General features: G+C 36.8%; 107 protein-coding genes and 1 riboswitch (2 of these 108 cut by a window edge). Of the genes, 90 read left to right on the top strand and 17 right to left on the bottom strand.

Features of this window, described 5'->3' with window-relative positions; genetic code table 11:
• The 32 genes from J4O15_RS09940 to J4O15_RS09785 form a co-directional block, all read left to right on the top strand.
• Window positions 1-1,373, top strand: partial view of an FtsK/SpoIIIE family DNA translocase gene (locus J4O15_RS09940; RefSeq protein ID WP_208100644.1) — the end only. The gene continues 1,594 nt to the left of window position 1, outside the view; 1,373 of the gene's 2,967 nt are visible here — the last part of the coding sequence; its start codon lies beyond the left edge, outside the window; its stop codon occupies window positions 1,371-1,373.
• Window positions 1,374-1,397: 24 nt separating this feature from the next.
• A complete protein-coding gene (locus J4O15_RS09935) occupies window positions 1,398-3,068 on the top strand; it encodes a formate--tetrahydrofolate ligase (RefSeq protein ID WP_208100643.1) in 1,671 nt (556 codons plus the stop codon).
• Between the two features lie 35 nt (window positions 3,069-3,103).
• Window positions 3,104-4,591, top strand: coding sequence for a UDP-N-acetylmuramoyl-L-alanyl-D-glutamate--2,6-diaminopimelate ligase (locus J4O15_RS09930; protein ID WP_208100642.1), 1,488 nt, complete (start codon window positions 3,104-3,106; stop codon window positions 4,589-4,591).
• Window positions 4,588-5,967, top strand: a complete 1,380-nt coding sequence (locus J4O15_RS09925; protein ID WP_208100821.1) for a UDP-N-acetylmuramoyl-tripeptide--D-alanyl-D-alanine ligase — start codon at window positions 4,588-4,590, stop codon at window positions 5,965-5,967. Before J4O15_RS09930 ends, J4O15_RS09925 begins: the two co-directional genes overlap by 4 nt.
• Window positions 5,948-8,179, top strand: coding sequence for a replication restart helicase PriA (priA, locus tag J4O15_RS09920; protein ID WP_208100641.1), 2,232 nt, complete (start codon window positions 5,948-5,950; stop codon window positions 8,177-8,179). Before J4O15_RS09925 ends, priA begins: the two co-directional genes overlap by 20 nt.
• Window positions 8,180-8,191: 12 nt before the next feature.
• Window positions 8,192-8,701 (top strand): peptide deformylase, encoded by a 510-nt coding sequence (gene def / locus J4O15_RS09915; protein ID WP_208100640.1) that lies wholly within the window; start codon window positions 8,192-8,194, stop codon window positions 8,699-8,701.
• Between the two features lie 52 nt (window positions 8,702-8,753).
• Window positions 8,754-10,226: a hypothetical protein gene (locus tag J4O15_RS09910; RefSeq protein ID WP_330638764.1), complete on the top strand. Its 1,473-nt coding sequence runs from the start codon at window positions 8,754-8,756 to the stop codon at window positions 10,224-10,226.
• A 13-nt stretch (window positions 10,227-10,239) separates the two neighbouring features.
• Window positions 10,240-11,181 (top strand): methionyl-tRNA formyltransferase, encoded by a 942-nt coding sequence (gene fmt, locus J4O15_RS09905; protein WP_208100639.1) that lies wholly within the window; start codon window positions 10,240-10,242, stop codon window positions 11,179-11,181.
• Window positions 11,182-11,203: 22 nt separating this feature from the next.
• Window positions 11,204-11,911, top strand: a complete 708-nt coding sequence (locus tag J4O15_RS09900; protein ID WP_009220909.1) for a zinc metallopeptidase — start codon at window positions 11,204-11,206, stop codon at window positions 11,909-11,911.
• A gap of 5 nt (window positions 11,912-11,916) precedes the next feature.
• The gene (gene rsmB, locus J4O15_RS09895; protein ID WP_208100638.1) at window positions 11,917-13,251 is read left to right on the top strand and encodes a 16S rRNA (cytosine(967)-C(5))-methyltransferase RsmB; all 1,335 of its coding nucleotides are present in this window, start codon (window positions 11,917-11,919) and stop codon (window positions 13,249-13,251) included.
• Window positions 13,244-14,284: a 23S rRNA (adenine(2503)-C(2))-methyltransferase RlmN gene (rlmN, locus tag J4O15_RS09890; RefSeq protein WP_009220911.1), complete on the top strand. Its 1,041-nt coding sequence runs from the start codon at window positions 13,244-13,246 to the stop codon at window positions 14,282-14,284. The genes rsmB and rlmN overlap by 8 nt, the downstream gene beginning before the upstream one ends.
• 19 nt (window positions 14,285-14,303) lie before the next feature.
• Window positions 14,304-15,032, top strand: a complete 729-nt coding sequence (locus J4O15_RS09885) for a Stp1/IreP family PP2C-type Ser/Thr phosphatase (protein ID WP_208100637.1) — start codon at window positions 14,304-14,306, stop codon at window positions 15,030-15,032.
• 4 nt (window positions 15,033-15,036) lie between these two features.
• Entirely contained in the window at window positions 15,037-17,172 is a 2,136-nt protein-coding gene (pknB, locus tag J4O15_RS09880) for a Stk1 family PASTA domain-containing Ser/Thr kinase (protein WP_208100636.1), read from the top strand.
• Entirely contained in the window at window positions 17,165-18,082 is a 918-nt protein-coding gene (rsgA, locus tag J4O15_RS09875; protein ID WP_208100635.1) for a ribosome small subunit-dependent GTPase A, read from the top strand. The genes pknB and rsgA overlap by 8 nt, the downstream gene beginning before the upstream one ends.
• Window positions 18,079-18,738: a ribulose-phosphate 3-epimerase gene (gene rpe, locus J4O15_RS09870; RefSeq protein ID WP_208100634.1), complete on the top strand. Its 660-nt coding sequence runs from the start codon at window positions 18,079-18,081 to the stop codon at window positions 18,736-18,738. The genes rsgA and rpe overlap by 4 nt, the downstream gene beginning before the upstream one ends.
• An 8-nt stretch (window positions 18,739-18,746) precedes the next feature.
• Window positions 18,747-19,397 carry a thiamine diphosphokinase gene (locus J4O15_RS09865; RefSeq protein WP_208100633.1) on the top strand — a complete coding sequence of 217 codons (651 nt, stop codon included), beginning with the start codon at window positions 18,747-18,749 and terminating at the stop codon, window positions 19,395-19,397.
• Window positions 19,398-19,503: 106 nt separating this feature from the next.
• Complete coding sequence (locus J4O15_RS09860; RefSeq protein ID WP_208100632.1) at window positions 19,504-20,361, top strand: hypothetical protein; 858 nt, start codon at window positions 19,504-19,506, stop codon at window positions 20,359-20,361.
• Window positions 20,362-20,469: 108 nt separating this feature from the next.
• Entirely contained in the window at window positions 20,470-20,841 is a 372-nt protein-coding gene (locus J4O15_RS09855) for a GntR family transcriptional regulator (protein ID WP_208100631.1), read from the top strand.
• Window positions 20,834-21,532 (top strand): ABC transporter ATP-binding protein, encoded by a 699-nt coding sequence (locus tag J4O15_RS09850; RefSeq protein ID WP_208100630.1) that lies wholly within the window; start codon window positions 20,834-20,836, stop codon window positions 21,530-21,532. The genes J4O15_RS09855 and J4O15_RS09850 overlap by 8 nt, the downstream gene beginning before the upstream one ends.
• Window positions 21,526-22,362 (top strand): hypothetical protein, encoded by an 837-nt coding sequence (locus J4O15_RS09845; RefSeq protein WP_208100629.1) that lies wholly within the window; start codon window positions 21,526-21,528, stop codon window positions 22,360-22,362. Before J4O15_RS09850 ends, J4O15_RS09845 begins: the two co-directional genes overlap by 7 nt.
• A 134-nt stretch (window positions 22,363-22,496) precedes the next feature.
• Window positions 22,497-23,093 (top strand): ECF transporter S component, encoded by a 597-nt coding sequence (locus J4O15_RS09840; RefSeq protein WP_009220921.1) that lies wholly within the window; start codon window positions 22,497-22,499, stop codon window positions 23,091-23,093.
• A 212-nt stretch (window positions 23,094-23,305) separates the two neighbouring features.
• Window positions 23,306-24,337, top strand: a complete 1,032-nt coding sequence (locus J4O15_RS09835; protein WP_208100628.1) for a PDDEXK nuclease domain-containing protein — start codon at window positions 23,306-23,308, stop codon at window positions 24,335-24,337.
• Window positions 24,338-24,728: 391 nt separating this feature from the next.
• Window positions 24,729-25,418 carry a phosphoribosylaminoimidazolesuccinocarboxamide synthase gene (locus J4O15_RS09830; RefSeq protein ID WP_009220925.1) on the top strand — a complete coding sequence of 230 codons (690 nt, stop codon included), beginning with the start codon at window positions 24,729-24,731 and terminating at the stop codon, window positions 25,416-25,418.
• Between the two features lie 9 nt (window positions 25,419-25,427).
• A complete protein-coding gene (purB, locus tag J4O15_RS09825; protein WP_208100627.1) occupies window positions 25,428-26,858 on the top strand; it encodes an adenylosuccinate lyase in 1,431 nt (476 codons plus the stop codon).
• Window positions 26,859-26,868: 10 nt separating this feature from the next.
• A complete protein-coding gene (locus J4O15_RS09820; protein ID WP_208100626.1) occupies window positions 26,869-28,146 on the top strand; it encodes an adenylosuccinate synthase in 1,278 nt (425 codons plus the stop codon).
• Between the two features lie 70 nt (window positions 28,147-28,216).
• Window positions 28,217-29,239, top strand: a complete 1,023-nt coding sequence (gene pheS / locus J4O15_RS09815; protein ID WP_208100625.1) for a phenylalanine--tRNA ligase subunit alpha — start codon at window positions 28,217-28,219, stop codon at window positions 29,237-29,239.
• A 45-nt stretch (window positions 29,240-29,284) separates the two neighbouring features.
• The gene (gene pheT, locus J4O15_RS09810; RefSeq protein ID WP_208100624.1) at window positions 29,285-31,705 is read left to right on the top strand and encodes a phenylalanine--tRNA ligase subunit beta; all 2,421 of its coding nucleotides are present in this window, start codon (window positions 29,285-29,287) and stop codon (window positions 31,703-31,705) included.
• A 72-nt stretch (window positions 31,706-31,777) separates the two neighbouring features.
• A complete protein-coding gene (locus J4O15_RS09805) occupies window positions 31,778-33,262 on the top strand; it encodes a bacterial Ig-like domain-containing protein (protein ID WP_208100623.1) in 1,485 nt (494 codons plus the stop codon).
• A 70-nt stretch (window positions 33,263-33,332) separates the two neighbouring features.
• The gene (secG, locus tag J4O15_RS09800; RefSeq protein WP_009220932.1) at window positions 33,333-33,563 is read left to right on the top strand and encodes a preprotein translocase subunit SecG; all 231 of its coding nucleotides are present in this window, start codon (window positions 33,333-33,335) and stop codon (window positions 33,561-33,563) included.
• A 66-nt stretch (window positions 33,564-33,629) separates the two neighbouring features.
• Window positions 33,630-35,771 (top strand): ribonuclease R, encoded by a 2,142-nt coding sequence (rnr, locus tag J4O15_RS09795; RefSeq protein ID WP_208100622.1) that lies wholly within the window; start codon window positions 33,630-33,632, stop codon window positions 35,769-35,771.
• Window positions 35,755-36,216, top strand: a complete 462-nt coding sequence (gene smpB, locus J4O15_RS09790) for an SsrA-binding protein SmpB (protein ID WP_208100621.1) — start codon at window positions 35,755-35,757, stop codon at window positions 36,214-36,216. Before rnr ends, smpB begins: the two co-directional genes overlap by 17 nt.
• Window positions 36,217-36,343: 127 nt before the next feature.
• Window positions 36,344-36,625 carry a LysM peptidoglycan-binding domain-containing protein gene (locus J4O15_RS09785; protein ID WP_009220935.1) on the top strand — a complete coding sequence of 94 codons (282 nt, stop codon included), beginning with the start codon at window positions 36,344-36,346 and terminating at the stop codon, window positions 36,623-36,625.
• 29 nt (window positions 36,626-36,654) lie between these two features.
• On the opposite strand, the gene J4O15_RS09780 is transcribed toward J4O15_RS09785, so the two are convergent.
• The 3 genes from J4O15_RS09780 to J4O15_RS09770 form a co-directional block, all read right to left on the bottom strand.
• A complete protein-coding gene (locus tag J4O15_RS09780) occupies window positions 36,655-37,713 on the bottom strand; it encodes a tyrosine-type recombinase/integrase (protein WP_208100620.1) in 1,059 nt (352 codons plus the stop codon).
• A gap of 169 nt (window positions 37,714-37,882) precedes the next feature.
• Window positions 37,883-39,559: an IS66 family transposase gene (locus J4O15_RS09775; RefSeq protein WP_208099434.1), complete on the bottom strand. Its 1,677-nt coding sequence runs from the start codon at window positions 39,557-39,559 to the stop codon at window positions 37,883-37,885.
• A complete protein-coding gene (locus J4O15_RS09770) occupies window positions 39,559-39,741 on the bottom strand; it encodes a hypothetical protein (RefSeq protein ID WP_208099433.1) in 183 nt (60 codons plus the stop codon). Before J4O15_RS09770 ends, J4O15_RS09775 begins: the two co-directional genes overlap by 1 nt.
• Window positions 39,742-40,209: 468 nt before the next feature.
• On the opposite strand from J4O15_RS09770, the gene eno reads away from it, so the two are divergent.
• From eno to J4O15_RS15955, 4 genes are all read left to right on the top strand, one after another.
• Window positions 40,210-41,508 (top strand): phosphopyruvate hydratase, encoded by a 1,299-nt coding sequence (gene eno / locus J4O15_RS09765; RefSeq protein WP_208100619.1) that lies wholly within the window; start codon window positions 40,210-40,212, stop codon window positions 41,506-41,508.
• Window positions 41,509-42,289: 781 nt separating this feature from the next.
• Window positions 42,290-43,903, top strand: coding sequence for an N-acetylmuramoyl-L-alanine amidase family protein (locus J4O15_RS09760; RefSeq protein ID WP_208100618.1), 1,614 nt, complete (start codon window positions 42,290-42,292; stop codon window positions 43,901-43,903).
• 13 nt (window positions 43,904-43,916) lie between these two features.
• Entirely contained in the window at window positions 43,917-50,780 is a 6,864-nt protein-coding gene (locus J4O15_RS09755) for an InlB B-repeat-containing protein (protein ID WP_208100617.1), read from the top strand.
• Window positions 50,781-50,797: 17 nt separating this feature from the next.
• A complete protein-coding gene (locus J4O15_RS15955) occupies window positions 50,798-55,669 on the top strand; it encodes a hypothetical protein (protein WP_243762028.1) in 4,872 nt (1,623 codons plus the stop codon).
• 130 nt (window positions 55,670-55,799) lie between these two features.
• Here the strand turns inward: J4O15_RS15955 and upp are convergent, their stop codons facing one another.
• A complete protein-coding gene (gene upp, locus J4O15_RS09745) occupies window positions 55,800-56,429 on the bottom strand; it encodes a uracil phosphoribosyltransferase (protein ID WP_009220940.1) in 630 nt (209 codons plus the stop codon).
• Window positions 56,430-56,516: 87 nt separating this feature from the next.
• Window positions 56,517-57,329: a hypothetical protein gene (locus tag J4O15_RS09740; protein WP_208100616.1), complete on the bottom strand. Its 813-nt coding sequence runs from the start codon at window positions 57,327-57,329 to the stop codon at window positions 56,517-56,519.
• Between the two features lie 259 nt (window positions 57,330-57,588).
• Here J4O15_RS09740 and sdaAB point away from each other — a divergent pair, with 259 nt between their 5' ends.
• Both sdaAB and sdaAA read left to right on the top strand, forming a co-directional pair.
• On the top strand, window positions 57,589-58,254 hold the full coding sequence (sdaAB, locus tag J4O15_RS09735) for an L-serine ammonia-lyase, iron-sulfur-dependent subunit beta (RefSeq protein WP_009220942.1): 666 nt from the start codon (window positions 57,589-57,591) through the stop codon (window positions 58,252-58,254).
• An 8-nt stretch (window positions 58,255-58,262) separates the two neighbouring features.
• A complete protein-coding gene (gene sdaAA, locus J4O15_RS09730) occupies window positions 58,263-59,126 on the top strand; it encodes an L-serine ammonia-lyase, iron-sulfur-dependent, subunit alpha (protein WP_009220943.1) in 864 nt (287 codons plus the stop codon).
• 28 nt (window positions 59,127-59,154) lie between these two features.
• Here the strand turns inward: sdaAA and J4O15_RS09725 are convergent, their stop codons facing one another.
• Window positions 59,155-60,099, bottom strand: coding sequence for a 3-hydroxyacyl-CoA dehydrogenase (locus J4O15_RS09725; RefSeq protein WP_208100615.1), 945 nt, complete (start codon window positions 60,097-60,099; stop codon window positions 59,155-59,157).
• A 204-nt stretch (window positions 60,100-60,303) separates the two neighbouring features.
• On the opposite strand from J4O15_RS09725, the gene J4O15_RS09720 reads away from it, so the two are divergent.
• From J4O15_RS09720 to J4O15_RS09695, 6 genes are all read left to right on the top strand, one after another.
• Entirely contained in the window at window positions 60,304-62,403 is a 2,100-nt protein-coding gene (locus J4O15_RS09720) for a flavocytochrome c (protein ID WP_208100614.1), read from the top strand.
• 193 nt (window positions 62,404-62,596) lie between these two features.
• The gene (locus tag J4O15_RS09715; RefSeq protein WP_009220946.1) at window positions 62,597-62,989 is read left to right on the top strand and encodes an RrF2 family transcriptional regulator; all 393 of its coding nucleotides are present in this window, start codon (window positions 62,597-62,599) and stop codon (window positions 62,987-62,989) included.
• Between the two features lie 117 nt (window positions 62,990-63,106).
• Complete coding sequence (gene msrB, locus J4O15_RS09710) at window positions 63,107-64,051, top strand: peptide-methionine (R)-S-oxide reductase MsrB (RefSeq protein ID WP_208100613.1); 945 nt, start codon at window positions 63,107-63,109, stop codon at window positions 64,049-64,051.
• A gap of 224 nt (window positions 64,052-64,275) precedes the next feature.
• Entirely contained in the window at window positions 64,276-65,682 is a 1,407-nt protein-coding gene (locus J4O15_RS09705) for a sodium-dependent transporter (protein WP_208100612.1), read from the top strand.
• A 50-nt stretch (window positions 65,683-65,732) separates the two neighbouring features.
• Entirely contained in the window at window positions 65,733-66,692 is a 960-nt protein-coding gene (locus J4O15_RS09700; protein WP_208100611.1) for a carbohydrate kinase family protein, read from the top strand.
• Window positions 66,689-68,017, top strand: coding sequence for an HAD-IIIA family hydrolase (locus J4O15_RS09695; RefSeq protein ID WP_208100610.1), 1,329 nt, complete (start codon window positions 66,689-66,691; stop codon window positions 68,015-68,017). Before J4O15_RS09700 ends, J4O15_RS09695 begins: the two co-directional genes overlap by 4 nt.
• A 59-nt stretch (window positions 68,018-68,076) precedes the next feature.
• On the opposite strand, the gene J4O15_RS09690 is transcribed toward J4O15_RS09695, so the two are convergent.
• From J4O15_RS09690 to J4O15_RS09680, 3 genes are all read right to left on the bottom strand, one after another.
• Complete coding sequence (locus tag J4O15_RS09690) at window positions 68,077-68,964, bottom strand: class I SAM-dependent methyltransferase (RefSeq protein WP_208100609.1); 888 nt, start codon at window positions 68,962-68,964, stop codon at window positions 68,077-68,079.
• A gap of 113 nt (window positions 68,965-69,077) precedes the next feature.
• Window positions 69,078-69,317, bottom strand: a complete 240-nt coding sequence (locus J4O15_RS09685; RefSeq protein WP_009220952.1) for an RNA-binding S4 domain-containing protein — start codon at window positions 69,315-69,317, stop codon at window positions 69,078-69,080.
• Entirely contained in the window at window positions 69,317-69,631 is a 315-nt protein-coding gene (locus tag J4O15_RS09680) for an HU family DNA-binding protein (RefSeq protein ID WP_279545886.1), read from the bottom strand. The genes J4O15_RS09685 and J4O15_RS09680 overlap by 1 nt, the downstream gene beginning before the upstream one ends.
• Window positions 69,632-70,002: 371 nt before the next feature.
• On the opposite strand from J4O15_RS09680, the gene J4O15_RS09675 reads away from it, so the two are divergent.
• The 18 genes from J4O15_RS09675 (at window position 70,003) to J4O15_RS09590 (ending at window position 86,447) form a co-directional block, all read left to right on the top strand.
• On the top strand, window positions 70,003-72,543 hold the full coding sequence (locus tag J4O15_RS09675; protein ID WP_208100818.1) for a heavy metal translocating P-type ATPase: 2,541 nt from the start codon (window positions 70,003-70,005) through the stop codon (window positions 72,541-72,543).
• Window positions 72,543-72,815: a metal-sensing transcriptional repressor gene (locus J4O15_RS09670; RefSeq protein WP_009220955.1), complete on the top strand. Its 273-nt coding sequence runs from the start codon at window positions 72,543-72,545 to the stop codon at window positions 72,813-72,815. The genes J4O15_RS09675 and J4O15_RS09670 overlap by 1 nt, the downstream gene beginning before the upstream one ends.
• Window positions 72,815-73,714 (top strand): RluA family pseudouridine synthase, encoded by a 900-nt coding sequence (locus J4O15_RS09665; protein WP_208100607.1) that lies wholly within the window; start codon window positions 72,815-72,817, stop codon window positions 73,712-73,714. Before J4O15_RS09670 ends, J4O15_RS09665 begins: the two co-directional genes overlap by 1 nt.
• Window positions 73,707-74,555 carry a DNA-3-methyladenine glycosylase family protein gene (locus J4O15_RS09660; RefSeq protein WP_208100606.1) on the top strand — a complete coding sequence of 283 codons (849 nt, stop codon included), beginning with the start codon at window positions 73,707-73,709 and terminating at the stop codon, window positions 74,553-74,555. The genes J4O15_RS09665 and J4O15_RS09660 overlap by 8 nt, the downstream gene beginning before the upstream one ends.
• A gap of 71 nt (window positions 74,556-74,626) precedes the next feature.
• A complete protein-coding gene (locus J4O15_RS09655; protein ID WP_208100605.1) occupies window positions 74,627-76,342 on the top strand; it encodes a phospho-sugar mutase in 1,716 nt (571 codons plus the stop codon).
• Window positions 76,343-76,465: 123 nt separating this feature from the next.
• Window positions 76,466-76,909, top strand: coding sequence for an ACT domain-containing protein (locus J4O15_RS09650; protein ID WP_208100604.1), 444 nt, complete (start codon window positions 76,466-76,468; stop codon window positions 76,907-76,909).
• 3 nt (window positions 76,910-76,912) lie between these two features.
• A complete protein-coding gene (locus tag J4O15_RS09645; RefSeq protein ID WP_208100603.1) occupies window positions 76,913-78,130 on the top strand; it encodes a homoserine dehydrogenase in 1,218 nt (405 codons plus the stop codon).
• Window positions 78,131-78,175: 45 nt separating this feature from the next.
• A complete protein-coding gene (locus J4O15_RS09640) occupies window positions 78,176-78,520 on the top strand; it encodes a DUF2752 domain-containing protein (RefSeq protein WP_009220961.1) in 345 nt (114 codons plus the stop codon).
• A 13-nt stretch (window positions 78,521-78,533) separates the two neighbouring features.
• On the top strand, window positions 78,534-78,887 hold the full coding sequence (locus tag J4O15_RS09635) for a hypothetical protein (RefSeq protein ID WP_009220962.1): 354 nt from the start codon (window positions 78,534-78,536) through the stop codon (window positions 78,885-78,887).
• A gap of 16 nt (window positions 78,888-78,903) precedes the next feature.
• The gene (locus J4O15_RS09630) at window positions 78,904-81,057 is read left to right on the top strand and encodes a Tex family protein (protein WP_208100602.1); all 2,154 of its coding nucleotides are present in this window, start codon (window positions 78,904-78,906) and stop codon (window positions 81,055-81,057) included.
• A gap of 1 nt (window position 81,058) precedes the next feature.
• Window positions 81,059-81,547, top strand: coding sequence for a YcxB family protein (locus tag J4O15_RS09625; RefSeq protein WP_208100601.1), 489 nt, complete (start codon window positions 81,059-81,061; stop codon window positions 81,545-81,547).
• Window positions 81,548-81,564: 17 nt separating this feature from the next.
• Complete coding sequence (tsaE, locus tag J4O15_RS09620) at window positions 81,565-82,026, top strand: tRNA (adenosine(37)-N6)-threonylcarbamoyltransferase complex ATPase subunit type 1 TsaE (protein ID WP_208100600.1); 462 nt, start codon at window positions 81,565-81,567, stop codon at window positions 82,024-82,026.
• Window positions 82,007-82,732, top strand: a complete 726-nt coding sequence (gene tsaB / locus J4O15_RS09615) for a tRNA (adenosine(37)-N6)-threonylcarbamoyltransferase complex dimerization subunit type 1 TsaB (protein ID WP_009220966.1) — start codon at window positions 82,007-82,009, stop codon at window positions 82,730-82,732. Before tsaE ends, tsaB begins: the two co-directional genes overlap by 20 nt.
• On the top strand, window positions 82,704-83,144 hold the full coding sequence (gene rimI / locus J4O15_RS09610; RefSeq protein ID WP_208100599.1) for a ribosomal protein S18-alanine N-acetyltransferase: 441 nt from the start codon (window positions 82,704-82,706) through the stop codon (window positions 83,142-83,144). Before tsaB ends, rimI begins: the two co-directional genes overlap by 29 nt.
• A complete protein-coding gene (locus J4O15_RS09605; RefSeq protein WP_009220968.1) occupies window positions 83,138-84,049 on the top strand; it encodes a ribonuclease Z in 912 nt (303 codons plus the stop codon). Before rimI ends, J4O15_RS09605 begins: the two co-directional genes overlap by 7 nt.
• A complete protein-coding gene (gene tsaD / locus J4O15_RS09600; RefSeq protein WP_208100598.1) occupies window positions 84,036-85,052 on the top strand; it encodes a tRNA (adenosine(37)-N6)-threonylcarbamoyltransferase complex transferase subunit TsaD in 1,017 nt (338 codons plus the stop codon). The genes J4O15_RS09605 and tsaD overlap by 14 nt, the downstream gene beginning before the upstream one ends.
• Window positions 85,053-85,087: 35 nt before the next feature.
• Complete coding sequence (ispD, locus tag J4O15_RS09595; RefSeq protein ID WP_208100597.1) at window positions 85,088-85,783, top strand: 2-C-methyl-D-erythritol 4-phosphate cytidylyltransferase; 696 nt, start codon at window positions 85,088-85,090, stop codon at window positions 85,781-85,783.
• Between the two features lie 97 nt (window positions 85,784-85,880).
• Complete coding sequence (locus tag J4O15_RS09590; RefSeq protein WP_208100817.1) at window positions 85,881-86,447, top strand: GrpB family protein; 567 nt, start codon at window positions 85,881-85,883, stop codon at window positions 86,445-86,447.
• 76 nt (window positions 86,448-86,523) lie between these two features.
• Here J4O15_RS09590 and J4O15_RS15950 read toward each other — a convergent pair whose 3' ends face one another.
• Together J4O15_RS15950 and J4O15_RS09580 are read right to left on the bottom strand one after the other, a co-directional pair.
• Window positions 86,524-86,646 (bottom strand): type II toxin-antitoxin system mRNA interferase toxin, RelE/StbE family, encoded by a 123-nt coding sequence (locus J4O15_RS15950; protein ID WP_243762027.1) that lies wholly within the window; start codon window positions 86,644-86,646, stop codon window positions 86,524-86,526.
• 70 nt (window positions 86,647-86,716) lie between these two features.
• On the bottom strand, window positions 86,717-86,980 hold the full coding sequence (locus tag J4O15_RS09580; protein ID WP_208100596.1) for a type II toxin-antitoxin system RelB/DinJ family antitoxin: 264 nt from the start codon (window positions 86,978-86,980) through the stop codon (window positions 86,717-86,719).
• 117 nt (window positions 86,981-87,097) lie between these two features.
• Here J4O15_RS09580 and J4O15_RS09575 point away from each other — a divergent pair, with 117 nt between their 5' ends.
• The 17 genes from J4O15_RS09575 (at window position 87,098) to J4O15_RS09485 (ending at window position 99,209) form a co-directional block, all read left to right on the top strand.
• A complete protein-coding gene (locus J4O15_RS09575; RefSeq protein ID WP_208100595.1) occupies window positions 87,098-87,478 on the top strand; it encodes a hypothetical protein in 381 nt (126 codons plus the stop codon).
• Between the two features lie 105 nt (window positions 87,479-87,583).
• Window positions 87,584-87,994 carry a GNAT family N-acetyltransferase gene (locus J4O15_RS09570; protein ID WP_208100594.1) on the top strand — a complete coding sequence of 137 codons (411 nt, stop codon included), beginning with the start codon at window positions 87,584-87,586 and terminating at the stop codon, window positions 87,992-87,994.
• A 365-nt stretch (window positions 87,995-88,359) separates the two neighbouring features.
• Window positions 88,360-88,815: a DUF4869 domain-containing protein gene (locus J4O15_RS09560; protein ID WP_208100593.1), complete on the top strand. Its 456-nt coding sequence runs from the start codon at window positions 88,360-88,362 to the stop codon at window positions 88,813-88,815.
• Window positions 88,815-89,465, top strand: coding sequence for a hypothetical protein (locus J4O15_RS09555; RefSeq protein WP_208100592.1), 651 nt, complete (start codon window positions 88,815-88,817; stop codon window positions 89,463-89,465). Before J4O15_RS09560 ends, J4O15_RS09555 begins: the two co-directional genes overlap by 1 nt.
• A 67-nt stretch (window positions 89,466-89,532) precedes the next feature.
• Complete coding sequence (locus tag J4O15_RS09550; RefSeq protein WP_009220978.1) at window positions 89,533-89,670, top strand: hypothetical protein; 138 nt, start codon at window positions 89,533-89,535, stop codon at window positions 89,668-89,670.
• A 117-nt stretch (window positions 89,671-89,787) separates the two neighbouring features.
• Window positions 89,788-90,228 (top strand): GNAT family N-acetyltransferase, encoded by a 441-nt coding sequence (locus tag J4O15_RS09545; RefSeq protein WP_208100591.1) that lies wholly within the window; start codon window positions 89,788-89,790, stop codon window positions 90,226-90,228.
• Window positions 90,229-91,019: 791 nt separating this feature from the next.
• A complete protein-coding gene (locus J4O15_RS09535) occupies window positions 91,020-92,006 on the top strand; it encodes an ORF6N domain-containing protein (RefSeq protein ID WP_208100590.1) in 987 nt (328 codons plus the stop codon).
• 115 nt (window positions 92,007-92,121) lie between these two features.
• Window positions 92,122-92,598 (top strand): pyridoxamine 5'-phosphate oxidase family protein, encoded by a 477-nt coding sequence (locus J4O15_RS09530; protein WP_208100589.1) that lies wholly within the window; start codon window positions 92,122-92,124, stop codon window positions 92,596-92,598.
• Window positions 92,599-92,773: 175 nt separating this feature from the next.
• A complete protein-coding gene (locus J4O15_RS09525) occupies window positions 92,774-92,965 on the top strand; it encodes a hypothetical protein (protein WP_242822724.1) in 192 nt (63 codons plus the stop codon).
• A gap of 75 nt (window positions 92,966-93,040) precedes the next feature.
• Window positions 93,041-93,451 carry a GNAT family N-acetyltransferase gene (locus tag J4O15_RS09520; protein WP_208100588.1) on the top strand — a complete coding sequence of 137 codons (411 nt, stop codon included), beginning with the start codon at window positions 93,041-93,043 and terminating at the stop codon, window positions 93,449-93,451.
• A gap of 78 nt (window positions 93,452-93,529) precedes the next feature.
• The gene (locus J4O15_RS09515; RefSeq protein ID WP_208100587.1) at window positions 93,530-94,147 is read left to right on the top strand and encodes an SAP domain-containing protein; all 618 of its coding nucleotides are present in this window, start codon (window positions 93,530-93,532) and stop codon (window positions 94,145-94,147) included.
• Window positions 94,148-94,191: 44 nt separating this feature from the next.
• Window positions 94,192-95,151: a DUF4846 domain-containing protein gene (locus tag J4O15_RS09510; RefSeq protein WP_208100586.1), complete on the top strand. Its 960-nt coding sequence runs from the start codon at window positions 94,192-94,194 to the stop codon at window positions 95,149-95,151.
• 74 nt (window positions 95,152-95,225) lie between these two features.
• Window positions 95,226-95,846 (top strand): TetR/AcrR family transcriptional regulator, encoded by a 621-nt coding sequence (locus J4O15_RS09505; protein WP_208100585.1) that lies wholly within the window; start codon window positions 95,226-95,228, stop codon window positions 95,844-95,846.
• Between the two features lie 98 nt (window positions 95,847-95,944).
• Window positions 95,945-96,529, top strand: coding sequence for an MptD family putative ECF transporter S component (locus tag J4O15_RS09500; RefSeq protein ID WP_008750996.1), 585 nt, complete (start codon window positions 95,945-95,947; stop codon window positions 96,527-96,529).
• Between the two features lies 1 nt (window position 96,530).
• Entirely contained in the window at window positions 96,531-97,265 is a 735-nt protein-coding gene (locus J4O15_RS09495) for an energy-coupling factor transporter transmembrane component T (RefSeq protein ID WP_208100584.1), read from the top strand.
• On the top strand, window positions 97,241-98,734 hold the full coding sequence (locus J4O15_RS09490) for an energy-coupling factor ABC transporter ATP-binding protein (RefSeq protein ID WP_243762025.1): 1,494 nt from the start codon (window positions 97,241-97,243) through the stop codon (window positions 98,732-98,734). Before J4O15_RS09495 ends, J4O15_RS09490 begins: the two co-directional genes overlap by 25 nt.
• A 37-nt stretch (window positions 98,735-98,771) precedes the next feature.
• Window positions 98,772-99,209, top strand: coding sequence for a GNAT family N-acetyltransferase (locus tag J4O15_RS09485; protein ID WP_208100583.1), 438 nt, complete (start codon window positions 98,772-98,774; stop codon window positions 99,207-99,209).
• 165 nt (window positions 99,210-99,374) lie between these two features.
• Here the strand turns inward: J4O15_RS09485 and J4O15_RS09480 are convergent, their stop codons facing one another.
• Together J4O15_RS09480 and J4O15_RS09475 are read right to left on the bottom strand one after the other, a co-directional pair.
• Complete coding sequence (locus tag J4O15_RS09480) at window positions 99,375-99,941, bottom strand: NAD(P)H-dependent oxidoreductase (RefSeq protein ID WP_208100582.1); 567 nt, start codon at window positions 99,939-99,941, stop codon at window positions 99,375-99,377.
• Window positions 99,938-100,534 carry a TetR/AcrR family transcriptional regulator gene (locus J4O15_RS09475; protein WP_208100581.1) on the bottom strand — a complete coding sequence of 199 codons (597 nt, stop codon included), beginning with the start codon at window positions 100,532-100,534 and terminating at the stop codon, window positions 99,938-99,940. The genes J4O15_RS09480 and J4O15_RS09475 overlap by 4 nt, the downstream gene beginning before the upstream one ends.
• A gap of 320 nt (window positions 100,535-100,854) precedes the next feature.
• Here J4O15_RS09475 and J4O15_RS09470 point away from each other — a divergent pair, with 320 nt between their 5' ends.
• Both J4O15_RS09470 and J4O15_RS09465 read left to right on the top strand, forming a co-directional pair.
• The gene (locus tag J4O15_RS09470; protein WP_208100580.1) at window positions 100,855-102,387 is read left to right on the top strand and encodes a type I restriction-modification system subunit M; all 1,533 of its coding nucleotides are present in this window, start codon (window positions 100,855-100,857) and stop codon (window positions 102,385-102,387) included.
• The gene (locus tag J4O15_RS09465; RefSeq protein WP_208100579.1) at window positions 102,377-103,021 is read left to right on the top strand and encodes a restriction endonuclease subunit S; all 645 of its coding nucleotides are present in this window, start codon (window positions 102,377-102,379) and stop codon (window positions 103,019-103,021) included. Before J4O15_RS09470 ends, J4O15_RS09465 begins: the two co-directional genes overlap by 11 nt.
• Here J4O15_RS09465 and J4O15_RS09460 read toward each other — a convergent pair.
• Window positions 103,018-103,503, bottom strand: a complete 486-nt coding sequence (locus tag J4O15_RS09460; protein ID WP_208100578.1) for a hypothetical protein — start codon at window positions 103,501-103,503, stop codon at window positions 103,018-103,020. The genes J4O15_RS09465 and J4O15_RS09460 overlap by 4 nt on opposite strands.
• Window positions 103,504-103,931: 428 nt before the next feature.
• Between J4O15_RS09460 and fic the strand changes: the two genes are divergently transcribed.
• From fic to J4O15_RS09445, 3 genes are all read left to right on the top strand, one after another.
• The gene (fic, locus tag J4O15_RS09455; RefSeq protein ID WP_208100577.1) at window positions 103,932-104,537 is read left to right on the top strand and encodes a protein adenylyltransferase Fic; all 606 of its coding nucleotides are present in this window, start codon (window positions 103,932-103,934) and stop codon (window positions 104,535-104,537) included.
• An 82-nt stretch (window positions 104,538-104,619) separates the two neighbouring features.
• The gene (gene xerA / locus J4O15_RS09450; protein WP_208100576.1) at window positions 104,620-105,603 is read left to right on the top strand and encodes a site-specific tyrosine recombinase/integron integrase; all 984 of its coding nucleotides are present in this window, start codon (window positions 104,620-104,622) and stop codon (window positions 105,601-105,603) included.
• Window positions 105,604-105,617: 14 nt separating this feature from the next.
• A complete protein-coding gene (locus tag J4O15_RS09445) occupies window positions 105,618-106,166 on the top strand; it encodes a restriction endonuclease subunit S (protein ID WP_243762024.1) in 549 nt (182 codons plus the stop codon).
• Here J4O15_RS09445 and J4O15_RS09440 read toward each other — a convergent pair.
• Entirely contained in the window at window positions 106,163-106,735 is a 573-nt protein-coding gene (locus J4O15_RS09440; protein WP_279546046.1) for a restriction endonuclease subunit S, read from the bottom strand. The two genes, J4O15_RS09445 and J4O15_RS09440, sit on opposite strands and share 4 nt — an antisense overlap.
• Before the next feature lie 120 nt (window positions 106,736-106,855).
• Here J4O15_RS09440 and J4O15_RS09435 point away from each other — a divergent pair, with 120 nt between their 5' ends.
• From J4O15_RS09435 to J4O15_RS09420, 4 genes are all read left to right on the top strand, one after another.
• Window positions 106,856-110,005 (top strand): type I restriction endonuclease subunit R, encoded by a 3,150-nt coding sequence (locus J4O15_RS09435; RefSeq protein ID WP_208100574.1) that lies wholly within the window; start codon window positions 106,856-106,858, stop codon window positions 110,003-110,005.
• Window positions 110,006-110,100: 95 nt separating this feature from the next.
• Window positions 110,101-110,196, top strand: a riboswitch (SAM riboswitch).
• 61 nt (window positions 110,197-110,257) lie between these two features.
• Window positions 110,258-111,442: a methionine adenosyltransferase gene (gene metK / locus J4O15_RS09430; RefSeq protein WP_208100573.1), complete on the top strand. Its 1,185-nt coding sequence runs from the start codon at window positions 110,258-110,260 to the stop codon at window positions 111,440-111,442.
• The gene (locus J4O15_RS09425) at window positions 111,442-112,473 is read left to right on the top strand and encodes a sensor histidine kinase (protein WP_208100572.1); all 1,032 of its coding nucleotides are present in this window, start codon (window positions 111,442-111,444) and stop codon (window positions 112,471-112,473) included. Before metK ends, J4O15_RS09425 begins: the two co-directional genes overlap by 1 nt.
• Before the next feature lie 10 nt (window positions 112,474-112,483).
• On the top strand, window positions 112,484-113,173 hold the full coding sequence (locus tag J4O15_RS09420; protein ID WP_009220840.1) for a response regulator transcription factor: 690 nt from the start codon (window positions 112,484-112,486) through the stop codon (window positions 113,171-113,173).
• A 25-nt stretch (window positions 113,174-113,198) separates the two neighbouring features.
• On the opposite strand, the gene J4O15_RS09415 is transcribed toward J4O15_RS09420, so the two are convergent.
• A complete protein-coding gene (locus tag J4O15_RS09415; protein WP_009220841.1) occupies window positions 113,199-113,501 on the bottom strand; it encodes an AzlD domain-containing protein in 303 nt (100 codons plus the stop codon).
• On the bottom strand, window positions 113,494-114,216 hold the full coding sequence (locus J4O15_RS09410) for an AzlC family ABC transporter permease (protein ID WP_009220842.1): 723 nt from the start codon (window positions 114,214-114,216) through the stop codon (window positions 113,494-113,496). Before J4O15_RS09410 ends, J4O15_RS09415 begins: the two co-directional genes overlap by 8 nt.
• Before the next feature lie 343 nt (window positions 114,217-114,559).
• Between J4O15_RS09410 and J4O15_RS09405 the strand changes: the two genes are divergently transcribed.
• Together J4O15_RS09405 and J4O15_RS09400 are read left to right on the top strand one after the other, a co-directional pair.
• Window positions 114,560-114,919 (top strand): Asp23/Gls24 family envelope stress response protein, encoded by a 360-nt coding sequence (locus J4O15_RS09405; protein WP_009220843.1) that lies wholly within the window; start codon window positions 114,560-114,562, stop codon window positions 114,917-114,919.
• Window positions 114,920-114,931: 12 nt separating this feature from the next.
• Window positions 114,932-115,343 carry the beginning of a DAK2 domain-containing protein gene (locus J4O15_RS09400; RefSeq protein WP_009220844.1) on the top strand. The gene runs 1,241 nt beyond the window's last position, so 412 of the gene's 1,653 nt are visible here — the first part of the coding sequence; the start codon lies at window positions 114,932-114,934; its stop codon lies beyond the right edge, outside the window.

The following is a 115,343-nucleotide window of genomic DNA, read 5'->3' as shown; positions in this document are numbered from 1 at the left end:
CAGCCATCACATTGCAGGAGACATTGGCAAGCTTTGATGTAAATGTAACTGTGGAGGATATAAGTGTAGGTCCGTCAGTTACTCTATATGAGTTAAAGCCCGAGCAGGGAGTAAAAGTATCAAAAGTACTTTCTTTGGCAAATGATATTAAGCTGGCGTTGGCTGCAAGCGATATAAGAATAGAAGCGCCTATACCGGGTAAATCCGCTATAGGAATAGAAGTTCCGAACAAACAAAAGCATACGGTATATTTAAGAGATCTTTTTGAGAGCAGAACCTTTAAAAACGGCAATGAAAGTATAGGCTTTGCCGTAGGTAAGGATATTTCCGGCAAGGTCATTGTTTCGGATATCGCAAAAATGCCCCATGTACTTATAGCAGGTGCTACAGGCTCGGGAAAATCAGTATGTATCAATACTTTGATAATGAGTATTATATATAAATATTCTCCTGAAGATGTAAAACTTATAATGGTGGACCCGAAGGTAGTGGAACTTTCAGTATATAACGGCATACCTCATCTTTTGATTCCGGTGGTAACAGAGCCGAAGAAGGCGGCATCCGCACTTAACTGGGCAGTAGCTGAAATGGGAGAAAGATATAAGAAGTTTGCCGCTACAGGTGTAAGAGATTTGACAGCCTATAATAAGAGAATAGATGAGGCAAAAAGAAGAGGTAATATAGAGGGCTTGCCTGAAAAATTGCCAAAGATTGTTATAATCATAGACGAGCTTGCGGATCTTATGATGGTTGCAAACAATGAGGTGGAAGATGCCATAGTCAGACTTGCACAGCTTGCAAGAGCCTGTGGAATACATCTTGTTATTGCTACACAAAGACCTAGCGTAAATGTTATTACAGGTATAATAAAGGCAAATATACCTTCAAGAATCGCTTTTGCTGTTTCATCCGGTACGGATTCAAGAACTATACTTGACAGCAATGGTGCCGAGAAGCTTCTTGGAAAGGGCGATATGCTGTTTGCCCCATACGGTGCGGCAAATCCTGTGAGAGTTCAGGGTGCATTTGTATCGGATGAAGAGGTATCTGCAGTGGTGGATTTCTTAAAAAATCAGGGGATGCAGGCAAGATATGATGAAGAGACCATCAAGCAGATAGAGGAAACTGAAAAGAATGCAGCCGGAGGAAATGATATTTCGGACAGAGATGAATTATTTGAGGCGGCGGGCAGATATATAATAGAAAAAGACAGGGCATCTATAGGTAATCTTCAAAGAAACTTTAAGATAGGCTTTAACAGAGCGGCAAGGATAATGGATCAGCTTGCAAATGCGGGGGTTGTAGGTGATGAAGCCGGAACAAAGAGAAGAGAAATACTTATGAATATGGATGAATTTTTAAATGTATTATAAAAGAATTCATCATTTGGAGGATATATGCTTACAGATATTGAAATTGCAAGAAGCATAGAAAAAAGAAATATTGCAGATATAGCAAAAGAATACAAAATAGATATAAATGATTTGGAAATGTATGGTAAGTACAAGGCAAAGCTTAGTGAAGAATATTTAAGATCCCATACGGATTTAAAAAAAGGTAAGCTTGTACTTGTTACCGCTATAAATCCTACACCTGCCGGTGAGGGAAAAACCACAACACTTGTAGGTCTTGGGCAGGCATTTAAGGAGATGGGAAAGAATGCGGTGATAGCACTTAGAGAGCCTTCTCTCGGACCATGTTTCGGTGTAAAGGGAGGAGCTGCCGGAGGAGGTTATGCCCAGGTGGTTCCTATGGATGAGCTGAATCTGCATTTTACAGGAGATTTTCATGCTATTACCTCTGCCAATAATCTTTTGGCTGCAATGCTTGACAATCATATACAGCAGGGCAATGCACTTGGGATAGATACAAGTGCAATCATTCATAAAAGATGTATTGATATGAATGACAGAGTGCTTAGAAATATAGTGGTAGGTCTTGGAAACAAAACCGACGGAGTGGTAAGAGAGGATCATTTTGTAATATCAGTGGCTTCAGAGATAATGGCAATACTATGTCTTGCAAGTGATATGAATGATTTAAAAGAAAGACTTTCAAATATTATAGTGGCTTATAATTTTAGGGATGAGCCGGTTTTTGCAAAGGATCTAAAGGCTGTGGGGGCTATGGCTGCACTTTTAAAGGATGCAATAAAGCCTAATATTGTGCAGACTCTAAACCATTCTTTGGCACTAGTTCATGGAGGACCTTTTGCCAATATAGCACATGGATGTAATTCCATCAGAGCTACAAAGACAGCTATAGGAATGGCTGATATTGCTTTGACTGAGGCAGGATTTGGAGCGGATCTCGGAGCGGAGAAATTTTTTGATATAAAATGCAGACAATCGGGGCTTTCTCCTGACTGTGTGGTAATCGTAGCTACGGTAAGAGCCCTTAAATATAATGGCGGAGTGGCAAAGGAGGATTTATCTAAAGAAAATCTTGAGGCTCTGGGGAAGGGCATAGCAAATCTTGAAAAGCATATAGAAAATATAAAGCTTTTTGGAGTGCCGGTAGTGGTTACTCTAAATCATTTTGTAAGCGACACCAAGGCTGAGATTGATTTTATAAGAGAGTTTTGTGAGAGCAGAAACTGTGAATTTGCAATTTCAAAAGTATGGGAAGAGGGTGGAAAGGGCGGCATAGAGCTTGCAGATAAGATTCTTTATACTCTTGAAAATAAAGAAAGTGAATTTAGATATCTCTATCCTGATGAAATGAGTTTGGAGGATAAGCTTTATACTATTGCAACAAAGATATACGGTGCAAAAGATGTAATATATTCACCCTCCGCAAAGAAGGCTCTTGAAAGGGCAAAGGCACTGGGATTTGATAAATTCCAGGTATGTGTGGCAAAAAATCAGTATTCACTCTCAGATGATCCTAAGAAGCTTGGAAGACCTGAAAACTTTGATATAAATGTAAGAGAAGTATATGTAAATGCCGGTGCAGGCTTTGTAGTTGCTATAACAGGAAATATCATGACAATGCCGGGACTTCCTAAGAATCCGGCAGCAGAAGCTGTGGATGTGGATGAGAATGGAAATATAGTGGGATTATTCTGATATATAGGATAAAACCGCTTTTAAAGGGAGACAAAATGAAGCTTATTGAAAATGCCGAAGGGCTTGATATAGAGATAATATCCGGAGAATTGCAGGATGAATTTTCAGAACTTGTATTTAATACAAAGAATATAGTAAAGGACTGCCTCTTTGTATGTATAAAAGGTGCAAAATTTGATGTACATGATGCTATTGACGAAATAGTAAAGCAGGGTGCGAAGGCTGTAGTGGTACAAAAGGATATAAAAAGAGATGATATCTGTGTTATAAAGGTTTCAGATACAAGAGTTGCATTGGCAAGACTGTCCGCAGCCTATTTCTCACATCCGGCAAAAAAAATGAAAATAATAGGCATTACAGGCACAAAGGGTAAGACCACATCATCTTATATGTTACAAAAGCTTTTGGGACAAAATGCCAAGGTGGGACTTATAGGAACAAACGGAATTACAATAGGAGATACACATAGAAGTACATTAAATACCACACCTGAGTCCTATGAACTGCATAAAACTTTTAAAGAATGTCTGGACGCAAATTGTGAATATGTGGTTATGGAGGTATCCTCACAGGCTGTGATGTTAAAGAGAATAGAGGGTATCTGTTTTGATATAGGAATATTTACAAATATATCACATGATCATATAGGACCTGATGAGCATAAGGATTTTGATGAGTATCTTATGTATAAATCGCTTTTCTTTAAACAATGCAAAAATACAATTGTAAATATAGAGGATGAACATGCGAATTATGTATTAAAAACTTCCGATTCAAAGCAAAAATACACATTCGGAAAAGGTGGAGATTTCGATATAAAAAATATCGAATATATTTCCAATAAGGACTTTTTAGGTACAAGAATTGATATAAAATGCAGGGAAGAAATAGCCCAAAAATATTCTGTAAACAATGAGATATCAGATATATATGTCGGTATTCCCGGAGAATTTAATGTATACAATGCGCTCTCTGCACTTTCAGCGGCAATTATTTGCGGAGTAAAAGAGGCGGATTTAAAGAATGCACTAAAGGATAGCAGAGTAAACGGAAGAATGGAGGTGGCATATACTTCACATGATTTTAATGTAGTGATTGATTATGCCCACAATGCAATAAGTACTGAAAGCCTTATACACACCTTAAGAAATTATAAGCCTAAAAGACTTGTTATAGTATTCGGCTCCGGTGGAAACAGATCTAAGGACAGGAGATATTCCATGGGAGAAATCTGTGGGAAAATGGCTGATTTTTCCATAGTTACAGCGGATAATTCAAGATTTGAAAAGACTGAGGATATCATTGCCGATATAATAGAAAAATTAAAGCCCACCGGAGGAGAATATATCACCATTCCGGACAGAAAAGAGGCGATTTTTTATTCCATAGAGAATGCAAAAAAGGGTGATCTTATTGCAATCATAGGAAAAGGGCATGAGGATTATCAGGAGATAAACGGAGTAAGGCATCATTTCTTAGACAGAGAAGTGGTGGATGAATGTTTGGAGAAAATAAACAGATGAATGAGACTACAGTAAAAGAACTTGCCGCCGCCACCGGAGGAGAAATTATCTCCGGAAATGAGAATGCAGTTTTTTCAAATATAGTAATTGATTCAAGACAGGTGGATAAAGACAGCCTCTTTGTGCCTATTGTAGGTGAAAACAATGATGCCCATAAATTTTTGGAGGCTGTATATAACAGCGGCTGCAAAGTGGCAATAAGCTCAAAAAAGGATATTTTCCTAAAGGAAGATTTTAGTGTTGTACTGGTGGATGATACCACAAAAGCGTTGCAAAGCCTTGGGAAATATATCAGAAAAAAGCTTAATCTGCCTCTTGTAGGTGTGACAGGCAGTGTGGGAAAGACCACTACAAGAGAAATGGTGGCACTTGCACTTTCCGATTTAAAGGTGTTTAAGACTCCGAATAATTTCAACTCACAGGTGGGTGTGCCTATTACCTTAAGCAGAATAAAGGATGAAGAGATAGGCGTTATTGAACTTGGTATGAGCAAGTTTGATGAGATGGAAAAAATAGCAAAGATAGTAAATTGTGACTGCGCTTTGGTAACAAATATAGGTACCGCACATATTGAAAATCTTTTCACAAGAGAAAATATCCGTACCGAGAAATTCCATATAATGGACGGAATGAAGGAAAACAGTGTGGTATTTTTAAATGCCGATAATGATTTGCTAAATAATCCTCCAAAAAGAGAGGGTATTATATATAAATTTTTCAGTGCAAAGGGAAATAAAGATTGTGAGTATTATGCAAGCGATATTGTATTTAACAATGCCATGCCTGAGTTTAATGCTCATATAGAAGGAAAAACTCTAAGGGTGCATTTGAATGTTTTTGGAGAACATCAGATATCAAATGCCTTGGCTGCACTTGCGGTAGCAGACCATTATAATTTATCTATAGAATCCGCAGCAAAACATCTGGAAGATTTCAGAGGATTTTCACATAGGCAGGAGCTTATTATAAGAGGCGGCTTAACTGTTATAGATGATACCTATAATGCATCTCCGGATTCAATGAAAGCTTCTATTTCAATACTGGAAGGTTTTAATGCAAAAAGAAAAATTGCAATTCTTGCCGATATGAAAGAACTTGGAGAAGAGGAGAAAAATCTTCATAGAGAAATCGGAGATTTTATCAATAAAAATGTGAAGGTTGATGCTGTATTTACTGTGGGGGAATTGGCAAAGGAAATCATATCAAATATCAATAAAAGTGTACTTACAAAGAGTTTTGAAGATAATGAGACTTTGGAAAACTTTATACGGGAATATTTAAAAGACGGTGATGTCTGTCTTTTAAAGGGTTCCAACAGTATGAAACTTTTTGATGTGGTAGAAAAAATAAAAAATTATGAAAAATTTATTCGCTGATATAATAATAGCAAATACAAATGTGGACAGACCATTTACATATATTATCCCTCAAAACCTGAGGGATGATATTATTCCGGGCTGTCCTGTTTTGATTGAATTTGGAAAAAGCATAAAAAAGGGATATGTAATAGAAATAAGAGAAAGTACCGATGTGGATATTGCAAGGTTAAAACAGATACTTTCAATACCTGAAAAGGAATTGAGTACGGATGAAAATCTGTTGACTCTTGCAATATGGATAAAACACAGATACGGAGTAAGTTTTGATAAGGCAATAGCTACAGTTATGCCGGTAAAATCAGGAGTGGAAGAAAAAACAAATAATGAGATTTACCTAAATATAGAAGCGGACAAAATCAAAACTATAACAGAAGAACTTAAAAGAAAGAGAAAAACAGCCTGGGCAAGACTCCTTGAAGAACTTGAAATAAGAAGAAATATTTCGCAAAGCTATGCAAATAAAGAACTTAAAGTAAGCTCTACATCAATAAAAAGGATGGTGGAAGAGGGCTATATTTTGGTAGGGACAGAGAAAAAAAGCTCTAATCCTCTATTGCCTGTTCTAAAAACACTGGGAATAGAAGATTTTAACGATATAGTAAATGCTAAGGATTATACTTTAAATCAAGAGCAGGAAACAGCAATAAATATTTTTAAGTCGGATTTTGAAGAAGGAAGAAAAAATACTTATTTATTGCACGGTATTACAGGCAGCGGAAAAACTCTTGTATTTATAAATATGATAAAGTATGTGATATCAAAGGGCTATAAGGCGATAGTGTTAATACCCGAGATATCATTAACTTATCAGACGGTACTTAGGATGGCACAGCATTTTGGAAACAGGGTGGCAATCATAAACTCAAAACTGTCAAAAAATGAGAGATTTTATCAGTTTGACAGAATAAAAAATGATGATGCGGATGTTATAATAGGTCCAAGGTCCGCTATATTTGCACCTGTAAAAAAGCTTGGTCTGATAGTAATAGATGAGGAGCATGATTCCGCTTATAAAAATGAAAATGTTCCGACATTTAATGTAAGAGATGTTGCAAAAAAACTCTCTGAGATAACAAACGCCTCCTTGCTTCTGGCATCCGCAACACCTACTCCGGAGACCTATAACAGGGCAATGAACGGTGAGATAAAGTTGCTTGAACTCAATACAAGGGCAAAAAATACAAGCCTGCCAAGGGTAAGTATAGTAGATATGAGGGAAGAGTTAAAAAGGGGGAACAGGAGTATATTCAGTGAGAAATTAAAAAGCCTTATTGAAGACAGATTAAAAAAGCATGAGCAGATAATGCTTTTTATGAACAGAAGAGGCTATTCAAGCTTTGTATCATGCCGCTCCTGTGGTGAAGCGATAAAATGCAAGCACTGTGATGTAACCATGACCTTGCATAATAATAACAGACTGGTATGCCATTACTGCGGTTATTCCATGGAGCTGCCAAAAATATGTCCGGAATGCGGCTCAAAATATATTGCAAATTTCGGTACAGGCACACAAAAGCTTGAGGCTATGACAAGAGCCGAGTTCCCGAATGCAAAAGTACTTAGGATGGATACCGACAGTGTTTCAAAAAAGAATGCGGCAAATGATATGATAAGGGATTTTGCAAGGGGGGATGCGGATATTTTGATAGGCACACAGATGATTGTAAAAGGGCATGATTTTTCTAATGTGACATTGGTGGGTATAATGGCGGCGGATACATCTTTATATGTAAGCAATTATACAAGTGCACAAAGAACCTTTGAACTTTTGACACAGGCGGCAGGAAGAGCGGGAAGAGCAAAGGAGGGAGAAGCGCTGATACAGACCTATAAGCCTGAAAATTATGCAATAGTGGCGGCTGCGGCACAGGATTATAAAAAATATTTTGAAAATGAGATAGCATACAGGAGTCTTTTAGGATATCCGCCTGCATGTTATATGATGACTGTTATGTTCAGCAGTATAAAGGAAGAGGAACTTGATATATCCGCTAAAAAAATAATAGAATCAATAAAATCGGATATTAAATTCAAAAAAACTATTATAATAGGGCCGACAACACCTGCTGTAAGCAAGGTGAAGGACTATTACAGAAAACTGGTGTACATAAAAAATACTAATTATGATATACTTTTAGATGTACAAAGAAAAATAGAGGAAAATTTAACAGCCTACAAAAATGTAGGAGCAATATATGACTTTAATTAAGGAGATGTAAGTATGGCAATCAGAGCAATACGAGTAATAGGTGACAGTGTATTAAATAAAAAATGCAAAGAAGTAAAAGCGGTTAATGACAGAACGAAAGTTTTGATAGAAGATATGATTGACACTATGAGGGAGGCAAATGGTGTGGGGCTCGCCGCACCTCAGATAGGAGTCCTAAAAAGAATAGTTGTTATAGAGATAGAGCCTGAAAATGTATATGTACTCATAAATCCTGTTATATTGGAACAGGATGGAGAGCAGGAGGGGTATGAGGGCTGCCTTAGTGTACCGGGAAAAAGCGGTATAGTAAAAAGACCGAATCATGTCAAAGTAAAGGCATTTGATATAGATATGAATGAGTATACTTTGGAAGGTGAGGGACTTCTTGCAAGGGCTATTTGTCATGAATGTGCACATTTGGAGGGTGAATTATATGTAGACCTTGTAGAGGGTGAGCTTATTGACAATGAAGAGCTTGAGAAAATGTATGAAGAAGGTCAGGAAGAAGGTTTGGAAGAATAGTTTTTAATATGTTTTAGCTTGATATTATACAGAATTTAAAAGAGGGGATTTGATGATGGAACAAAAAGATGTCAGAGAGGAAAATAAATCAATAAATAATCACTATAAAAGCAGAGGAAGAAAGAAAAAAGGCTTTAATTTTTATATATTGGCAGTGATTGTTTTACTTGGTTTGATTTTGGCTGGAGGTCGTTTTGCATTAATGTATTTTGGCAATAAAACAGCCTATGCAACGGATAAGGACGGCAATCCTATAAAGTTCGGAGGCAAATCTTCAGATAAGGAATCAGCCGTGGAAGAGACGGATAATATACCTGAGGAAATAAAAGAAACACTTGATACAGCAAAAAAGCAGGCAATGCAGTATGATTATGATGCGGCTATAGCCACTTTAAATGAAGCAAGTATACCTGACAGCCCCTATATAGTATCTGCGATAAAAGAGTATGAAGAGATTAAGGCAAATCTTATACCTGTAAATATGGATGATATTACACATGTTTTTTTCCACACTCTGGTGGTTGATGTAAAAAGAGCTCTGACAGACACACATCAGGGAAGGCAGTGGAACTCCGTGATGACAACCATCCCCGAATTTAAAGAAATAATAAAGCAACTTTATGAGAGAGGATATGTGATGGTACATCTGCATGATATAGCCGGTATGGAGGAGCAGGATGACGGCTCTTTTAAAATGGTAAAAAAGCAGATAATGCTGCCTGAGGGGAAAATACCTTTTGTAATGTCACAGGATGATGTAAACTACTATGTTTATATGGAAAATCACGGCTTTGCCGACAGAATAGTGTTGGATGAAAACGGCAAATTAAAAACCAGATATACGGATGCACAGGGCAATGTATCTGTGGGGAATTATGATTTGATTCCTATTTTGGATGAATTTGTAGAGGAGCATCCGGATTTTTCCTATCATGGTCATAAAGCCATTATCGCACTCACAGGTTATGACGGAGTGCTGGGATACAGAACGGATGAAACCTTTGATCCGAATTCACCGGCATTTGATTCTAAAAATGCACCTAATCATAATATAGAAGAAGATATAGAAAGGGTAAGAACCTTGACCTCGGCATTAAAGCAGGCAGGATATGAATTTGCCTCACATTCATGGGGACATATAAGCTTTAAAAGTCGCTCACTGGAGGATATTCAAAGAGATACCGATAAATGGATCAGAAATGTAGGTCATCTTTTACCTGAGCCATGTGATACACTTATTTATCCTTTCGGAGCCGATATAGGAGACTGGAATCCTTATCAAGCAGGACATCAGGAGGGTAAATTTGATTATTTGGAAAGTGTAGGATTCAGATATTTTTGTAATGTAGACTCAAAAAGAGCATGGATGCAGTATGGAGATAATTATTTGCGTCAGGGCAGGAGAAATCTTGACGGCTATCGCCTGTTTGAATCCTATAGCGAAAGAGCGGACAGATTATCCGATATAATAGATGTTAAAAAGGTATTTGATACCGACAGACCGACTCCGGTTGATTGGGAGTAGGAAGGGAATAAAAATGAAAATAGTTTTTATGGGAACTCCGGATTTTTCGCTGGAGCCTTTAAAAGAACTTGTAAAAGCAGGGCATAATGTAAGCCTTGTACTTACAAGAGAAGATAAGAAAAGAAACAGGGGAGAACTTACTCCCACTCCTGTAAAGGAACTTGCAAACAGTCTTAATATACCTGTGCTGACACCCTCAAAAATGAAGGATGAGGAACTGATAAAGAGATTAAAAGCCGAAAATGCCGATTTTTTTGTGGTGGTGGCATATGGAAAGATTTTGCCGAAGGAGATTCTTGATATTCCAAGGCTTGGCTGTATAAATATCCATGCATCACTTTTGCCTGAGTATAGAGGGGCAGCCCCCATACAATGGTCGATAATTGACGGCAGAGAAAAGACAGGTATTACCACCATGCTTATGGATGAGGGACTTGATACCGGTGATATTTTAAAACAATATGAAATAATTATAGATAAAAAAGAAACCGGAGGCTCATTGTTTGAGAGATTGGCAATACTTGGCGGAGAGGCGATTGTAGATACGATTAAAAATTTTGACAATATTAAGCCGATACCACAGGGAGAAACCACCACCGAATATGCCAAAATGATTTCAAAAAGCATGGGTGAGATAGATTTCAACAAATCCGCCGTTCAAATAGAGAGACTTATAAGAGGAATGAACCCATGGCCGAGTGCTTATACAAAGTATCAGGGCAAGGTATTAAAGATATGGGATGCTGAACTGGCGGATGATATATCAGAAATACAAAATATAAATTTAAATGAAAATTATGGCAAAATATATAGCTTTAACAGTAGAATTTTTATAGTATGTAATCAAAGTGTTCTGGAAGTACTGTCATTACAATTAGAGGGTAAGAAAAGAATGTCCGCAAAGGACTTTTTGATGGGAAAGGAAATAGAACAGGGATATAAGCTGGGTGAATAGACAGCTGTAAAAGGAGGTAACAATGTATTACCATTTTGATATAACATATATTTTTGTGATTATAGGAATGTTGATCACACTTATTGCGTCATGGAGTATGAAAGCAACTTTTGCAAGATTTGAAAGAGTGCCCTCATCCTCCAATATGACAGGAAGAGAAGTGGCTGAGAGGATACTCAGGGCAAACGGTATATATGATGTATCCGTAAGACCTGTATCCGGCAGACTTACAGACCATTATGATCCCAGAGATAAGACGGTCAGTCTAAGCGAAGTGATATATAATTCCACATCGGTGGCAGCTGTAGCTGTGGCGGCACATGAATGTGGTCATGCAATACAGGACAATGTCGGCTATGTACCGTTGAATTTAAGAAGTGCATTTGTTCCGGTGGCAAACTGGGGAAGCAGACTTTCATGGCCTATGATAGTAATAGGTGTATTTCTTGGTACGGGAAATATGTCAAATATTCTTATTCAGGTAGGAATATTGATGTTTATGCTGGCGGTTATTTTCCAGATTATTACATTACCGGTGGAATTTGATGCCTCAAGAAGGGCGATGATAGAGTTAAAAAGCAATAATATTTTACCTGGAAATGAGGATAGAGGTGCAAAGAAAGTGCTTTTTGCGGCGGCTATGACATATGTGGCTGCAGCCGCTTCCGGAGTATTGCAAATGCTGAGACTTTTGCTTTTATTTAACGGCAGAGGCAGAAGAAGGAATTAAGCACAATGGAAAAAACAAATATAAGAGCGCTGGTTTTAGAAGCATTGCTTTTGATAAATGTGGAAAAGGAGTACAGCCATAAGGTTATAGACATGGCACTTGAAAAATACTCATATTTATCAAAGTTCGACAGAGGATTTTTTTCAAAAGCTGTACATGGGGTAATAGAGTACAGGCTGCAACTGGATTATATTATAAAAGAATATAATAAAGGCAAGAGAATAAAGCCTGTAATAAGAGAAATACTCAGAATGTCAATCTATCAAATGCTCTATATGGACAGAGTTCCGGACAGGGCTGTAATAAATGAAGCTGTAAATTTGGTAAAATTACGAAGACTGCCGGGGCTTACAGGCTTTGTAAACGGTATTCTAAGGAAGATTTGCAGTGAAAAAGATAAGATAGTATTTGATGATTTAAGCATAAAATATTCAATGCCTGAGCCTGTATTAAATATAATAAAAGATAATACCGGTGATTATTTTGAGGAAACACTTGATTATTTCCTTAAGATAAAGCCGGTTTCCATAAGAGTAAACACCTCAAAGTCAAGTGTAAAAGATATAATAAAAGAATTGGAAGATGAGAATATAAGAGTAGAGATATCAAATCTGAATACCGATATTTTATATATTTCAGGATTTGACAAAGTGGATGAGATATCTGTTATAAAATCAGGTAAAGCATACATTACGGATGCTTCATCATCTATGATATCAAAGCTGATAGAAACAAAAAACATAAAAAAATGTGTGGATGTATGTGCGGCTCCGGGCGGTAAATCATTTTTACTGGCAGATAAGCTTCTAAAAGATACAAAGATTTATTCCTGTGATATCAGTGATAATAAAGTAAATATAATAAAAGAAAATGCGAATATACAGGGATTTGAAAATATTATTCCGATGATTGCGGATGCACGCTCCTTTGATGAAAAGTTTTTGGATGCGGACATTGTTTTGGCGGATTTGCCATGCAGCGGCATTGGAATAATAGGCAAAAAACCCGATATAAAATACAGATTGGAAGAAGATAATTTTAATTCTTTGGCTGCATTACAAAAAGAAATACTTGATAATGTAGCAGGATATGTAAAGAAAGACGGTGAGCTTATTTTTTCCACCTGTACCTTAAACAGGAAGGAAAATGAAGAAAATATGCTCTATTTTTTGGAAAAGCATAGGGATTTTAAAGCGGTGGATTTGAGCCTGAGACTTGATAAAAGAGTAGTGGAAAAGCTTAATGAGAGTGAATTAAAAAAGGGATATCTGAAACTGATACCCGGAAGAGATGACTGTGACGGATTTTTTATCGCAGTATTTAGGAGAAACAATGACTGATATAAAGTCAATGGATTTGGAAGAATTAAAGACTTTTGTAAAAGAACTTGGAGAGGCGGAGTTTAGAGCAAAACAATTATTTGAATGGCTGCATAAATCATTGATAGACTCATTTGATGAGTGCAGCAATCTTTCAAAGGCTTTCAGAGAAAAGCTTAAGGAAGTTGCAAGCCTTACAGGAATGGAAGCTATAGAAGTCTTTGAGTCAAAGATTGATGATACAAAAAAGTACCTTTTTGCACTTGAGGACGGGAATATCATAGAGAGCGTAAGAATGAAGTATGAACATGGAAACTCTGTATGTATTTCATCACAGGTAGGATGCAGAATGGGATGTAAATTCTGTGCATCCACTCTTGACGGGCTGGTGAGAAATCTTAGTGTCTCAGAGATGCTTGACCAGGTATATAAGATACAAAAGCTTCTTGGAGAGAGGGTATCCAATATTGTAGTAATGGGTTCAGGTGAGCCAATGGACAATTATGATAATATAGTTAAGTTTGTAAAGATTATAAGCAGTGATATGGGGCTTAATATAAGTCAGAGAAATATTACTGTATCCACCTGCGGTATTGTGCCGAAGATAAGAGAACTGGCAGATGAGGGACTAAGTATTACATTGGCACTTTCCTTGCATGCACCGAATGATGAAATAAGGAAAACGATAATGCCGGTGGCTAATAAATATGCCTTAAAAGATGTGATTTCGGCATGTGATTATTATTTCAAGAAAACGGGAAGAAGAGTGTCATATGAATATTCACTTGTGGCAGGTATAAATGACAATATAAAGGAGGCTATGAATCTCGTAAAACTGGTGAACGGAAGAAATATCCATATAAATTTGATACCGGTAAATCCTATAAAAGAGAGGGATTTTAAACAATCCGATAAGCTTAAAATAAAAGAGTTTAAAGATTTTTTAGAGAAAAAAGGTGTTAATGCTACAGTTAGAAGAGAAATGGGGAGAGATATAGACGGTGCCTGTGGACAGTTAAGAAGAAGATTTATTCAATCGGAAAGGAATTCTTAAAACTTGGAGGTGTAATATTATGTATTCGGTTGCATTGACCGATGTAGGTAGGAAAAGACTTGTAAATCAGGATACAGTATATATAAGTGATGTACAAATAGGCGTATTACCGAATCTATATATTGTAGCAGACGGCATGGGGGGAGAAAAAGCCGGAGATTATGCGTCAAAATCCTTGATAGGTTATATGCTTACATATATTGAAAATACAATGAAAATGCCTGTGATAGCAGTAAGAGAAGCTATAGAATATGCGAATGAAAATCTTTTTGTGGAGGGAAAGAAAAACCCTGATTTGACAGGAATGGGAACTACCGTAGTGGCGGCAAGTATTATAGATAATATTTTGCATGTTTTTAATGTAGGAGATTCCAGGTGTTATATTTTGGATGAACATGGTATCTCTCAGATAACAAAGGATCATTCTCTTGTAGAAGTGCTGGTTTCAAAGGGTGAGATAACAAGAGAAAGTGATGAATATAAGAAAAACAAGAGTAAGATAACAAGGGCTGTAGGAGCAGAAGAAAAGGTACTTATAGACAGCTTTGAGGTGGAACTTACGGGAAATGAGTATGTGTTATTATGCTCGGACGGACTTACAAATATGGTGGATGACGGGAAGATCTTTAATATAATATCTTCAGGTACCGGTGTAAGGTCAAGTGCAAAAAGACTAATAGAGGAGGCAAATCTATCGGGCGGAAGTGATAATATATCAATTTTGCTTATAGATATGAATGCGAGGTAGTATTATGAATCTTGAATCAGTTGTCCTGCAAGGAAGATATGAAATCATAGAGAAAATAGGTTCAGGCGGCATGTCAAATGTATTCAGATCAAAGGATTTGAAACTTGGCAGATTGGTTGCTATAAAGGTTTTAAAGGACGAATTTTGTTCAGATGCGAGCTTTGTAGAGAGATTTAAAAGAGAGGCTCAGGCTGCGGCAGGGCTTTTAGGTGAGAATATAGTAAATATCTATGATGTTGTAGATGAGGGCAAGTACCATTTTATAGTAATGGAGCTTGTGGACGGTATAACCTTAAAGGAATATATAAAAATCAAGGGAAAACTTGATATAACAGAGGGTGTAAGTATTGCTATACAGGTGGCAAAGGCATTGAAAATAGCTCATGCACAGCATATAGTGCATAGAGATATAAAACCTCAGAACATACTTATAACCGATGACAGCAAAATAAAGGTGGCGGATTTCGGAATAGCAAGGGCTGTATCGGAGCAGACCGTAAATGCAAATGCGATAGGATCGGTGCATTATATTTCACCTGAACAGGCAAGGGGTGGAAGATGTGATGCAAGAAGTGATATATATTCACTGGGCATTACGATGTATGAGATGTTTGCCGGCAGGGTGCCTTTTACAGGTGATTCTACAGTGGCAATAGCTCTTGCACATCTTGAGCAGAGTATTATACCTCCAAGTGTATATAATAATCGGATAACCCCGAATCTTGAAAGGATTATACTTAAATGTACAAAGAAGGATCCGGCAAACAGATATCAGAATATAACTTCGGTTCTTGACGAGCTGGAAAATGTATTATTAAATCCTGAAGAACCGTATGAGGTAAGCGGTGCTACAAAGGTGATGAAAGCCAAGGACACAGCTATCTTAAATCAGGTGGAGCCGATAGATGATATGGAATATGAAGAAGATACAGGCTCTGTAAATGACGACTATGAAAATAACGAACAAGATGATGACGACTATGATGAGGAAGATGAAAAGATGGATAAGATATTGTCCATAGTCGGAGTTATCATAGCTGTAATCATAGTCATACTTTTGGTTTTCTTTGTGGGCAGATTTACAGGGGTATTCGGCGGCAAAAAGACCGATATATCACAGAGCACACTTGATTCCACACAGACTATAATGCCTGAGGTTACAGGACTTTCAGAGAAGATGGCAGATAAGAAACTCTCCGATAATAATCTTCAAATGCAGGTAAAATCAAGTGAATATTCGGATACTGTGGAAAAGGGAAATGTTATATCACAGGAACCAAAGGCAGGTGAGACGGTTTCAAAATATTCAAAAGTAAGTGTAGTAATAAGCTTAGGCTCCGATACATTTGATATCTCAAAGCTTAATTTATCGGGAAAAACCAAAGAAGCGGCTGAAGCCCTGTTAAAGGAAAACGGATTTTCGGTGGACAGCAAAGAAGAAAATTCAGACACCGTTGAAAAAGGTATGGTGATGTCCTACAGTCCTATAAAGCCTAAAAAGGGAGAGAGAGTAACTCTTACTGTCAGCAGCGGCAAAAAGATTACAAAGGTTGTTGTACCCAATATTACAAATATGAATGAGGCGGATGCCAAAGCATTACTTGAGTCAAGCGGACTTGTACTTGGTAAGAAGGCTGAACAAAACAGCCAAAATGTAGCGGCAGGTATTATAGTCGGTCAGTCGGTGGAAGCAGGTTCAAGTATAGATAGCGGAAGTGCCATCGACTATGCCGTAAGTACCGGAGTATCTGAATCAAGCGAGTCCGCAAGTGAGAGCTCACAGCAGTCAAGTACGGAGCAGGCAAGTACAAAAGCTACGGTTGCACCTTCAACTGCTGCGGCAAGCTATAGATATGTTGCATCAATAGATACAAACTATTCATTGCAGGATGTAATAGGTCCAAGCTCAGGTCTTACCAGTGTAAAGGTTATGATCAGATTAAGGCAGACTGTAAACGGAAGTGATGTATATTCTACATTGATGGATGCCAGAACGGTAACAGGAGATACGATACTTCCTGTAAGATTCAGAACAATAGTCGGAGCCAACGGAGTGGATCAGGGACAGGTTGAGATTGTAAATGTAGATAGTGGTGAAGTATTAAAATCCTATACGGTGGAGTTCTTTAAAGTTGAGTAAATCAGAAGATAATAAAGTTTATTTTGCAAAGATAATAAAGGGAATAGCAGGTTTTTATTATTGCATTATTCTTGATGAGGGAAACAGAAAAGGTCAAATCTTTTCATGTAAGGCAAAGGGGATTTTTAGAAATATAGGTGTAAAGCCTCTTGTAGGTGACAATGTGGACTTTGAAATAACCGATGAAAAGGATTTTGAAGGTAATATTATAAAGATTCACCAAAGGAAAAATTCTCTGATAAGACCTGCGGTGGCAAATATAGACAAGGTAATGCTTGTTTTGGCGGTGGAATCTCCATCGCCTGCATTCTATTATTTGGATAAGTATTTAATAAATATGTCAAATGCCGGTATAAAGGTTGAGATATGCTGGAATAAGACCGACTTAAATATGGATAAAGCTTTGGAGTATGCAAAAATATATACTGACGCAGGTTTTAAAAATATTATAGCTTCCACTGTGGAAGACGGCGGACTTAAAACTTTAAAAGAAGCATTAAAGGGTGAGGTGAATGTGCTTGCCGGAGCTTCAGGTGTGGGAAAGTCATCCATTACAAATATTCTTGCCCCTAAGGCAAATATGGATACCAATACTGTAAGCAGGAAGATAGAAAGAGGCAGGCATACCACCAGACATTCAGAACTCTTTATGATTGATAATGATACATTTGTATTTGACACTCCGGGATTTACAAGCGTGGAATCTCCTACATTTGATAAGGAGGAGCTAAGGTTTCATTTTAATGAGTTTGCAAAGTATGAGGGTAAATGCAGATTTGCAGGCTGCAATCATATAAATGAACCTGACTGTGCTGTAAAGGAAGCTTTGGAAAAAGAATATATAAGCGAATCCAGATATCAGAGCTATAAAAAAATGTATGAGGAAATGTCTGAAAGGAGAAAATATTGAAAAAGAATATTGCACCATCATTGCTTGCAGCAAACTTTTTTGATTTATCATCACAGATGAAGCTTTTAAAAGAGGGGAATATAGAAATATTGCATCTGGATGTAATGGATGGAATGTTTGTGCCCAGTATTTCATTCGGAATGCCGGTGATAAGTTCATTAAGAAAGTCGGTGGATTTTTTCTTTGATGTACATATGATGGTGGAAAATCCCGAGAGATATATTGAAGATTTTTATAAAAGCGGTGCCAACGGTATAACAATACATTTTGAGTCATGTAAGCATATAGACAGAACTATATCACAAATAAAATCTTTTGGGCTTAGAAGCGGTATATCCATAAACCCCGCAACACCGGTTTCTTTTTTACAAAATATCATGTCCGAAGTGGATATGGTACTTATAATGAGTGTGAATCCGGGCTTTGGAGGTCAGAAATTTATTCCATACAGCATTGATAAGATAAAAGAGCTGTCAAAGATGAGGGCTGAGAGGAATCAAAAGTTTTTGATACAGGTGGACGGAGGAGTAGATGTTAATAATATCAAATCTCTCTCAGATGCCGGAGTTGATGAGTTTGTGGCAGGTTCCTCGGTGTTTAAAGGAGATATTTTAAATAATATAAAGGCTTTAAATGATGCATTGGGTGAGGCATAGATGTTTAAATGAAAGCAATAATTGTGACAGGCGGAGATATTGATTTATCTTCATTGGCAGATTATATAGAAAAAAATAAAGATAATATTATTATAAGTGTGGATGCAGCTATTAAAAATCTTGAAAAAATAAATGTGTTGCCGGATATAATGGTTGGAGATTTTGATACTCTGGATGATGATGAAAGGCTGGAAAAATATGCAAGTTTAGATGTGGAGATTGTAAAGCATGATCCCGTAAAGGATTTTTCAGACAGCGAGCTTGCAGTTGACAGGGCTGTTGAAGCGGGTATCAAGGATATAGCAGTTTTTGGCGCTATGGGAAAGAGATTTGACCACGCTTTTGCCAATGTTTTGATACTTCAAAAGTATAAGAAGCTTGGAGTGGATATAACTGTATATGATAAATACAATAAGATATATGTTAAATCAAATCACTTCACTCTTGAAAAGGATAAACTATGGGGAAAGTATATAAGCTTTTTTTCGCTTGAATGTAAAAGTTTTATGAAAAAGCTTAGCGGTGTAAAGTATCCTATAGAAAACAGAATGATTGACAGTATAGCTACTCCAAGCCTTTATATAAGTAATGAAATGAATGGTGACAGGCTTGAAGCCGTATTTGGCGGGGATTTGCTGGTAGTGGAGAGCAGAGATTAATATTTAAAACAGATTTTCATTTGGAAGTCTGTTTTTTGTGTTGCTGTGATTTTTTACAAGATATATTATAATAAATGTAAAGCATAAATACTTACAGGAGAATACTATGTTTATAGAGATGATAAAGAGTGAATTTAAGCAATTGCAAGGACCGTTTAAACTTGCGCTGGTATTGATAGCTATAATGACAGGAAGCATTTTTTTGATTGTGCATTTTATATTTTTAATTTTAGGAGTAGAGAGTACCGGAGCAATAATATTATGGTATTTACTTTACGGTATTGTTGATATGTTTTTGCAGTTTCTATATCCTGTTTTAACATTCGGTCTGTATGTATTTGGAGGATATATTTTTTATAGAAATATGTATTCTACAAATACTGTATCTGCAAATAAACTTATTTTAAGTAAATTTATTCCTATGGTAATATTTCAGATAGTAGTAAGAGTTGCACTGCTTTTATCGACAGAAAGAATACTGGGTGGATTTGATGCGTTAAGATATGGCTATGGATACGGAATTTCTTTTGGCGATATAGTGAGTTATTCAGAGTTTGCTTTTTTTGATATTTACAATCATTGTACGACTATAGGTATTTTTGGATTTGAGATTTTTATGGCTAAACTTGTCGGGATTTTTGCTGCTACATTACTTTTATGGTTATGTGTTTCTATCGAAAAATTATTTAAAAAATCATGTGGTGTATTTGGAATAATACTGTTTTTTGGGATTTGCCTTTTGCTTTCTGCTGAACAGTTTACAGAAACTATAATTATGAGAGTAATTCGCAGTTACCCGAAAGAATTGTTGGATAATAGATTGACTGAAATTCACTGCCATGTACGAACAATTGCATCAATAATAAAAAATGTCGTATTGGTAATAATTTATTATATTCTAAGCTATATTATTGTCAAAATAGGATTGAAAAAAAGAAATAAAGAACAGAGTAATCTATCGTAGGGATTAATGTAATTCATTTTTAATAAAAACTTCATTTACAAGGATATAAAATTCAGATAATATTATGGTGTATTAAAGTAATAGTACAATAATCTGAAAGGGAAGAATATGGAGTGGAAGCTTAGAACTGACAGAGCTGTATATTTACAGATTGTCGATTATATCAGAAAACAAATAGTCTCCGGTGAGATTGGAAGTGGAGATAAACTTCTAAGTGTAAGAGAATTATCCGGTGTATTAAATGTAAATCCTAATACGGTGCAAAGGGCTTATGCGGAGCTTGAGAGAATGGGATTGGTGGACACAATGAGAAATATAGGTAGAGAAGTCACAGGTGATATGGATTTAATAAAGCAAAGCAGAGAGGAGCTTGCAAAAGAGTATACATCGGAATACTTTTTAAATATGGTTGCTATGGGATTTTCAAAAGAGGAAATACTTAAGAGCATACAGAAAATGGAGGAAGTAAAAAATGCTTGATCTACTTAGCTTAAAGGCTGTCAGCAAAAAATACGGAATAAAACAGGCGTTAAATAATGTAAATCTAAATATTAAAAGCGGTAAAATTGTTGGACTGCTGGGGCCGAACGGAGGTGGGAAAACCACTTTGATCAAGATAGTTGTAGGTATATTAAAGCAGACTGAGGGGGTAGTGACTATTGATGGGGTGGAACCCGGTGATATAACCAAATCATATGTGGCATATCTTCCCGATAAGGATTTTTTGGATGAAAATATGAGTATTGGGGATACAATATCCATGTATGCTGATTTTTACAATGACTTTTCATCAAAAAAAGCCTATGAATTGCTGGAGGATCTAAAGGTTCCTTTTAAATCAAAAATAAAAACTCTGTCCAAAGGAAACAGAGAGAAGCTGCAATTGATACTTGTTATGAGCAGAGATGCAAGACTCTATGTTTTGGATGAACCTATTGCCGGTGTTGATCCCGCTGCAAGAGATTATATTTTAAAAACAATTATAAGCAATTATAATAAGAATGCTACTGTTTTGATATCCACAGAACTTATTGCCGATGTGGAGGGGATACTGGATGAGGCTGTATTTATAAAAGGTGGAGAAATCCTTCTACATGATTTGGTAGACAATATAAGAAATGACAATTGCTGCTCTATAGATGAATATTTCAGAGAGGTGTTTAAATGTTAGGCAAAGTGATAAAATATGAATTTAAGGAAATGAAATTTATTCTAGTGGCAGCGGCTATCGGATTGGCAGCTATTACAGTAATAGCATTATGCCTTGAAGCAATTCCTGTTTGGATTTTTGGAAGTAATGTTGCCAATACAAATGCATTAGCAATGTTTTTAATAAATCTAATCTTTCTCGGATATCTTTTTATACGGATTGCTTCAGGCATAGGTATGTATGTATATATGGGATTCAGATTTTATAAGACCATGTATTCGGGTATAGGATATTTTACCAATGCATTGCCGATAAAAAGGAATGAGCTTATTTTGGGAAAAGTAATAGCTGCGGTGATAATACAATCAATTGTGACAGCCATGATTTTTGTATCAGGTGCGCTTATATCATTTGGATTTGTAGTATCTCAAGACGGATTTGGAGATTTGATGCTATATATAGCAAGACTTACGGGGGGAATAGCAAATGGTTATATTATAGGAAATTATGGAATACTGTTAGGGGTGTTTTTTATAGCTGTAACCTCGATTACACATATTATTTCTATTACAATGCTGTTGTTTTTATCCACTTCATTAGGGCAGCTTTTTAATTCAAACAGAATTTTGATGAGTATAATAGCATTTATTGCATTGACCAAAGTCTTTTCAGCAATTGATGCAATTATAAATTTTATGGCAATAATTCTTTCAGGTGACAATTATATTCACATTGTAAGTATAACTAATGTTATTACTATGATTTTAACTATGGCACGGAATATAATAATAGCGATGATTGCCTATGCTATAAGTCACTATATTTTAAGAACTAAACTGAATTTAGAATAATAATTAAAATAAAATATAAAAATATATATTCAAATAATATAAGTGGTATGATTAAAACTATTCAAACTGGATATTTTAATCATACCACTATTTTTATATACTTATATCAGTTGAAAAGATGGAGGAAACAGTCTATGGAAAGGACTAAAGACAGTACAGTTTTTAAACTTGTAGCAACAGCACTTATGGCAGCATTATGTTATGTGAGTTTCACATATTTGAAGATTCCAATTCCTACAATATCGGGAGATATGACTGCTTTACATATAGGAAATGCCTTCTGCGTATTGGCGGCTTTAATGCTCGGAGGAGTTTATGGCGGTGTGGCAGGGAGCCTGGGTATGACAATTGCGGATATTTTGGATCCGGTATATATAACATCCGCTCCGAAGACATTTGTATTAAAGCTTTGTATCGGACTTATTGCAGGATTTGTGGCACATAAAATTGCACATATTACAGAAAACCATGATACAAAATATATAATGAAATGGACTGCAATATCTTCAATATGCGGTCTGGGATTTAATGTTATATTCGACCCAATAGTTGGATATCTCTATAAAGTATTTATTCTTGGAGTTCAGGCGGATGCCGCAAAGATAATGGCGACTTGGGCGGCAGGTACAACACTTATAAATGCAATAGTAAGTACAATATTAATTGTAATACTTTATGCAGCATTAAGACCTGTACTTATAAAGTCCGGACTGTTCATTAAAGTAAAATAGCATACTTCATTTTAGAGGATATTTTTATTCATAAATATAGTGAATAGAAATATCCTTTTTATGTTATTACTCAATCCAATGATATATTTCAGCAAAAGGTCATTTTGCAACGGAGCATTGTAAAACTTTAAAGTAAGGAAATGAAACATTAAGTTTACTCAATATTTATGTTATAATTAACAATACAGTATGATGAATTGAGGAGTAAGCCTATGAATAATTTAGTTGATAATCTTCATACCGATGTTTATGTAAATATTAAAAGACTAATGGAGAACGCACGAACTGATGTAGCGAAGCAAGTTAATAATATATTAGTAAAAACCTATTGGGAAATAGGGAGAATTATTGTAGAAGATGAGCAAGGTCATTCAGATAGAGCTGAGTATGGGAAAGCTTTATTGAAAGATTTGTCTAAAATGCTGACTAAAGAATTTGGGCGTGGATTTTCGGTTTCTAATCTACAGTTTATGAGGAGATTTTATCAAGAATATGAAATTCAACAGACACTGTCTGTTAAATTGAGTTGGTCGCATTATTGTGAATTATTGTCTATTGATGATAAGCATAAGCGTAGCTTTTATGAAAAAGAAACTGTCAATGCAAATTGGTCTGTAAGGGAATTAAAAAGACAAATAAATACATCGTTATTTGAGAGATTATTGCTATCAAGTGGGGATGAAAATAAAGAAAAAGTACTGGATTTAGCTCTAAAGGGAAATGAAATAGCTACTCCAAATGATATAATAAAAGATCCTTATGTATTTGAATTTTTAGGATTACCTGAAGAAAAACCGATTATGGAAAGTGATTTAGAAAAAGCACTTATAACTCATATAGAAAAATTCCTACTTGAACTTGGCAAAGGCTTTATGTATGTAGGTTCACAGCAAAGGGTAACACTTGGAAATACCCATTATTATATTGATATGGTATTTTACAACAAGATACTCAGAAGTTATGTTTTGATTGAATTAAAAACAGGAAAGCTAATGCCGGAAGCAGTAGGACAGCTTAATATGTATCTTAACTACTATAAAACTGAAGTTAATGACGAAATTGATAATGAACCTATCGGGATTATCCTCTGTGCGAACAAGGATAGCATACAGGCAGAATATGCACTTGGTAGCTTATCTAACCAAATATTTGCTTCTAAGTACACGTTATATATTCCTGATAGAGAACAATTAGAGGAACAGGTTGAAAGGGTAGTAAAGAAATACAAGAAAAATAAAAGTTAAAGTCACAAAAATATTATTAGAGAAGTAAAGGCAAAAATGCTGATACTTCTCTTTTTTATTTAAGGTAGCTTTAACCTTGATAGGAACGAATATATAGAGCAGATAACAAGCCCTACACTCTTAATATTTGATTATTTTGAAATAGAGCGGAATACAGAATATGCTTTAGAACAAATCTACAATGTAATCAATGCAAGATACCTAAAGGCAAGACCAACCATTATAACTACAAACCTCGATTTCAAAGACAGGATTTCAAAGACATAGAGAAAGAGCAGGAAGATATATTGCCACATCCTTTATAGTGGTATATAATACAACCGTGATGTATGTCCTTTTTATTTGTTAAAACAGGCATATTACGGATATTGGAAGCGGATGGAGGTAAGCAATGGAGAAGTTGGAGCAGTTATATGAGGGAGACGCAAAAAAGATATTCAAAACTGCAGATCCCGAAGTGCTCATAGTCTCTTATAAGGAAGAGCCCGAACAAACAGACTTTGATATAACATATGTAGTTAAAAATCGTATGAGCAATCATTTATTTAAGCTTTTTGAAAAAAAGGGCGTTCCTACATATCTTATAAATGAGCTTAATGCCGTAGAGAGAGCGGTAAAGTCTGCAAAGGAAGTGGCTCTTGAGGTAGTGGTCAGAAATTATGCTACAGGTGATTTTGCAAAAAAGCTTGGGCTTAAAGAGGGAGCGAAGTTAAAAACGCCCACCTTGGAATTTATATATAAGAATGAAGAGCTTGGCAATCCTTTTATAAACGGTTATTATGCCTTGGCGATAGACATTGTAAATAATGAAGAAGTAGACAGGATTGTTTCATATGCTTTCAAGATAAATGAGACATTGATTAACTATTTTGAAGGTCTTGGAATGGACCTGAAAGATTTTAAAATAGAATTTGGAAGATATAAAGGTGATATAGTTTTAGCGGGTGAAATCTCATTTGATGATTGCGGGCTTTGCTATAAGGAAACAGGTGAGGATTTTGATATATATGAATTTATAAGTGAGTTTGTAGGAGAAGATGTCACTTATGAAGATTTGTTTAAAAGGCTTGGTATACAATAGGAGGAAGATTTGAAGGATAGATATATTAGTCCCCTCTCTGAAAGATATGCAAGTGCAAGGATGCAATATATTTTTTCACAGGACAAGAAGTTTAAAACATGGAGAAAGCTTTGGATTGCTCTTGCGGAGACGGAAAAAGAACTTGGTCTTAATATTACAGATGAGCAGATAGAGGAATTAAAGAGATTTAAGGACGATATAAACTTTGATGTGGCAAGGGAAAGAGAAAAAGAAGTCAGGCATGATGTAATGAGTCATGTATATGCTTACGGAGTACAATGCCCTAAGGCAAAGGGAATCATACATCTTGGAGCAACCAGTTGCTATGTCGGTGATAATACGGATATTATCATAATGAAGGAAGCGCTGGAGCTGGTAAAAGAAAAGCTTGTAAATGTAATTGATGAGTTGTCAAAGTTTGCATTAAAATATAAGGATTTGCCCACATTGGCATTTACACATTTCCAGCCGGCACAGCCGACTACAGTAGGAAAAAGAGCTACGCTTTGGATAAATGAACTCTTACTTGATTATGAGGATGTAAATTACACTCTTGAAAATCTGAAGCTTTTGGGTTGTAAGGGAACTACCGGAACACAGGCTTCATTTGTGGAACTTTTTGACGGTGATGATGAAAAAATAGATAAGATAGATCCTATGATTGCAAAAAAGATGGGATTTAAGGAATGTTATCCTGTATCAGGTCAGACTTATTCAAGGAAAGTGGATATAAAGGTTTTAAATGTACTGGCAGGTATTGCGGCTTCGGCACATAAGTTTTCAAATGATATCAGGCTGTTGCAGCATTTAAAAGAAATAGAGGAGCCTTTTGAAAAATCACAGATAGGTTCATCTGCTATGGCATATAAAAGAAATCCTATGAGAAGTGAGAGAATTGCTTCTCTGGCAAATTATGTAATAAGTGATGTTATGAATTCTATGATGGTCGCATCCACTCAGTGGTTTGAAAGAACCTTGGATGATTCTGCAAATAAGAGGCTTTCAATACCTGAGGGTTTTTTGAGCATAGACGGCATACTTGATTTATATTTGAATGTGGCAGACGGATTGGTGGTATATCCCAAAGTAATAGAAAAACATTTGATGGCGGAATTGCCTTTTATGGCTACAGAGAATATAATGATGGATGCGGTGAAAGCCGGAGGGGACAGACAGGAACTGCATGAAAGAATAAGAGAGCTTTCAATGATTGCAGGGAAAAATGTAAAGGAATTTGGAGAGGAAAACAATTTACTTGATTTGATTGCAAAGGATCCTATGTTTAACCTTTCAAAGGAAGAATTAAAAGAATCTATGAAACCTGAAAAATATATCGGAAGAAGTGCCGTTCAGGTGGAAGATTTTATAAAAAGAAATATCAAGCCTATCTTGGAGGAAAATAAAGAACTTCTGGGATTAAAGGCTGATATAAATGTATAAGGAGAATAAAATGGTAAGAGCTATTGTTGGTGCTAACTGGGGTGACGAAGGTAAAGGCAAAATCACAGATATGCTTGCGGCAAAGGCGGATATTATTGTTCGTTTTCAGGGTGGAAGCAATGCAGGTCATACAATAATAAACAATTATGGTAAATTTGCTCTGCATCTATTGCCGTCGGGAGTATTTTATGATCATACAACAAGCATTATAGGAAACGGTGTTGCACTGAATATTCCATATCTTATTAAAGAAATAGATGAGATAGTAAAAAAGGGTGTACCAAGACCGAAAGTTCTGGTATCTGACAGAGCACAGCTTTTGATGCCATATCATATTTTGCAGGATACCTATGAGGAGGCAAGGCTTGCAGGAAAGGCTTATGGCTCTACAAAGTCGGGAATAGCTCCTTTTTACTCTGATAAATTTGCAAAAATAGGAATACAGGTGAGTGAACTTTTTGATGATGAGATTTTGGAAGAAAAGGTTGAAAAGCTCTGTACATTAAAAAATATTATGTTCAAACATCTTTACAATATGCCTGAGATTGATAAGGATGAGCTTTTGAATACTCTGCATGAATACAGAGATATGGTAGAACCTTTTGTATGTGATGTGAGCGCATATCTTTATAAGGCTATAAAAGAAGGAAAAAACATTCTCCTTGAAGGGCAGCTAGGCTCACTAAAGGATCCCGACCACGGAATTTATCCGATGGTTACATCATCCTCCACATTGGCAGCCTACGGTGCAATTGGTGCAGGTATCGCACCATATGAGATAAAGGAAATTACAACAGTTGTTAAGGCTTATTCATCTGCGGTAGGTGCAGGAGAGTTTGTCAGTGAGATAGAGGATGAGGCTGCGGCTGACGAGCTTAGAAGAAGAGGCGGAGATGGCGGTGAGTTCGGTGCCACCACAGGAAGACCGAGAAGAATGGGATGGTTTGATGCCGTAGCATCAAGATACGGAGTAAGAATTCAGGGCACTACAGAGGTAGCACTTACCGTACTTGATGTACTGGGATACCTGGATGAGATTCCTGTATGTGTGGGCTATGATATAAATGGTGAGATAACAAAGGATTTCCCTACAACAAATAAATTAAAACTTGCAAAACCCGTATATGAATATCTTCCGGGATGGAAATGTGATATCAGGGGTATAAAGAAATATGAGGAATTGCCTGAGAACTGTAGGAAATATATTGAGTTTATAGAAAAAGAACTTGAAGTACCTGTAAAATTGCTGAGCAATGGACCGGGAAGAGATGATATTATCTATAGATAGGACTTTTGGTATGCCCCATATTAGTTTAGACTGATATGGGGCATGACTATTCATTGTATAAGGAGAAAAAATGCTGGACATAATAGAAAAACTTCAAAAAGAAGCTTTAGAAAAGATAAAAAGTGCAGAAACAAAAGAAATATTAAATGAATTAAGGGTAGCATATCTTGGAAAGAAGGGTGAGCTTACAGCACTTCTTAAAAACATGAAAAATGTAGCTCCTGAGGATAGAGCGGAGTTTGGCAAGGTGGTAAATGAGGCAAGAGAGGCTATTGAAAACACCTTAAATACTGTAGGAAATGAGCTGGCAAAGCTTGCACTTGAAGCAAGATTAAAATCAGAGACAATTGATGTGACCCTTCCTGCAAACAGAAGAGAGTTCGGACACAGCCATCCAAATATTATTGCCTTACATGAGGTTGAAAAAATCTTTACAAATATGGGATATGAGGTTGTAGAGGGACCTGAGATAGAATTTGATGAATATAACTTTACAAAATTGAATATTCCGGAGGATCATCCGGCAAAGGATGAACAGGATACATTTTATATAACAAAGGATATAGTACTTCGTACTCAGACCTCACCTGTACAGGCAAGAACTATGGAAACAGGGAAAATTCCTATAAAGATGATAAGCCCCGGAAGAGTATATCGTTCAGATGAAGTGGATGCGACTCATTCACCTACATTTAACCAGATAGAGGGACTTATAGTGGACAAGGATATCACCTTTGCCGACCTGAAAGGTACTCTTGAGGTATTTGCTAAAAAGCTGTTCGGTGAAGATACAAAGGTTAAGTTCAGACCGCATCATTTCCCTTTTACAGAGCCGAGTGCGGAAATGGATGTTACCTGCTTTAAATGTCATGGAAGCGGCTGTAGATTTTGTAAGGGCAGCGGTTGGATAGAGATACTTGGCTGCGGAATGGTACATCCTCATGTATTTGATATGTGTGGAGTGGATAAGAATGAATATAACGGTTTTGCTTTCGGTATCGGACTTGAGAGAATTGCGCTGTTAAAATACGAAATAGATGATATGAGACTTCTGTATGAAAACGATATCAGATTCTTAAAGCAATTCAAGTAAAGTCAAGACAAAGATTGTATTTTCAGTAAATAACAGAGGTGAAGAATGGATACAGCATTATCATGGATAAAGGCATATGTGCCTGACTTGGATGTGACTCCAAGCGAATATACAGATGCAATGACTCTTACCGGAACAAAGGTAGAGGGCTATAAAGAATTAGATAAAAATCTTGAGAAAATAGTAGTAGGTGAGATACTTTCAATAGAAAAGCATCCGGATGCGGATAAGCTTATTATTTGTCAGGTAGATATCGGGAATGAAACAATACAGATAGTTACGGGAGCACCCAATGTTTCTGTAGGTGATAAGGTTCCTGTGGTTTTAGACGGTGGAAAGGTGGCAGGCGGACATGACGGAAGCCCATTGCCTGAAAACGGAATAAAGATAAAGAAAGGTAAACTTCGTGGAGTGGAATCATTTGGAATGATGTGCTCTATTGATGAGCTCGGACAGGATAAAAACTATTTCCCGGATGCACCTGAAAACGGAATATATATCTTGCCAAAGGACAGCAAGGTGGGAAGCGATGCTATAGAGCTTCTAGGACTTAGGGATGTTGTTTTTGAATATGAAATTACATCAAACAGAGTGGATTGCTACGGTGTAATAGGAATTGCCAGAGAGGCTGCCGCTACATTTAAGAAAAATCTTGTTTTGCCACAGGTGAATGCTACAGGGAATAATGAAAATGTAAATGATTATTTAACTGTGGAAGTAAAGGACAGTGCTCTTTGCAAAAGATATGTGGCAAGAGTTGTAAAAAATATAAAGCTTGCACCTTCGCCTGCATGGATGCAGGAGAGACTTCGTGCGGTGGGAATAAGACCTATAAACAATATAGTGGATATTACAAATTATGTTATGGCTGAGTATGGTCAGCCTATGCATGCCTTTGACTACAATCTTATTGAAGGAAAGAAAATAGTTGTAGACAGGGCAAAGGACGGAGATGAGTTTGAGACTCTTGACGGAATAGTCAGAAAGCTTGACAGCGATATACTGATGATAAATGATGCCAAAAAAGCTGTAGCAATTGCAGGTATAATGGGTGGTGAAAACTCAAAGATTACTGATGATGTAAGCACTATGATATTTGAATGTGCTACATTTGACGGTACAAATATCAGACTTTCATCAAAAAGAATAGGGCTTCGTACGGATTCATCAGGAAAGTTTGAAAAAGGACTGGATCCAAACAATGCCTATGATGCTATGATGAGAGCCTGTTCATTGGTGGAAGAGCTTGGTGCAGGTGAAGTTGTGGGCGGAACTGTTGATGTTTATCCGGTAAAGGCGGTAGAGTCAAGAGTGGCTTTTGAGCCTGAAAAAATCAATAAATTGCTGGGAACTTCCATACAAAAACAAGAAATGCTTGAAATTTTTGACAGAATCGGGTTAAAATATGATAAAGCGACTAATGAGATAGTTGCGCCTACATTTAGACAGGATATTCATTTTATGGCGGATTTGGCTGAGGAAGTGGCAAGGTTCTTTGGATATGACAAGATACCTACCACATTGCCAAAGAGCAGTGCGACAATAGGCGGCATAAATATGAAGCTTGAAGTAGAAGAACTTGCAAGAGAGGTGGCAAAATTCCTTGGATTTTCAGAGGCAATGAACTATTCCTTTGAGAGCCCAAAGGTATTTGATAAGCTCGGCTTTTCAAAGGACAGTGATTACAGAAAAGCTATAGAGATTTCAAATCCACTGGGCGAGGACTTCAGGATTATGAGAACTCAGGCTGTAAACGGAATACTTAACTCGCTTTCAACAAACTATAACAGAAGAAATAAGGATGTGCATTTATTTGAACTTGCAAATATTTACATACCGAGGGAGCTTCCTTTAAAGGAATTGCCTGATGAAAGAATGCAGTTTGTACTTGGATTCTACGGAAAAGAAAATTTCTTTGATATGAAGGGTGTTGTGGAAGAATTTTTATATACTCTGGGAATCACTGATAAGCTTCACTATAATCCGGGATGTAAGGAAGAATTTTTACATCCGGGAAGAAAGGCTGATATATTACTTGACGGTGTTCGTCTGGGATATTTGGGTGAAGTACATCCTTCTGTATGCGACAATTATAAAATAGGTGAGAAGACCTATATTGCGGTACTTGATTTACCGAATGTGATTCCGTTTGTAAACTTTGATATAAAATATACCGGAATAGCAAAATATCCGGCTATATCAAGAGATATATCATTGGTAGTGCCGAAGAACATTCTGGTAGGTGAAATAGAGGATATTATTTCAGAAAACGGAGGAAGCAATTTAGAGTCATTTAATCTGTTTGATATCTATGAAGGAGATCAAATAGATGCAGGATATAAGTCTGTAGCTTATTCACTGACATTCAGAAACAAAGAAAGAACACTTTTGGATGCGGATGTGAATGAGGTTATGGATAAGATTTTGAAGAAGCTTGAGGATAAGAATATTAGAATCAGATCCTAAATTGTAGAAGCTTGGGAGAATCTCTGATAGGTGTTACTATATTTTTGAATTTTGAAAAGTGGTATAAAGAAAATGGGTAGAAGTAGAAGAAAAAAGAAAAGCAAATCATTTATTAGATACTTTTGTCTTTTGGTATTATCTGTTATTTTACTTAGTTCTGTACTTGTCGGAGATGATACCAGGGCTTATGGTGAAGGAAGAAATGCCATATTTAAAAATCCGATAAATCCGGATTATGAGAGCAATGACAATGGAGTAAAGACATCATTTAAGATAAGAGTACTTAATACTCTAAGCGGAGAAACCGAATATGGCTCCAATGCAATGTCACTTATATCTGTAAGTGAGACCGATAATAAAAAAAGTACTATGAAGAAATTTTCCGATATCTTGGATATGGATATATACAGCAATCTTTGCCTGAGTGCAAATGTGGAAAACAGTGCGGATGTGGAAAGAGATATAAGCCTTAGTATACTGTTGCCGACAAAAAAAGAGGGCATAGTATCAGAACTTAGATTGATAAACTCCGATTTGGATATATTCAGCGGAAATTTAAACGGCATAGATATAAAATATGAGCTTGAAGGAAGAGTAATAACGGAAGCGGAAAGAAAATCGGGAAAGCAGCTTGATTTTAACAAAGTAAAAGCAATCAAGATAGACGGAAAAATAGCGGCAGGTCAGAAATTTGAAGGGCTTTTACCGATGGAAATTTTAGAAAAAAAAATGATTGTGGAAAAAAAGGATGATTTTGTGGATGATTTAAAAACCATTGAGGAAGTAAACACAAATAATATCTTTGATTTTAAGCTGGAATACAGATATCCGATCAAAAAGGAGTTAAATCTGAGTGTTGCCACATGCCATGGAAGTGAAAGAATAGAAGATTTTACAAATGGTAAAATAGTTGGAATAGCCAGAAGAGACGAGGAAAGCTATGAGATTTTGCCAAGTGATGTTATAGAAAAATTTCCAAATGCAAATACCGCCTTTTCTTCAATGTTTACTACAGATGAAAAAAAGGATAATTATGTCAATGCTTATTCCTTTATAAATATAAATACAAAGGATTTACAGAATCTTGTAAAGGACAGCGGTTATTATGCTCTTGAAAAAAACGGTGAATTTCAGGAAAAATATCATTTTACAGTAGGTGAAAAAAAACATATATATGACGGAGGGCTTGAGCTTAATCTTGGTAAAAAGGATAAGCATGGACATATGCTTTCAAAGGTATATGTGGAATTTCAAAAAGTAATTCATACTAAAGACTTGGAAATAGTACAGGGCAGTGAGTGGAATAAATTTGATAATCTTGTATTTGCAAAGCTTCAAAACGGTGATGAAATCATAGAGCTTGACAGAAACAGAATAAAAGTTGAAGGAAATGTGGATGCAAAGACCAAGGGAGAATATAGTGTAAAATATTCCTATGAAATATTGCCCAATACATGGATAAGCGATACCTGTAAGGTAAAAGTGGTTGAGAAAAAAGAAAGTACTGAAAACCGGAGCGAGAGCGGCGGTGACAGCAAGGTAAAAATAGAAAGGTAAAATCTTGTCTTGCAATTGTAGCTGTTTAGTGATATCATAAACACAGTTTTTTATGTAATGGAGTGTAGATATGTTAAATACTTTAATTTCAATAATATTTGTTATTGTATGTGTTTTCCTGACGGCTGTAGTGTTGTTTCAGGAGGGAAATGAGCAGGGACTCGGTTCAATAGGCGGTATTGCCGATACATATTGGGGTAAGAACAGAGGGCGTTCGGTAGAAGGCTTACTTGAGAAACTTACAAAGGTTGCCGCAGTACTGTTCCTTGTTTTAGCATTAGTTTTAAATATTGTTAAATAATAAAAAGCACTCAAAAGAGTGCTTTTTATTATAAGTACATTTATTTACGGTTTATAAAAGGAATATATGGATAAGAATTTAGAAAAAAGAAAAAGAGTGGTAATGGACTTTGTGGAAAGTCCGATGTATGTGCCTATGAAGGCAAAGGAGCTGGCTGTTTTTTTTGATATTGAAAAAGAAAGAAGACCTGAACTGGATGAGGTTTTAAAGGAACTGGTACTTGAAGGACGCCTTGAAATAAGCAAAAGAGGAAAATATAATAAGCCTGTGAATAAATTTTTATTGGGAGAATTTATGGCAAATCCCAAGGGATTCGGTTTTGTAAGAGTTGAGGGCAGAGATTCCGATATATTTATTCCTGCAGTTTGTACTGCCAATGCAATGAACGGTGATTTGGTAAAGGTGGTAATAGATATTGAAAGCAAGGAAAGAAGAGCCGAAGGACATATTATAGGTATTGAAAAACATGCCAATGCAGAAGTTGTAGGCTATTATAAAAAGAATAATAATTTCGGTTTTGTATTGCCTGATGATACAAAGATTTTAAGGGATATATATATTCCAACAGCAAGAGATAAGGGTGCAAAGACCGGAGATAAGGTTGTGGTGGAAATCACCGACTTTGGAGGGGATAAGAAAAAGCCTGAGGGTGAGGTCATTGAAATCCTCGGTAAAAATACGGATGTAGGAGTGGATATACTTTCTATAATAAGATCTTTCGGACTTCCTGAAAAATTTAATGATGATGTGGAGAATGAGTTAAAAAAGATTCCGGATGTTGTACTTGAAAAAGATTTAAAGGGCAGACAGGATTTTAGAGATTTGATAACTGTAACTATAGACGGTGAGGATGCCAAGGACTTGGACGATGCCATAACTCTTGAAAAAAACGGTGATATCTGGCATTTGGGTGTGCATATAGCAGATGTTACTCATTATGTAAGAGAAAATACCGCAATTGATAAAGAAGCTTTAAACAGAGCTACAAGTGTGTACTTGGTGGACAGAGTGATACCGATGCTGCCAAGAAAATTAAGCAATGGTATATGCTCATTAAATCAAGGCGAGGACAGACTGACATTATCCTGTATTATGGAGATAGACAAAAAGGGCAATATAATAGGTCATGATATCTGTGAGAGTGTTATAAATGTCAATGAGAGAATGACCTATACGGCGGTAAATGAAATTATTACAGAGTCAAATGAGGATACGCAGGAAAGATATAATGATTATATTGAGCTTTTCAATAATTTTAAGACTGTATCGGATTTACTTAGAGGTGCAAGGACAAAGAGAGGCTCTATAGATTTTGATTTACCGGAAAGCAAGGTAATGCTTGATAATAACGGAAAGGCGGTAGATATAATGCCCTATGAGAGAAATGCCGCTACAAAGCTTATAGAGGATTTTATGCTGGCAGCCAATGAAACCGTTGCGGAGGATTTTTTCTGGCAGGATATTCCCTTTCTTTACAGAGTGCATGAAAATCCGGATCCTGAGAAAATAAAAAGCCTTGCAATATTTATAAATAATTTCGGATTTACTCTGAGAAGAAAAAATGATGAACTCTCCCCAAAGGAGTTGCAAAAACTGCTTGGGAACATAGAGGGAAGCGATGCGGAGGCTATTATATCAAGGATTGCCCTTAGAAGTATGAAGCAGGCAAGATATGATACCTCATGTATAGGACATTTCGGACTGGCGGCAAAGTTTTATACTCATTTTACATCACCTATCAGAAGATATCCGGATCTGCAAATACATAGAATAATAAAAGAAAATATAAAAAACGGACTTTATGAAAGGCGTATAGAACATTACAGGGCTATATTGGATCATGTTGCAGTTCAATCATCACAGAGAGAAAGAAGAGCTGAAGAAGCCGAAAGAGAGACTGTAAAATATAAAAAATGTGAATATATGCTGGGACATCTCGGTGAGGAATTCGACGGTATTATAAGCGGTGTAACAGGTTTCGGTATATTTGTGGAACTTGAAAATACCGTAGAGGGCTTTATTCGAATCGCCGATTTGGAAGGTGATTACTTCGTGTACAATGAAGCAGGATATGAGCTTGTTGGCGAAGTGACAAAGAAGAAATTTGTTTTAGGTCAAAAGGTAAGAGTAAAGGTATATGATATAGACAGACTTGCAAAAAGGATTGACTTTAAACTTGTAAAGGAGAGAGATGGCAGAGGGGATTAAGATTATAGCAAATAATAAAAAAGCATATTTTGATTATTTTATTCTGGAGAACTACGAAACAGGTATAGAACTTTTCGGAACGGAAGTAAAATCCGTAAGAATGGGACATGTATCTATCAAGGAATCCTGGATAAGAATCGAAAAGGGAGAGCTCTTTATCATGGGAATGCATATCAATCCTTATGAAAAAGGAAATATCTTTAATAAAGATCCTTTAAGAGTCAGAAAGCTTTTGATGCATAAAAAAGAGATTTTAAAGCTGGATGGTAAATTAAATGAAAAAGGACTTACAATAGTTCCTTTAAAGGTTTATTTAAAGGGCAGCCTTGTAAAGGTGGAAATAGGGCTGGCAAAGGGAAAGAAAAACTATGACAAGAGAGAAACCCTGGCTAAGAAAACCCAGCAAAGGGAGATAGAAAAGGCGATGAAGAGGAGTATGAGGTAGAAAAACAAAATATAAATAATAATAGATGAATGTAAATGAGATGAAAAACATATGTTCGAATTTACTCTTGACAAACATATGTTCTTATTGTAGACTTACTACATAGAACAAATGTTTGGAGGAGAATATGAGAAAAGTATTTTTAACTTTCATTTTTACATTGTTTTTAATAAGTTTTTTAATAGGTAAAGTTGATACTACCAGAGCGAGTCTGGATAGAGAAAATATAAGATATACTTCTGTAAAGGTAGAATATGGAGACAGCTTGGAGAGTATATCAAAAAAATATAATAATATAGGTATTTCAAATGACGAATATATAGAGCAGGTTTTAGAGATGAACGGAATGGACAGCAAAAGAATACATCCGGGATGCTTTATATTGGTCAGCTATAGAGTTGACAGATAGTTTTGAAATATATGATTTAGGGAGAAATACTATTGTTTCTCCCTAAGTTTTACTACATTTCTTGCACTTCTTCGTCTGTCATCTTCTATAGCGGCATAATGCTTTTTGGTAGTATTGACATCGCTATGTCCGAGTACATCGGCTACAAGATATATATCACCGGTTTCTTTATATAAATTGGTTCCATAGGTGGATCTGAGTTTATGAGGAGTGATCTTTTTTAGCGGGCTAATTATTTTTGCATATTTTTTTACAAGTTTTTCCACACTTCGAACAGAGAGCCTTTTATTTTGCATAGATAAAAATAATGCACCCTCATGTCCGCTCTCTTCAAGAATAAGCACCCTTTCATCAAAATAATTTTGCAATGCCTCTTTTACCTCATCTGAAAAATAGATAGTGACCTCTTTTCCGCCCTTTCTATGTATTAAAATTCCATTGTGTTTAAAGTCCACATCTGAAATATTAAGCCCGACACATTCGGAAACTCTGATACCGGTACCAAGAAGTAAGGATAATAAGGCGACATCCCTTATTTTGGTTTTATTATGATATGCTTTTTGTCTTTCACTTAAGCCCTCGCCGTTTTCGGCTTCATCAATCATCATTGCCACTTCATCAATATCAAGTCTTATTATTTCCTTTGAATGAAGCTTTGGAAGCTGCACTCTTTCCATGATATTCTCACTTAATTTTTCAGCCCTGTAAAAATACTTAAATACACTTTTTAAAGTGGATATTTTTCTTTTTACGGCATTTTCCTTATTTGATATTTTTTTGCCGTCAGTATCACGATATTTTAAATATTCCATATATTCTTCAATATCTGTTACACTTAAGCTCTCAAGTGAGGAGAGAGGGATATCCGATATTTTGCTGCAGCTTCTTTTTATATCAGGATTTTCATTTAATAAAAATTGCAGAAAAATTTTTATATCATAGGCATAGGCTATCTGTGTTCTTGACTGTGTACGAGGCTCGATACCACGAAAAAAATCCTTGAAAAAAGGAGGGAGCTCGTGGAGCATGGATCTTAGCTTTTGTATATTTTCTATATCGACCTGTTCGCTATATTTATAATCAGCCATATATTCTCCTTGATATATCTAAAATAATAAAGTATTTATTTCGGTTTATGTTTTTGTATCTGATTCTTTATCTCAATAATTTAATATTGTTACTGTACACGGGTAAGCTTGTCTTCTACATCTTAATCTATTAAACTTATGGAGTCTAACACGCCGTTCAGGCTCCATATTATCTATTAAAGATTTCCTTGACAGCAGTGTAAAGGTTTGGATTATTTTTCCGTACTCCAAGCAGCACACCCTTGCTCTGACATAATTCTTCGATGCTTTCAAAGCTTCGAAATGTCATTGCAAAAGTCTGCTTCCTCTTATAATCTCTTAAACAGCGTTCTGCTGTATTGTTTGTAGTTGGCACCCTCATATCATGCAGGAAGAGTAGATGTTGCGCTTTATATTTCTGCATCCGGCGATACAGATTGTATCCATCACGATAATAAGGACTTGGCTCATGAAGTATGTACTCTTCCCCAGCTTTTTCAAGGATTTCTTGGTACTTTCCTTCAAAGTCAGATACGATCTTGGGATCTAAATGTGCATCATCTGCATGCTCATTTCTGTAATGTACCATTTCCCGGATTAGTTCTCTCATCTTGCGGTGCCAGGTCAAAGATGGCTCATTTTCCATGCTGTCTTTCAGATACCGTTGTACATGTGCGAGACATTCCTGATGGGCATTGCCATACTTATAAAAGGTGATTTCGTGGTCGTGTACCAAAATACCTTGGAAATCCTCTGTTACAGTTCCCTTTACACCTTCATGCCCCTTTTTCTCACGGGCGAAGTAAAGAACATTCTGTTCATCCGGTGTTGCACATACATATACATATGCACTTTCTCCGTTTACCCTAGCATTTGTACAGTCTGTATGCATAACCGCAGAAGACAGCAGGTCTGCAAAGATCTTTTTTTGCTCTATTTTTGTTTTTTTTGAGAACTCATGGCAGAGTTTATTTATCATGCCTCCTGATATTTTCAGTTTTCCACCGGTAAGATCTGACAGAAAACGACTGCTTTTGTCAATAGAAACAGCACAGTCTGTGTTTAACAAAAACAAAAGTGCCTTGATGCTGCCATCATAGTTCACATCGTCAACAACACCACTTGGAAAAGCCGCATGGATTCGCTCTCCGGTCGTGGAATTGTAGTATACATCCGCTTGATATTCTGTTACATTCATAATCAACTCAACAGAAACGAGCTGCTTGATAATAGTCTTATTTGTCTTCTTAAAACCCGGATCTTTTGCCACCTCTTTTGGTGCCGGAAGGCAAATGACCTGAGTTGGTATCTGTTTCTTTCTTCCATGGTGGGCATGGCCCGGCTGTGCCCCGGGTTTTCTTCCGGTACACTCACGATTATTTGGAATTTTACTGCGGTTTCTTGATTGTGATGACGGAATGGAGGAATTCTCATAGTCACGGTTTAGCTGTGCTAAAAGTTTTTTATTTCGTCCTTTCTCATCATCAAGCTGAGTTTTTAATTCGCTGTTTTCACGGCAAAGGTCAGTAATCTTAGACAACGCCTGTTCCCTGTCACGTTCTGATAACAACCACTTCTTTTCTTTCTCTTTTAACCCACGTTTCAACTCTTTCATTGATGCATGTAGTTCTTTAAGTGCGTCCTCGTATGCTTCTTCACACCATTTCCATGCATTTTTTACATCCCTATGAAGACCTTCAATAACAAGGTTTAGTTGCTTTATCTGCCTACGATACTCATCGATCAACTTTTGATGTTCCCTTTGAATCTGCTTAAAGCGCTCACCTGATTTAAAATCGGCAACTTCCTTTTTTAGTATTTTGTTTTCCTGTTGTAAAGCACCAATATATTCAAAGGGAATTCTCATTATGATTTCTCCAGTTCCTTGATTATTTTATTCTGATTATTAACAATTCGCTCCAAAAGATATATTTGCTCTTTCTGAGCTTCGATTGTTTCCAAAAGTACCTTGTTTTCCTTTTCGTATTCCTTACATAATGTTTTTTGTAAGGCTAAAAGCTGTTCTATCTTACCGGAAATATGATTCATATACTCACCTCATTTCATGGTAAGATTATATCAGAAATGTTGTATTTATGCGAATTTGACGACAAAGTCCCTTCGTTATTTTGCCATGTTCATAACTCTTAAAAAAAACCATGTTCAAACACAGATTGTGTAGAACTATCCACAAATGATAGTGAAATCATTCTGTATAGGATAGATATAGATAAAATCTGTTGATAACTTAAATACAAAAAATTCGGTTGGCAGAGTTACCAACAAAAACTCTACTAACCGAATCACTCATAATAAAATAAGAAAATAATTTTCGGCATTTTTCACAATGGGAATATACTACCCGTGTACAGTAACTTAATATTTAACAGTATAACAAAAATATATAATTTTATATAGAGTTATATTGAGATTTATGTTATTATACTATCGTCGCATAGAGTTATAATTTTATCATATAGGTTAAGCGATATATGAGACCAAAAGGAGGTTTTACCAATGAACTATTTAGAAATTGTGAAGGTAATCGGAAGAGAAATACTTGATTCAAGAGGAAATCCTACAGTAGAGGCTGAGGTTTATCTTGCAGACGGAACAATTGGAAGAGGAACAGCTCCATCAGGTGCATCTACAGGTGAGTTTGAGGCGCTTGAGCTTAGAGACGGTGATAAGTCACGCTATCTTGGAAAGGGTGTTTTAAAGGCGGTTGAGAATATAAATACAACTATCAATGATGTACTTGAGGGTATGGATGCATCAGACATCTATGCTGTAGATAAGGCAATGATCGAGGCTGACGGAACAAAGGATAAGTCAAAGCTCGGTGCAAATGCAATCCTTGCAGTATCAATAGCTTGTGCAAGAGCGGCAGCTATTTCACTTGATATCCCATTATATAAATTCCTTGGCGGTGTAAATGCAAACAGACTTCCTGTACCTATGATGAACATCTTAAACGGTGGTGCACATGCATCAAACAATGTGGATGTACAGGAGTTCATGGTTATGCCTGTAGGTGCTCCAAACTTTAAGGAAGCTCTCAGATGGTGTGCTGAAGTATTCCATAACCTGGCGGCACTTTTAAAGGCGGAAGGACTTGCTACAAGTGTAGGTGATGAGGGAGGTTTTGCTCCAAACCTTACAGGTGGTGATGAGGAGGCTATCGAGTTTATACTTAAGGCTGTTGAGAAGGCAGGATATAAGCCGGGAGTTGATTTTATGATCGCTATGGATGCAGCTGCAAGTGAGTGGAAGACAGGTACTATCGGAAAGTATAAGCTTCCAAAGGCGGGAACGGAGTTCACATCTGCAGAACTTGTTGAGCACTGGAAGAAGCTTGTTGAGAAGTATCCGATCATCTCTATCGAGGACGGTCTTGATGAGGAAGATTGGGAAGGATGGAAGTTACTTACAAAGGAACTTGGCGGAAAGGTTCAGCTTGTAGGTGATGACTTATTTGTTACAAATACAGAGAGACTTAAGAAGGGTATCGACAGTGATTGTGCAAACTCAATCCTTATAAAGCTCAATCAGATCGGTTCGGTTTCTGAAACACTTGAGGCTATCAAGATGGCTCATAAGGCAGGATATACATCAATTTCTTCACACAGATCAGGTGAGACGGAGGATACAACTATAGCTGACCTTGCTGTAGCTCTTAATACATGTCAGATCAAGACAGGTGCACCTTCAAGATCTGAGAGAGTTGCCAAGTATAATCAGTTACTCAGAATCGAAGAGGAGCTTGGAGAGAGTGCTTGCTATCCGGGTATGGCAGCATTTAATGTAAAAAGATAATCAGAGATAAATAAATTAAACCGGTTTTAGGTATTCCTGAAGCCGGTTTTTAGTATTTTTTGGAATATATATTTATTAATAAATAGGTAAAAAATATTTAGGGGATTTAAGGCTCAAAACTATACAAATATATGCAAATGGTATTGTTAAAGTGTTAAAATACATATTTAAGAACTAAAAAATACAGAAATAATGAGAAAATATATTAAATATGACAATGAAAAACAAAAGACAACTCTTGTTAATTATATATAAATAATAAAAATACTTTCTTAATTAAACTGTTGAATTATTTGACAAAACTTGAAAATAATAATATTATATGGATAACATATGAAATTATTGTGACTATTTATAGAGAGTGTGGAGTGAAATGTTTGTAGATAGGATTTATATAATTTGTTATATCAGGCATCCCTGTGTGCCGATATAATCAAATTAAAGAAGAATTTATAATTAATTCAGGGCAGATTGTAAGGGCAGATTTCGGAATGAACTTAAAACAGTTGGTATGAAAAGTACTATAAAATAAAAACGGGCTCTTACAATAATTTAATTTGATATGGATTTTTTGAGGCGGATAAGAAACTTGCAAAGATATATCGGGCAAATATTTTTGTGGGTTGTTTTGTTTGCTTTAAAGAATTTATATATATGTACTGACCGGGTATAATGAGAATACCGATTTGATGTAATATATTAAATCGAAAGATTAGGGTATTCATATAAGATATGGTATAGGATTTTATATTCGGCAGATAACAATCAAGGAGGTATTTTGATGAAAAAAAGGAGCATAGTAAGTCAGGCAGGCTTACTGGCAGTTTCCGCTCTTTTCATCTGGGCAAGCCCTTCTACTGCGAATGCGGAAGGATGGGATAACTCAAGCGGGGAGTGGAGATACCTTGATAGTGCTAACAACGCAGTGTCGGAAGCTTGGCGTAAGTCAGGTGAAGCATGGTACTATCTTGGCGATGACGGTAATATGGTAAAAGATTCAATACTTACCATAGGAGATAATACATATTACCTGAATGCCGATGGTGCTATGGCAGCAAACAGCTGGATACTCACAAAGGACGAAGATGACAACGAAGGTTGGTTCTACTTCGGTTCTGACGGAAAGGCATACAAGGGTAAAGAAGGAAGAGTATACGCTCGTGAGATCGAAGGAAAGAAATATCTTTTCGATGAGAGCGGAGTAATGCGTAAGGGATTCTTTGATGCAGAAGGCAATGCGGTAGAAGATGAAAGTCCTTTTAAGTCTGCAGTATACTATTTCGGGGATGACGGTGCAATGTTTGCGGATCAGTGGATGTCCTACTCACAGGTAGGAGAAAACCCGGGATATTCAGAGCTTGCACAAAGAAACTACAATGAATATGAAGAGATGTGGCTATACTTTGGCGCAAACGGAAGAAAGTATGCGGCAAAGAGCACGGATAACTCAAAGCAAAGAGAGATAAACGGTAAAGCATATCTGTTTGATGAAAACGGTGTAATGATACCGCAGCTTTCTATAAAGAGTGCAAATGTAGCTGCAACTTCAAGCAATGCTAAGATCAAATACGGTTCACTTGATACAGACGGTGAGTTAAAGGATGGATATTGGACATTCACAGTACCGAATCAGGAGATGAGCCAAAAGGATTATGACACGGGAGAGCGCAGCTGGTTTAGAACAACAAAGGACGGCAATGTAATCAAAGATAAAATTGCTACAGTACTTGGAAGAAAGTATGCCTTTGATGAGATAGGCCGTATGCAGACAGGATTTGTTGTAATGCTTGAGGACGGTACATTCGGAATCAAATTTGATGTAGATGAGTGGACAAAGGAAGACTTCCTTACAAAGGGCACAGAATCACCTATAGCTGCAATAGACAGAGGAAACTTATATCTGTTCGGAACAGATGAGCTTAACGACGGTTCAATGATTACCGGAGAGGTAACAGTTTCTTTAAGAGACAGCAATGCGGTATTCGGATTTAAGGATACAGGAAGAGCTATCGGAGAGAAATGTACTCTTGCAAAGAGCGGAGGCAAGTTCTACTTTAACGGATTAAGACTTGATGCGGATGCAGACCTTCATTACGGACTTGTTCGTGACAACAGAGTAGGTCATGGCGAGTATGTAGTCGTAGATGCAAACGGAAAAGTAGTGACAGGCTCAAAGATTCTAAGAGACGGAGAGGGCAACTGGATAATAGTTGAGAACTCAAAGTTTGTGGCAAGAGTAAGTGACGGTGACAGACCGAGAAAGAAAAACGGAAAGTTCTATCACTATGATTCAAGTGCCAATAAGAATGACAGATGGGGAGCAGAGATCACATTTGCAACAGACGGAGCAAATAACTTGGATGCTGACTTTGTGGTCTTTGACAAAGAGAGATAGTTAGAGGAGAGATATGATAAAAAACAAATTAATAAGGAGACTAAAGCAGAGCGCTGCCGGCTTGCTTGCAGGTGCTATGGTCCTTACGGGTGTACCGCTTGGTAATATAACCTCGCAAGCTGCGGGATTATTACCGAATACGGACCTGCAACCGGGAACGAATCTCAGCAATAAGTATATATCTAATGTGAGCGGTTTTTCTTACGGTTCATCAGATTCAACTGCATTTGTTTTTGGACCTTCATCAGGACACCAGGGTACAAACAGTGGTGCCGGAGATACATTTACATTTAACTTTGCATGTGTTACAGAAGCATCGACCAGAGGAAACAATACACGTGGATACTATGACAATGCACAGGCTGCAACTCTAGCGGGAACTGCAGCAAATGCGCCGACTATTCGTTCGGCTTATTCAAATAACTGGTGGCATGGATACTATGCCTTCGGTAAGCCATATCGTGTAGGCACTGATGTACAGAACACAACCGGTGGTTCACCTTATCAAACGACACATCCGCTTGATCCGGTGGTTAATATTTGGTCAGGTGATGAGCCGTCTTCAGCTTCTTCCACAACCAGTGCAATTAGACCACTGCATACAGGAAGTAGTCATGAAAACGGTGAGGTAATGACATTGACGGATGGTACACAGCAGGTTTACCTTCGTCAGGAGATTAAGCCTTCAGATGATGATCAGTATGTAGTTGTTCAGTATACGGTATATAACCCCGGTACATCAAAAGTAGATTTCATGGTAGGTAATGAGACCGATACCATGGTTACCAGCCAGGATGCTGTGCCTATATTTGTTACACCTCATGAGGCAGGCGGATTGTTTGAGGGAGTTCACTTCCAGAACTCTACCGGTGGTCAGTACGGTCTTACCGTATTTGATATCTATACCTCAGGTAAGGGTGCCGGAATCACAAAGAGAGCTACAAATGACCATTCAGAGAACCGTGTATGGGCAGGTAGATGGTCATCCACTGCAGGTGTTTATCATACAAGCTGGGTATTCTCACAGAGCCGTTCGGGCTTTATAAATCCGGGAGACTCGGCAGGTTCATTTTCGTCATACTTTGAGCTTGAACCGGGTGAGACAAAGATATCTACATTTATAGTATCTATCAAGCCTTCAGTTTACTATGTAAACAACGGTTCAACCGGAGCCGATACATCAGCGGGAGTTCCGGGATTTATGGGTAACCCTGTAGGAAGTATTGAAGATGCTGTGGCAAAGATTACAGCTAACCATGCAAAGAAGGCATATATTTACCTTCAATCAGATGTTACAGTTAACAGTACGGTTACAATACCGACAGGTACCGATATCACTATTCAGACAGCGGACTTTAGTGCATTGCCGTCAGGTCAAAGCTATAGTACAGGATATAATCACAATAATACACCGCCTATAAAGACGGACGGACCTGCTACTATAACAAGAGGTACAGGACTTACAGGGCCTATGTTTAAGGTAGAGGACGGCGGTTCGGCTCTTAGCTTCCGTGATGTTAAGGTTGACGGTAATTCCGCATACTTTGCAGGTGCCGCTACAAAGCCTACATCAGCGTTGATAGAGGCAAGCGCAGGTACTGTAGCATTAAAGGCAGGTACTACAATATCAAATACTATAGTAGATGATGCTAGTGACGGAAGCAATACACCTTCAGTTATGGATATTTCAGGAACAGCGGCAGTTGATTTGAATTCCCCGGGTGGAACAGCAACTGTTACAGGAAATAAATCATTAAAGAACGGTGCAGCTATAAAGATCACATCTACTTCAAATCCAAGACTTAACGGTAGCATAAATATTACGGGTAATAAGATGCAGGCAGGCGATCCGGCAACAGAAAAGGATGCCAATGTATCTTTTGGTAAAAAGCCTTTCATTGTAAAGACTAATAATGAGGTTGATGCGGGAACATTAATCGGTGTGACCTTAAGTGAGAAACTTCCTACAGCGGCAGGAATGGGAACACCTTTAATCGACTTTGAGGGAAGACCTGCATCAGGACCTGCAAGCTATCCTTATTCGGTATCTAACTTCAGTGCCGATGCGACAGGTCAGAATATAGTAATAGGTGATGAGGCAAGTTCGGTTACAGGAGAGCCTAATACAGTAGTACAGAATCAGAATGTTATCTATGTAACAACCGAGATAAAGGATATGATTCTTACTTATGTAGATGAGAACGGAACCAGTATACCTTATGCAAACCTTAATGTACCTAATGTACCGGGACCGGGTGGAACACCTGTGCCTGCTATAGATGCAAACCCGTTCCAAAAATCATATGCGGTAGGTAAGCAGATTGAAATACCGCTATCATCACCTACAGGATATGTATTTGATGCAGTTGATACTTCAAACGGAGCACTTCCTGCAGGAGTAACTGTAGATACAACAGGTAAGCTTACAGCAACAATCCCTAACCAGGATTTAAATATAACAATTAAGTTAAAGAGAAATGAAGTTCGTTACAAATTTGATACACAGGGCGGAAATACAGTTACGGATTTGGTAGAGCCTGTAACCACAGGAGCATCAGTTCTTACATTGCCGACACCTGTAAAGAGCGGATATGTATTTAACGGATGGAATTCATATGTAGATGTAGACGGAAGCGGAGGCTTTAATACAGGTGATACGGATAACGGTGCATTTACGGCATTCCCTAACCCTGCAACACCGGGAGTAACACTTCTTTATGCAAAGTGGACACCGGGAACAACACCTTATGCTGTAACGATTACACATAAGAATGCGAATCCGGCACTTCCTGTTACATTTGGAACAGATACACAAAACTATACACTTACACAACATGTAACAACAGATCCGCTTGTACCTACACCGGGTATACCGGGATATATCTATGACACGGCAAGCAGATTACCTGCAAGCCAGGGAACACTAAACCTTGCAAACGGTCATTTTGATCTTCCGAGCATGCCTGCACTGGGAGGCAGCGTAAACTATCGTTACAAAGTTGATGTAAACACAACATTTAACTATACAGTTCGTCATCAAGACACATCAGGAAATCCTATAGCAACAGGTGTTACAGCAGTACCAAAGAGAGCCGAGCAGACAATCTCAGCTGCAGCACAAAACATTGCGGGATTCCAGTTTGACCACTATGATATAACAACAGGTGAAACACCAAACCCTGCAGCATATGTATTGGGATTGTCAACACCGGGATTTATGTTAGTGGATAACAGAACAACAGACGGTGTATTCTCAGGATATATGCCAAACCAGGATGTAGTAATCACATATGTATATGTGCCTGATTCCGCATCAAATCTTATAAAGAGATACTATGACAGACTTACAGATGTAATGCTTGCAAGTGAGATAGATCAATTAGCTCCGGGTGGAAATATAACAACAGGAGTACCTGCTCTTGGAACAACAACAGGAGATAAGATCTATGGATATACATGGGTAAGCGGTTCATCAACAATAGATATGAACCCTGCAGGCCTTGTAACAGTAAATAATGCAAATGGTGATGTAGCGGGAACAATGCCTTCATTACCACCTTCAAGTCCTACAAGAGTAGACTGGAAGCTTGATCATGATGCAAGTAAGTGGAAAACAGTAGACTTTGTAGTATCAACAGTTTACAGCAACGGTACATTAACATCGCCAACACCACAGGAAATACTTGTAAGTGACGGCACAGCTGCAGGAGATGCGGTAGCATATACCTTTAATAAGATAAAGGCACTTGGATATGTACCTAATGTAACACCGAATCGTTATTATCAATTTGATGGCTGGTTTGAGGATGATGCATGTACAATCCCTGTAAATGCAACCAAGTTCTGGTCAACAAATGATCCAAACCCAATCAAACTATATGCAAAATTTGGAGAGAATCCAAATGAGTGGTTTGATATCAACTTTGCATCAGGAACAAACGGATCAATATCAGCACCGGCTACATTACATATACCTTATGATTATACATGGGGTCAGATAACAGGCCAGTTGCCGACACCTATACCTGTAGCAAACTACTTATTTAACAGCTGGAAGGATGCATCAGGAACACAGATGCAGACAAGCAGCACATTAACAAATCATGCAACCTATACTGCAACATTCAGTATGGACCCTAACACATGGGGAACAAACACAGGACATATCACACCGTCAGGTCGTATAGGAAATGACGGAAGCGGTGAGATAGTAATAGACGGAACAACCCCCGGAAATGTATATGTAATCAGTGACATGAATGGAAACATCGTGGCAGTGGTACCGGGAGAGAGTGTAGGAAACAGGACAATAGTTCCGAACCTTATACCGGGAGCACATTACAATGTACAGGAGGGAACACCTGATACACAAGCAACAGTAGGTCAGCCTGTATCAAGCGTAACAGGAACATCAGTATCAGCACCACAGGATGTATATGTACCGACAGTAGATAATAACTACAATGTAGGATATGATCCTGAGAATGACGGAATGGCACAGATAGTTATTAATCCGGCAGATCCTGATGCAGACTATGCACTTATCGATGAGAACGGAAATGTAGTACAGTATCCCGGAAGTGATAACGGATGGATGACACCTGTAGGAAGCAATCCGTCAACAGTAACATTTAATAACTTAAATCCAAATGAGACTTACACGGTAGTGGCAAGAAAGAAAGGCAATTCAGCACTTTCAGATCCACTCTTAAAGCTTGCAGACGGAAATCAGATAGTAGCAAATCCGGGAGATCTGGCAGATGCACCTAAGTATGTAGTAGAAACCAGAAACGGAAGTATAGTATCTGTAGGGGCAGCAGCAGTAGGAAGTGATGCATTTGGAGAGGCAAAGGCAGGAGATGAAGTAGTTATCCATGCTGAAGCGGTTGACTCAAACGGAAAGAACTTTAAGTACTGGCAGGTACTTGCAGGAAGAGCTGTAGGAGTTAGCGGAAATATAGCACAGACAGACTATACATTTAAGCTGTCAAATTCAAACATTGTTCTTAAGGCGGTATATGAACCTGTTAAGATAGCAGGAGATGATGCGGATCTTACAGAAACAATAAGAGGTGGAAGTCTCGGAGAGTTCGGACTTGAGCCAAGTCAGATACCGGCACTTGCAAACGGTCTTACAACACCGCTTGACAGATCACTTATCGGTGTAAACGGTGCAAATGTGGAATATAAGGTAGTATTCAATAAAAGAGATGCAAAATCAAATGAAAAGACAGCTGTAAAGCCTGTATCGGTATCGGGTATAGATCACTCGGAAGCACATACGGTAGCATACAGTTTGGATATTCAGCTTGAAAGATATGTAAACGGAAGACTTGTAAATAACGGAATACTTGCAAGCGCATCAAATGCGACAGTAGACGTTATAGCACAGCTTCCTGCAGAGGATATCGATCAGCTTGATTATCAGATCTTTGATGTAACACCTGACAGTGCAGGAAATATAAATCCTTTAGAGATAGCAATTACAACAGATGTAGCAAACAATGCCGGACTTATTAAGTTCACAGGTAATTTACTCCATACATATGTAGTTGTATACTCAAAGACATTCAAAGTAACATTTGTAGATAATAAGCCTGTACTTGATCATTTACACTTAAATGATACAAGCAGAAACTTCTATAAGAAGTTTAAGGTAAGAAGAAAAGAGAATGTGGAAGACAGCTATTACGCAAGTGATTATGCTGTAGTAACCGCGTATGCACAAAATGATGTAGCACATGGACTTGTAAGTCCGTTTGAGGACATCTATGGTGTACAGTATGACTATGTAAACTGGTCAAAGAAGGAAGACAAGCTTTCAGTATACGAGACAACAAGTCCTGTAACAAAGAGAGTGATTGCATATGCATACTATTCTGATAACAGAAAAGAAGTAGCAAAGGCAAGAGTAGACCTTGGAAATACCATAGAAGAGGCAAAACTTCTTATAGGTGATCCATATCTTAAGCTTGGAGAGATTGATGAGATCAATGAAGCAATCGCACATGCACTTGAGACCTTAAGACAGGCAAGAGATCTTGTATCTCCTGACGGAACAACTTACTTAAGACAGGCAAACTATGCAGAACTTCAGCAGGCAATAGATGCCCTTAGAAGAGTTATCAACAAGTACTTAGGAAAGTCAAGTGACAGAGAAGATGCAAGAAACAGAAAAACCGGCGGAGCAAGCGGCGGTGGAAACACTTCATCAGGTAGAGGAAGTAAGCTTTTAACACCGGGAGAGAAGTCAACCCAGAACACCGCAAGAAATGAGGGAAGTAATACAAGAGCATTCGTGCTTGGAGTAGACGGTTCATGGGAGAGAAATCCTGTAACAGGAGGCTGGTCATTCGTACTTAACGGAGGAACACCTATCAATGATATGTGGGGAATGATATCCTTCACAGACAGTACAGGAAAGAAAGTATCCCGCTGGTATTACTTTGACGGACAGTCAACCATGGCAACAGGTTGGGTATATGACTCAAAGAATGGAAACTGGTATTATATGAATACCACAGAAGGTCCTGAACTTGGCCAGATGGTAACAGGTTGGGTAAGGGATCCAAAGACAAATAAGTGGTATTACATGAATGAAAACACAGGTATCTTAACAACAGGATGGCTCTTAAATAAGCAGGATAACAGATGGTATTATCTTGATAATAACGGAGAAATGCTTGTTGGATGGCATAATATAGGTGGAAAGTATTATTACTTTAACACAAATGCACCACAGGATACCTATGTATGGGATGCAAATGCATTCAAGTGGAACTACTTGAACAATAGCCAAAGACCATATGGATCTATGTATGCCGGAGAGCAAACACCTGACGGATATACAGTAGATGCAAGCGGTGCTTGGAACTAAGTGACATAGGAGAAGAAATGAAAAGAAAGACAATAAAAGCAAAGATAGCTGCTGCATTGTCTGCGAGTATGGTAGCCACCGTACTCGCACCGGCAATGCCGGCAATGGCGGCTACACCGGGACCGGATGCTAACGGATTTAAGATAGACTTTAGATCAAAGAATGAAGCTAAGGTACCTTTTGTCAAGGATTTGTTTATAGCCGGAGGTACAGCGGGAACGGAGATTACAGCTGACTATAAGGGTATGAAATATGAAGGTACAGATAAGGTATTATATCTTCCGTATTTTGATACAACAGGAGCCTTTGTGGAAGCTAACGCCCCTACCGCATCATTAGATGCTCCGGGAACTGAGGCAGCACAGAGTTGGGTAGGTCTTGGTCTTGACGGATATAAGATAACAGGCTATGTGGATGCTCCTGCAAACGGAAGAAATACAAAGGCGGTAAACCCTGCAAGATTCCCGATGACAGGTTTAACCTATTATGCAACATTGGGACCTGATCCGTCTAAGACATTTAATTATGAGGTAAAGCATAACTATGAAACAGGTACAACATATATACCGGGTATCAGTAACGGTGAGATAGAGGATAATGTTGCAAAGCCTGTATTGACACCTGTAACAAATGCAATACCGAAAAATGTCCCGGGATATAAGGTAAGTCGTGTAGTGGCAACAGTCGGAACTGAGACTCTTGGTACTTCACCGCTTCCATCACTTTCATCAAACCTTTATATTACATCTGATAAGCGTGTTTCAGGTGTAACTACAAATAAGCCTTTTAAGGCTGATTATTACTATGATAGAGATACATCCAAGAACTTTAATATCAGAGTATTTGATGCAAAGTATAGAAGTTCGGCAGATATAACGGCAGGAAATGCTCCTGAGACAAACCAGCAAAGATCAAGTGCAAATATATCAGCACCTGTTTTAACCGATGTGGCAAGCGGTACATATAATGTATCTGCAAACACAGGTATAATAGGTGATGGAAGCAGTGCCGATCAGACTATGTATATACTTGACAGTACAAACCCTGTAACTATCACATATGCAAAGGGAAAACCTGCTGCAACTGCAGGAACGGATATTTCAGGTGATACTATAGCAGTAGGTCAGTTTACAAGTGACGGAACAGGAACAGGAACAGGTAAGGTTATAAAGACAATCATACCTGCAGCCGATGTTGCAGGCGCTTACACCTCACTCACACCTGATGCTTCATCTACAACAGGTGGAGCACACCCAAGAAACACATTTAGACTTACAGGTAATATGCCGAACCAAAACGTAACCGTTACATATAATTATGTTCCAAACCCTGCATTTACAACCAATATAAGGGTAATGTATGTAGATCAGCTTGGAAATAATATAACAGATAAGGTGGTTACAGCATTAGGTATTGGAGCGGAGCCTTCAGGAGCGGGAGTTCCAAGAACATTCTATAAGGAAAATGTGGCAGCACCTACATATATCTATGCAAAGGCTAATACTCTTCAAACAGGAGAGACAAGCTACAACCTTGATATACCTGCACCTGTACTTGATACATACGGCGGAAGCCCTGCTGTAACAGGTGTATCAAATCCGAAGATCACAGCGGATGATCCTACAAGCTGGAGCGGTTCATATACAACAGCACTTGACAATACATTCCAGGCAAGCTGGTCACAGTCAAGCCCTAAGTTTACTGTAAATACAACAGGACCACTTAGAAGCCAGATAGTATATGTAACATACGAGCAGGATCCGGGAAGCATCGCTTACCTTGCATACAGTGCAGGAACAGGCGGTGATTTAAAGACGGTAGTAGCGGGAAATACAGTTGATTGGGATCCTACAGCACCGGGTCAGTCTATACCGAATGTAACAAAGCAGAACATACAGCCTGACGGAAGTTATGATGTGGTAATTGATCCAAACAGTGCAACATCTCCTACCAAGATGCCTGATGCAGTACCAAACCAGGGATACTCAAGTGCAACATGGTATTATGGAACAACAGCGATAACATCATTCCCGACAACATTACATATACCTGCAGGAAGCAGCACAGTAGTATTGATGGCTAAGTTTGAAAAGAACCCTGCAAACTGGGTAACATATAACTTGGCGGCAGGAAACAACCATGTACAGTTATTACTTGGAACAAGTGAAGATGTTTTAAATATTGATGCATCAGGAAATCCAAGAGCGATAACCTTAGGAGATCTCCAGAGCGCAGCACTTGGAAGCGGTGTAATGGTAGATTCAGGATATACAATCAAGTGGTTTGATCAAAGCTGGAATGAGATTGATTACACAACAGATATAACAGCCCTTGCGGGACAGACATTGACAGCGCTTGGTGTAAGTATAACACCTGCAAGTGTATATCAGCCGACAGTAACAGGAGAACTTGATCCTACAACAGCAGCACCGATGCTTTCAATCGATCCGAGTTCACCGGCATCAATCGATCCGACACTTCAGTATATAGTTACAGATCCTTCAGGAAATGTAGTAAAGGTAGTATCAGGAAGCCGGTTATTATCAACAGGCGGACAGATAACAGATCCGGCATTTGCACCGGGAAATACATATAATGTATCGGTAGCACCTGCAACAGCAACAGGAATTGCAGTTGGAAGTCCAATTCCTTCAAGTGCGGGAGCGGGAGCACCGGGAACAGCACAGATACCTGTAGCATTAACCCCACAGGTAACAGAGGATAGTGCAAATCCGGGAAGAGCAGTGATTACAATAACTCCTACAACAGCAAATACAGACTATGCCTTGGTAGATCCTTCAGGAAATGAAGTGTATCCGTTTACAACACCAAGTGCACCGGGAGCACCTGTAGTATTTGGTAATCTTGATCCAAACACAGTATATCGTGTAGTACCGAGAACAACAGGTACAAATGCAACACCTGCAAGCAGAATAGCAGACGGAGCTGCACTGCCTGTAGATACAGCAAACGGTGGACTTACAGTAACAGCATTTGATGTTACAGTATATATTCCGGGAGGAATAGCGGCAGATCCTTCACCAATCAAGGTTGATGGAGTAATAAAGAGCTCATTAAATGATTTGAAGAATCTAAGAAGAGGAGCTTTAGTAGAGATAATGGCTCAACCACTTGATATAAACGGAAACCTGTTTAAAGAGTGGCAGGCAATTACAGGAATTGGAAACTCAGATTTATCATTCCCTACAGGAGCGGGAAGCGGAAGAGTGGTATTTACAATGCCGAATCGTCCGGTAACAATCCAGCCTCTATATGATAACAATCAGAACTGGGCAACTCAGTACAATGACAACATAGGTTCAGGTAAGCAGATATCAGCAGGTTTCCCTGTAACAATAGCAGATACCGGAGATTTCCGTATCCTTATCGAAAAGGATAATGTACCTGCAGCAACACTGGATGCAGTGGTAGATCATCTTTCTGACAGCACCTTCAAAGGAATATTCCAGATGAAGATAGTTGTACAAAAGAAGGATAGTGCAGGAAACTGGCAGGATTATACAGATCCAAGCGGAAATCCGATACCGTTAAGTACAGATATCGTAACAGGCGCATTGATGGCAGTATCAAGAGAATACAGATTCTTTGAGGTAGGCTCAATAGCAACCCCATCAAGTGCAGGAGCTGTAACAATAAGTGACATTAATGTACCTGAGATTCAGGCATCAAATGCATCAAACTATCAGGGACAGTTCACACAGACACTTGAGAGTGGAAAGACGTATGTATTTGGATACACATCACTTGTTAATGCTTACAAGGTAACAGTAAAAGATGCAAGAGATAATTCTATAGTAACAAGACTTACTATAGGAAGCACAAATACAGTTAGTGACTATGCATCAATGTATGCAAGTGCAATACAGGCAGACTATATAGATAATGACGGTATTACATGGCATTATGAGGGATTAAGTAAGGAAAGAGCAAGATATGATGCTTATGATCCGACTCTCAGAGTGACAGCAGATGAGACTATCTATATCTATTACTCAAATGATAAGGAAGCACGCAGAAAAGCGGAGAGCGACTTAAAGGCAGGAATCAAGAATGCTATAAATCAGTTATCAAAGATAACAGATCCTGCAAAGAGAGCGGCACTTCAGGCAGCAATCGATGCGGCACAGGCAGTTGTTGATAGGATGAACAGAAAGTCATCTACAGCAGAGCTTATAGCAGCACTTGATGCATTAAATCAGGCTGTAAAAGATGCAGGTGGAACAGCTTATGTACCTGATAACAACAACAAGGGCGGCGGCGGAAGCCGTGGCGGTCGTGGAGGCTCAGGTGGCGGAAGCTCAAGCGGTACAGGTAAGAAAGTCAATTACGATACCAAGATCCTTACAGTAGGTCAGGACGGTAATTGGGAGCTTATAAATCCTGATGAAGCTGCAGAAAACCTTAATAAGAGTAAATGGAAATTTAACTTAAAGACCGGCGGTAATGCTAAGGGATGGGCTTATTTAAGCTATACATTCGAAGGCAAGACAAAGTCTGAGTGGTATCACTTCGGTGAAGACGGTGTAATGAATTCAGGATGGTTTGTAGAGAATGGCAGATGGTATTATCTGTCAATGGATCACAACGGATTCTACGGAGAAATGATCAGAGGATGGCATTTTGACGGAGCCGACAGTAAGTGGTATTATCTTAACCCAAGCAACGGTTCAATGCATACAGGCTGGTTAAAGGATGGAAATGAGTTCTACTATTTGAATCCTACAGCACAGCAGCAGACTTGGTTCTATGATAATGAAACAGGCAGATGGAATTTCGGTCATGTTAATTCAAGACCATATGGTTCAATGTATCAGAACGAAACAACACCTGATGGTTATACTGTAAATGAAAACGGAGCTTGGAGATAATCTATAAATTTAGATAATCTTTGGTTTCAAGACAATGGGGGTGCTTAGGCACCCCTTTATTGACAGTAAAAAGGGAGTATAAAAATGATGATTCATTTTTATACTCCCTTATTTTATTTATATATTATATTTACTTTGTTCCGAATATTCTGTCTCCGGCATCTCCAAGTCCCGGGCAGATATAGGCATCTGAGTTTAGTTGTCTGTCCAAATGTCCTACATATATCTGTACATCAGGATGTGCTTCTTCCAAAGCTTTCAGACCTTCAGGAGCGGCTATGATGCACATAAATTTGATCTTTTTACCGCCATGCTTTTTTATCTGAGAAATAGCATCAATGGCGGAACCTCCTGTTGCAAGCATAGGATCTGTAACTACTATGATTCTCTCCTCGATAGGATTTGGTAATTTACAATAATATTCTACAGGTGTATGTGTTTCTTCATCCCTATAAAGTCCGATATGGCCTACCTTTGATGCCGGTACAAGGTTTAAAATACCGTCCACCATGCCAAGTCCTGCTCTAAGTATAGGTACTATTGCCATTTTTCTACCGGAAATCACCTCTGTCATACAGGTTTCAAGAGGGGTTTCAACCTCAACTTTTTCTGTAGGAAGATCGTTTAATGCTTCATAACCCATCAACATAGCAATTTCTCCGACAAGAGACCTGAATTCATTGGTTCCTGTATTTTTATCACGAAGAATTGATATCTTATGCTGAACCAATGGATGATTATTAATATAAACTTTTGACATTTTACACCTCAATCTAAAATTCCTAAAACTAAAAATTACTATTTTTTATTATAGTTCAAAAAAATGTATAAGTACATAGAAAAAACATTATTTAGTGCTTGGAGAATATTTTACAAGTACATAGTCCCCAAGTTCATGTGACATAGGAATGGCTATAAAAATATCACCACCTGATTCATAGGAAAATACTTTAGGGAAGCCCTCATTAATATCATTTTCCTTTATAAGAGGGAAGTCCGCATCATCCAATAAAGCTTTTAATATATCTACATTTAGAGTTTTTTTATATTCTTCAAAACCCGCCGCCTGAGCATTGGTAGCATTTTCAAGTACCACATCATCAGAGAGTATATAATTTGCTATGGTAAGCGGGTCTGCATAATCCGAGAGCCCGATACTTTTGCCTGTTTCAAGATTTATATTATTTGTAAAGAATACCTTTTTACTTTGACCGCCATCCTTTACCGTACCGGTATAAACTATACTGATTCTGTTTCTGCTCTGATTTTTAATGGTGTATTTTATATCAACATTTGAATCGGGATCTGAAGCAAACGAGTTCAGGGAAAGTTTTGCATTATCTTCAATCAATGTATTTATATTACTTTTAGAATCTATGCCGGCAAGCCTTGGATATGATATTTTAGACTTATCCTTTGAAAAACTTTGTGAACTGTCTGTAATACCGGCTTTGGAAGCGGGCTTGGACTCAGAAGCTGCGGTCTTTGAAGACTCCGCATCGGATAGTTTTTCTTTATCGGCTGATATGGTGGTGGCTGACATAGTGCCGTTTGCCTGTGTTGTCATAATACTTTTTAAATCGGAAGTTTCTTTTTTCTTGCAACCTGTAAAAATTAAAGGTAATATAATGATTACCGAACATAAAAATAATCTTCTCATTTTGCCTCCATATAAATTGATTTATTTCTTTACATTATACATTAAAAGTAAAAAAAGAAATATTAAATATAGCTTATAATTTATACATATACAGGCATTCGATTAAGTTATTTTAAAGGAATGATTTTATATAATTTATTTAAAACATTTGTTAAATATGTTAGAATAATGCTGAAATGTATCCGGAGACAATGCCATAGGAGTTGTGGTGGATTCCATATATCACAGATATATATTGAAAAAATAATAGGAGAGGGATATGGCATTTATCAGTGTTTTTGATGTACTCGGACCTAATATGATAGGACCTTCAAGTTCACATACGGCAGGTGCATGTGTAATAGCATTTTTAGCAAGAAAAATGCTTGGAAACAGTCCGAAGAAAGTAGAATTTATATTATATGGCTCTTTTGCAAATACCTATAAAGGTCATGGAACCGATAGGGCGTTGCTTGGCGGACTTATGGGCTTTGGTACGGATGATGTAAGAATTCGTGATTCCTTTAATATTGCTGATGAAAGGGGCATTGAATATAAATTTACACCTGACAGTGAGCTTACAGATATACATCCGAATACTGTGGATGTATGTATGGAGGATGAGAGCGGAAATAGAGTAGTTGTAAGAGGAGAGTCTCTTGGAGGCGGAAAAGTACGCATAGTAAAGATAGACAGGGTGGATATTGATTTTTCCGGAGAGTACAGTGCTATAATTTTGGTGCATAGAGACAGACCGGGTGTTATTGCGTATATTACAAAGATTTTGAGTGAGCATAATATAAATATTGCATTTATGAAATTATACAGGGAGTCAAAGGGTAATAAGGCATATACCATTATAGAGTCGGATGAAATGATTACTCCGGATATAAAGTCAGGGCTGTATAAAAATGAGCATATATCACAGGTAATGATCGTTCAATAGGAGAATTTATGGATTTTAATAATGCAAAAGGACTTTTAGAACTTTGTGATAATAATAATTTATCTATTTCAGAAGTGATGAAGATAAGGGAATTTGAAGAGGGCATAAGTTCAAAAGAAGAAATAAAAAATAAAATGAAAAGAGTCCTTGAAATTATGAGAGACTCTGCAACAATGCCTGTAAATACTCCTATAAAATCAATGGGAGGGCTTATAGGCGGTGAAGCGGGAAAATTAAATAAGTACAGGGAAAAAAGTATAGGAGGTGTTCTTTTAAATAAAGCGATAATGTATGCTATGGCAGTGCTTGAGTGCAATGCATCTATGGGACTTATAGTGGCGGCACCTACAGCAGGCTCATCAGGAGTAGTGCCGGGACTTATTTTGGCAATACAGGATGAATATTCATTTTCCGATGAAAAAGTGATGGATGCTTTATTTACAGCAGGAGCCATAGGCTATCTCGCAATGAGAAATGCCACCGTTGCAGGAGCGGTAGGCGGTTGTCAGGCGGAGATGGGTGTAGCGGCATCTATGGCTGCTGCAGGAGCTGTGGAACTTATGGGAGGCAGCCCGAGACAATGTCTGGATGCGGCATCCACAGTGCTTATGAATATGCTGGGATTGGTATGCGATCCTGTGGGAGGGCTTGTAGAATATCCATGTCAAAACAGAAATGCCTCGGGAGTGGCAAATGCTCTGGTGGCGGCTGAACTTTCACTTTCAGGTATCAAGCAGCTTATACCATTTGATGAGATGCTTGATACAATGTATAAAATAGGCAAACGAATGCCGGTTGAACTTAGAGAGACTGCACTTGGAGGTTGTGCAGTCACTCCAAGTGCATGTGATGCTTGTAAAAAATGTATGTAAAATAATTTTAAAATTAAATTTTTAAAATTTAATTATATTTATAGAATCCTTCTCCTGCGTTTATACCTGTCTTACCCTCGGAAATATATTTTTCAAGTATTGCTTTTATCTTTCCCTGTACAGTGGAAGAGTCATTTGAGCGAGGGTCATTGGATACAACATTTAATGCGGTATTTAGGCCTATTATATCAAGAATTTGGAATGGACCATATGGCGAGCCTGTGCCCATCCTCCATGTAAGATCAATGGTGGCAGGGTCAGCAACTTCATTTGCAAGCAGCATTTGACCTGCATTTAAAAATGGTATAAGCATAGAGTTTAATATATATCCGGGCTGTTCCTTGCTAAGGCGAAGAGGAATCATCCTGATATCGGCTGCAAATTCTGCCACCTTTTCGTAAGCGTCTTTTGATGTGGCATCATGCCCCATGATTTCTGCCGTATTGCTGATCCAGATATTATTTGCAAAGTGGATTGCAAGATATTTTTCCGGTCTGCTTAAATAAGAACGGAACATACTTGGAATCATACTTGAGGAATTTGTGGCAACTATTGTTTTTTCCTCAAGGTATGGATCAAGGGTTTTATAAAATGAAATTTTAGCCTCAGGGTTTTCAGCCATACTTTCAATTATAAGGTCTGCATTCTTGCAAGCCTCTTCAAAGCTTGTAGTAAGGACTATTTCTTTATAAGCTCTTTCAGTAGCTTCCAATAGATTGTCTATGTAAGCTTCATTAACTGATTCCGAACCGGAAAACATCCCTCTTGGAAGAGTATTACCTGTTCCGATATTTTTCTTAGCCTCATTTAAAGTGTACTTGTATATATTGTATAATCTATCTAATTTTGGCCTTGTTCTTCCTATAGAATCTTCAGTTCTTAGCCATATCTTTACATTAAAACCGCAAAATGCAGTTTGAAATGCTATCTGCGAGCCCAGTACTCCTCCACCTGCAACAGTTATATTCTTCATATTACCTCCTTAATATCCTATAAAGGACAAAGATTATTACAAATTCACAATATTTAATTGTACAAAATACATTATAGCATGTTTAGAAAGATTTGAAAATATATTTCACCATATAGTTAAAGTTTTTACCCATAAATCTTTAACTCCGTTAAAATATAGTATATAATATATTGATGAAATGTAAGAGGTTTAAGGAGGTTTCAGATGAGTAAGCAACCTACAAAACGAAACAGTACAAATATTACAGGGCTTTTGCTGATGGTTTTGGCTGCTGTTATTACTATTGTAATAGCTTTTCCTGTAACAGATGCTGTAAGAAAGAGCATAAAAGACAATATAAGATATATTGCAGGTACATATTCCGCCATGGAGAAGGGCTTTGGCGGCAAGGTAAAAGCTATAGTAAAGGTGGGAGAAAACGGGCTGGAAAGTATTTCTTTTGAAGGGGGGAAAGAAACTCCCGATATAGGCGGTGCTGCTATAGCGACCATCAATGAGCAGATGAAAAACGGGCTGAGTACCGAGTTTGAAGCTATAAGCGGTGCAACTGTAACATCCTATGGTATGAAAAGAGCTTTAAGAAAAGCTTTATTAAAGGCTCAGGGCAAAAAGGTAAAGGAAAATATAGTTGTAAAGTCTGCGGATATTGTGGTAATAGGTGCAGGCGGTGCAGGAATGAGTGCCGCAATTGAGGCTGCACAAAAGGGTGCCACCAATGTAGTGATTTTAGAAAAGATGCCTTTTACAGGAGGTAATACTGTAAGAGCCACAGGCGGACTTAATGCTTCACAGACATATTATCAACAAAGAGACGGCATAGAGGACAGCAATGATCTTTTCTATGAGGATACAATGAAGGGTGGAAAAGAATTAAACGATCCCGCTCTTGTAAGAACCCTGGTTGAAAATTCCGCAGCGGCAGTGGACTGGGTAAATGAGATAGGCGGTGACCTTTCAGTCGTAGCTCAGTTTGGAGGTGCAAGTGTAAAGAGAATACATAGACCAAGTGATACCTCGGCAGTAGGTCCGATGCTTGTAAAAGCCTTAAATGCGAAGCTCCTTGAACTTGGAATTCCGGTTTTGCTTGAAACAAAGGCGACAAAGATTTTAGCTGATAAGGACGGCAAGATAACCGGAGTGGAGGCTGAAGATGAAAATGGAGACTTTATTATAAATACCAAGGCTGTAATTCTTGCTACAGGAGGATTTGGTGCAAATCCTGATATGGTGGTAAAGTATGCGCCTCAGCTTGCAGGCTTTATTACAACCAATCATGCAGGGGCTACAGGTGACGGTATAGAAATGGCTTTGGAACTGGGAGCGGGACTTACAGATATTGAGCAGATACAGACTCATCCTACAGTAAACCCGGATACCGCAACTATGTATACAGAGGGTGTGCGTGGTAATGGTGCAATACTGGTAAATAATGACGGAAACCGTTTTGTAAATGAATTGGAGACCAGAGATGTTGTTTCAGCAGCTATACTTGCGCAGCCCGGTGAAGAGAGCTGGCTGGTATTTGATACGGCGGTAAGAGAGTCTTTGAGTGCTATAGAAAAATATATAAATGAGGGCATTATAGTAGAGGCAAATACTGTTGAAGAACTGGCACAAAAGACAGGTATAAATGAAGCAAATCTTGTGGCTACTATGAGCAGATATGCACAAATGCAGCAGGCAGGGGCTGACAGTGATTTTGGAAGGCAGAGCATGGAATTACCTCTCACACAACCGCCTTATTTTGCAGGTCGTGCAAAGCCTGCTATTCACCATACAATGGGTGGAGTAAAGATAAATAAAGATACTCAGGTATTAAAGGATGACGGAAGTGTTATTCCCGGACTTTTTGCAGCCGGTGAAGTAGTCGGCGGTGTACATGGCGCAAACAGGCTGGGTGGAAATGCAGTAGCGGATATTGTGGTATTTGGCCGCATTGCAGGTAATAATGCAAACGGATATGTACTTGAAAACGGTGGAAATACCGAGAGGACTATTACTGCAAATGATGATGCAAACTTTGAACCTCAGGATATAAAGACAGATCTTAAGGACGGTTCATATAAAGGCAGTGCCAAAGGTTTTGGAGGTGATGTTGAGATTACATTTACCGTCACAGGAGGTATTGTAAATGATTTATCAATAACCGGAGATAAGGAAACGGCTGAGATAGGTGGAAAGGCAATGGAAAAGATTAAGAGGGGTATGCAGTCAAGCGGAGAGTTTAAAGTTGACAGTGTATCAGGAGCTTCCATCACTTCAAAGGCTGTGAGTGATGCGCTAAGTAATGCAGCAATACAGTAGTATTTAATATAAAATGCCGATATCATAAGATGTCGGCTTTTGATTATATAAAGATATAATCCCTGTTTATCAGAGCTCATATCAAATTTGCATAGAAAAACTTATAAAAAATGATGGATAAATTTAGTACTTTATGCTAATATTTAAATACTAAACTTAATACCTAAAGAATAAACGATATAGGGGGACAAAATTGCTAATAACCAGAGAAATGGATTATGCCGTAAGAATCATCAGAGCCTTAAAGGAGGGGACAAAGGTCTCGGCAACGGAAGTGGCTAAAAAAGAACATCTACCACAGGCTATAACATATAAGGTTTTAAACAGCCTCTTAAAATCTAAGCTTATAGGAAGCATGAGAGGCGTTAACGGGGGCTATTATTTAAAATGTGATCTTTCAAATACTACATTATATGATATTTGTACTGCTCTGGGTGAGGATATGAGCATCACCGAATGTATAAGAGATGGATATGATTGTATAAATAACAGATGTGGTGAATGTATTTTAAATAAAGAATTCGGCAGGATACAGAGTTCATTAAATATAGAATTGCAGAAAACAACTTTGGATAAACTTTTATAAGTTTATCCTTTTTTATATGTATTTAAGGAATCCAATTGTTAAAAACAAATAAAATGATATAATTAAGAAGGATTATGTGGTCAAATGTCTTTTGACCACTTTTAATAAGGAGTAAAAATGATAAATAGAATATATTTGGCAGGTGGCTGCTTTTGGGGAGTTGAAGGTTATTTTAAAAGAATAAAAGGTGTGGTGGATACGGAATGCGGTTATGCAAACGGCAATACAAAGAATCCAAGTTATGAGGATGTATGTCGCAAAAATACAGGACATGCAGAGGCTGTAAGAATTGATTTTGATGATAATATAATCAGTCTTGAGGATTTACTTATATATTATTTTAGAATAATTGATCCGATTTCTGTTAACAAACAGGGAAATGATGTGGGTACACAGTATAGAACAGGTATTTATTATACAGATGAGGAGCAGCTGCCCATAATAAATGATGCTTTAAAAAGGGAGCAGGAAAAGTATATTGATAAGATTGCAGTAGAGGTTTTAGAAATAGAAAACTTTTATGATGCTGAAGAATATCATCAGAACTATCTTGATAAAAATCCGAACGGATACTGTCATATAAACTTGGAATGGGCAAATGAGCCTATAGTAAGGTCTGAAAATTATAAAAAGGAAAATGATGAAAACCTGAAAAACAGACTAACAGATTTGCAATATAATGTTACAATGAATGCCGCTACCGAGGCACCTTTTAGAAATGAATATTGGGACAGTTTTGAAAGGGGTATCTATGTGGATATCACTTCAGGAGAACCGCTTTTCTTTTCTACGGATAAGTTTGAGTCGGGCTGCGGTTGGCCAAGCTTTTCAAAGCCTATACAAAAGGATTTGGTAAAGTATAAGGAAGATTTAAGTCTTGGCAGAAGAAGAATAGAGGTAAGAAGCAATAGTGCGGATGCCCATTTGGGACATGTGTTTAATGACGGTCCGGCTGAGCTTGGAGGACTCAGATATTGTATAAACTCAGCGGCACTTAAGTTTATTCCTCTTGAAAAGATGGAAGAAGAGGGATATGGATATTTAATTAAATATCTGCCATAATTTTTTGTGATAAAAAGGTTCAGCAAATAAATGAGTTTTTGCAGACTGCGTAAAATACTGTGAAGTTTTAAGAAAGAGTTGTTATTAGGATTGTGAAAAAACTCTAAAGACGATAGCTGAACTGTAACATAATATTAGTTATTTATAGGGATTTATCTTAAATTATCCTTGTAAAAAAACTTTTAAAATGTTAGTCTTAACAAAGAAAAACAAAGGGGATGAATATGTCTGACAATTTTAAATACGGCGAAGAAACCAAACTTGAAAATGTTAAGGAAAAAAGAGCGAACTTTTCAGGAGGTTTGGGATATATACTCGCAGTCGCAGGTTCTGCGGTAGGTCTGGGTAATATTTGGAGATTTCCATACCTGGCTGCAAAATACGGCGGAGGAATGTTTTTACTTACATATATGCTTTTAACACTTACATTCGGCTATGCTATGATAATGTCTGAAACCACTATAGGAAGAATGACAAAGAGAAGTGCCATAGGAGCATTTAATCATTTCGGAAACAGTAAATTACTTAAAATAGGCGGTTTTATAAATGCAATAGTACCTGTACTTATTGTGCCTTATTACAGTGTAATAGGAGGCTGGGTGGTAAAGTACCTTGTGGAATATATAAAGGGGAATGTATCCGGACTTGCAAGTGACGGGTATTTTGGAAGCTTTATAGGTGATACAAAGATAGTCTTTTTCTGGTTTTTAATATTTGCAATTGCCACCTTTGTTGTAATACTTGGAGGTGTGGAGCAGGGGATTGAAAGAGTTTCAAAAATAATGATGCCGCTGCTTATTATACTTGCAGTTATAGTGGCTATCTATTCAGTTACAAGACCGGGGGCTATGGCAGGAGTAAAGTATTTATTTATTCCGAATTTTAATAATTTTTCTTTGATGACCGTGGTTGCGGCTTTGGGACAGATGTTTTATTCATTATCCATTGCTATGGGAATACTCTACACCTACGGTTCCTACCTTACAAGAGATGTGGATGTGGAGATATCCACATCAAGAGTGGAGCTTGTAGATACGGGAGTTGCAATACTTGCAGGGCTTATGGTTATTCCGGCGGTGTTTGCTTTTTCAGGAGGTGATCCCGATAAATTAAAAGCGGGACCTTCACTTATGTTTATTACATTGCCGAAAGTTTTTGAGAGCATGGGTGCGGGGAGAATTGCAGGTATAGGATTCTTTTTACTGGTTCTTTTAGCGGCTCTTACAAGTGCGATATCACTTGTTGAGACCAGTATATCAACCTTTTGTGATGAATTAAACTTAAGCAGAAATAAATCCATTATATTAATGACATTTATAATGGTGTTTGTAGGCGGTTCATCTGCGGCAGGCTATGGAATCCTTGATTTCGTTTTGATATTTAAGATGCCTATACTTGATTTTTTGGATTTCCTTACAAATTCCATAATGATGCCCATAGCTGCTTTGGCTACCTGCTACCTGGTGGTAAAAATTATTACATTAAAGAAAATTGATGATGAAATTTCATATTCATCTGTTTTTAAAAGAAAAAAGCTTTATAATATAGTTATGAGGGTATTTGCACCCATATTTTTAGTTATTATTTTGGTTAGTGCAATATTAAACACATTAGGATTTATAAGCCTGTAAAAGACTTTTAAATTAGATAGACTCAAATTATACAAAGGATGGATTTTTAAATGAAAAAATTTGATGTAGTTGCATTGGGAGAGTTATTAATAGATTTTACGCCGGCAGGACTTTCAGCGACAGGAATGAGACTGTTTGAACAAAATCCGGGAGGAGCACCGGCAAATATGCTGACTGCGGTGTCAAGAGCAGGTTTAAAAACAGCATTTATAGGTAAGATAGGTGCAGATATGCATGGTGATTTTTTAAGAAGTGTACTGGAAAGTGTACCGATTGATACAGGAAGTTTGATAACAGACCCTTCAGTCTTTACCACTTTGGCATTTGTAAGCCTATCTATAACCGGAGAGAGAGGTTTTTCATTTGCAAGAAAACCGGGAGCGGATACAAAACTTTGTATAGAAGAGATAAATAAAGATATATTGGCGGATACAAAAATCTTCCACGTGGGTTCACTTTCACTTACGGATGAACCTTCAAGAAGTGCCACCTTTGAGGCTGTAAGAATTGCAAAGGAAGCCGGAGCAATTATATCCTATGATCCAAATTACCGTGAACCGCTCTGGGACAGTGTGGAAAATGCGGTGGAAATGATGAGGCTTATGTCAACATTTGCTGATATTATGAAAATCTCAGATGAGGAGACCTCACTTCTTACACCATATAATGAGCCTCTTGCGGCAGGTAAATATTTGGTGGAAAACGGAATAAAGCTTGTGGTGGTGACTCTTGGTGAAAAGGGAGCTTTGGCTGTATCAAAAACAGGATATGTGGAGGTACCGGGCTTTAAAAGTAATGTAGTAGATACCACAGGGGCAGGAGATTCGTTCTGGGGAGGACTTGTGGCAAGATTCTTAAATGAAAATGTTGACTTGGATAATATAAGTACAAAACAAATGTATGATATTGCAAGATATGGCAATGCGGTTGCCAGCCTCTGTGTTGAAAAAAGAGGTGGAATTGTAAGTATTCCTACATTTGATGAAGTTTTGGAGAGGTTAAAACAATGAAAAATATTGATGTAGCGGTTATAATGGCAGGGGGTAAGGGCAGCAGACTCTTAAGTATAACAAATGATGAGATACCAAAGCCTATGGTACCTGTAGACGGTAAGCCATTACTTGAATATCAGGTGGAAAAGCTTAAAAGCTACGGTGTTAAAAAGATAATAATGATTGTAGGCCATTTAGGTGAAAAGATATCGGGGCATTTTCAGGACGGGAGAGCTTTTGGAGTAGATATTGATTATATTTTTGAAAAAGAGCCTCTTGGAACGGCAGGAGCATTTTATTATCTGAAAGATAAAATAGATGCAAAGGATTTTTTGCTTATTTTTGGAGATGTTTTTTTTGATTTGGATTTTGACAGAATGGAAGATTTTCATTTTAAAAATTCGGCATTGACTACACTTCTCGCGCATCCAAACGGGCATCCATATGATTCGGATCTTATACAGATGGATGATACCGGAAGGGTTATAGGTTTTGACTCTAAACATAATGTAAGAGATTACTGGTATGACAATATGGTCAATGCAGGTATGTATATATTAAATAGAGATTTGCTTGATTTGGTAAAGGAGCCTTTAAAGATTGATTTTGAGAAGGATATACTGGCAAATCAGGTAAAGCTGGGGGCAAATATCTATGCATATCATTCACCTGAATATGTGAAGGATGTTGGCACTGTGGACAGAATAAATGCTACTGTGGAAGAGCTAAGGAGCGGACTTATAGCTGCAAAGAATCTTAAAAATAAACAAAGAGCCATATTCCTTGATAGGGACGGTACTATGAATGTGTCAAAGGGCTTTATATCAAAGGCGGAGGATTTGGAACTTATTCCGGGTACTATAGAAGCTGTAAAGGCTATAAATAAGAGCGGTGCGCTTGCTATAGTTATTACAAATCAGCCTGTTATTGCAAGGGGTGAATGCTCCTTTGAAGAATTACACAATATTCACAATAAGCTTAAAACTCTTTTAGGTGAAAAGGGGGCATTTGTAGATGATATCTTTTACTGTCCTCATCATACTGATAAGGGATTTGAAGGAGAAGTGCCTGAGCTAAAATTTGACTGTGAATGCAGAAAGCCAAAGACAGGTATGGTAATGAATGCTGTAGAAAAGTATAATATCGATCTTTCACAATCATATATGGTGGGGGATTCCACCATGGATCTTGAAACGGCAAGAAATGCGGGGGTTAAATCTGTTTTGGTAAACACAGGTTTTGCCGGAAATGACGGAAAATATAGTAGAAAATGCGATATTGAGGCAAAGGATCTACTTGATGCGGTGGAGAAGATAAAAGCTGATTTAGAAACCAAGATTTAGTATAAAGTAATTTAACAAAGTAAAAGAGCCGGCACACTTTTTGGTGTGTCGACTCTTTTTTACCAGGTACATCTTGCACTGGCGCCGCATGGCAGTATAAAGTCTGATTTATTTACACGTAGACCTATCTCCATTGACTGAGTATTTGCAGACGGAAGTTTATTTTCTTCCAATGATTTTTGCAACATATAAGTGAGTACACCCGGGGCAAGCCCTGTTGTATATGAGTTTATAAGAAAGAACAGAGGCTCTTTACTTAAAAGGTTTGTAGCAAGCTTTATAAAATCATATATGGAGTCCTCTATTTTCCATATTTCACCCTTTGGACCTCTGCCGTATGAAGGGGGATCCATTATTATAGCATCATAAGTATTACCGCGTCTTATTTCTCTTTGGACAAATTTTATACAGTCATCCACAAGCCATCTGATATGGGAATTTGAAAGTCCGGAACTTACCATATTTTCCTTTGCCCATCCTACCATTCCCTTGCTGGCATCCACATGTGTTACATTTGCACCTGCAGCAGCGGCAGCCAAGGTGGCACCGCCTGTATATGCAAACAGGTTTAAGACATTTACTTCCCTGTTTTTATCTGTGGCTTCTTTTATTTTATTATAGCTGAAATCCCAGTTGGTAGCCTGCTCCGGAAACACTCCGGTATGCTTAAATGTAAAAGGTTTTAGATTAAAGGTTATTTTTGATGAAGGCAGTTCATAGTCAATACTCCATGTATCAGGAAGATTAAAAAACTCCCAATGTCCGCCACCTGCCTTACTTCTGTGATAGTGACCGTTTTTTTGTTTCCATGCCGGGTGATTATGACCTGTATTCCAAAGCACCTGGGGATCGGGACGCACAAGTATATAATCTCCCCATCTTTCAAGCTTTTCGCCATTTGAAGTATCTAATATTTCATAGTCCTTCCAATTATCTGCAATCCACATATTTTTCTTTCTCTATATTTACAATGGTATTTTTATTTTATTATAAAAAATGCCGTCTGGCTGTATTCCACATCCATACGGCATAATCTTGCCGGCAGATCCGGCTATTTTTACTAAAGATATTTAAATAATTCCTGTGCCTCATCTTTTTTTGTTGTTTCTTTTAAGGAAAGAACTTCTATTTTCACAGACTTGCCACCAAATAATACTTCAACAATATCTCCAACTTTTACTTCGGCAGATGCCTTGACGACTTTATCATTTATAAGAACTCGTCCCGCATCACATGCTTCATTGGCTATTGTTCTTCTCTTTATTATTCTTGAAACCTTTAAAAACTTGTCAATACGCATTAGTTATTAACAGCATCCTTTAGTGCCTTACCCGGCTTAAACTTTGGAACAACACTTTCGGCAATCTTCATTGTCTCACCGGTTCTTGGGTTTCTACCTTCTCTTGCAGGTCTTACAGATGTTTCAAATGTTCCAAAACCAACAAGCTGGATTTTCCCCTTATTTGAAAGTTCCTCTGTAACAACATCTACAAAAGACTTAAGAGCTGATTCAACCTCTTTTTTTGTAACGGAATTACCCATCTTCTTAGCCATAGCATCGATTAACTCTGTTCTATTCATTTTCTTCCTCCTAAAAATAATGTTAAAAAACATTATAATAAATATATATTACTACCGTAATTTTTAACGGCAATATAGAATCATTATGAGGTACGATACCACTCATAACATATTTTTTATAGTCTGTTTAGGGCGTTTTGTCAAGAAGAATAAAGCAAAAAAGCCATATTGTAAGGCTTTTTTTATCTATAAAGACATTTTATGTAAGAAAAAATACAGAATTGCTTGACATAGTAAGAATAAAGACTATAATATACATATACCCCGTGGGGGTATCAAGAGGAAAAGTATACTATAACTGTATGAAGATATAGTGCTTATATGCTGTATAGTTAAAATGTCGGGTATATGGCGACAAATTTAATGATACAGTTTTAATGATATTTAATCATAGAAAGGAAAATATGTTAAAGGAGAAGTATAATATTACCGGAATGAGCTGTGCCGCATGTTCCGCTAAGGTGGAAAAGGTAGTAGGCAAGCTTGAAGGTGTGGAGAATGTAGCGGTAAATCTTTTGACCAATTCCATGCAGGTGGAATATAAAGAGGATAAATTAAGCTCAAAGGATATAATAAAAAATATAAAAGATGCGGGATACGGTGCATCTCTTGCAAAAAATGAGATAAAAAAAGAGAAAACCATAAAAAAGACCAATGATGATGCTATAGATTCAATGAAGTTCAGATTGAAGGTATCCATAGTATTTTTGGTTATTTTAATGTATTTCAGTATGGGAAGTATGGTGGGACTTCCATTGCCGAAGTTTTTATCGGTAAAGGGAAATCCTGTAGGTTTTGCGCTGACTCAGCTTTTACTTGTACTGCCTGTAATGTATGTGAACAGGAAATATTATATAAGCGGATTTAAATCACTTTTTCACCTGTCACCGAATATGGACACACTTATTGCAATAGGCACATGTGCGGCATTTTTTTACGGTGTAATAACAATATATATTATGGGCTATGCTCTAAATAATTCTGATATGAATACGGTTGTGGAATACAGTATGAATCTGTATTTTGAGTCTGTTTCAATGATTTTGACATTGATAACTTTGGGTAAGTTCTTTGAAACATCATCAAAGGCAAGAACAACCGATGCAATATCAAAGCTTATAGATTTATCACCGAAGACCGCCAATGTATTGAGAAACGGAGTGGAAGAAAATATTCTTACAGAGGATGTAGCAGTAGGTGATACAGTAATAATAAGACCGGGAGAGAGTATACCTGTTGACGGCATTATAATAGAGGGCAGTACAAGCGTGGATGAGAGTGCTATTACAGGTGAGAGTATACCGGTGCAAAAAGAGACGGGAGATAAGCTTATAGCCGCCACCATCAATAAAAACGGGAGTGTAAGGATAAAAGCTACAGAGGTAGGAGAGGATACAGCTATTTCAAGAATCATAGCTTTGGTGGAGGAGGCATCATCATCCAAGGCACCTATTGCAAAGATGGCGGATAAGGTTGCGGGAGTATTTGTACCTGTAGTAATGGGTATTTCTTTGCTGACATTTATAGTGTGGATAGCACTGGGATTCGGCTTTTCATTTGCTCTTAATTGTGCAATATCGGTACTTGTTATATCCTGCCCATGTTCACTGGGACTTGCAACTCCGGTGGCTATAATGGTCGGAACGGGAAAGGGAGCAGAAAACGGAATACTTATAAAATCGGCAGAAGCTTTGGAAACCACTCACAGTATAGATACTGTTGTACTTGATAAAACAGGTACTGTAACGGAGGGTAAGCCTGTAGTTACGGATATTTTAGGATTTGATATAGATGAAAATGAATTTTTAGCATTAGCTGCGGGTGTGGAGAGTGCTTCAGAGCATCCTTTGGCTGAGGCAATTGTGGAAAAAGCCAAGGAAAAGAGATTGAATATAGTTTCCCCAAAGGAATTTGAGGCGATATCAGGAAGAGGAATTGTAGCATTTGTAGGTGATTCTAAAATCATTGCAGGAAATGAGCAGGCTGTAAAAGAGCAGTATGGGGATGATGAAAGCTTTTTTGAAGTGTTTAAAAAAGGAAATGAGCTGGCGGCACAGGGAAAGACACCTATGTATTTTATAAAAGACGGCAAACTGCTTGGAATAATTGCTGTAGCGGATACCATAAAAAAAGACAGTAAGGAAGCGATACAGGCTCTTAAAAACAGAAATATTGATGTAATACTTTTAACGGGAGATCATAAAAGTACCGCAACGGCTATTGCAAAACAAGCCGGTATTAAAAAGGTGATAGCGCAGGTACTTCCGACAGATAAGGAAGAACATATCAGAAAGCTTATGAAAGAGGGGCATAAGGTGGCAATGGTAGGTGACGGAATCAATGATTCACCGGCACTTGCAAGAGCCGATGTAGGTATTGCAATAGGTGCAGGAACGGATATTGCGATAGAGAGTGCGGATATAGTGCTGATGCACAGCTCTTTAAAGGATGTTGCCACAGCTATCGACCTTAGTAAGGCTGTAATAAGAAATATAAAGCAAAATCTTTTTTGGGCATTCTTTTATAATTCAATCGGAATACCATTGGCGGCAGGAGTATTTTATCTTACTTTAGGCTGGAGATTAAGCCCTATGTTCGGAGCGGCGGCAATGGGTATGAGCAGTGTATGTGTGGTAAGTAATGCTCTCAGACTCAGAGCCTTTAAGCCAAAGGAAATAAAGAAAAACAATACGGAAAATGATGAGATAGAACTCATTGAAAATAAAAGAAAAGAGGATAAAAATATGACAACAGTAATAAATGTAAACGGGATGATGTGTGAGCATTGTAAGGCAAATGTGGAGAAGGTGACAAGAGGAGTAGAAGGTGTCAGCAATTCATTAGTGAATCTTGAAGCAAAAAATGTTACAATAGAACACAGTGCCGATACTGATTTGGAAAAGGTGAAAAAGGCTATAACAGATGCGGGCTATGAGGTTGTATAATGAGAGCCGATTCTAAAACTGTACTGAGGCAGCTAAAGACAGCCAAGGGACAGCTGGAGGGTATTATAAAAATGGTGGAGGAAAACAGATACTGTATTGATATATCAAATCAGGTACTTGCCACCAGAGCCCTTTTGGAGAGGACAAATCGGATTATCCTTGAAGCTCATATAGAGGGCTGCATTATGGATGCGGCTGCTACAGGAAGTGATGAGGAAAGAAAAGAAAAAATATTTGAGCTTTCAAATATGATAAAGAAGATGATGAAATAATGGAAAGAGAGATTCTATATATAATAGACGGGGAGTATAGGGATATTGCAAGCTTTTTAAAGTCAAAGGGATATTCCTCCTCCAATATTATAGACTTAAAAAAATATGAAAACGGTATAATGCTCAATGGAGTTTGGGCTTATATGAATCAGAAGCCGGAGCTAAATGACCGGCTTCTTGTTCGTGTATGTGAATATAAAAAAAGCGAAAATATAGTGCCGGTAGATATAAAGCTTGATATAAAATATGAGGATGAGGATATTGTGGTGATAAATAAGCCCGGCGATATGCCCATTCATCCAAGCCTTAATAATTATGAGAATTCACTTGCAAATGCCTTGATGCATTATTATAAAGACAAAAACTTTGTTTTCAGATGTATCAACAGACTTGATAAGGACACTACGGGACTGACCATTGTGGCAAAGCATTTTTTAAGTGCAGGCATTTTAAATATAGCCATGCAAAAAAGACAGATAAAAAGAGTTTATAATGCTATAGTAAGAGATGAAGGCAGATTGGCAAAAGAAGGAATTATTGACTTGCCTATAGCCAGAGAAAATGATACCTTAATCAAGAGAAAGGTAAGCGAGGACGGACAAAGAGCTGTTACATATTTTAAAATGATTAAGAGGTTCGGAGAGTATTCTCTTATTGAACTGAGACTTGAAACGGGCAGGACTCATCAGATAAGAGTCCATATGAGCCATATAGGTGCTCCTTTGGCAGGGGATTATTTGTATAATGAAAATGAGTATGGTAAAAAAGATGTGAGGCCATTGCTACATTCCAAGAGTCTTGATTTTATACATCCCGTTACAGGAGAAAGAATATATTTGGAATGTGATTTACCTTTGGATTTTAAAGAAAAAATAATGATTGGAAAATACTATGTTTAGGATAGAATACCCATATTTGGATATGAAAAAGATTGCAGACAGCGGTCAGATATTCAGATTTAATGTTTATGATGATGAGTTTAGCCTTGTGGCGGGAGATAAATTGCTTTTTATAAAGGAAGATAAAAACGGCTATATATTATCCTGTAGCGAAAAAGAGTTTAATGAATTCTGGCTTGATTATTTTGATTTAAGACTTGATTATGGTGATTTTGAAAAAAATATACCGGAAACGGATATATTTTTAAAGGATGCGGCAAAGTATTCATACGGTATAAGGATATTAAATCAGGATAAATGGGAGATGCTGATATCATTCATTATTTCACAAAGAAAAAGTATTCCTGCAATAAAATCCTCTATTGAAAAACTTGCAAAGGTCTATGGCAAAAAAATAGATATGAAAATACCTGAATTTATTAAAAATATTGATGCCGATACGGAGTTTTATACATTCCCCACACCAAAGGAATTTGCAAATGCGGATATAGAAGCTTTAAATGCCTGCTCACTGGGATACAGAAGCCCTTATATTGAGGCAAGTGCAAAAGCGGTATATAGAAAAGATATAGATCTTAATGCTATTGACTCACTTGATGATGAGGAACTCTTAAAAGCATTGATGAGTCTAAAGGGTGTGGGTATAAAGGTGGCAAATTGTGTGGCATTATTCGGATATCACAGGATAGCCGCCTTCCCTATCGATGTGTGGATAAAGAGGATGATTGATGAACATTATGACGGAGAATTTCCTTTGGAATTGTATAAAGGATATGCCGGAGTTATTCAACAATATATTTTTTATTATGGCAGAGAAAGTGCGAAACATAGTAGTAATTAGACCGAAAATTTGCTATTATATTACCATATGAAAAAGTTAAAAAGGGACTGATTTCCCATGAAAGGAGCATTATGAACGAACTTACAAAAAAAGCTTATGAGACATGGAAGAATGCCGAACTTAGCGATGAGGCTCTTAGAAAAGAACTTGCATCTATTGCAAATGATGAAGAGGCTATCAATGACAGATTTTATAAGGAATTGGCATTCGGTACCGGAGGTCTTAGAGGTGTGCTTGGCGTGGGAAGCAACAGAATGAACATTTACACTGTAGGCAAGGCAAGCAGAGGACTGGCAAATTATATAAATTCAGTATCAAAATCACCAAAACTTGCAATAGCTTATGACAGCAGAAATAATTCCGATGTATTTGCAAGAAGGGCAGCAAGTGTATTTGCAGGTGCGGGAATAAAGGTATATATCTGGAAAGAGCTTATGCCTACACCGGCACTTTCCTTTGCGGTAAGAGAGCTTGGATGCGACGGCGGTATAATGGTTACAGCCAGCCATAATCCGGCAAAGTATAACGGCTATAAGGTATATGGTGCTGATGGCTGTCAGATAGCAAATGAGGCTGCTGACAGGATACTTGATGAAATCAATAATGTAGATACTTTCTCCGATTATAAGCTTGTGGACTTTGAAGAGGGACTTAAGTCGGGTATTATAGAGTATGTAAGTGAAGATACATTTAATGCCTTTATAGATGCGGTTTCAACACAGACCTTTATAGGTGATGATATTGTTAAGAATGTAAAGATTGCTTATACACCGCTTTATGGAACAGGGCTAAGATCGGTTACCACCTGCCTTAAGAAAAACGGCTTTACAAATATAGAGGTTGTAAAGGAGCAGGCAACTCCAAACGGAGACTTCCCGACCTGTCCATATCCGAACCCCGAGATAAGAGAAGCACTTGAAGTAGGCTTAAATGTAGCTAAAGAAGTGGGCGCGGATATTCTTATTGCAACAGATCCTGACTGTGACAGAGTGGGTATTGCCGTAAAGCAAAATGATGATTTCAGACTGTTCTCAGGTAATGAAGTGGGAGTTTTACTTACAGATTTTATTGCAAAGAGAAAAGTGTCTATGGGAATTATGCCAAAGAAGCCTGTAGTTGTAAAAACAATTGTTACTACAGATCTTGTAAACAGAGTTGCAGACGACTATGGCATAGAGACAAGAGATGTGCTTACAGGATTTAAATATATCGGAGATCAGATTGCAAATCTTGAAAAAGACGGTGAAGTGGACAGATATCTTCTCGGTTTTGAGGAGAGCTACGGATATCTTTCAGGCAGCTATGTAAGAGATAAGGATGCGGTAAACGGTGCATATCTGATTGCACAGATGTTTGCATACTATAAGGCACAGAATAAGTCCTTACTTGAGGTGCTTGACGGATTGTATGAAAAATACGGATATTATCTGAATACACTTTATTCATTTGAGTTTGAAGGTGAGAGCGGAATGAAGAAGATGGATGCGATAATGGATACTTTCAGAAATAATATTCCAAAGGATATTGCAGGAGTAAAGATTTTAGAGGTAAGAGATTATGAGACTTCCACTCAGACAAATCTTGCTACAGGTGAGAAAAAGCCGATAGATTTACCGAAGTCAAATGTTATCAAGTATATACTTGAGGGCAATTCATCAGCGGTACTCAGACCTTCAGGTACGGAGCCGAAGTTAAAGCTTTATCTTGCTATAAGCAGCGAGAATGAAGCAAGCGCAAGAGAGCTTGAGAGTAAGATATCAAATGAGGTAAAAAAGAGTTTAGCTTAAATTTTTAAGGGGCTGTGAAGGCAGCCTCTTTTTCATGCTTAAATATATGATTTTTGCTTGCAATTTAAAATTCATTATGCTATCATTATGCGGTAGACGAACAGATGTATTTTAGGGGCGAACATGGAGCAAAATATCAAATATTATGTTGTAAAAGATAAAGCAATACCTGAGGTGCTTATTAAGGTGGTTGAAGCCAAAAGGATGTTGACTGCGGATAAAATGATGACTGTAAAAGAAGCTACGGATAAATGTGGCATAAGCAGGAGTTCATTTTACAAGTACAAAGATGATATATTTCCATTTGATGATTCTTCAAAAGGAAGAAATATAACCCTTTCAATTCAAATGTCTGATGAATTAGGTCTGCTGTCGGAGCTTTTGGCAGTGGTTGCAAAATATCATGCAAATATACTGACAATACATCAAACAATACCGGTAAGCGGTGTGGCGACGATTTCTCTGTCCATTGAGGTATTAAAGGATACGGGAGATTTATCGAGTATGGTGGATGAAATCGGAAATTTGAACGGCATCTTTGATATAAAAATATTGGCTAGGGAGTAAAATATGTTTAGTGTTGCGATATTAGGATTTGGAACGGTAGGTTCGGGCGTATATGAAGTTATAAAAGAAAATAATGCACTTTTAAAGGAAAAGACAGGTGAGGAGATAGCCGTAAAAAAGATACTTGACCTTAGAGAGTTTCCGGGAAGTGAGTGGGAAAGCTTAATGGTGCATGATATAAAGGAAATTATAGAGGATAAAAATATAGATGTGGTAGTGGAAACTATGGGAGGAACATCTCCGGCATTTGAGTTTGTAAGAGATGCACTGCTTTCAGGCAAGCATGTTACCACATCAAATAAGGCTTTGGTCGCTGCACACGGTACCGAGCTTTTAAAGATTGCAAGAGAAAGAAATGTAAACTTTTTCTTTGAGGCAAGTGTCGGTGGAGGTATTCCGATTATAAGAACATTGACTGAGAGCTATGCCGGTGAACATTTTAAAGAGATTACAGGTATATTAAACGGTACTACAAATTATATACTTACAAAGATGGATGCCGAGGGTGAGAGCTTTGAAAAGGCATTATCAACCGCACAGGAGCTTGGCTATGCCGAGAGAAATCCGGAGGCGGATGTGGAAGGGCATGATACCTGCAGAAAGATAGCTATACTCTCTTCACTTGCCACAGGAAAGGGAGTTAACTTTGAGGATATATATACTGAGGGTATTACAAAGATAGATACTACAGATTTTGAATATGCCAAGGCTTTACATACATCTATAAAGCTTTGCGGTGATGCAAAGTTTGAAGACGGAAAAGTTTATGCATTTGTGGCACCTGTAATGGTGGAGCATAATCATCCTTTGTTTATGGTAAATGATGTATTTAACGGCATTATGGTGGAAGGGAATATGCTCGGAAAGAGTATGCTCTATGGCAGCGGCGCAGGTAAATTACCTACTGCAAGTGCCGTAGTTGCGGATATAGTTGCTATAGTAAAGAATAAAAATGAAAATGTGGCATTTGGCTGGGGTGAGAAAAAACAGGAAGTTGTAGATATTAAAGAGACAAGCCACAGATACTTTGTCAGATTTATGGGAAGAGACGGAGAGTTTATAGCAAAATGCAAATCTGAATTTAATGATGCCAAAGAGGTATATCTGGACGGCAAGGATGAATTCGCTTTGATAACCGGAGTAATTAAGGAAAAAGATTTCCTTAATGCTTTGAATAATCTAAGCGGTGTGATAAAATATATAAGAACAAAGATAGTTTAGTTTTATTGGCACTACCATTGGTGGTGCCAAATTATATTAGAGAAGATGATAGATAAAATATTTGAAAAAATTGGGGATTTTATGTACCCCTGTGTATTTCATGAGATGACGGGACTTTATTGTCCGGGATGCGGTGCCACGAGGTCATTAAGATTTCTGGTAAGAGGAAATATATGGAAAAGCTTTATTTATAACCCTATAATACTTTATATGCTTATATCAACTTTTATTTTTTTTGTTTTTGTAGTAAAGTATAAGATTAGTGGTAAAAGTCTGAATAAGGACAAAATTATTTTACCAATGTTATATGTAGGTGTTGTCGTATTGATTTTAAACTGGATTATAAAGGACTGGTTTTTGATTTTTAAAGGCATTGACCTGCTTAAATAGACGGGGATTACAGATGAAAAATACTGAAGATATTGCAAAAAAGAGATGGGAAAACAGAGCTGTTGTATTTGGGATAGTTTCCATACTGTCAAATATGTGTGCCCTCCCTACCTCGGGAGTACCGATGGGTATTCCTATAGGTATATTCTCCATTGCCTTTGCCATTATATCGGCAAAGGGAGGTATCAGAGGAAGAGCGATTGCCGGAATAATTACGGGAATGATTGGGATAATGATGGGACTTATTGTATACGCTATGATACTTTTTGTTGTGGTTCAATTAAAAGATCAGAGGATATTAAGTCAGTTTAAACCGGAGCAGATTAAAATTATACAGGATTATATCCAATTGTATATAGCACATTGATAAAGAGGAGGCAAATTTGACCGATATAGCAAAAATACTTGCAGATGAGCTTGGAATAAAGACTACACAGGTGGAGGCTACCATAAAACTTATTGATGAGGGCAATACCATACCTTTTATTTCCAGATACAGGAAAGAAGTAACAGGCTCTTTGAATGATGAAATACTCAGACAGTTTGATGAAAGACTTAGATATCTTAGAAATCTTGAAGAAAAAAAGGAGCAGGTAATATCCGCCATTGAGGAGCAGGGCAAGCTGACCGAGGAATTAAAAAAAGAAATAGAATCGGCTATGACCTTAGTGGCAGTGGATGATTTATACAGACCTTTCAGACCGAAGAGGCGTACAAGAGCAATGATTGCCATTGAAAAGGGACTTGAGAATTTTGCTAATGATATATATGAGGAAAAACTTCAAAGACCGGCAATAGAAGAAGGAGAAAAATATCTTTCAAATAAAGAGGGGCTTGAGGTGGAAAGCCCGCAGGATGCAATAGCCGGAGCAATGGATATTATTGCTGAAAAGATATCAGATGATGCGGCATTTAGAAATAAGATAAGAGATATGTCCTATAAACAGGGTATACTTATGTCAAATGCCAAGGATGAAGACCTGGAATCGGTATATGAAAATTATTATAATTTTGCGGAGAGTGTTTCAAAAACAGCAGGATATAAAATCCTTGCAATTAACAGAGGAGAGGATGAAAAAATTCTCACTGTAAAGCTTGATCCTCCGACTGATGATATTATAAGATATTTGGAAAAAATAATTATAAAAAAGCATAATCCGCATACACAGCAGATCTTAAAGGATACTATAGAGGATGCATATAAAAGACTTATTGCGCCTTCTATAGAAAGGGATATCAGATCAAGCCTGACAGAAAGTGCCGAGGATGAGGCTATAAAGGTATTCGGAAAGAATCTTACACAGCTTCTAATGCAGCCTCCTGTAGCCGGAAGAGTTGTACTTGGTTGGGATCCGGCATTTAGAACAGGTTGCAAGCTGGCAGTGGTGGATGAGACCGGAAAAGTACTTGATACAAAGGTAATATATCCTACAGCACCGCAAAACAAGGTGGCTGAGTCCAAGAAGATATTAAAGGAGCTTATAAAAAAATATAATATAAGTCTTATTTCTCTTGGAAACGGTACAGCTTCAAGAGAGTCTGAGGCTATTATTGTAGAACTGATAAAGGAAGTTGATACTAAGCTTGAATACATTATTGTAAATGAGGCGGGAGCAAGTGTATATTCCGCAAGCAAGCTTGCAACGGAGGAATTCCCGAATTTTGATGTGGGGCAAAGATCCGCCGCATCCATTGCAAGAAGACTGGAAGATCCTCTGGCTGAGCTTGTAAAGATTGATCCTAAGTCCATAGGAGTAGGGCAATACCAGCATGATATGAATCAAAAGAAGCTTTCGGAAGCACTTTCAGCAGTGGTGGAGGATTGTGTAAACAAGGTGGGTGTGGATTTAAATACCGCTTCTGCACCGCTTTTGGAGTATATCTCGGGTATATCAAAGGCGGTTGCCAAAAATATTGTAATATATAGAGAGGAAAACGGCAGTTTTAAAAGCAGAAAGGAGCTTTTAAAGGTTTCAAAGCTTGGACCTAAAGCCTTTGAGCAATGTGCTGGCTTCCTTAGAATAAATGAGGGTAAAGAGCCTCTTGATATGACCAGTGTGCATCCTGAAAGTTATGATGCTACAAAAAAACTTTTGGAAAGTCTTGGCTATAGTAGCGGAGATATTACATTGGCGGGACTTAACGGTATTTCAAAGAAAATATCCGATTTTAAGAGAGTATCTGAAAATATCGGCATAGGTGAGATTACTTTAAAGGATATAGTAAAGGAACTTGAAAAACCCGGAAGAGATCCAAGAGATGAGATGCAAAAGCCGATACTTCGTACAGATGTACTTGAGATGGAAGATTTAAAAGAAGGGATGATTTTAAAGGGCACTGTTAGAAATGTTATCGACTTCGGTGCATTTGTGGATATCGGAGTACATCAGGACGGGCTTGTGCATATATCAAAGTTAAGTAAGAAATTTATAAAGCATCCGCTTGAAGCGGTAAGTGTCGGAGATATTGTTGAGGTAAGGGTGGACAGTGTGGATTTAAAGAAAAAGAGAATTGCCCTGTCCATGGTATTGGATTGATATGAATAAAATAAAAATAGATATGCAGCTTAATGCAAAGGATATCTGGCTGTTTTCAATGTATCACAGTAACAGAGGATTCTTATTGGTATTTAATGTGCTGTTCACAGTGGCTATGTATTATTATATGTTTACTTCCTGGAATACATTTGATATTCCCAGAAAGATTTTGTTTTTATTGCTTTCAAATATGTTTTTGATAATACAGCCTGCAACCCTTTATTTAAAATCGGCAAAACAGGCAAGAACTGAAGCCATAAGAGCAGGGCTTTTGATGGAGATAAATGATGAGGGGATTGTGGTTTCATCAAAGGGTGAGAGCATTGATTTTAAATGGGAGAGCGGATTTCGCTCAAGAATACTGCCGGGAATTATAATAATATATGTGGATGCTATAAGGGGATATCTTTTGCCTGACAGATACACAAAAGGGAATAAAGAAAAAATAGTAAGCATTTTAAAAGAGAAGACAAGGGTGAGTTTGTTTTAAGTGTAATTGGTATAAGGATGAATACAAAGATTTTTGAGAGCTTTTCCGATAAGGAAACATTTGATATTGCCTTTAAAATTGCCACCGGTTTAAAGGTAAGAGCAGATGCCACTGTAGTTTGCCTTGACGGTGATTTGGGAGTAGGAAAAACTGTTTTTGCAAAGGGATTTGGAGCAGGGCTTGGAATAAAAAAAGATATTGTAAGCCCTACCTTTAATATAGTGAAAAGCTATGAGGGAGAAAAAAAGCTTCATCATTTTGATGTATACAGGATTTCCGATATTTCAGAGCTGGACGAGATAGGGTTTGAGGAATTTTTATATGATGATGCTATAGTTCTTATAGAATGGTCAAAGCTTATAGAGGAAGCCTTACCGGAAAATATTATAAAGATTGTGATATCAAAGGATCTTGAAAAGGGATTTGATTATAGAAAGATAACAGTGGAAGGCATGAAGGATGAAGATTTTAGGGATTGAAAGTGCCGCATTGGTGGCATCGGTTGCGATATTAGATGAGGACATAACAATAGCTGAATATACTACAAATTTTAAAAAGACTCATTCGGAAACATTATTGCCGATGCTTGATGAGATAATAAAAATGACAGGTATTGATTGCAGCGAACTTTCAGCTATCGCAGTTTCAGGAGGTCCGGGATCATTTACCGGACTTAGGATAGGAGCAGCCTGTGCAAAGGGACTCGGGCTTGCACTTGATTTACCCCTTATCCATGTTCCGACACTTGATGCAATGGCATTAAATATATACTCATCAGATGCGATTATAGTGCCTATAATGGATGCCAGAAGAAATCAGGTATACACCGGTATATATAAAAATGACTGCAATTTGGAAATTATAAAGGATTCTATGGCTGTGGCTATAGATGAATTGTTTGAAATTTTAAAAGATTTAGATAATAAGGAAAAGATAAAAAAGATTATCTTTCTGGGTGACGGTGTGCCGGTATTCAGGGAATATATTGACAAAAACCTTGAAATAGCACATGATTTTGCATCTGCAAATTTGAACAGACAAAGAGCATCAAATATTGCAATGCTTGGACTTAAAATGTTTAAGGAAGGAAAGTCTTTACTTTCTGATGATATGAGACCGGAATACCTTAGAAAAAGTCAGGCGGAAAGGGAGAGAAATGTGGATAAGACCGATGCTGGTCTCTGATATAGAAGCAATAAAACAACTGGAAAAAGATATTTTTGGCGATACATGGAGCGAAAATAATATAAAAGACTCTATAGAATCTAAATTCGATTACTGTGTGGTTATCGAAGAAGACTATAGAGTCTTGGCTTATATTATTTTCAGGGTGAATGCTGATGAGGCGGAGCTTTTTCGTATAGCTACAGATAAATGTAACAGAGGAATGGGGTGTGGGCATAGGCTGATGAACTTTATGATTTCAAATCTTAGAGATATGAAGGTAAAAAAAGTGTTCCTTGAGGTCAGATGCCAAAATAAAGATGCTATAAGGCTATATGAAGAGTACGGTTTTAAAAAGCTTGGCATCAGGAAGGAATATTATCATGATCCCATAGATGATGCTTTGTTAATGGAAGGATATATAAAATGTTAGATATTTGTTTATTAGGTACAGGGGGTATGATGCCTCTGCCTTACAGATGGTTGACCTCTATGATGGCAAGATGTGAGGGAGTAAATCTATTGATAGATTGCGGAGAGGGTACCCAGGTTGCGATAAAAGAAAAGGGATGGAGTCCAAAACCTATAGATGTGATCTGTTTTACACATTTTCATGCGGATCATATAAGCGGTCTGCCGGGGCTTTTACTTACAATGGGAAATTGTGAAAAGACCACACCGCTTCTGGTAATAGGACCGAAAGGACTTGAGAGGGTTGTAAATGCTATGAGGGTTATAGCACCTGAACTCCCCTTTGAAATACAATTCCATGAATTAAAGGAAAATGAGGAAGTGATAAATTTTGCTCCATATAAGATAGAGGCATATAGAGTAAATCACAGAGTAACCTGCTATGGCTACAGAATATCAATTGACAGAAAGGGCAAATTTGATGCCGAAAGAGCAAAAGCACTTGATATTCCTCTAAAATACTGGAATAAATTGCAGCATGGAGAGACGATTACTGACGGAGAGAAGGTATATACTCCGAATATGGTAATGGGAGAGGCAAGAAGAGGTATTAAGGTAAATTATTGTACAGATACAAGACCTGTACCGATTATTGCAGAATACGCCAAAGACTGCGACCTCTTTATATGTGAGGGTATGTATGGAGAGGATGAAAAGGAAGAAAATGCCAAAGGCTATAAGCATATGACTATGACCGAGGCGGCAAACCTCGGGAAGGAGGCAAACCCTAAGAGAATGTGGCTTACACATTATTCGCCCTCAATGAACAAGCCGGATGAATATATTGAAAATTTAAAGAAAATTTTCCCGGCTATAAGGACTGCAAGAGACGGATGGAGTATAGAACTGGGTTATGAAGAAGAATAATATAAAAATACTTGCAATAGAAAGTTCATGTGATGAGACTGCGGCAGCTGTAGTGGAAGATGGAAGAAAGGTACTTTCAAATATTATTTCATCACAGATAGATTTACATACAATATATGGAGGAGTTGTACCGGAGATTGCCTCCAGAAAACATATAGAGAATATAAATTTTGTAATAAGAGATGCACTAAAGGAGGCAAATGTCACCTTTGATGATATTGATGCCATAGCAGTTACCTACGGTCCGGGGCTTGTAGGGGCTTTACTTGTAGGTGTAGCTGAGGCAAAGGCACTTGCCTATGGACTTAAAAAGCCCTTGATAGGAGTGCATCATATAAAGGGACATGTTTTTGCAAATCTTATAGAGCATGAAAATTTGAAGCCTCCTTTTGTATGCCTGATTGTTTCGGGAGGACATACGGAAATAGCTATTGTAAAGGATTATAATGATTTTGAAATAGTTGCAGCCACAAGAGATGATGCGGCAGGTGAGGCATTTGATAAGGTGGCAAGAAGTGTAGGTCTTGGTTATCCCGGAGGTCCAAAGATTGATAAGGCGGCGAAGCTTGGCAATCCTTTTGCAATAGAGTTTCCAAAGGCAAGAGTAAATGATTCAAAATATGATTTCAGCTTTTCAGGAGTAAAGTCAGCTGTTTTAAATTATCAAAATAAAGCAAATATGACAGGTGAAAAGATAAATGTAAATGATTTGGTGGCATCTTTTCAAAGAGCTGTGGTGGAGGTACTGGTGGAACATACCATTACTGTAGCAAAGGATTATAATATAAAGAATGTAGCAATGGCAGGGGGAGTGGCGTCAAATACAGCACTTAGAAGTTTGATGGAGGAAAAATGCAGTGAAGAGGGGTTAAAGCTTCATTTCCCGTCACCGGTATATTGTACGGATAATGCGGCAATGATCGGTGTTGCTGCATATTATGAATATTTAAACGGAAACTTTAAGGATTTGACATTAAATGCGGTACCAAATCTTGAACTGTGATTGTAAAAAGTATTTATTGATATTGGAATATGATTATGAAAAGTACGGCGATAATACTGGCTGCGGGCAGCGGAAAAAGATTTAATGCCAATAAAAAGAAACAGTTTACAGAGCTTTATGATAAGCCTCTATTATACTATTCCCTGAAAGCATTTAGTGAAAGCAAAGTAGATGAGATTATAATAGTTACATCAGAAGCCGATATTGACTATGTAGGAAAAGATATCGTAAAAAAATACGAATTTTTTAAGGTAAAATATATTGTTTCCGGCGGAAATGAAAGATATGATTCTGTATATAGTGGATTAAAGGCTGTATCAGGGAATATTTGTCTGATACATGACTCTGCCAGAGCCATGATAAATGTGGAACTTATAAACAGATGCATTGATGCAACGCTTAAGTATAGGGCGGTGGTACCTGTAGTAGCTCCAAAGGATACCATCAGAATAAGAGATGGTGAGTTTGGCGGTGAGACAATTGATCGAAGTACCCTTTGTATTATACAGACTCCACAATGCTTTTATACGGAGCTTATAAAGTCGGCATTTGAAAAGATGTATAAAACCGATTATGAATCTCTTGGAATTACGGATGATGCAATGGTTGTGGAGAAATTTAGTGATACAAAGGTAAGACTTATAGAGGGTGATTATAAAAATATAAAGGTAACCACACCTGAGGATATAATGATAGCTAAGGCGTTTTTGGATGTCGAGAATGGTCGATAGAAAGCCGATGCAGCATGTGGTTGCATTGGCTTTTTGGGTAGTTGTAAGATATAATATTTTAATAATATATACAAATTTTAATTTACAGAGGAAGAGTATGAGTAAAAAATTGGAGGAAATGAGCTTAAAAGAACTTTGGCAATTGTTTCCGATATTTTTAGTTGAATATAATAAAAAGTGGATAATATGGTATGATGAAGAAAGAAAATCGATTTTATCAGCGGTTCCAAATATGTATATAAAAAGAATATCTCATATCGGTAGCACCGCTATATTGGGTATATGGGCAAAAAATATTGTGGATATATTGGTTGAAGTAAACAATAAAGAAGAATTAGATGTTGTTAAAAATATACTCATAAATAATGGATGGCTATGTATGAATGTGGCTGAAACTCGTACCATATTAAATAAAGGGTATACAGAACAAGGATTTGCAGAAAAAGTATTTCATCTTCATATTAGAATTACCGGAGATAATGATGAATTGTATTTCAGAGATTATTTGAATGAGCATAAGGAAATAGCTAAAGAATATGAAACTTTAAAACTATCTCTTTGGAAAGAATTTGAACATGATAGAGATGGATATACAAATGCAAAAGCGGAGTTTATAAATAAATATACAAATTTAGCAAAAAATGAATATGGAGGAAGATATTAAATAACTTCCGGTTTATCCGACTTAGCCCAATATAAGTTTTTAGTGCTATAACATAATAATTTACATATTTGCAAAACTACATACCGAAAAGGTCAGCATGAGTACCGGTTTCAGTTGCAATGATAATAAGTCTATCATCTTCAACACGATATATTAATAACCAATCCGGTTCTATGTGACATTCTCTAAAGTCTGACATATACCGGATAGTTGGTGGTCTCTATATTTGGACTCAAGTGGTTTTCCTGTACTAAGTGAATCAAGTACATCTAATCCTCCAACATAGCTAAGACAGCTTCTTTAGCAGAATTATACGGTCCATTTAAGTTTCTATGTAACCTTGCATCTTGAATTGCACTAAGACTTTCATTATATTGCTTTTTATGTACAACAGGAAATGGTAATCCATTGTGTTCAAGTGAAGCATTTAAGAAAATCCTTATTGCTGTTGATGTATCCAAACCCAGACTTGAAAATAGTGAGTCGGCGTCTTTCTTTAGCTGATCATCTATACGAATTTGTAGTGTTGACATATTGCACCTCCAATACTTAAGCAATTATTTGTAATATAATTATAGTATAAGTGTAGCATATATGCAATGCTGATAGATTAGATAAATTTAAATTTGAAAAGTTTGAAGGAGATAACTGTGAAGATAGATATTGTTAAAACGAAAGAGTACTACAATTCATTGTCCTCAGATATGCTATGTGACTGTGATTATTGTAAGCTGTACTACATTAAGTCAAGAAAAGAATTTCCTGAATTGGCATTATGGCTGGATAAATATGGTGTAGACATAGAAAAACCTTTGGAGGTTATGAGTCTTGAACCGGATGAGAGTGGTATGCTTGAATATATAGGAGTACAGTATATTGTTTTTGGTACTTTTTCGAATGATAATTCATATTATGTTGGAGATTTTAATATAAAGATTGCAGATTCACACCCAAGTACCGGAATCAGTGATGAACATTTTGTTTTAGAAGTGATTCCTATGAATTCTATGAAATTACCATTTAATGGGTAAAAGTCTGATTTGGAAATAAAGAAAATAATAATTGATTATGTTTCCTAAGCCCGGTAATTAGAATTTAACAAAGCGTATTATAAAAAAGTAAAGGGTTTATAAGTTATGGAGTTGAAATTAGAAAATGCTGAATCGAAAAAAACTCAAGAATTGGCAAATTTAATCAGAGCATATAACAGATCAAAGAGAGAGCCGTCTAAAAGTGAACCTTTAAATATTTATTTGGAAGATGAACAGGGCAATTTAAAGGCAGGAATGGTAGCGGAAACTTTTGGAAATTGGCTTGAGATTGAATATTTATATGTCAGTGATGATTTACGGGGACAAGGGATTGGTTCAAAAATCTTGAAAATGGCGGAAAGAGAGTCAAAAGAGCGAGGGTGTAAGTATTCATTTGTGAATACTTTTAATTTTCAAGCACCGAAATTTTATGAAAAGCATGGTTATAAAGAAGTGTTTGCATTGGAAAAATATCCTTATACGGGGGAGAGATACTATTATACAAAAGATTTATAATTTTAAGTATAAGTAGAAATGGAATCTGAACGCATGAAATATCTAGGTGAGTCAAGTTTTGAATCACCCTTTTAAAATTGCATATAAAAGTCTATTTTAATAAGTTGCTCTCCTGCATTTTGGCTTACATCCATATCCTTAATAAGTTCACCGTCAAAAATAGTGGAGATATGTTTTAAGACCATATTTAAATAATTTTCCTTGCTCTCAAAGTGGCTGTAAGGGGTTCCTTTAATTTTTCGTATCTCTTTTATTGTCAAGAAGAAATACAGATTTTGGGATAGATTTTATAGAATTAAAAGTAATTATGATATAATACATTCAATATAAGAGAGAGTAAAAAACTATAAATATGGAGGAATATTATGCTTAGAGTGTGGTTTGGTGATAGAGATAATGTAATATATAATACATCAGTATATTTTAGAAACAGATACAAAGACAGCTGGATTACAGATGAATTTGCAAGAGTCGCTATTAAAGATATTGACAGATCTGAAGTATTGGATGCAAATACTATTCAAAGCCCTGTTTTGGGGCAAATTCCGCCGGATAAGCTATCAGGTGGTGTAAAGGCTTTGATATTGATGAAAAATGAACCGGGTAAGACGTTTAATGCATCCAACTGTGGAGATAATTGCTCAAAATGGATACTGAAGCTTGGTAAAGAAAAGAATTTTACAATAGCCCTATATCATATAATGGATTTTGGAAAGGAAGATTTTGAAATTCGTATTTTAAATGACAAAAAACTTATTGTACATAATATGAGAGAGTTTTTAGATGCGGCGGATAAATATCTTAAGGAGAATATGCAGTAATGATTGGTAGGGTAAGTATTAAGATAAGCAATCAAAGAAACTCTTATAAATTCACACTAAATCGGAATATTACTATTCTTCGTGGAGATAGCGGCACAGGGAAGACCACATTGTATGATATGATTAGAGATTACAACAATCTGGGAAGAGAAAGCGGAGTAAAGATTAGCGGTGGAAATATTGTAACGCTGGAAGGAAGAAATTGGGAAGACGAACTTGATAAGTTGAGTAAAAAAATTGTAGTGATTGATGAAGGAAGTAAGTTTGTATTTTCAAAGAAATTTGCAAATAAGGTAAAGGGTTGCGATAATTACTTCCTAATAATAACAAGAAGTTATCTTTCACAATTGCCATACAGTGTTGATGAAATATATCATATTAAGGGTACCGGAAAGAACAAAGAATTTGAGAGAGTTTATACTGATATTGATAAATTTTATGATAATCCTAATCCAAATAGATTTCCATTCATGCCGGATATTATTATTACAGAAGACAGCAAGTCCGGATATGAGTTTTTCTTAGATACTGTAAAAAATACAAATATAAAATGTGAAGCAGCAGGAGGAAAGTTACCATTATACTACATACAGCCGGACATAAAGGGGAAAATAATGATGCAGATTGCACATATTAAGTTGGATAATTAAGGTGTAATATGAAAAGAAATAAATTATATTTACTATTGTTTATGATATTTTTTTATTCTCAGGTTGCATGAGAGAAGATGAAAACATCATCACAAGTGAGGGAGCAGAAAGTACAATTATTGAAGATAGTACGGTTGCCAAAGCTAATGACAATGAGAGCAAAGAAGAGAGTTTTAAGGATGTTTGGTGTAATGTTAAACAATAAAGACTTGAAAATTTAGTATGTAAATAACAGGACACCTTTTAGGAAGCTTATTAAAAAAAGTAATTAAGAAATTCCGGTTTACTAGTCTTGGTAAATTTGAATTTGGTGGTTTGAAGCATGAATTATATAAGACAAGCAAAGATTAATGATTTAGTGAGAATAGCTGAAATATTTGTATTTAACTATAGGCTGAATTTTTATCCGATATTTCAAGAAGATACTTTCTATTTTGAAGAGTTAACAGTTTTTAATATGGTAGAAAGTTTTGCAAAAGAATTAGATAGCATATGTGTATATGATGATGGTGTAGTAAAAGGATTTATTCAAATCGAAAAACGAGAAGTGAAGAGATTATTTGTTGAACCTGTTCTTCAAGGGAAAGCAATCGGAACTGAATTGTTAGAATATGGAATAGCAGAAAGGGATGCTAATCATTTATGGGCATTAGAAAAAAATATAAAAGCAATAGCATTTTATAAAAGACATGGTTTTGACACGACAAATGAAAAGAAATATGAAGAAGACACAACAGAGTTTCTTGTTCGTATGGAGAAATAAATCTCAGTTTGACAAGACCGGTAAGTTTGAATTAAATTTAATAAAAATATATATTTATTATGCAATGTTAAATAAGTAAGCTGATAAAAAGTAAATTAGTGTTTGATAAAGTTTTAAGGAGATAACTGTGAAGATAGATATAGTTAAAACGAGAGAGTACTACAATTCATTGTCCTCAGATATGCTATGTGATTGTGAATATTGTAAGCTGTATTATGCTAAGTCAAGAAAAGAATTTTCGGAATGATAATTCATATTATGTTGGAGATTTTAGCATAAAGATTGCAGATTCACACCCCGATACCGGAATTAGTGAAGAACACTTTGTTCTCGAAGTGATCCCTAGGAGTTCTATGAAATTATCTATTAAGGGATAAATCAGGTTTGTAAAAATAAAGTATATAAATTTACGGAGGTAAAGGAGATGAAAAAAATAAGAGAAATGTCTGTTTACTTAATAGTGATAACTTTAGCTTTTTATGTGTTACCTGCTTTCATTAATGACACATGAATCGGTATATTCTTCTTACTTATTTTAACTCCTATTATTTGTTTTGTAACTTCTATAATTTATGGAATTAGACATTCTTTTAATTTGATATTTTTATTGCTAATTATGGCCCTCTTTATTCCGACTATATTTATATTTTATAATGAAAGTGCAGCTGTTTATGTATTAATATACGGTATAATTGCAACAATAGGAAATCTTTTGGGAAGCTTAATTTAAAAAATGAGTAATTAAGAAATCTCTGTTTATCAGTCAGTATAAATTTAGTGAGGTTCATTTTATGATAGAAAAAAATAAAGAAATAGTGGTAATAGATGAAACTACAATTAAAAGTAAGATTTATTATTTAAGAAATCAAAAGGTTATGCTTGATTTTGAACTTGCTGAAATTTATGGGTATACAACGACAAGATTTAACGAACAAGTAAAAAACAATGCTGAGAAATTTGATGATGATTTTATGTTTCAGTTGACGAAGTCGGAGTTTGAAAACTTGATATCGAAAAAATCGACATCAAGTTGGGGCGGTCGTAGAAAACCACCTTATGCTTTTACAGAGCAGGGTATTTATATGCTTATGACTGTATTAAGAGGAGAACTTGCTGTTAAGCAAAGCAAGGCATTAATACGAATGTTTAAGCAGATGAAAGATTTTATAATTGAAAATCAAGATTTTATCAGTCCAAAAGATTTAGTGCAAATTGCAGTACAGACAAACCAAAATACAAAGGATATTGCAGAAATAAAATCTCAAATGGCTACAAAAGAAGATTTGAAAAAAGTGATGGAAAATTTCATAGATCCGGACACCTATAAGCATTTTCTTTTGATGAATGGAGATAAGATTGAAGCGGATGTTGCCTACACAAAAATATATAATTCTGCAAAGAAAAGTATTTTTGTGATAGATAACTACATAGGTTTAAAAACGTTAGAGCTGCTAAGAACTGCAAAAGATAATGTGGAGGTCATCATATTTAGTGATAATGTCAGAAATAAAGATATGCTTACAAAAAGTATTTTAAATGATTTTATAAGAAATTACCCTAACATTAACTTAAAAATGAAGATTGCAGGTAAAAAGTATCATGATAGGTATATTTCAATAGATTATGGAATGGAAAATGAAGCGTTTTATCTTTGTGGAGCATCATCGAAGGATGCAGGAAATAAAATATCAAGTATTACCAAGATAGAAGAATCAGCAAAGGATTTGTATCATACAATGTTTGGTGGAATGTTAAACAATAAGAATTTGAGAATTTAGTGTGTAAATAACAGGACACCTTTTAGTAAGTTTATTAAAAAAGTAATTAAGAAATTCCAATTTGCCAGTCTGGGTAAATTTGAATTTGTATCAGTGTAAGAAGGAGAATAATATCATGTTTAGAACAATTCGTAAAAAGAAAAATGAAATCAGCATCGACATGGCAAAGGCTCTTTTGCAGTCCGGCCGACGTGGCGTTCTTGCCGTAAATGGAGATGACGGATATCCCTATGCAATTCCTATCAACTATGTCTACGATGACGATGCGAATAAAATTTATTTTCATGGAGCACGTGCAGGCCATAAAGTAGATGCACTGCGTTGCTGTGACAAAGTATGTTTCACGGTATATGGAAATGAAACCATTAAAGAAGAAGATTGGGCACCGTTTGTGCAGAGCGTTGTGGTATTCGGCAGATGTCACCTCGTAGAATACGGTGTAAGAGCAACAACTCTGTTAAAACGATTTGCAATGAAATACTATCCTAGCGAACAGTTAGTTGACGAGGAAATTGCCCACGCAGGAAAGGCTGTGCAAATTTTTGAAATAGAAGTGGAGCACCTCAGCGGCAAGGAAATACAGGAACGATAACTTTAGCTTTTTGTGTGTTACCTGCTTTCATTAATGATACAGGAACCGATATATTCTTCTTACTTATTTTAACTCCTATTATTTGTTTTGTAACTTCTATCATTTATGGAATTAGACATTCTTTTAATTTGATATTCATGATGATGGGTGAAACACGGGCGAATTAAGTTATCCATTGGGAAGAGGTATAAATTTTTCAATAGCATTCGAAGATGTTGAAGAACTTTATAAATTAGTAAAAACTCTAAATTTTGAAATATATAGAGAACTAACAAGAAATAAATATCAAGTTAATGGGACAGAAGAAACACAAGTTGAGTTCTTAATACAAGATCCCAATGGATATTTATTAAGATTTACAAACTGATAAATTCCGATTTACTAAGCTCGTTAATTAGAATTTAAAAAATTGAAGTACAAAATAGTGAAGGACTTATACAGTATGAAATTGAAATTAGAAAATATTGAATCGAAAAGAACTGAAGAACCGGCAAATTTAATCAGAGCATACAATAGATCAAAGAGAGAGCCGTCTAAAAGCGAACCACTTAATATTTATTTGGAAGATGAACAGGGCAATTTGAAGGCAGGAATGGTAGCGGGAACTTTTGGAAATTGGCTTGAGATTGAATATTTATATGTCAGTGATGATTTACGGGGACAAGGGATCGGTTCAAAAATTTTGAAAATGGCGGAAAGAGAGTCAAAAGAGCGAGGGTGTAAGTATTCATTTGTGGATACTTTTAATTTTCAAGCACCGAAATTTTATGAAAAGCATGGCTATAAAGAAGTGTTTGCATTGGAAAAATACCCTTATACAGGTGAGAGATACTATTATACAAAAGAGTTGTGATTTGAAATGTGGTTTTGAATTGGAATCATTTACTATGATAACCATTATAGGGAAATCATTATTTACGAAGGAGGGCTGATGAAAGATATTAGACCGGATTTTAAAGATATAAAATCATTTGAAGAATTTAACAGATACTATTGGTATCGAGAAGAACTTTCACAAATTTGTAAATCCCTTGGATTGGAGTATAGATGTACAAAACAAGAGCTGAACTTAATTATAGAACAATTTTTTAGGGGAAATAGAGTGGAAAAATCTGTAAGGAAAGTAAACAAAAATCAAACTGAATCGATAAATTTAAATACGCCATTGCTTGAAGCCGGATTTTCCTTTAACCAAAAATTTAGAGATTATTTTTCTGCCGTAACAGGTGTTAATCCGTTTAAATTTAATGCTGATATGGCAACAGCTTGGAGGAAAGTAAAAGCCGAAAATGATTTAAGCTTTACGATACAAGATATGCTGAAAGTATATTATGGTGAATCGGATTACGCTAAGTATGATAATTCAGCTTGTCAATGGAATCAATTCCTAAAAGATTTTTGTTTAGATGAATGTAGCAATAATTACTCTGATAAGTTAAAAGCTGCAGCTACCCTTTGGAAAGAAGTTAGAGACTCAAAAAATGAAAAAATATATTCAAGGGAACTTTTAAAAAAATATGAAGACAAAATAGAGGAGTACTTAAAGTAAATAAATCTGATTTTAAGAGTTTGAAAGGGGGTATACAGACATTGATGAATTTTATGAAGATAAATAAATTTTATTTACTGCTTACTGTGATTATTTGCATATGCTGTGGTTGTAAGAGCAAAAATATGAATACCGTCACAAATGAGGAAGCGGAAAGTACAATTGTTGAAAATAGTAATGATACAAAAACAAATGATAATGAGAGTACAGAAGAAAGCACTGAGAAAAGTGCTGTGAAACTTTCGGATTTTATAAATCCTGAGGGAAATACACTTTTTACCCGTTTTATTACTCCAAAGGGATATAAAAGGGTGAAAGCCGCTGAGGGAAGTTTTGCCCATTTTATAGGAAATTATAATTTGGAGCCTGACGGTACTCCGGTATATTATTTTGATAAAAGAGAAAAGGCAGGAAACGGTCACGTGGCGGTATTTTCCATGGAAGTGGCAGAGGAGGATTTGCAGCAATGTGCAGACAGTATTATGAGAGTATATGCCGAATATTTGTATAAGACAGGAGAGCAGGATAAAATAAGCTTTACATTTGTAGACGGCTTTGTATGCGATTTTAAGCACTGGAGACAGGGGTATAGGGTAAAGTTTTCAAATGATAAACCGTACTGGGAGCAAAGTGTAAATCCTGACAGTGGTGAGGAAACATTTAAAAAGTATCTTCGCATTGTATTTGCCTATTCTTCCACACTTTCTATGGAAAAAGAGTCAAGACCTGTAGATATCTCTGAAATTCAGGTGGGGGATATTTTTATAAAGGGAGGAAGCCCCGGACATGTGGTAATGGTGGCTGATATCTGTGAAAATGGAGCAGGAGAAAAGGCATTCTTACTGGCACAGGGCTTTATGCCGGCACAAAGCTTTCATATAATCAAAAATCCCGCCCACAGTGAGGACCCATGGTATTATGAAGGCGAGATAAAATATCCTTTAAGAACACAGAATTATACCTTTGATGAGGGAAGTTTAAAAAGGCTTGATTATTTGCAATAGATATAGTTGTTAGTTATTGACACTTAACTTAAAAAGAGATAAAATAATAACAAAGTTATCAGAAAGGTAAAAGTATGTCAAACGGAGCATATGATATCACACATAAAAAGATATTAGAAAGTGGAAAGGAACTTTTTTTAAAAAATGGTTATGAAAGGACCAATCTCAGGGAGCTTTGTAAGAAGGCAGGAGTTACTACAGGTGCATTTTACAGGCATTTTGAGGACAAGTCTTCCATCTTTCGAGAACTTGTAGATGATGTGGCAACCGGTCTTTTATCCGGATTTGATAGAGCTGAAGATAAATGCTTTGATAATATAGATACGGGAAATACGGATGAAATCTGGAATATTTCTTCAGATGCTATAAGAGAATTTATACACTATATTTATATGCATTTCGATACATTTAAGCTTATAATTTGCTGCTCGGACGGAACGGAATATAATAACTATATTGACCGCATTGTTGAGCGTGAATTAAACAGTATGTATCGTATGTATGAAGCACTGGATGAAAAGGGGATTTCTTATAATCGTGTTGCAAAGAATGAGTTACATATGATTATACATGCATATTATGCCTGTATTTTTGAAACGGTTTTACATGATTTCAGTAAAGAAACAGCATTGGATTCTGTTCAAAGTCTGTCGAGTTTTTTTACGGCAGGATGGAGGAAACTGCTTCAAATCTAGGATTGTCACAATATGTGGCATATTTTTGACTCAAAGATAACTAAGTATGCAATCTAAGTTATCATAAATTAGATAAATAAATTCTAGGAGGAATTTGTATGAAAAGTGATAGTTTAAAGACAAAAGATTTGATTCATGTAGGTGTATATACGGCAATTTATATTGTAGTATTTTTTACAGTGGGAATGATTAATGCAATCCCATTCCTTTATCCTCTGCTGTTTATTTTGGTTCCGCTTATTACAGGGATACCTTTTATGTTATTTTTGACTAAAGTGGAAAAGTTCGGAATGGTAAGTATTATGGCGGTTATTATCGGTATATTTTGGTATATTATGGGATATACATGGATTCCGACTGTAAGCTTTATTGTGTTGGGACTTATTTCCGACTTTGTTATGAAAGCGGGAAAATATAAAAAGTTCAGCATGAATATTCTTGGATTTGTAATTTTTTCTTGCAGTATGCTGGGGCTTCCTGCACCGATGTGGCTGATGACAGAGACTTATATGGCAGGTGTTCGAGAAGCTATGGGTGAGAAATATGTAATGGAAGTAACAAAATTTATGCCGCCATGGATGGGATTTGTGGCATTGGTTTGTATTATTATTTCTTCAATTCTTGGGGCATTTATTGGCAGAAGAATGTTAAAAAAGCATTTTGAGAGAGCGGGAATTGCATAGTATGGAAGAAAATATAATTTATGAGCCTCCAAAACATAGGGGATTATACCTTGATCCCCGTACTAAAGTACTTGTTATGCTTGTACTTGCAACTTTGATTTTTTTCGTTCATAAGAATCTTATATTGAATTCAATACTTGTATTTATTCCTATTTTTTTATTAATTTCAGATAAGAGATATCGTCCGGCTTTTATTTACGGAGGTTTATTTGTAATTGCAATCTTTGTAAAAATATATGGAGGAAAGTTTGAATTCCCATATCTGATTTCTATGATTTTAGGACTTATTGTAGAACTTATTTTTAGATTTTTCCCTGTATTTATGTTTGGTTATTATATTATAAAATCAACAAAGCCGAATGAGTTTATATCCGCAATGAATTTGTGGCATGTTCCGGAGGCATTTATTATTCCTGTTTCGGTCGTTTTTAGATTTGTTCCGACCTTGGCAGAGGAGAATAAGTCTATCAGTAATGCAATGAGGATGAGAGAGATAAGATTCGGAACCAAAAAATTCCTGAAAAACCCGTCAATGATTTTGGAATACAGATTGGTTCCACTGATGATGTCTGTTGCAAAGATAGGCGAAGAACTTTCAGCGGCAGCACTTTCAAGAGGACTTGGTGGACTTAAAAAAAGGACATGTATGGTTGAGCTGAGATTTGGAATATGGGATGCAGGTATGGCTATTCTCATAGGCGTATTAGTTATATGGACAATAATGGGGAGAATATAAATAGTATGGTTGTACTTGAAAATGTATCTTTTTCTTATAATACTGTAGAGCATAGTGCCGGTGTTTATGATATAAATCTGGAGATTTTGCCCGGGCAGGTTGTGATTCTTTGCGGTGCTTCAGGTTGCGGTAAGACTACAATTACAAGACTGATTAACGGGCTGTCACCTGCATATTATCCGGGAGAGCTCAAAGGAAATATACTTATTGACGGCATAGATTCATCTGAATTGACATTATACGAATTGTCACAAAAAATAGGCTCCGTTTTTCAAAATCCTCGTTCTCAGTTTTTTAGTGTGGACTCCACCGGAGAGATTGCTTTCGGATGCGAAAATATCGGTGTATCAAGAGAAGAAATATATAAAAGAATAGGACGTATAACCAAGGATTTAAATATGGAATATCTTCTTGACAGAGATATTTTCGCTTTGTCAGGAGGTGAAAAGCAAAAGATTGCATGTGCATCTGTTGCAGCAATGTTACCGGAAATTTTTATCCTTGATGAACCATCTTCAAATTTGGATCTTCATACTATTTCTGATTTAAAGGAGGTAATAAGAAATTGGAAAAAGCAAGGTAAGACGGTTATTATTGCTGAGCATAGGCTGTATTATCTGATGGAGCTTGCGGACAGAGTCATTTATATGAAGGACGGAAGGATTGTAAATGACTTTTCTATTAATGAATTTAAAAAAATTGAAGAAACACAATTGCATCAAATGGGGCTTCGTTCCGTTTATCCGGTCAAATTTGAGGAAAGGAATGATGAAAACAGTAATAAAAACAACTTCAGTTTTAATAATATTTCATTTTCTTATGGGAAAAGAAAATTTATCGATATTCCTAATATAACAGTTCCATATTGTGCAATTGTAGGAGTTTTAGGGTATAATGGTGCAGGTAAGTCCACTCTTGCAAAGATGATATGCGGACTTGAAAAAAGGGTAAAGGGAAGTTTAAACTATAAATCCGGTATTATTATGGCAAAGGATTGGAAAAATCTAAGTTATATGGTAATGCAGGATGTAAATCACCAGTTGTTTACGGAAAGTGTTTTGGATGAAGTTATTTTAAGTATGGAAGAAGATGATGAGATCGCAAAAGAAAATGCTGAGAAAATACTTAAAGATCTGAATCTGGAGATGTTTTGTGATGTACATCCACTCTCTCTTTCGGGAGGTCAAAAACAGAGAGTGGCAATTGGCAGTGCAATAGCAAGTGATAAGGAAATATTGATTTTTGATGAGCCGACAAGTGGTCTTGACTATGAGCATATGTTGGAAGTTTCTGAAATCATAAAGCATTTAAAAGCTGAGGGAAGAACAAGCTTTATTATAACTCATGATCCGGAGTTTTTAAAGGAATGCTGTGATTATTTGATTTTTTTGGAGAATGGAAAGCTTTTATGGGCAGGAGCATGGACAAAAGAAAATGCGGGAAGAGTGAGTGAATTTTTTGAAATATAAGTCTTATAGCAAAAATCTTATATATACAGGAGATTAAATGGTAAGAGAGATAAAAGAAAATGAATTAAATGATTTACTCCAACTGTATTTACATTTACATGAGAGCAGTTTGCCGGAGATGTCAAAGCATCTTGAGGAGGTCTGGCTTAGCATTATAAAAGATGAGAACCATCATATTATTGTTAATGAAATAGACGAAAAAATAGTATCCTCCTGTGTCTGTGTTATAATTCCGAATTTAACAAGAAATGCAAGGAGCTATGCATTTATAGAAAATGTGGTTACTCATGTAAATTATCGCGGCAGTGGCTATGCAAGTGAATGTTTAAATTTTGCCGGAGAGATAGCTAAAAAAGAGAATTGCTATAAGATGATGCTTTTAACAGGCTCAAAGGATGAATCTACATTAAACGTTTATAAAAATGCAGGCTATAATTGTGCCGATAAGACAGCATTTATAAAGTGGATTAAATAATATTTATAAAAAAGTAAAGGGTATATCGTGAAAGTAGGACTTTTAATCGGGACATACCCTTTTTAACGGTCAGATGTATAAAGGCGGTGAAAATCCTGACTAATGAATTTCATTCTTTATTATCACAGAAAATCTTATTTACAGTATTTTTTACAGCCTATGATTTTAGATACGGGTAGCCATAACGGATATTTTTTCCAAATAGAGTTTCCTTTTTTCCTGTGATGAGGATTCCACCTGAGCTAAAGTGGTTAATTTGACCGGTGTGATTCCGCAGGGCTTTAAAATCTGATTTTTTAAAACCTTGCCGTAATCATTACAGAATGGCAGTGCAATGGCAGGTGCATCCATAGTAGTGATAATCCATGCTGATTTGCCCTTTAAATGCCCTTCAAGTCCTATTTTCTTATAAGAATAAGCAAAACCTGATACAAACACTCTGTCAATAAAGCCCTTTAAAATAGCAGGCATACCGCTCCACCATATAGGGAAGATAAAGATAAGCTTATCGGCTTCTTTGATCATATCACGATATTTGCAAGTCTCCGGACTTTTTGCAAGATCACGCCTTTTATTTTCCTCATCAAATTTCAGCACCGGATCAAAATTTTCTTTATATAAGTCTATGGTTTTAATCTTATGTGTAGACGGAATAGAACTTTCCACCTGCTTTAATATTGCATTATTAAAACTTTTACAATTTGGATGTGCGTAAATAATCAAAATATTCATTTTCTTTCTCCTTTAATATAGATATCAAGCATATGCCTGATAGTACTTTGTATGGTTACATTATCAAGTTCATTTCCCATAGGGCTTCCTGAGATTACAGCAAGACCGGAGATAAAACTCCAAAAATGAAGCAGAGACTCGGCTTCGCTATTTGTAAAGTTTTCCTCTTTTCGAAGCATCAGCACAATATGCTTAAACTTTGAAAATCCCGGGAAATCAGAGGTGTCTGAAATGGTATTTTCTGTGAATTTCATATATTTAAACGGGAATTTGATAAATAATGCCTCAAAGAAATAAGGATATTTCTTTGAAAAATTTATCAGATTAAGTCCCATTTGAACCAGCTGTTCTCCTGCACTTTGCTTTATATCCATATCCTTAACAAGCTCATTATCAAGTAAGGTTGAAATATGCTTTAATACAACATTCAAATAATTTTCCTTGCTCTCAAAATGGCGATAAGGAGTACCATGAGTCACTCCGCAGGATTTTGCTATGGTTCTAAGCGATAAATTATCAATTCCGGATTGCTTTATTTCTTCCACCCCGGTTAAAATAAGATCTTCTTTCAATTTTTCCGTATTTCTTTTCATATTCGCCTCTTCTAAAAGTATACACTGTCTACAATGTTAGTATACACTGTATACTTTCATTGTCAAGGGGAAAATATAATAAAGTCTATGTAGACTTTGGGATACGTTGGCTTTTTCATTATTTATAATATATGCTATGTTAATAATTTGAAATATGCTAAAATATATAAGCCAATTGTTTGAATTTATAATGGACCACTTGAAAAACTAATATACACATTTTATTTGGTGACAATGAAAGTGTAATGGTGTGGGTTAGTAAGGTTTTTAATACAGATTTGGACAATATTATAGAATTTATAGAGTATGGAGAATAAATAATGGCCGGAAAAAACAATGCAAATATAGGCTTTGAAAAACAAATTTGGGATGCAGCTTGTGTTCTGTGGGGGCATATTCCTGCCGCTGAATATAGGAAGGTGATTGTTGGACTTATTTTTCTTCGTTATATATCCAGTGCCTTTGAAAAGCGTTACGAGGAACTTTTGGAAGAAGGTGATGGTTTTGAGAACGATAGAGATGCATATGCAGAAGAAAATATTTTCTTTGTGCCGGAAGAGGCTCGTTGGAGCAAGATTTCTTCTGCTGCACATACAGCTGAAATTGGTATAGTAATTGACAATGCTATGAGGGCAATCGAAAAAGAAAATGCGACTTTAAAAAATGTTTTGCCTAAGAATTATGCCAGCCCTGATTTAGATAAAAGAGTATTGGGGGAAGTTGTTGACTTATTTACCAATGAAGTAAAAATGGATGGAACAGAGGCAAGTAAAGATTTATTGGGCAGGACATATGAATATTGTATTGCTCAGTTCGCAGCCTATGAAGGAACAAAGGGCGGTGAATTTTATACGCCTTCAAGCATTGTAAAGACTATTGTTGCCATATTGAAACCGTTTAATAATTGTCGTGTGTATGATCCTTGTTGTGGTAGTGGTGGTATTTTTGTACAGAGTGAAAAATTTGTACAGGCTCACAGTGATAACAGAGGAAATATTTCTGTGTATGGACAGGAATCCAATGCAGATACATGGAAGATGGCAAAAATGAATATGGCAATAAGAGGAATTGATGCGAATTTCGGTCCTTATCATGCAGATACATTTTTTAATGATATTCATAAGACATTAAAATCTGATTTCATTATGGCAAATCCACCGTTTAACCTTTCTAATTGGGGAGCGGATAAATTAAAAGATGATGTCAGATGGAAGTATGGAATGCCACCGTCAGGGAATGCAAACTATGCATGGATTCAGCATATGATACACCACTTAGCACCAAATGGGAAAATCGGATTGGTACTTGCGAACGGAGCATTATCAACTCAAACTTCCGGAGAAGGAGAAATAAGAAAAAAGATTATAGAGGATGATCTTGTTGAGGGAATTGTAGCTTTGCCGACACAGCTGTTTTATAGTGTTACTATTCCTGTGACACTGTGGTTTATCACTAAAAATAAAAAGCAAAAAGGAAAGACTCTATTTATTGATGCCAGAAAAATGGGATATATGGTTGATAGGAAACATAGAGACTTTACGGAAGGGATACAAGAAGACGGAAGCCTTGGAGATATTGACTTGTTGGCAAAGACTTTTGAAGATTTTCAAAATGGAGCATTGGATGAGAAAAAAGGATTTTCGGCTATTGCTACGATAAAAGATATAGCAAAGCATGACTATATTTTAACCCCAGGTCGATATGTGGGGATTGAAGAACAGGAAGATGATGGAGAGCCCTTTGAAGAAAAGATGACAAGGCTGACCTTGGAGCTGTCAGATATGTTTAAAAAGTCTCATGAGTTGGAAGAGGAAATTAGAAAGAAGTTAGGGGCGATTGGGTATGAAATATAAGCTTTCAGATATTTGCAGTTTTCGCAAAGGAAAAGTTGAAGTAGAAAACTTAAATACGAAAAACTACATATCAACAGAAAATATGTTGCCAAATAAGTGCGGAATTATTAAAGCGAGTTCTTTACCGAGCGTTGCTTTAACTCAAGAATATAAAAATGGTGATATCCTTGTTTCTAATATTCGTCCATATTTCAAAAAAATATGGAAAGCTAAATATGATGGCGGTTGTTCCAATGATGTTTTAGTCTTTGTTGCCAAATCTAATACAGATAGAAATTTCTTGTATTATGTACTTGCAGATGATAATTTCTTCACATATTCGATGACAACATCAAAAGGGACAAAAATGCCAAGAGGTGATAAAACCTCTATAATGCAATATGAAGTTCCCATGATTGATTTGCAGACACAAAAGAAAATCGCAAGTATTTTGAAGTCGTTTGATGAAAAAATCGAACTGAATAATGTGATAAACAATAATTTACCGCCTCATCCGTGCAACGCACGGATAGCTGCGAAGCAGCGTAGGCAGACACCGAAGCCGGACGAATGCTTGCACACAGATGGCAAGGTGTCTGACAGAGGCAGTAACGAGGGAGCTGCAGAGCAGTTTTTGAGTATATTAGCAGCTTAAAGGTCGAGGTTTGAGACATCAAGTTCGCCGGACATAAGCTTTGGTAAAAGTATGTCTCTGAGCATAGCAAGATGTTCATTCTGCTTACCATTGGTGAAAATTTGACTAAAAATTGATTTGCAATAATCATCAAATACGACAATCTTATCTACGGGCGGAATTAAAATAGGTTCAGTTTCAATAAAGCCTGAAAAGTCAAGATTTTTAATCCCTGTTGTGCCGTTTTCGTAAGAGAAAAAGACACCTTTACCATACATGTATTGCCAATAATAGTAAATAAACAGACTGTATCCTTCTTTGGGTTTCATTGCCTTACAGAAATTTGTACAAACCATACCGCTATCATAACGGTCAAGTAATGATTGAGTTATAGCTGTACATCTTCCAGTTGATTGAGTAGGACTACCTCCTGAGATTTCAACAACAATGTCGCCTACCGTAAGCTGTTTGTCGACAAAGTTTTTCGGAAGAATATATCTCATAGGCATTTTGCTCTTATTACCTGATTTTACTTCGGGAATATCAGCACCTCTAATGCAATAAACTTTTTCAGTATTATTACCTGTCGGTGCTTCTTTTCCCCAGTCACCATTTAAGGTTGACTTAATGAGTTCAGAGAATGTTCCTGTTGACCATTTACTGTTTTCAGGATTGTCTATAAAGTATTCTTTGAATATAGCCTGAGCTTGCTGCTCTAAATTATTGTTTACCTGTTATTTAGAATTCAAGCTATCTTATTGACCTATGGTCAATAAGCATCGCAAGTCTGCGACTTGCTCAATTATTGTTTACCAGCTATTCAGAGTCTAAACTATCTTATTGCCCTACGGTCAATAAGCATCGCAAGTCTGTGACTTGCTCAAGTATTATTTATAATAACTATCATGAAAATATAGAAAGGGAAGTTGCCATGACATTAGAGAATAAACTTGGCATTACTGATTCGGTAGAATTAGCTAAAGTTGAAGAAAAAATAAGTAAAAAAAGAGCAATAGAACTCTTTGAAAGCGGATATTTAAATAATCTTGAACACGGAACTTTCAAATCTCTTGCTGAAATACACAAATACTTATTTGATCAGATTTATGATTTCGCCGGACAAATAAGAACTGTTAATATTGCAAAAGGTAATTTCCGTTTTGCTCCGCCTATGTATTTGAGAGCATCTCTTGAAAATATCGAAAAAATGCCACAGTCAACATATGATGAAATTATAGAAAAATATGTAGAAATGAATGTTGCACACCCTTTTCGTGAGGGAAATGGTAGAAGTACAAGAATTTGGCTTGATTTGATTTTGAAAAAAGAGTTAGGTAAAGTTGTTGATTGGAGTCGTGTAGATAAGGAGGATTACCTTTCTGCTATGGAACGCAGTCCCGTTAAAACTATTGAAATCAAATATATATTAAAGCAAGCACTGACAGAAAAAATCAATGACTGTGAGATTTATATGAAAGGTATTGATCACAGCTATTATTACGAAGACTATTTTACATTTAAGACAAGTGATTTGTAACTAAAAACTTCTATCAGCGGCAGAAGTCAATGTAAAGAACAGCCGTTGCTTGTCAGTTCTCAATAAAAAAGGAGAAATGACGATGAAACAAAACTTAATAAATGACATTGTTCAAGGCATGTTGCCATATTTGAACAACGCACAAAACGAAAGGTTGCAGGAGGTTTTGCAATATGTCTTTGCAGACTATGAGGTAAAAGAAAAGCAAAAACAAGGGAAGACTTCAAAGCAAAACTTTGTAGAACTGTTCTTATCGGCAAAACGCATAGAGGGTTGTTCCGAAAAGTCTCTTAAATACTACAAGGCTACGATTGAAGCTATGCTTGATGAACTACAAAAAGATGTCAAACATATAGTTACAGACGACATTAGGGGATACCTGACAGAATATCAGGAAAAGAAAAAATCAAGTAAAGTTACAATAGACAATATCCGCCGTATTCTTTCAAGTTTCTTTGCTTGGTTGGAGGATGAGGACTACATACTGAAAAGTCCGGTACGACGTATACATAAAGTTAAAACCGGCACAAACATAAAGGAGACCTATTCCGATGAAGCTTTAGAACTTATGCGTGATAATTGTACAGAACTAAGAGATTTAGCAATAATAGATATGCTTGCATCAACCGGTATGCGTGTAGGTGAAATGGTGTTGCTTAACAGAAATGATATTGATTTCAACGAGAGAGAATGTATTGTGTTTGGCAAAGGCAGTAAAGAGAGAGTTGTTTATTTTGATGCAAGAACAAAGATTCACTTGCAGAATTATCTTAACAGTAGAATAGATGATAACCCGGCTCTGTTTGTATCATTGAAAGAGCCTCATAAAAGGCTGAAAATAGGTGGGGTTGAGGTGAGATTAAGGGAATATGGAAAAAAATTAGGGTTGCACAAGGTGCATCCGCACAAATTCAGGCGTACCCTTGCAACTATGGCGATAGATAAAGGAATGCCCATTGAGCAACTGCAACAGCTTTTAGGGCATAGAAAGATAGATACAACTTTGCAATACGCAATGGTCAAACAAAGCAATGTTAAGATTGCTCATAGAAAATATATCGGTTAGAGAGGAAAACGGTTATGGCTGAATGGCAGACAATTAGACTTGGTAAGATTGTTTTAACAAATCAAAGCACTTATTCTCCAAAAGAGGATTGGCAATTTGTAAACTACTTGGATACCGGAAATATTACAATGAATAAGATTGATGAAATACAGTATATCAACACTTCAATGGATAAGTTGCCAAGTAGAGCGAGAAGAAAAGTAAAATTGAATAGTATTATTTACTCAACTGTAAGACCAAACCAGTTGCACTATGGAATTATTAAAAAACAACCTGAGAATTTTTTAGTATCAACAGGATTTACGGTAATTGATGTTGATTTTGAGAAAGCAGTTCCTTATTACATTTATTATGCTTTGACGCAAAAGGAAGTCACAGAACATTTACAAGCGATTGCGGAACAGAGTGTGTCAGCTTATCCTTCTATTAAGCCTTCAGATATTGAAAATTTAGAACTGCTTCTTCCTGATAGAAAAACACAGGAAAAGATTGTAGCTGTTCTTAGTTCAATAGATGAGAAAATAAAACAAAATAATGAAATAAACAATAATTTAGTGGCTTAAAGGTCAAGGTAGGAAATATCCAGTTTGCCAGACATGAGCATTGGAAGCAAAGCATCTCTCGTATTAGAAAGCTTCAAGTTTTGAGCCTGATTTTCCCATATTGCTTCAAAAAGCGGGGTGATAGTATCTGTAAATAAAGTCATTTCCTCTTTTGTTGGCAGAATGATATCAGTTTTACGAAAATCAGGAACAGTTAGCTGTTGTTGTGTAGTGCCAGTCCCATGGATATGCATATTCTTCAACCAAAGATAAAGGTATTTCGCAGACAGCACATCCGTTTTTGGTATAAGGGTAATGAGGCGAACTATCGGCGTATATGGTATATGCCGTAAACAAACAAAGCCAATAGTACCTCTTGCAGAAACTGTAATACTTTCATCTTTGATTTTGCATTCATTGGTGAAACCATAAAGCCCATCATTGCTGATTCCGTTTGAATAAATGGGATACGGGCAGTTCTCAGTTTGAGTATCAGAAACAGTTTTTGGCTTGTCACCTCCTACTCCCATTAGTGATACCTCTCCCAATGTGGCTCTTGTCCAGCCATCAGGTAAGAACTTTTGTGTCAAGAATTGATTTCTAAATAATGTCTGCAACTGCTGTTCTAAATTATTGTTTATAATATGTCGTCAACCGAGAGACTGAATAAAAAAGAATTACATTAAAATAAATCTATAAAGGAGGAATTTATGCCGGGATTATACACCGAATCCGACTACGAAAACTCAATAATTGAATTATTTCAAAATAACTTGGGATACGAATACGCGTACGGTCCCGATATTGAAAGGGATTTTTATAATCCATTATATGAGGAAGTTTTGCTCGATTCTCTATATCGTTTGAATAGAGGTTTACCGGATGACGCTATTCAGGATGCCATGTTCAAACTTAAAAACTTTGAAAACGGTGAGCTTGTGCAGAAGAACTCTGTTTTCATGGACTATTTGCAAAATGGTATTCCGGTAAGATATTTTGTTAGCGGCGAGGAACGTTCTTCTATCGTTTATCTTGTTGACTATAAAAATCCCGAAAATAACTCTTTTGTCCTTGCTAATCAGTGGACTTTTATTGAGAATAGCAAAAAACGTCCTGATGTAGTTCTTTTTTTAAACGGCTTGCCGATCGTATTGGTTGAACTGAAATCTCCCTCTCGTGAAGAAACAGACGCATCCGAAGCGTATAGGCAACTTCGTAACTATATGCAGGAAATTCCTTCCATGTTTATTTATAATGCAATTTGTGTTATGAGCGATCAGTTGACATCAAAAGCCGGGACAATTACTTCAGGTGAAGACCGCTTCATGGAGTGGAAAACAAAAGATGGTAATTATGAGAATACTCAGTATGCTCAGTTTGATACTTTCTTTGAGGGTATATTCAAAAAAGAAAGATTACTTGATATTATCAAGAACTTTATTTGCTTTTCTAATGAGGGGATTAACACCTATAAAATTCTTGCCGGATACCATCAGTATTTTGCTGTAAGAAAAGCGGTTGAGTCAACAAAACACGCTACTGTTACTGACGGTAAAGGTGGTGTGTTTTGGCATACACAAGGAAGCGGCAAATCGCTTTCTATGGTTTTCTATGCTCATTTTTTACAGGAGGTATTAGATAGTCCGACTATTGTTGTACTCACCGATAGAAATGACCTTGACGACCAGCTTTATAGTCAGTTTGCAAAGTGCAAAGACTTTTTAAGGCAAGAACCGTTACAAGCAGAAAGTAGAGAGAATCTAAAAACTTTGCTTGCCGGAAGACAGGCAAACGGAATAATCTTTACTACGATGCAGAAATTTGAGGAATCGAATGAAGCCTTGTCTGAACGTCACAATATTATAGTTATGGCTGATGAAGCACATAGAGGACAATACGGACTTGCTGAAAAGATTAAGATTACAAAGAATGAAGATGGCAATGAAGTAGCAAAGCGAGTTATCGGTACAGCAAGAATTATTCGTAATACGCTCCCGAATGCTACATATATCGGATTTACAGGAACACCTATTTCATCAAAGGATCGCAGTACCCGTGAGGTTTTTGGTAATTATATTGACATCTATGATATGACACAAGCGGTTGAAGACGGAGCAACTCGCCCTGTGTATTATGAAAGCCGTGTTATTAAGCTAAATCTTGATGAAACTACTTTGAAATTAATTGATGCAGAGTATGATTTAATGGCTCTTAATGCAGATGAGGAAGTAATTGAGAAGAGCAAAAGAGAGCTTGGTCAGATGGAAGCAGTGCTTGGAAATGATAATACCATAAATTCGCTTGTTTGTGATATTCTTGACCACTATGAAAATAACAGAGAGAACCTGCTTACCGGTAAGGCGATGATTGTTGCATATTCTCGCCCTATTGCCATGAAAATTTATAAGAAAATATTGGAACTGCGCCCGACTTGGATTGAAAAAGTGGAAGTTGTTATGACTTCAGGGAACAACGACCCGGAAGAATGGCGACAGATTATCGGTAATAAGCACCATAAGAATGAACTTGCAAAGAAATTCAAAGATAACAACAGTGCTATGAAGATTGCTATTGTTGTTGATATGTGGTTGACGGGGTTTGATGTTCCTTCTCTTGCCACTATGTATGTTTATAAGCCTATGTCAGGGCACAATCTTATGCAGGCTATCGCTCGTGTAAACCGTGTATTTCGTGATAAAGAAGGCGGGCTTGTTGTTGACTATGTTGGAATTGCTACTGCTCTTAAGCAGGCAATGAATGACTATACTTCTCGTGATAAAAAGAACTATGGCGATACAGATGTTGCAAAGGTTGCATATCCGAAATTCTTGGAGAAATTATCAGTTTGCCGTGATAAGTTTCATGGATATGATTACACAAAGTTTATCAATGGTACAGACCTTGAAAGAGCAAAAACTATCAGCGGTGCTGTGAATTTTATCATAAGCAGAGAAAAAGTTGATGATAAAGATTCCTTCGTAAAAGAAGCCCTTATGCTTCATCAAGCCCTTTCTCTTTGTTCATCCTTAGTTGATGAAGATAATAGATTTGAAGCAGCGTTCTTTGAGGCTGTTCGAGTTCTTGTTTTAAGGCTTACCAATACCGGCGTTGGTAAAAAGATTTCCTTACCGGAAATGAATGCAAGAATAAATGAACTTTTAAAACAGAGTATTAAAAGTGATGGCGTAATAAATTTATTTTCCGACATCAAAGAGGAGTTTTCTTTGTTTGACCCAAAGTTTCTTCAGGAAGTCGCAAATATGAAAGAGAAGAACCTTGCAGTCGAACTGTTGAAAAAATTGATTGCAGAGCAAGTTTCGGTTTATCGTAGAACAAATATTGTAAAATCCGAAAAGTTCAGTGAGATTATGCAACGTGCTATCAATGCGTATCTTAACGGGATGCTGACCAATGAAGAAGTTATAGAAGAAATGTTAAAGTTGGCAAAACAGATTGCGGCAGATCAAAAAGAAGGTGATAAACTCGGGCTTACTGCTGACGAGCTTGCCTTCTATGATGCATTAACAAAGCCACAAGCAATCAAAGATTTTTATGAAAATGAAGAGTTGATTGCAATCACAAAAGAACTTGCGGATACTCTACGTAAGAATAAGACCATTGATTGGCAGGAGCGTGAGTCGGCAAGAGCTAAAATGCGTATGCTGATAAAAAAGCTTTTGAAAAAACATAAATATCCACCTGAAGGAATGGATGATGCCGTTCAGACTGTTATGACACAGTGCGAGCTTTGGACTGATAATTACAGCTTTGAAGAGAATCATAATGTTTTTACGTATACAAATAATACAGAACAAGATCTGCTAATGGTTGCTGAAGAAGACGTGAAATATGATACGTAAATCTTAGTATCAAAATTAAATATTTACATAACTATATGAAAATGGTATACTATGATTGTAACAAAATAAATTTGCCCATATGGGTATTATATATACACTTATTAAGAGTGACGGAGAGTTAAGGATCTGTGATGTCACGGCAACCCCTTTTAGGAAGGTGCCAACCTGAGCGAGAAATCGAGCAATGAGTGGAAGCCTTAGTCCACCAGTTGGTGGACTTTTTTAGATATAAGTGTAAAAGATAGGAGAGAAATGAAAGAGAGAAGATTTTTTACTTCAGAGTCAGTTACTGAGGGACATCCTGATAAGATGTGCGATCAGATATCGGATGCAATATTGGATGCTTATTTAAGCAAGGACCCGAATTCCAGAGTGGCTTGTGAGACAGCGACAACTACAGGAATGGTGATTGTAATGGGAGAGATTTCATCAAAGGCAACTGTGGATATACAAAAAATTGTCAGAGAAACTGTCAGAGAAATCGGATATGACAGAGCAAAATACGGCTTTGACTGTGATACTTGCAGTGTGCTTGTAGCACTGGATGAACAGTCAAGCGATATTGCAATGGGTGTTGATAAGGCTCTTGAATCAAGAGAGCATATTGATAAGGATGATGAGGACAATGGTGCGGGAGACCAGGGACTTATGTTCGGGTATGCTACCGATGAAACAGAGGAATTTATGCCATATCCGATATATCTTGCACATAATCTGGCAAAAAGACTTACACAGGTAAGAAAGGACGGAACCTTAAATTATCTGAGACCTGACGGAAAAACTCAGGTTACTGTAGAGTATGATGAGGAGGGCAAACCTGTAAGAATAGATACAGTGGTATTTTCCACACAGCATGATGAGGATGTGGAGCAGCAGCAGATACATACAGATATAAAGAAATATGTATTTGATGAAATTATTCCTCAGGATATGGTGGATGAGAATACAAAGTATTTTATAAATCCTACAGGCAGATTTGTTATAGGCGGACCTCATGGAGATGCAGGACTTACAGGAAGAAAAATAATAGTTGACACTTATGGCGGCTATGCAAGACATGGCGGTGGAGCATTTTCAGGTAAGGACAGCACTAAGGTTGACAGATCGGCAGCATATGCAGCCAGATATGTTGCAAAAAATATTGTGGCTGCGGGACTTGCAAAAAAATGTGAGATACAGCTTTCCTATGCTATAGGTGTAGCACATCCTACTTCTATTGCAGTCGATACATTCGGAACAGGCAAGATAAGTGATGGTGAAATAGTTGAGCTTGTAAGAAAGCATTTTGATCTCAGACCTACTGCAATTATAAAAATGCTTGATCTTAGAAAACCTATATTCAAGCAGACAGCCGCATACGGTCATTTCGGAAGAGATGATTTGAATCTTCCATGGGAAAAACTTGACAAGGTGGAAGAACTTAAGAAGGCTATCTGATGAAAATAGGCTCAGGTTTATTTTCTATATTTTGCCTGATAATAATTATACCTTCGATACTCCTTATATACAGTATGAATTATGATACCACCGGCAATATAGGTATATGGCTTACCATTTTGGTGGCAATTATAGATATAGTGGCAATTGTGATGTGGATTTGGATTTATAAAAGAATACTTATTCCGCTGGATAAATTACAAATTGCTACAAAAAAGATTGCCGATGGAGATTTGGACTATAAACTGGACGAAAAAGATTTTTCGGAAATTCCTTTTTTATATACCGATTTTGAAAGAATGAGAATAAAATTAAAGGAAGATGAAGAAGAAAAAAGACTTTCTGAGGACTCAACCAGAGAGATGGTAAGTAATATTTCGCATGATTTAAAGACACCGCTGACAGCTATAAGAGGTTATGTGGAAGGAATACTTGACGGAGTTGCCGCATCACCGCAAAAGGTACATGAGTATTTGAATACAATATATAATAAGACTAATGATATGACAACATTGATTGATGAATTACTTTACTATTCACAGGTGGCTGAAAAGGGGGTCAGCTATAATTTTGAAAAAATCAATGTTAAAAATTTCTTTGATGAGTATGTAAAGGATTTGTGTTCGGAACTTGAAACAATAAAGATAAAATTAGTATATATAGTCAATGTGGGTTCCTATACAATGATAGATATTGACAGGGAACAGATAAAGCGTGCCTTGAATAATATAATTGCAAATGCGGTAAAATATATGGATAAGGCGAATCCGGAAATACATTTTAGAATTAGAGAGAGGGTTGATGCTATAGATATAGAAATCTCGGACAATGGCAGAGGTATAGAAGAAAAAGACCTGCCACATATTTTTGAGAGATTTTATAGAAGTGATGTATCAAGAAACAGTAAGCCCGGAGGCAGCGGAATAGGCCTCTCGATTGTAAAAAAGGTGATAGAAAATCATGAAGGAAGCATTGTTGCCATGTCAAAGCCCGGCATTGGAACCGATATATGCATAGAGTTAAAGAAGTAGGAGATATAAAATGGGCAAAGTTCTTATAATAGAAGATGAAGTAAGCATAGCCGAGCTGGAAAGAGATTATTTGGAGATATCCGGCTTTGAGGTTGATATTTCAACTAATGGTAAAGAAGGACTTGAAAGAGCATTGAGTGAAGATTATGAGCTTTTACTATTGGATTTAATGTTGCCCGGAATGGATGGATATGAGATATGCAAGCAGGTAAGAGCTGTAAAAGAAATTCCTATAATTATGGTCAGTGCAAAAAAGAATGATATCGATAAGATAAGAGGTCTGGGGTTGGGTGCGGATGATTATATGACCAAACCTTTTTCACCAAGTGAGCTTGTAGCCAGAGTAAAGGCTCATATCGGAAGATATGACAGGCTTGCCGGAGTTGCGGCATCAGATAAGGATATTATTGAAATAAGGGATTTAAAGATAGATGCCGGTTCCAGAAGAGTATGGGGATACGGCAATGAAAAGACATTGACTGCAAAGGAATTTGATATACTGTATTTTCTTGCAAAACATCCAAACAAGGTATATTCAAAGGAAGATTTATTTAAGGAGGTATGGGGGCTGGAATCGATGGGAGATATCTCAACAGTTACCGTACATATCAAAAATATAAGAGAAAAAATAGAACTTGACAGTTCAAAACCTCAATTTATAGAAACTATCTGGGGTGTAGGATACAGGTTAAGAGGCTAAGAAACAGGGCTGGTTGGCCCTGTTTTTATGCAATAAAATATTCAATAACAAACACAAGGATACAGCATAAAAGAGCTACTTTAAAAAGATTTGCGCCACACCATGCGGCAACTATACCTGCAATAAAGCTTATCATTGCGGCTGTCTTTGACATTGTGGCATTTAATATCGCAGGGAAGGTCATTACAGATAGAGTCACATATGGAACATAATATAAAAATGATCTTATAAAAATGTTTTTTATCCTTTTTCTTATAATTGTAAGAGGTAAGACTCTTATCATATAGGTTACTGTAAACATTATAAAAATATAAATCCATTTATTCATCGGCTACTCCGTTCTTTAAAGGAAAGAATATTGCTCCCAAAGCAGATATTATAACAGTTAAAAGTATTGTCTTTATTCCCTCCGATATATGGAAAAAATCAAAGGAGAATATATAGCTGAGTGCAAAGCTTATAATGACAAGCGAAAGTATTATCCTATCTGATTTTGCGGCAGGAACTATTATAGCAATAAACATACCGTAAAGTGCCACACTGAATGCCGAGACCAATCGAATCGGTAATACATTACCTGCTATGGCGCCAAAGAAGGTACCAAAAGACCATGCAGGTGAGGCAACAAGCATTACTCCGAATGTGTAGTATGGATTTATATCGCCCGGTCTTGCAATGGATACGGCAAAAACCTCGTCAGTCAGCATATGTGCAATGATAAATATATGGTGAAGCGGGGTGTCTTTTTTTATTCTCTGACTCATTGCAATGCTCATTAAAAGATATCTCGCATTGGCTATAAATGTAATAACGGCTATCTCTATATATGATGAAGATATGGCAATCATTGAAAAGCCTGCGTATTCTCCTGCTGATGCATTGTTTAAAAAACTTGCAACAAGACCTTGAAACGGTGATAATCCTGATTTTGTAGCCATTATACCAAGTGAAAAAGATACTGCAAAATACCCCATTGCAATAGGTATTCCGTCTGTTATTCCAAGAAAGAAAATATTTTTATTTTTGCTAAACTTGTATTCCATAAACAACCTTCTAAAAAATGATGTTTCTATTGTACTACAAAAAATAAATTGTTGGACAAAAATTTTAAACAGGTAAGAAATATAAATTTAAAAACATAAAGAGGTAATACCTTGAAAAACTGTCAAATTATCCTATAACAGTTTATCAAGCCTAAAAGCTTGCATTGTCTTTATATCAAAAAAGTGTTATTATTAAGTATCTTAGATATGTTATGAATAAAATATGGCAGATTTAGGAAGTATTAGAATTTTATAAAACTACGAAAAATATGTATTCTTTCATAGTTAGGGTGGCTAAGCCACATATAAAGTCTGCGGACGATAAAAATGATTGGAGGGTCATATGAACAAAGGTCAAATCAATACAAATCTCGGTCAAATAAGTATAAATCCGGATGTGATAGCATTCTATGTCGGAATGCAGGCAGTTGAATGTTTCGGTATAGTGGGTATGGCGGCAGTTTCTGTGACAGATGGAATCTCAAGGCTTTTGAAGAGAGAAAGTCTGACAAAGGGTATCAGTGTAAAAATAGAGGATAATAAGTTACTATTGGATTTCCATATCATAGTTGCGTATGGACTGAGTATCAGTGCGGTAACTCAAAATTTGATAGACACTATTAAATACAAGGCGGAGAATTTTACCGGAATGGAAGTAAAGAAAATAAATATATTCGTAGAAGGTGTACGAATAATAGACTAAGGAGGATTTTTTGTGAATCTAGAGCAGATTGATGCACAATCACTAAAGAGTGCTTTTATAACCGGAGCCAAAAGTTTGGAAGCTAAAAAGGAATGGATAAATGAACTTAATGTATTCCCTGTTCCTGACGGTGACACCGGTACAAATATGACAATGACTATAATGTCGGCAGCCAAGAGTTTGGCAGCTGAGGAAAGTGATGATATTGCAACTTTATGTAAGGCTATAGCACAGGGCTCACTTCGAGGTGCCAGAGGAAACTCGGGTGTTATATTGTCACAGCTTTTTAGAGGAGCTGCAAAGATTTTAAAAGAAGCGGCGGTTATAGATGTTTTTGAGATTGCCCTGGCTTTTGATAATGCAAGTGAGACGGCATATAAGGCTGTAATGAAACCTAAAGAAGGTACAATACTTACAGTAGCAA

This window comes from Lachnoanaerobaculum sp. Marseille-Q4761 (genome assembly GCF_017565785.1).
In the GTDB taxonomy this organism is placed as follows: domain Bacteria; phylum Bacillota; class Clostridia; order Lachnospirales; family Lachnospiraceae; genus Lachnoanaerobaculum.
This window is presented reverse-complemented; position numbering and strand designations above follow the sequence as displayed.

Excerpts from the sequence above, each read along its gene's own strand:
- J4O15_RS09935 (WP_208100643.1), top strand. The coding sequence starts at position 1,398 with ATGCTTACAGATATTGAAATTGCAAGAAGCATAGAAAAAAGAAATATT.
- J4O15_RS09930 (WP_208100642.1), top strand. The coding sequence starts at position 3,104 with ATGAAGCTTATTGAAAATGCCGAAGGGCTTGATATAGAGATAATATCC.
- J4O15_RS09925 (WP_208100821.1), top strand. The coding sequence starts at position 4,588 with ATGAATGAGACTACAGTAAAAGAACTTGCCGCCGCCACCGGAGGAGAA.
- priA (WP_208100641.1), top strand. The coding sequence starts at position 5,948 with ATGAAAAATTTATTCGCTGATATAATAATAGCAAATACAAATGTGGAC.
- def (WP_208100640.1), top strand. The coding sequence starts at position 8,192 with ATGGCAATCAGAGCAATACGAGTAATAGGTGACAGTGTATTAAATAAA.
- J4O15_RS09910 (WP_330638764.1), top strand. The coding sequence starts at position 8,754 with ATGATGGAACAAAAAGATGTCAGAGAGGAAAATAAATCAATAAATAAT.
- fmt (WP_208100639.1), top strand. The coding sequence starts at position 10,240 with ATGAAAATAGTTTTTATGGGAACTCCGGATTTTTCGCTGGAGCCTTTA.
- J4O15_RS09900 (WP_009220909.1), top strand. The coding sequence starts at position 11,204 with ATGTATTACCATTTTGATATAACATATATTTTTGTGATTATAGGAATG.
- rsmB (WP_208100638.1), top strand. The coding sequence starts at position 11,917 with ATGGAAAAAACAAATATAAGAGCGCTGGTTTTAGAAGCATTGCTTTTG.
- rlmN (WP_009220911.1), top strand. The coding sequence starts at position 13,244 with ATGACTGATATAAAGTCAATGGATTTGGAAGAATTAAAGACTTTTGTA.
- J4O15_RS09885 (WP_208100637.1), top strand. The coding sequence starts at position 14,304 with ATGTATTCGGTTGCATTGACCGATGTAGGTAGGAAAAGACTTGTAAAT.
- pknB (WP_208100636.1), top strand. The coding sequence starts at position 15,037 with ATGAATCTTGAATCAGTTGTCCTGCAAGGAAGATATGAAATCATAGAG.
- J4O15_RS09865 (WP_208100633.1), top strand. The coding sequence starts at position 18,747 with ATGAAAGCAATAATTGTGACAGGCGGAGATATTGATTTATCTTCATTG.
- J4O15_RS09860 (WP_208100632.1), top strand. The coding sequence starts at position 19,504 with ATGTTTATAGAGATGATAAAGAGTGAATTTAAGCAATTGCAAGGACCG.
- J4O15_RS09855 (WP_208100631.1), top strand. The coding sequence starts at position 20,470 with ATGGAGTGGAAGCTTAGAACTGACAGAGCTGTATATTTACAGATTGTC.
- J4O15_RS09850 (WP_208100630.1), top strand. The coding sequence starts at position 20,834 with ATGCTTGATCTACTTAGCTTAAAGGCTGTCAGCAAAAAATACGGAATA.
- J4O15_RS09845 (WP_208100629.1), top strand. The coding sequence starts at position 21,526 with ATGTTAGGCAAAGTGATAAAATATGAATTTAAGGAAATGAAATTTATT.
- J4O15_RS09840 (WP_009220921.1), top strand. The coding sequence starts at position 22,497 with ATGGAAAGGACTAAAGACAGTACAGTTTTTAAACTTGTAGCAACAGCA.
- J4O15_RS09835 (WP_208100628.1), top strand. The coding sequence starts at position 23,306 with ATGAATAATTTAGTTGATAATCTTCATACCGATGTTTATGTAAATATT.
- J4O15_RS09830 (WP_009220925.1), top strand. The coding sequence starts at position 24,729 with ATGGAGAAGTTGGAGCAGTTATATGAGGGAGACGCAAAAAAGATATTC.
- J4O15_RS09820 (WP_208100626.1), top strand. The coding sequence starts at position 26,869 with ATGGTAAGAGCTATTGTTGGTGCTAACTGGGGTGACGAAGGTAAAGGC.
- pheS (WP_208100625.1), top strand. The coding sequence starts at position 28,217 with ATGCTGGACATAATAGAAAAACTTCAAAAAGAAGCTTTAGAAAAGATA.
- pheT (WP_208100624.1), top strand. The coding sequence starts at position 29,285 with ATGGATACAGCATTATCATGGATAAAGGCATATGTGCCTGACTTGGAT.
- J4O15_RS09805 (WP_208100623.1), top strand. The coding sequence starts at position 31,778 with ATGGGTAGAAGTAGAAGAAAAAAGAAAAGCAAATCATTTATTAGATAC.
- secG (WP_009220932.1), top strand. The coding sequence starts at position 33,333 with ATGTTAAATACTTTAATTTCAATAATATTTGTTATTGTATGTGTTTTC.
- rnr (WP_208100622.1), top strand. The coding sequence starts at position 33,630 with ATGGATAAGAATTTAGAAAAAAGAAAAAGAGTGGTAATGGACTTTGTG.
- smpB (WP_208100621.1), top strand. The coding sequence starts at position 35,755 with ATGGCAGAGGGGATTAAGATTATAGCAAATAATAAAAAAGCATATTTT.
- J4O15_RS09785 (WP_009220935.1), top strand. The coding sequence starts at position 36,344 with ATGAGAAAAGTATTTTTAACTTTCATTTTTACATTGTTTTTAATAAGT.
- J4O15_RS09780 (WP_208100620.1), bottom strand. The coding sequence starts at position 37,713 with ATGGCTGATTATAAATATAGCGAACAGGTCGATATAGAAAATATACAA.
- J4O15_RS09775 (WP_208099434.1), bottom strand. The coding sequence starts at position 39,559 with ATGAGAATTCCCTTTGAATATATTGGTGCTTTACAACAGGAAAACAAA.
- J4O15_RS09770 (WP_208099433.1), bottom strand. The coding sequence starts at position 39,741 with ATGAATCATATTTCCGGTAAGATAGAACAGCTTTTAGCCTTACAAAAA.
- eno (WP_208100619.1), top strand. The coding sequence starts at position 40,210 with ATGAACTATTTAGAAATTGTGAAGGTAATCGGAAGAGAAATACTTGAT.
- J4O15_RS09760 (WP_208100618.1), top strand. The coding sequence starts at position 42,290 with ATGAAAAAAAGGAGCATAGTAAGTCAGGCAGGCTTACTGGCAGTTTCC.
- J4O15_RS09755 (WP_208100617.1), top strand. The coding sequence starts at position 43,917 with ATGATAAAAAACAAATTAATAAGGAGACTAAAGCAGAGCGCTGCCGGC.
- J4O15_RS15955 (WP_243762028.1), top strand. The coding sequence starts at position 50,798 with ATGAAAAGAAAGACAATAAAAGCAAAGATAGCTGCTGCATTGTCTGCG.
- upp (WP_009220940.1), bottom strand. The coding sequence starts at position 56,429 with ATGTCAAAAGTTTATATTAATAATCATCCATTGGTTCAGCATAAGATA.
- J4O15_RS09740 (WP_208100616.1), bottom strand. The coding sequence starts at position 57,329 with ATGAGAAGATTATTTTTATGTTCGGTAATCATTATATTACCTTTAATT.
- sdaAB (WP_009220942.1), top strand. The coding sequence starts at position 57,589 with ATGGCATTTATCAGTGTTTTTGATGTACTCGGACCTAATATGATAGGA.
- sdaAA (WP_009220943.1), top strand. The coding sequence starts at position 58,263 with ATGGATTTTAATAATGCAAAAGGACTTTTAGAACTTTGTGATAATAAT.
- J4O15_RS09725 (WP_208100615.1), bottom strand. The coding sequence starts at position 60,099 with ATGAAGAATATAACTGTTGCAGGTGGAGGAGTACTGGGCTCGCAGATA.
- J4O15_RS09720 (WP_208100614.1), top strand. The coding sequence starts at position 60,304 with ATGAGTAAGCAACCTACAAAACGAAACAGTACAAATATTACAGGGCTT.
- msrB (WP_208100613.1), top strand. The coding sequence starts at position 63,107 with ATGATAAATAGAATATATTTGGCAGGTGGCTGCTTTTGGGGAGTTGAA.
- J4O15_RS09705 (WP_208100612.1), top strand. The coding sequence starts at position 64,276 with ATGTCTGACAATTTTAAATACGGCGAAGAAACCAAACTTGAAAATGTT.
- J4O15_RS09700 (WP_208100611.1), top strand. The coding sequence starts at position 65,733 with ATGAAAAAATTTGATGTAGTTGCATTGGGAGAGTTATTAATAGATTTT.
- J4O15_RS09695 (WP_208100610.1), top strand. The coding sequence starts at position 66,689 with ATGAAAAATATTGATGTAGCGGTTATAATGGCAGGGGGTAAGGGCAGC.
- J4O15_RS09690 (WP_208100609.1), bottom strand. The coding sequence starts at position 68,964 with ATGTGGATTGCAGATAATTGGAAGGACTATGAAATATTAGATACTTCA.
- J4O15_RS09685 (WP_009220952.1), bottom strand. The coding sequence starts at position 69,317 with ATGCGTATTGACAAGTTTTTAAAGGTTTCAAGAATAATAAAGAGAAGA.
- J4O15_RS09680 (WP_279545886.1), bottom strand. The coding sequence starts at position 69,631 with ATGTTTTTTAACATTATTTTTAGGAGGAAGAAAATGAATAGAACAGAG.
- J4O15_RS09675 (WP_208100818.1), top strand. The coding sequence starts at position 70,003 with ATGTTAAAGGAGAAGTATAATATTACCGGAATGAGCTGTGCCGCATGT.
- J4O15_RS09670 (WP_009220955.1), top strand. The coding sequence starts at position 72,543 with ATGAGAGCCGATTCTAAAACTGTACTGAGGCAGCTAAAGACAGCCAAG.
- J4O15_RS09665 (WP_208100607.1), top strand. The coding sequence starts at position 72,815 with ATGGAAAGAGAGATTCTATATATAATAGACGGGGAGTATAGGGATATT.
- J4O15_RS09660 (WP_208100606.1), top strand. The coding sequence starts at position 73,707 with ATGTTTAGGATAGAATACCCATATTTGGATATGAAAAAGATTGCAGAC.
- J4O15_RS09655 (WP_208100605.1), top strand. The coding sequence starts at position 74,627 with ATGAACGAACTTACAAAAAAAGCTTATGAGACATGGAAGAATGCCGAA.
- J4O15_RS09650 (WP_208100604.1), top strand. The coding sequence starts at position 76,466 with ATGGAGCAAAATATCAAATATTATGTTGTAAAAGATAAAGCAATACCT.
- J4O15_RS09645 (WP_208100603.1), top strand. The coding sequence starts at position 76,913 with ATGTTTAGTGTTGCGATATTAGGATTTGGAACGGTAGGTTCGGGCGTA.
- J4O15_RS09640 (WP_009220961.1), top strand. The coding sequence starts at position 78,176 with ATGATAGATAAAATATTTGAAAAAATTGGGGATTTTATGTACCCCTGT.
- J4O15_RS09635 (WP_009220962.1), top strand. The coding sequence starts at position 78,534 with ATGAAAAATACTGAAGATATTGCAAAAAAGAGATGGGAAAACAGAGCT.
- J4O15_RS09625 (WP_208100601.1), top strand. The coding sequence starts at position 81,059 with ATGAATAAAATAAAAATAGATATGCAGCTTAATGCAAAGGATATCTGG.
- tsaE (WP_208100600.1), top strand. The coding sequence starts at position 81,565 with ATGAATACAAAGATTTTTGAGAGCTTTTCCGATAAGGAAACATTTGAT.
- tsaB (WP_009220966.1), top strand. The coding sequence starts at position 82,007 with ATGAAGATTTTAGGGATTGAAAGTGCCGCATTGGTGGCATCGGTTGCG.
- rimI (WP_208100599.1), top strand. The coding sequence starts at position 82,704 with ATGTGGATAAGACCGATGCTGGTCTCTGATATAGAAGCAATAAAACAA.
- J4O15_RS09605 (WP_009220968.1), top strand. The coding sequence starts at position 83,138 with ATGTTAGATATTTGTTTATTAGGTACAGGGGGTATGATGCCTCTGCCT.
- tsaD (WP_208100598.1), top strand. The coding sequence starts at position 84,036 with ATGAAGAAGAATAATATAAAAATACTTGCAATAGAAAGTTCATGTGAT.
- ispD (WP_208100597.1), top strand. The coding sequence starts at position 85,088 with ATGAAAAGTACGGCGATAATACTGGCTGCGGGCAGCGGAAAAAGATTT.
- J4O15_RS09590 (WP_208100817.1), top strand. The coding sequence starts at position 85,881 with ATGAGTAAAAAATTGGAGGAAATGAGCTTAAAAGAACTTTGGCAATTG.
- J4O15_RS15950 (WP_243762027.1), bottom strand. The coding sequence starts at position 86,646 with ATGTCAGACTTTAGAGAATGTCACATAGAACCGGATTGGTTATTAATA.
- J4O15_RS09580 (WP_208100596.1), bottom strand. The coding sequence starts at position 86,980 with ATGTCAACACTACAAATTCGTATAGATGATCAGCTAAAGAAAGACGCC.
- J4O15_RS09570 (WP_208100594.1), top strand. The coding sequence starts at position 87,584 with ATGGAGTTGAAATTAGAAAATGCTGAATCGAAAAAAACTCAAGAATTG.
- J4O15_RS09560 (WP_208100593.1), top strand. The coding sequence starts at position 88,360 with ATGCTTAGAGTGTGGTTTGGTGATAGAGATAATGTAATATATAATACA.
- J4O15_RS09555 (WP_208100592.1), top strand. The coding sequence starts at position 88,815 with ATGATTGGTAGGGTAAGTATTAAGATAAGCAATCAAAGAAACTCTTAT.
- J4O15_RS09550 (WP_009220978.1), top strand. The coding sequence starts at position 89,533 with ATGAGAGAAGATGAAAACATCATCACAAGTGAGGGAGCAGAAAGTACA.
- J4O15_RS09545 (WP_208100591.1), top strand. The coding sequence starts at position 89,788 with ATGAATTATATAAGACAAGCAAAGATTAATGATTTAGTGAGAATAGCT.
- J4O15_RS09535 (WP_208100590.1), top strand. The coding sequence starts at position 91,020 with ATGATAGAAAAAAATAAAGAAATAGTGGTAATAGATGAAACTACAATT.
- J4O15_RS09530 (WP_208100589.1), top strand. The coding sequence starts at position 92,122 with ATGTTTAGAACAATTCGTAAAAAGAAAAATGAAATCAGCATCGACATG.
- J4O15_RS09520 (WP_208100588.1), top strand. The coding sequence starts at position 93,041 with ATGAAATTGAAATTAGAAAATATTGAATCGAAAAGAACTGAAGAACCG.
- J4O15_RS09515 (WP_208100587.1), top strand. The coding sequence starts at position 93,530 with ATGAAAGATATTAGACCGGATTTTAAAGATATAAAATCATTTGAAGAA.
- J4O15_RS09510 (WP_208100586.1), top strand. The coding sequence starts at position 94,192 with ATGAATTTTATGAAGATAAATAAATTTTATTTACTGCTTACTGTGATT.
- J4O15_RS09505 (WP_208100585.1), top strand. The coding sequence starts at position 95,226 with ATGTCAAACGGAGCATATGATATCACACATAAAAAGATATTAGAAAGT.
- J4O15_RS09500 (WP_008750996.1), top strand. The coding sequence starts at position 95,945 with ATGAAAAGTGATAGTTTAAAGACAAAAGATTTGATTCATGTAGGTGTA.
- J4O15_RS09495 (WP_208100584.1), top strand. The coding sequence starts at position 96,531 with ATGGAAGAAAATATAATTTATGAGCCTCCAAAACATAGGGGATTATAC.
- J4O15_RS09490 (WP_243762025.1), top strand. The coding sequence starts at position 97,241 with ATGGACAATAATGGGGAGAATATAAATAGTATGGTTGTACTTGAAAAT.
- J4O15_RS09485 (WP_208100583.1), top strand. The coding sequence starts at position 98,772 with ATGGTAAGAGAGATAAAAGAAAATGAATTAAATGATTTACTCCAACTG.
- J4O15_RS09480 (WP_208100582.1), bottom strand. The coding sequence starts at position 99,941 with ATGAATATTTTGATTATTTACGCACATCCAAATTGTAAAAGTTTTAAT.
- J4O15_RS09475 (WP_208100581.1), bottom strand. The coding sequence starts at position 100,534 with ATGAAAAGAAATACGGAAAAATTGAAAGAAGATCTTATTTTAACCGGG.
- J4O15_RS09470 (WP_208100580.1), top strand. The coding sequence starts at position 100,855 with ATGGCCGGAAAAAACAATGCAAATATAGGCTTTGAAAAACAAATTTGG.
- J4O15_RS09465 (WP_208100579.1), top strand. The coding sequence starts at position 102,377 with ATGAAATATAAGCTTTCAGATATTTGCAGTTTTCGCAAAGGAAAAGTT.
- J4O15_RS09460 (WP_208100578.1), bottom strand. The coding sequence starts at position 103,503 with ATGAGATATATTCTTCCGAAAAACTTTGTCGACAAACAGCTTACGGTA.
- fic (WP_208100577.1), top strand. The coding sequence starts at position 103,932 with ATGACATTAGAGAATAAACTTGGCATTACTGATTCGGTAGAATTAGCT.
- xerA (WP_208100576.1), top strand. The coding sequence starts at position 104,620 with ATGAAACAAAACTTAATAAATGACATTGTTCAAGGCATGTTGCCATAT.
- J4O15_RS09445 (WP_243762024.1), top strand. The coding sequence starts at position 105,618 with ATGGCTGAATGGCAGACAATTAGACTTGGTAAGATTGTTTTAACAAAT.
- J4O15_RS09435 (WP_208100574.1), top strand. The coding sequence starts at position 106,856 with ATGCCGGGATTATACACCGAATCCGACTACGAAAACTCAATAATTGAA.
- metK (WP_208100573.1), top strand. The coding sequence starts at position 110,258 with ATGAAAGAGAGAAGATTTTTTACTTCAGAGTCAGTTACTGAGGGACAT.
- J4O15_RS09425 (WP_208100572.1), top strand. The coding sequence starts at position 111,442 with ATGAAAATAGGCTCAGGTTTATTTTCTATATTTTGCCTGATAATAATT.
- J4O15_RS09420 (WP_009220840.1), top strand. The coding sequence starts at position 112,484 with ATGGGCAAAGTTCTTATAATAGAAGATGAAGTAAGCATAGCCGAGCTG.
- J4O15_RS09415 (WP_009220841.1), bottom strand. The coding sequence starts at position 113,501 with ATGAATAAATGGATTTATATTTTTATAATGTTTACAGTAACCTATATG.
- J4O15_RS09410 (WP_009220842.1), bottom strand. The coding sequence starts at position 114,216 with ATGGAATACAAGTTTAGCAAAAATAAAAATATTTTCTTTCTTGGAATA.
- J4O15_RS09405 (WP_009220843.1), top strand. The coding sequence starts at position 114,560 with ATGAACAAAGGTCAAATCAATACAAATCTCGGTCAAATAAGTATAAAT.